Consider the following 113148-nt stretch of genomic DNA (forward strand, 5'->3'; position numbering starts at 1 on the left):
GAGTAGCCCTGGGCATGCGGCAGCGCGCGCACCATGTCCTGCACGATCGTGTCGGGAGCATCGAAGCCGAACTTCGCGGGATTGCCCGTGTTGAGCATGAGGATCCGGTGGCCGTCGGCCTCCATCTTCTCCGCCAATGTGGCCACCGGGCCGCGGATGTCGTAGAGGACGTTGCGCAGCTTGGAGGACTGGTCGAGCTTCTTCAGCGGCGTGCGGCGCGGGTGGTCCATGCCGCGGCGCTGGGCGACGCGGGCGGCGCGGGTCTGCTCGGCGCGGGCGGCGCGCAGCAGTTCCGCCGACTTGCGCAGCGCCTTCTCCTTGACCTCCGCCGGGTCGGGGGAGTCGGAGGCCGTGGTGTTCGTGGTGGTGGTGCTGGTGCTGGTGCCGTCGGTGGGGGTGGGGCCGTCGGTGGTGGTCGAGTCAGAAGCGGCGGCGTTGGCGGCGTTGGCAGAAGCGGCGTCGGCTGCGGGCGCCGGGGTGGCGGCCGCGGCGGCGCTGGTCGCGGGGTTGGCGGTGTCCGGGTGGCCCGGCTGGTCCTGGGGTCGCTTCTGGGTACTCACCCGTTAGAGTCTGCCACTTCACGAGGCCCGGGGAGAAGTGTTCCGCCGCGTCGAGTGTCGCCGGGGTGGGTGCCCCGCGGGTCGAGTGTCGTCGGCGTGGGCCCGCCGCGTGGGGTCCGCCGGGGTGGGTGTCCCGTCGCAGTGTGGGTGTCCCGCCGACCGCTGGTGCGCCGTGGTCAACCCTCCCGATTCCGTACCCGCATATGCCCAGGTGGAGTCGATCCCCGCGATTTCGAGCCACAATCCCCCGAATCGACTCACGTCACCCCGGCAAAACCCCTGGTCCCAACAAAGGGGGATGAGTCGTTTAGGGGTATTCCCGCGCCGCTAGTAACGCATGGGGTTAAACGTGACGGTCGCAGCGGTCGCGCCACGAGGTTCGGGTGTTCGGTGGGCGCGTTCGCCGCGTACGCCGTGGGAACGGAGACCGCTCACCGGGTCTGGGGTGATCGGCGGCGTCGGCCGGGCCGTCGTAAAGCCGACTCCCGCCTTCCACCGAGCTCACCGGCCCTGCCCTGCCTCCGTTGATGCCCGCCCGCCGGCCATTAGTGCCGTTTGATCAACGCTCCCGTTTCGGCGCCCGCATAAGCCCTGGTGGAGTCGATCCCCGCGAATTCGAGCCACGATCCCCCAAAACGACTCACGTCGCCGCAGCAAAACCCCTGGTCACGACAAAGGGGGATGAGTCGTTTAGGGGTATTCCCGCGCCGCTAGTAACGCATGGGGTTAAACGCGATGGTCGCAGCGGTCGCGTCACGAAGTTCGGGTATTAGGTGGGCCCGGTCGCAGCGGTTGCAGCCGGAGGCTGGGGTGCTTTGCGACGGAGGCCGGGGCGTCGTCAAGCCGACTCCTGTGTTTCGCCGACCGCGCCCGGCCGCCCGCCACGAGAACGTCCGCGCCCGCCCACCCCACCCATCCGCCCGCCACGAGAACGTCCGCGCCCGCCCACCCCACCCATCCGCCCGCCACGAGAACGCCCGCGCCCGCCCGGCCGCCCCACCCGCCGCCACGAAACGCGGACGACGCACGCGGCCCGCCCCCGAAACGTGGGCGTTGCACAAACGGCCGAAGCGTAAGCCGGACGTAACAAACGGGAAATTCCCGGAATACCGTGGCTCCATAGCGTCATGGGGGTTGAAGCCGGTCGCGAGCGCACAGCGCGCCACGCGGCCGGCATGACCACAGTCCCAAGGAGAAAACCCATGATCATGTCGTCCAACGGTCGCGTCGCCCCGGGAAGCAGGCGGTGGGCCTTCACCGCACTGGCCGCGGTCCTGGGCCTGACCCTCAGCGCCTGCGGTGCCAGGGCCGGCGAAGAAGCCACGGCCGCCGAATCCTGCGTGGACACCTCCGGCGACTCGATCAAGATCGGCCTGATCAACTCGCTGTCCGGCACGATGGCCATCAGCGAAACGACCGTCAACGAGTCGCTGAAGATGGCCGCCGAGGAGATCAACGCCGACGGCGGCGTCCTGGGCAAGCAGCTCGACATCGTCGAGGAGGACGGCGCGTCCGAGCCGACGATCTTCGCCGAACGCTCCCGCCGCCTGCTGCAGCAGGACTGCGTCGCGGCGGTCTTCGGCGGTTGGACGTCGGCGTCGCGCAAGGCGATGCTGCCGGTCTTCGAGGGCAATGACTCGCTGCTGTTCTACCCCGTCCAGTACGAGGGCCTGGAGTCGTCGGACAACATTTTCTATAGCGGCGCGACGACGAACCAGCAGATCATCCCGGCGCTGGACTACCTCAAGAACGAGGAGGGCGTCGAAAGCCTCTTCCTCGTCGGCAGCGATTACGTCTTCCCGCGCACGGCGAACATGATCATCCGCCAGTACGCGGAGGCCAATGGCATCGAGATCGTCGGCGAGGATTACACGCCGCTGGGGTCGACGGACTTCACCACCATCGCCAACCGGGTGAAGGATTCCGGCGCCGACGCGGTGTTCAATACGCTCAACGGCGACTCCAACGTGGCCTTCTTCCGCCAGTACAACAGCATCGGCCTCGATGCGGAGACGATGCCGGTGATGTCGGTGTCCATCGCCGAGGAGGAGGTCGGCGGCATCGGCGCGAACAACGTCGAGGGCCAGCTCACGGCGTGGAATTACTACCAGACGGTGGACACGCCGACCAACGATTCCTTCGTCGCGCGCTTCAAGGAGAAGTACGGCGCCGACCGCGTCACCTCCGATCCGATGGAGGCCGCCTACCTGAGCATGTTCCTGTGGAAGGCGATGGTGGAGAAGGCAGGTTCCTTTGACGTCAATGAGCTTCGCGACGCCGCCGACGGCACCAGCTACGACGCCCCCGAAGGCACCGTGACCGTCAACGGCGACAACCAGCACATCGCGAAGACGCCGCGCATCGGCCGCATCAACGGCGAGGGCCTCATCGACACCGTGTGGGAGGCGCCCGAGGCCGTCGAGCCCGACCCGTACCTCGAGGGCTACGACTGGGCCGACGTGTCCGGCGCCGGGCAGGGGTCCTAGATGGACGTCCTCCTGTCGCAGCTGGTCGCCGGCCTGAGCGTCGGCTCGGTTCTGCTGCTCGTCGCGGTCGGCTTGTCGCTGACGTTCGGCCAGATGGGCGTGATCAACATGGCCCACGGCGAGTTCATCATGGTCGGCGCGTACACCGCGTTCGTCGTGCAGGGCATCCTCGGCGCGGCCGGGCTGTCGCTGCTGGTGTCCATTCCCGCCGCGTTCCTCATCGGCGGCATCCTCGGCGTGGTGCTCGAGCAGGTGCTCATCCGGCACATGTACCACCGGCCGCTGGACACGCTGTTGGCCACGTTCGGCGTCGGCCTGATCCTGCAGCAGGTCGCCCGCGACATCTTCGGCGCCCCCGCCGTCGACGTCCGCGCCCCCGAGTGGTTGCGCGGCAGCATCGACGTCGCCGGGGTGATCGTCCCGCAGTCGCGCCTGTTCATCTTGGCGCTGGTCATCGCGGTCGTGGTGGCGCTGGGCCTGTTCATGACGGCCACGCCCATGGGCCGCCGCATCCGCGCGGTGGTGCAGAACCGCGACCTCGCGGAGACCAACGGCATCGACACCCGCGCCACGGACCGCCTGACGTTCTTCATCGGCTCGGGCCTGGCGGGCGTGGCGGGCGTGACCATCACGCTCATCGGCGCCACGGGCCCGACCATCGGCGCCAATTACATCGTCGACGCCTTCCTGGTCGTCGCCGCCGGCGGCATCGGCAAGATCAAGGGCGCGGTCATCGCGGCCTTCGCCCTCGGCGTCGCCCAGGCGTTCATCGAGTACTCCACCAGCGCGTCCATCGCGAAGTTCCTGGTGCTCGTCCTCGTCGTCGCCTTCCTGCAATTCCGTCCCCAGGGCCTGTTCACGGTCCGGACGAGGAGCCTCGCATGATCGTCACAACAGCATCGAAACCCCGGAGATCCCCCTCGGCCCCTGACGGCGCCGCGGGCAACGTCGATAAGCAAGCCGCAGAGCAGAACACCAACCAGGACCGCACCCCGCGCCGGGCGACCACCATCATCGGCGCCCCGCGGCCCCGCGCGGTCGGCCTGGGGCTGGCGGCGCTGGGCATCGCGCTGCTGGTCGTGGCGCCGATGGCCCTGAGCCCCTTCGGGCTGGGGCAGCTGGGCCGCTTCATCTGCTACGCCATCGTGGCGGTCGGCATCGGCATCGCGTGGGGCCGCGGCGGCATGCTCACGCTCGGGCAGGGCGCGTTCTTCGGCATGGGCGCCTACATCATGGCCATGCACATGTTGCTTGCCGACGCCGCCTTCGACGGGACCGGCGTGCCCTCCTTCATGGCCATCTCGGGGTCCGGCGCGGTGCCGGCGTGGTGGGAGCCGTTCCGCAGCCCGGCGGTGACGCTCGTCGCGATCATCGTGCTGCCGGCGCTGGTCAGCTTCGCGCTGGGGTATTCCATCTTCCGGCGGCGGATCAAGGGGGCGTACTTCGCCATCCTCAACCAGGCGCTCGTCGCGGCGCTGGTGGTGCTGCTCGTCGGCCAGCAGGACACCCTCGGCGGGTCCAACGGCCTGAGCGGGTTCCGGTACTTCTTCGGCTTCCTGCTCAACGACCCGGCCAACAAGCGGATGGTCTACTTCGTCGCCGCCGGCATCCTCCTGGCCATGATCGCCGTGGCCTACTGGCTCATGCGCAGCCGCTACGGCGAACTGCTCGTGGCCACCCGCGATGCCGAAGAGCGCGTCCGCTTCCTCGGCTACGACCCCGCGGTGATCAAGACCGCCGCCTACGTCTTCGCCGCCGTCATGGCGGGCATCGCCGGGGCGCTGTTCGTGCCCATCGTCGGCATCATCTCGCCGACCGAGATCGGCGTCGTGCCGTCGATCGTCTTCGTCATCGCCGTCGCCGCCGGCGGCCGGACCAGCCTGTTCGGCCCCGCCATCGGCGCGCTCGTCCTCGGCTGGGCCGAATCCTCCCTGGCCCAGGCGTTCCCCTCGGGGTGGTCCTACTTCCAGGGCTTCCTGCTCGTCTTCGTCATCGCGCTGCTGCCCGGCGGCCTGGCCTCCATCGCCGGGCGCCTGGGCCTGCGCCGCTGGCGCGAGGGCCGGGCCCCCACGGGCGACGCGCCTGCGGGGGATGACGTGGGCGTCGCAAAGCAACCCGAGGCACCCGCACCGACCACCGCCCGAGGAGGCACCCCCGATGACCGCGGATAACGGCCTCGCCGTCCACGACCTCACCGTCCGCTTCGGCGAATTCACCGCCGTCGACGGCGCCAGTTTCCACACGGCCCCGGGGGAGGTGCACTTCCTCATCGGCCCCAACGGCGCGGGCAAGACGACCTGCGTTGACGCGATCACCGGCCTGGCGCCCGGCACCGGCTCCGTCACCCTCGACGGCCGCGAGATCCTGGGCACGCCCGTGCAGAAGATCGCGCGCATGGGCGTCGGCCGCACGTTCCAGACCGCCAGCGTCTTCGAGGAACTGTCCGTCCTGCAGAACCTGGACATCGCCTGCGGCATCCACCGGCGGCGGCGCTCGCTGCTGGGCATCCGCCGCACCATCGACCCGCGCATCGACGAGGCGCTCGAGCTCACCGGCCTGCGCCACCTGGAGAACCGGCGTGCCGGCGTGCTGTCCCACGGGCAGAAGCAGTGGCTGGAGATCGCGATGCTGCTGGTCCAGGACGCGCGTGCGCTGATGCTCGACGAGCCCGTAGCCGGCATGAGCCACGACGAGCGCGACGCCACCGGTGAGCTGCTGCACCGCATTGCGCCGGGCCGGATGATCCTCGTCGTCGAGCACGACATGGATTTCATGCGGAAGTTCGCCACCCGCGTCACCGTGCTCAACCGCGGGCGGATCCTGGCGCAGGGCTCCGTCGACGACGTCCAGGCCAACGCCGACGTCCAGCAGGTCTACCTGGGCACGGCGGCGGCGCCGTCGGCCCCCGAACCGGAAGGGGTGCGCTGAGATGCTCACTTTGGACAACATTTCCGCAGGTTACGGGCGCACGCGCGTCATCCACGGCGTCAGCGTCGACGTCCCCGCGGACGGCATCGTCGCCGTCCTCGGCCACAACGGGGCGGGCAAGACGACGTTGCTGCGCACCGCCGTCGGATTGCTGTCGCCGACGGAGGGAAGGGTGCTTTTCGACGGTGACGACGTCACCTCCTGGGCTCCCCACAAACGCGTGCGGCGCGGCATGGCGTACGTGCCGCAGGGGCAGCAGTCGTTCGAGCAGCTCACCGCCATGGAGAATCTGCGCGTCGTCGCGGACCTGCAGGGGCGGGCGGGCAAGGGGCGGATCGATGAGGCGCTGGGGCGGTTCCCCGCGCTCGAGCCGGTGCTGGGGCGGCAGGCGGGGCTGTTGTCCGGTGGGCAGCGGCAGCAGTTGGCCATCGCGCGGGCGCTGATCACCGGGCCGCGGCTGCTGATCCTCGATGAGCCGACCGAGGGCATCCAGCCGTCCGTCGTCGCCGAGATCCAGGCGGCGGTCGGGGATTTGGCGGCGGAGGGGATGGCGGTGCTGCTGGTCGAGCAGCACATGGGGTTCGCGCTGTCGGCGGCGCGGTCGTATGCGCTGATGGCGTCGGGGCGGGTCGTGCGCCGCGGGGAGGGCGCCGCCGGAGCCGCCGGCGGCGCCGATGCCGAGGAGATGGGCCGCGTCCGCGCCGCCCTGGCGATCTAGGGGAGGGGTGGGCGCGGGCGGGTGCGGGACGGCCGGGCGCGGGCCTCGCGTCGCGTTCCGTCTGCCCCTACGTTCCGCCGTCCCGCCGATGTCCCGTCGTCCCGCCGTCCCGCCGCCGTCCGCTCCTGGTCCGGCCGGGTGCGCGCGTCGGCCCGCACCTGCCCGTCGGGTCGCACGGGGCAGTAATCCGGCCGGGTCCACCGGCGTCTCGGTCCGTCTGCCCCTCGTCCGGCCGCGTGCGGTGGCCGGGTGCACTGGCCGGGAATTGCCAGGTGGAGTCGATCCTGACGTTCTCGCGCCGTGATCCCCCAAATCGACTCACCACGCCGCCGCAAAACCCCTGGTCGCGCCATGGCGGGATGAGTCGTTTGGGGCGATTCGCACGCCGTTAGTAACGCATGGGACTGAGGAGGTCAGCCCTCCTCGACTTTGCGGTGAACTCAGCGGTCGCACACCGGGTGTGGGGTGCTCTGCGACATCGGCCGGGGCTCGAGGGCCGCTCACCGGGTCTGGGGCGATCGGCGACATCGGCAGGGGCTCGGCGACCACTCCGAGCTCCACGGTGGACTCGGCGGCTACTCAACTGGCTTCGGGTGCTTCGCGCATGCGAAAGGAGGAGGGCCCGGGTGGACCCTCCTCCTTGTCGAATCGGGCTAGTCGAATTGGGATCGTCGTATCGGGTTTCCTCGCGACGCCCCGATCACCATCACGCTCACCGTGCTGCGACGAGTCCGACTACGCCGGCCGGGACATCAGGTGCCGAGCATCGCGACGTCGGGAAGTACCCGATTGACGGGCACGATGAGCGGGTCGCCCGTCCCGGCGTGATGAACGACGTCGACATCGATTCCGAAGACCTCCCGGATCAGCTCCGGGCCCACGATGTCGCGCGGTGCCCCCTTCGCCAGGATCTCCCCATCCTTCATGACCACCAGCTCATCGGCGTAGCGCACGGCCTGCTGCAAGTCATGAAGTACCGCGACGATGGTCCTGCCGCCGACACTGCACAACGCCGACACCAGGTCCAACAGTGCATACTGGTGCCCGATGTCGAGGTACGTCGTCGGCTCGTCGAGAAGCAAAATGCCGGACTGCTGCGCCAGTGCCAAGGCAAGCCACACCCTCTGCCGCTGGCCACCCGACAACTCCGACACGCGCCGGGCGGACATCGCATCGACACCGGCCACGCGCATTGCGGCGACGGTGGCGGCCTCATCCGCATCCGACCACTGGCGCAGGAAAGACTGGTGCGGGTACCGCCCGCGGGCGACCAATTCGCCCACCGTGACGTCGGGCGGAGCCATCGCACCCTGCGTCATCATGGCGACGCGGCGCGCCAACTCCTTCGGGGACAAGGCATCGGCCGGATCCCCGCCGACGAACACGGTGCCGGCCTGCGGAGGCGCAATCCGGGCGATGGTCTTCAACAAAGTCGACTTGCCGCAGCCATTGGGGCCGATGATCGCCGTCAACGCGCCCGGCCGAATGTCCGCGTCGAGCCCGGAAATGATCCGGCGGGCACCCCAGGCCTGGTCGACGCCGCGAACGGAAATGGAACGGGACCGGTCCGCGTTCATCGCGCACCCCTTCCGGATAGGACGAACAAAAGGTAGGCGCCGCCGATGGTGACCGTGACCAGGCCCGCCGGCAGCTGCACCGGATGGAACAAACGCTGCGCCAGGACATCGGCGACGAGCAGCAACAACGCACCCGTCACGGCCGAAGCCGCCAACGGCGGCGCCGGCGAACGGGTGATTCGGGCCGCGACGTGCGGAGCGGCCAACGCCACGAAGGAAATCGGCCCGACGATTGCAGTGGACACCGCCGTCAGCGCCGCACCCGCCGCGAGAAGCAGCGCCTTCGTGCGGGGAACGGAAAGGCCCAGCGATCCCGCGGCATCGTCACCGAATCGCAGCAGATCCGCGCCCCTGCCCAACGGCGCGGCCACGACGAGCAACACCAGCAGCGCAGCACAGGCCGGAGCAGTCTGTTCCCAGCGAAGGCCATTGAGCGTGCCCGCGCCCCAGCTCGCAGCGGACAATGCGGTGTTCATGTCGCCCCGGAGAATCAGCCAACGATTGAACGCGGCGAGCATCATCGAGGTACCCAGGCCAACCAGGATCAGCCGCGTGCCGCCGAAGTGGCCCTTCCCGTCCACGCCCCGGCCCGCGGACAGGGCCGCGACCACCGCCGCAGTAGCGCAGCCGCCGACGAACGCGCCAACGGCCGTGGCACCGAAACCACTGGCGCCCGCAAGCAGGGCAACCAACACCCCGGTGTAGGCACCGGTGTTGAACCCGATGATGTCCGGCGAGCCCAGGGGATTGCGCGTCAACGTCTGGAACAACAGCCCCGCCACCCCCAGTGCGGCGCCCGCGACGATGGCGGCGGTGGCCCTCGGCGCGCGCCAGTTCATGACGACCGTCGCGGCGAATCCGTCATCGGCGCCAATCAGCGCCCTGAACGCCTCGGCAGCGGTGATGCCGGCGCCCGGCAGGCACAGCGCGGCCACGCCGACGGTGGCAACGAAAAGGAGCGTCACGCACGTGGCCGCCAGCGTCCGCCCATGGGCCCGCGCCGCCGCGGCGGGAGCGGGACCCCGGCCAATAGACACCCACGGGCCGATGGCCCCTCGCTTCAGCATCGTCCCGATCATCGCGACATCACCGGACCCCGCGCGATCGCGATGAGGAACGGCGCCCCGATGAAGGACACCACGACCCCCGCCGGCAGCTCCCCGGGCACCATCTGACGGCCAAGCACATCGGCCATCACCAAGACCACGGGCCCCAGAAGGGCAGATGCCACGAGGATCCGCCCCTCCTTCGCGCCGACCAAGGCCCGTGCGAGGTGCGGCACCATGAGGCCGACGAACACCATGACGCCGGCCGCGGCCGTCGCCGATGCAGCGAAGACGATCACCGCCGCCAGCAAACAAAAGCGCAGTCTCCGGAGGGGGACGCCGAGGGAGGAGGCGGTGTCGTCGTCAAGCCGAAGGTGGTCGAGGGAACGCACCACCGGAAAAGCCAAAACCAGACCCGCCACCAGCCCGGCGAACGCGAGCCGCGCCGGATCCGGCGACGCGACATCGAGGTTGCCGACCATCCAACTGCGGACCCGATCGAAAGTCTGCGGATCAACCAAGGCGAGGCCGTCGCCGATGCCCTCGAGGATCGCCCCGACCGCAACGCCCGCCAGCACCAGCCGCAACGGATCCACGCCGACGGCACCGCCGCGGCCAATGACGTACACCGCAGCACCCGCGACGACGGCACCGCCGATGGCCAAACCCAGGAACCCTGCCGGCGCGCTCACGCCGAACAACGCCATGCCCAGCGCCGCAGCGAACGCGGCCCCCGCATTGATGCCCAGCACGCCCGTGTCCGCGAGGGGATTCCGCGTGACGTTCTGCAGCAGGGCGCCCGCGAGACCCATTGAGGCGCCCGCCGCCAAACCCAGGAGGGTGCGCGGCAGGCGGCGTTCGAGAATCGCGGCCAGTTCGGGGTCGGCAGCGTCCGCGCCCGAGCCCGTGAGCGCCGTGAGGACGCGTGCCGGGGAAATGTCCGCGGCCCCCGTGAAAATGCCGGCGGCGATGACCGCGATGACGGCCAGCGCGAGGCCGACGAACACCGCCGCCGCAGGCGGCCGGGGGAATGGTGCCGGGAGCCTGGGGCCGCACCTCGCTTGAGTTGGCATGAAGGGGAGGCTACCAATTGAACAAAAGCATAGGCTAATCTCTCTTCATGATTTCCACTTCGCACACCGGAACCTTCGCGCTCCGTCACCGGATCATGCCGGTCATCGCACTTTTCCTCGCCGTCGCGGTCACGCTGGCCCTCGTTTCCTGCTCCTCGGGGCAAGACGAAAATTCGGGCGCCGCGGGATCCCAGGGCTCCGATGACGCCGCGGCCGGCGGCTCCCGCTTCCATACCGCCGACGAGGAAACCGCCAAGCTGGGCAGCGATGCCCCCGAGGGCGAGTTTCCCCGCACCGTCGTCCACGCCAGCGGCACCACCGAGATCCCCGCGGCCCCCGAGCGCGTCGTCGTGCTGGACACCGGCGAACTCGACGCCGTGCTTTCGCTGGGCATCAAGCCGGTGGGGATCGTGACCACCAGGGGCGAAAACCCCGTCCCCTCGTACCTGGCGGACAAGGTCGAGGGCATCCCGTCGGTCGGGACCATCGCGGATGTGAACGTCGAGGCGGTCGCCGAGCTGCAGCCCGATCTGATCATCGGCAGCCAGGTCCGCGCCGAGAAGATTTACCCGCAGCTCGCGGAGATCGCCCCGACCGTATTCTCCATCCGTCCCGGTATGCCGTGGAAGGAGAACTTCCTGCTTGCGGGCGAGGCTCTGGGCAAGGAGGCGAAGGCGCGTGAGGTGCTCAACGAGTACGCCGACGCCGTCGCCGAGGTCCGCGACATCGCGCCCGACGACGTGACCGTGTCCATGGTCCGTTTCATGCCCGAGCGCCTGCGCTTGTACGCGAAGTCGACTTTCATCGGCGTCATCCTCGATGACGCCGGTATCGCCCGCCCCGCCAACCAGAACATTGAGGACCACGCGGTGGAGATTTCGCCCGAGCGCATCGGCGAAGCTGATGCGGACGTCATCTTCTGGTCCAGCTACGGCGATCCGGATGCATCGGGGGAGACCGCCGTGATCGAGGGCGATGCGTGGAAGAATCTGCCGGCGGTCAAGGAGGGTCGCGCCCATCGGGTGTCCGACGATTCCTGGTACTTGGGTCTCGGTCCGCTGGGTGCGGAGATCGTGGTGAAGGAACTCCGCGAGCACTTCGAGTCCTAGCTCCTTGCGGGCGCTGGAACCCCGTCGCCGCCTGATCCTGTGACACGTGCAATGTGCCATCGGGTCGCGAATGGTGTGGGGCCGCTGTCGTCCCCTCGTTCCGGCGGGGTGCGGGGGCCGGGAATTGCCAGGTGGAGTCGATCCTGACGTTTTCGAGCCCTGATCCCCCGAAATGACTCACCACATCGCAGCAAAACCCCTGGTCGCGACAAAGAGGGATGAGTCGTTTGGGGGTATTCCCGCGCCGCTAGTTACGCATGGGGTTGAGCACGACGGCGACTCATCCGGCTTGATGTGATTCGCGCACGCGAAAGGAGGAGGGCCCGGGTGGACCCTCCTCCTCGTATCGGGTTGCTTTACGACGTCCCGATCCCCGTCATGTTCACCGCGCTACTTGGCGTTGCGGCGCGAGAATCCCGGGAGCGGGACGCCCTTGTCGTTGCGCGGCATGTCCGTCGCCGGAGCAGCCGGGGCAGCAGCGGCGGGGGCCTCGGTGGCGGTGGCCTCGGCGGACGCGGCCTCCTCGACCGGAGTCTCCTCGACCGGTTCGGCGGGAGCCTCGGCCGGGGCGTCGGTCTGCGGGGCCTCCGCAACCGGCGCGTCCTCGACCTGGGTTTCCGCCGGGGCCTCGGTGGCATCGGCGGGCGCGGTGGCTTCGGCCGGCTCGGCAGCAGCCTCCTCGGTCGTCGCGGCAGCTGCAGCAGCCGGGGCCACGGCCGCAGCAGTCGCCGCAGCAGCCGGAGCCGCCTTGCGAGCGCCGCCCGGAGCCGGGGCACCCCGACGGGCACCACCCGGCAGCGGCACGCCGCGCGAAGTGGTGGCCTGGGCCGGAGCCTCGGTGGTCTCAGCGGCTTCAGCGGTCTCGGCGGCGGTGCCGTCGGTGGTCTCCGCGGTGTCGGCGACCTCGGCGGCAGCGTCGGCGTCCTCGACCTCGTGGGACTGCGACGAATCGGCCTCGAGCTGCTCGACCTGCGCCTCCATGGCGTCGGTCGCCTCCTGAGGAGCCTCGGTGGGCTCGGCGGACACGTCGTCGGCGGGGGTCTCCTCAGCCGAGGCGTGTGCGTCGGGGGCACCGGCATCCGTCGGCGGCGTCGGCGCGGCGGCGGCCTTGCGGGCACCACCCGGCACCGGGGCACCACGGCGAGCGCCACCCGGAACGGGCGCGCCACCGGCGGTCTTCGGGGCCTCGGCCTGCGGAGCCTCCTGCGTCACCTCGGGCTCGGCGGGAGTTTCGGCCGGTGCCTGGGTGTCGGCAACCGGAGCCGCAGCCGCGCCGCGGGCACCGCCTGGAACCGGAGCGCCCTTCTTAGCACCACCGGGCACGGGGGCACCGGCGGACTTGGCACCGCCCGGAGCGGGAGCGCCGGCGGGCTTGGGGGCGCCGCCCGGAGCCGGAGCGCCGGACTTGGCGCCGCCGGGCACGGGGGCGCCAGCGGACTTCGCGCCACCCGGGACGGGAGCTCCACCCGGAGCGGGAGCGCCGGACTTGGCGCCACCGGGCACGGGAGCACCGGCGGACTTGGCACCGCCCGGAGCGGGAGCGCCAGCGGACTTCGCACCACCCGGGACGGGAGCGCCGCCCGGAGCCGGGGCACCGGACTTGGCACCGCCCGGCTTGGGAGCGCCACCCGGGGCAGGGGCGCCAGCCTTCGGCGCACCGCCCGGAGCGGGAGCGCCGCCCGGCTTGGGCGCACCGCCCGGAGCAGGGGCACCGCCCTTGGCGCCGCCCGGCTTCGGCGCGCCACCTGCGGCGGCGGCACCAGCGGCACCAGCGGCACCGGCCACGGCAGCACCACCGGCGGCGGCAGCGGCGCCGGACGACTTCTGCTCGGCCGACTTCTTCTCGGCCTCCGCCTTCTTCTTCGCCTCGGCTTCCTCGGCGGCCTTCTGCTTGGCGGCCTCCTCCTCGGCGCGGGCGCGCTCCTCGGCCTCGATGGCCTCGGTGTCGACCCAACCGCGCTCGGGCTGCTGGATCCACTCGGGCTGGCGGGGCTGCGGGAGGGCACCGTCGACAAGCACGGAGTCGCGGATCATCTGGGCGATGTCCAGGACCTCGGGCTTCGTGTCGTCGTCCTCGGCGAGGTTGTTCACGCCGTCGGACATCATGGTCTTGCAGAAGGGGCAGCCGATCGCGATCGCCGACGCCCCGGTCTCCAGGGCCTCCTGCGTGCGGTTGACGTTGATGCGCTCGCCGATGGTCTCTTCCATCCACATGCGCGCGCCGCCGGCGCCACAGCAGAAGCCGGTGTTCTTGTTGCGCGGCATTTCGACGAGGTTGGCGCCCGAGGCCCCGATCAGCTCGCGGGGAGCCTCGAACACCTTGTTGTGGCGGCCCAGGAAGCACGGGTCGTGGTAGGTGACCTGGCGGCCCTGGCCGGACGACACCGGCTGCAGGCGGTTGTCGCGCACCAGCTGGTTGAGCAGCTGCGTGTGGTGGACGACGTGGTACTGGCCGCCCAGCTCCGGGTACTCGTTCTTGAAGGTGTTGAAGCAGTGCGCGCACGTGACGACGATCTTGCGCTGCTTCGGCGGCACGCCCTCGAACACCTCGCCCAGCTGCTCGATGTTCTGCTCGGCGAGCATCTGGAACAGGAACTCGTTGCCCGCGCGGCGGGCGGAGTCGCCGTTGCAGCCCTCGGCCTGCGACAGCACCGCGAACTTCACGCCGGCGGTGTACAGCATCTCCGCGACGGCCTTGGTGGTCTTCTTGGCGTTGTCGTCGTACGCGCCGGCGCAGCCGACCCAGAAGAGGTACTCGGTGTCGTCGAAGCTGTCGACGTCCTCGCCCCACACGGGCACGACGACGCCGTCCTGGCGGACCTCGTTGATCCAGTCGGCGCGGGTGGAGGCGTTCTGGCCCCACGGGTTGCCCTTGGTCTCGAGGTTCTTGAACAGGCCGGCCAGCTCGGTGGGGAAGTCCGACTCGACGAGCACCTGGTAGCGGCGCATGTCGATGATGTGGTCGATGTGCTCGATGTCCACGGGGCACTGCTCGACGCAGGCGCCGCAGTTGGTGCAGGACCACAGGACGTCGGGGTCGATGACGCCGGCGTCGCCCTCGCCGACCAGCGGCAGGGTGAGCAGGCCGGAGCCCTGGCCGGCGCCTTCGAGGCCGGTGCCGTCGGCGCCCTCGCCGTCGGCACCCACGGGACCGCCCTCGACCTCGCCGCCCTTGCCGGCGAGCAGGTAGGGCGCGGAACGGTAGGCGTGGTCGCGCAGCTGGTTGACCAGCAGCTTCGGCGACAGGGGCTTGGCGGTGTTCCAGGCGGGGCACTGCTCCTGGCAACGGCCGCACTCGGTGCAGGACGTGAAGTCCAGCAGGGCCTTCCAGGAGTGGTCGGTGACCACGCCGGTGCCCATGGAGTCGACCTCGGGGTCGGCTTCTTCCAGGTCGATGATCTCGCCCCGGGAGGTCATGGGCTTGGCGGCGCCGAGGGCGTTGGTGCCGTCGGCGTTGCGGCGCAGCAGGATGTTGGCGAACGCCAGGAAGCGGTGCCACGCGACGCCCCAGGTGAGATTGCGGCCGACGATGAACAGCCAGATCATGCCGGACAGCAGCTTGATCAGCGCCATGATGGACACGAATTCGGGCGACTCGGGCAGGACCTTGGCAATCCACCCGGTGACGAAGTCGGTCCAGTGGACGTGGCCGTCGCCGTAGGTGGCCAGCTTGGCGGCCTTGACCATGAGCATGCCCAGGCCCTCGATGAGCACGACGGCCTCGACGAAGTAGGCGGCCTTGGCGTTGGAGCCGTAGAAGCGGCTGAGCCGTTCCTTGCCCAGGTTGGTCTGGCGGACGATGATCAGCGCGAGGATGCCCAGGGTGGTGCCCAGGCCGAGCAGCTCGTCGATGAAGTGCCAGGCGGCGAGATCCTTGAGGATCGGCCAGCCGCCGGCGGGGTTGAAGGTCTGGATGTAGGCCTCGAACCAGACGAGCGAGCCGAGGAGGAAGCCGACCATGACGAACCAGTGGGCCACGGCGACGCCGGGCTTTTTGGCCATTTTGGTGTGGCCGACGATCTCCTTGATCGTGGTCCAGATGCGGGCGCCCCAGTCGCCGGTGTGTCCGTGGGTCTTCTGGCCGACCATGATGGTGCGGACCATGTGCGCGAAGCCCTTGATGAACACGAACCAGCAGGGCAGGGACAGCAGCAGCCCGATGAATCCGACGGTGATGGTGAACCCGTTAGAGGTCACGGCATCGCCGGCGGTATCGGCCGCGAGGTGAAGCACGCTCATGACGTTCCTATCAGTGTCGGCGTGAACGGTGGCTGTGCGTGCGGCCGCGGGTGACGGCCGAACGCAGATAGTTCTCTTGTGAGGTATATCACGAGCGTCGTGGCAGGTCGAACGGATTTCGCAAACGGGGGTTGCGCTGGTCGGAGCGGTGCAGGTGAGAATTTTGCACACATTTTCATGACCTAATTTCAGTTAACCGCCACTAACTGCGCTTTACGACGATTCGGGTCCCGCGTGGCCGTCGTCAAGCGGGGTCGGCGACGGCGTGGTGCGCGGGAAAAATCCGGGACACGGGGGTGATTGGGATCACATCGGAAAAGTTGAGTCGAGTGGGAACAACTTTGCCGGGAGGCCCGTTGTGGAGTGTGAAAGGTTGAGTGGATGGCACTCAAGAACCGGGACGGTGCGCTTGACGCGGATCGGGACCTTCGGCAAACTTGAGCGCCAGACGCTTAACGTCATCACCGAGCAAGACAACGAGCAACTCACAAACACAGAACGCGGGCCGCGAACCGGCCCCGAAAACAGGAGGACATCAATCATGGGACGTGCAGTCGGTATCGACCTGGGCACCACCAACTCCGTCGTGTCGGTGCTGGAGGGCGGCGAGGCCGTCGTCATCGCGAACTCCGAGGGTTCGCGCACCACCCCGTCGGTCGTCGCCTTCGCCAAGAACGGCGAGGTGCTGGTGGGCCAGTCGGCCAAGAACCAGGCGGTCACCAACGTCGACCGCACCATCCGCTCCGTCAAGCGCCACATGGGCACCGACTGGAGCGTCGACATCGACGACAAGAAGTACACCGCGCAGGAGATCTCCGCGCGCACGCTGATGAAGCTCAAGCGCGACGCCGAGTCCTACCTGGGCGAGGACGTCACCGACGCCGTCATCACCGTGCCGGCGTACTTCTCCGACTCCGAGCGCCAGGCCACCAAGGAAGCCGGCCAGATCGCCGGCCTCAACGTCCTGCGCATCGTCAACGAGCCCACCGCGGCCGCCCTGGCCTACGGCCTGGAGAAGAACGACAAGGACCAGACCATCCTGGTCTTCGACCTGGGCGGCGGCACCTTCGACGTCTCCCTGCTGGAAATCGGCGACGGCGTCGTCGAGGTCCGCGCCACCGCCGGCGACAACAAGCTCGGCGGCGACGACTGGGACCAGCGCATCGTCGACTGGCTGGTGGAGAAGTTCAAGTCCTCGCAGGGCATCGACCTGACCAAGGACAAGATGGCGCTGCAGCGACTGCGCGAGGCCGCCGAGAAAGCGAAGATCGAGCTGTCGTCGTCGCAGCAGGCCACCATCAACCTGCCGTACATCACCGTCGACTCCGAGAAGAACCCGCTGTTCCTCGACGAGACCCTGACGCGCACCGAGTTCCAGAAGATCACCCAGGATCTGCTCGACCGCACCCGCAAGCCGTTCCAGCAGGTGCTCGCCGACTCCGACATCCCCGTGGCCGACATCGACCACGTCGTCCTCGTCGGCGGCTCCACCCGCATGCCGGCCGTGTCCGACCTGGTCAAGGAGATGACCGGCGGCCGCGAGCCGAACAAGGGCGTCAACCCGGACGAGGTCGTCGCCGTCGGCGCCGCCCTGCAGGCCGGCGTGCTGCGCGGCGAGGTCAAGGACGTGCTGCTCCTCGACGTCACCCCGCTGTCCCTGGGCATCGAGACCAAGGGCGGCGTGATGACGAAGCTCATCGAGCGCAACACCACCATCCCCACCAAGCGCTCCGAGACCTTCACCACCGCCGAGGACAACCAGCCCTCCGTGCAGATCCAGGTCTTCCAGGGCGAGCGCGAGATGGCCGCCGCCAACAAGCTGCTCGGCTCCTTCGAGCTGGGCGGCATCGCCCCGGCGCCGCGCGGCGTGCCGCAGATCGAGGTCACCTTCGACATCGACGCCAACGGCATCGTCCACGTCACCGCCAAGGACAAGGGCACCGGCAAGGAGTCCACCATCACCATCCAGGACGGTTCCGGCCTGTCGCAGGACGAGATCGACCAGATGATCAAGGATGCCGAGGCCCACGCCGAGGAGGACCGCAAGCGCCGCGAGGAGCAGGAGGTCCGCAACTCCGCCGAGTCGATGGTCTACCAGACCCGCAAGTTCGTCACGGACAACGAGGACAAGGTCTCCGACGACATCAAGGAGCGCGTCGAAGAGGCCGCCAAGGGCGTCGACGAGGCGCTGAAGGGCTCCGACATCGAGGCCATCAAGACCGCGGTGGAGAAGCTGTCGACCGAGTCCCAGGAGATGGGCAAGGCCATCTACGAGTCCGAGGCCGCGCAGGGCGCGACCCAGGCCGACGCCGGTGAGGCCGGCGAGGCCCCGGCCGACGACAACGTCGTGGATGCCGAGGTCGTCGACGAGGACGATAAGGACGCCAAGTAAATGACGAATCCGACCGACAACCCCTTCACCGACCGGGGCGCCGGTCCGGACGCCAACCCGGCCGAGGCCGCGGCGGCACAGGGCTTCGACGACGCCGCGTTCGATGGCGCCGTTGATGCCGGTGCCGAGGCTGAGGCTGGTGCCGAGGCGCAGGCCGACGCCGCCGAGGCCGGCGCTGAGGCGGACCCCGCCGGCCCCGCCGCCGACGAGACTTCCCGTCTCCAGGCGGAGCTCGACGAGCGCACGGGCGATCTGCAGCGCGTGTCCGCGGAGTACGCCAATTTCCGGCGCCGCGTGGACCGCGACCGCCAGCTGGACCGTGAGCTGGCCAAGGCGTCGGTCGCCGGCGAGCTGCTGAGCCTGGCCGATGATCTCGACCGCGCGGAGCAGCACGGCGACCTGTCCGCCGAGGGCCCGATGAAGGCCTTCGCGGACAAGTTCCGCACGACGCTGGCCTCGCTGAAGATCACGTCCTTCGGCGCGGAGGGCGAGGAGTTCGACCCCTCGATCCACGAGGCCGTGCAGGACACGTCGACGGGCGACGAGAAGGTCGTCGGCGCGGTGCTGCGCAAGGGTTACCGCCTGGATGAGCGGTTGATCCGCACGGCGATGGTCCTCATCGCCGACCCGTCCTGACCGGTTCCGGTCGGGTGCCAACCACGGAAGGAGGAGATGTCCGATGACCCAGCGTGAATGGGCGGACAAGGACTATTACGCGGATCTGGGCGTCTCCAAGTCCGCGGACCAGGACGAGATCAAGAAGGCGTACCGCAAGCTCGCCCGGGACAATCACCCGGACACCCATCCGGGTGATGCGAAGGCGGAGGACCGTTTCAAGAAGGTCTCCGAGGCCTATTCGGTCATCGGCGACGCCGACAAGCGCCGCGAGTACGACGAGCTGCGGTCCGCGTTGGCCGGGGGCGGGTTCCGCTTCCCGGGCGCGGGCGGTGGTTTCGGCGGCGGTGGCTTTTCGACGTCCGGGCCCGGCGCCCCCGGTGGTGCCGGCGGGTTCGACTTCAACGTCTCCGACATCTTCGGCGAAGGTGGCGGCAGCGGCGGTCTCGGCGATTTCCTCAATGGGTTCGTCAATCGCGGCGGCGGTGCCGGTGGCGCCGGTGGCGCGGGCCGTTCCGCGCGGCCGCGCCGCGGGGCGGACGTGGAAACCGAGATCACCCTCGATTTCCGCGAGGCCGCCAAGGGCGTCACCATTCCGCTGCAGCTGACCAATCCGTCGCCGTGCACGACGTGCCATGGTTCGGGCGCGAAGCCGGGCACCCACCCGGTGACGTGCGGGACCTGCCATGGTTCGGGTTTCACCAACGAGCAGCGCGGGGCCTTCGGGTTTTCCGCTCCCTGCCCGGATTGCGGTGGGCAGGGCACGAAGATCGAGGATCCGTGCGCGGATTGTTCGGGCACGGGCGTGACCACGCGCCGCCGCACCATCACGGTGCGGGTGCCCGCGGGCGTCGTCGATGGGCAGAAGGTCCGTTTGGCGGGCCAGGGCGAGGCGGGCCTGCGGGGCCGCCCGGCCGGCGATCTGTTCGTCACGGTGCATGTCCGGCCGGATGAGATCTTCACCCGCTCGGGCGATGATCTCGAGGTGACGGTGCCGGTGAGCTTCGGCGAGCTGGCTCTGGGCGGCACGATCACGGTGCCCACCCTCGATGGCAAGGTCCGGGTCCGCGTTCCGGCGGGCACGGCCGATGGCCGCACGCTGCGCGTTCGCGGCCGCGGCGTGCCCAAGCGTTCCGGTACCCCGGGTGATCTGCTGGTCACGGTGCGGGTGCAGGTTCCGCAGAAGCTTGACGACGCCGCCGCCTCCGCATTGCGTTCCTACGTCGAGGCCGAGCGCGCCGGCGGTTTCAATCCGCGCGACGGCTGGGCCGGCGCGAAGTAGGTGATCGCGGTGGCAGCTGAGGAATCCGGTTCTGGGGCGCGTACTGAGTCGCGCACCGAGGTGTACGTCATCTCGGTGGCGGCCGACCTGGCGGGCATGCACGCGCAGACCTTGCGCAATTATGACCGCCTGGGTTTGGTCACGCCGCAGCGCACGAGTGGCGGCGGTCGCCGCTACTCGCAGCGCGACGTCGCGCTGCTTCGCGAGATCCAGCGCCTGTCCCAGGAGGAGGGCGTCAATCTCGCGGGCATCAAGTCGATCATCGAGCTCAATGGGCGCGTGGAGCAGCTGGAGAACGAAAATGCCGCGTTGCGCGCCCAGCTCAACGAGGCGGAGTCGCGCCGCGGTCGTCCCCGCGGCGAGATCGTCCACGTTCCCCGGTCGACGGCCGTGGTGATGTGGGAGCCGCGCACCCGACGGCGCCGCCGCACCGACGGCGACTGATCGGGGCGCCGCGGCGGCTTGCGCTGCCGCCGGGGCGTCGCAAAGTACTACCACCGCTCCGCAAAACCGCAGGTCGCGATTTTCGGGGCGCCTAAAATGTGCACTTTCTGACGCCCTTGCCGGTCCGATGCGTAACAGCACCGGGCCGGCAATTACATTTTCGGTATGTCTGACACTCAGGTTCGGGACGCGCACCCCGACAACTCCGGCGCTGGTGACTCCGGCGCCAACAACTCCGCCGACGCCACTTCCCCCGCCGACTCGGCCAATAACCCCACCGACGCGCCGCGCGAGACCGCCGGCTCGTTCACCATGAAGGTGCTCAACGGCATTTCCATTGCGGTCGTCGTGGCGCTGGTGCCGCAGGCGCTGCTCGGCGAGTTGTTCAAGGCGCTGCTGCCGGTGTTCCCGGCGGGCGAGACGGTCATCGAGCTGGTGACGCTGGCGTCGTCGATGCTGCCGATCCTCATCGGCATTCTCGTCGCCATGCAGTTCACGCTGACCCCGATCCAGACGGCGGCGACGGGCATCGCGGCGGTGTGCGGGTCCGGCGTGGCGGTGCCGGATCCGGCGGGCGGCTTCCATCTGCAGGGCACGGGCCTGGTGATCAATTCGGGCCTCACCGCGGCGATTGCCGTCGGTCTGCTGCTGCTCATCGGCGAGAAGCTGGGCAATTACACGATTCTGCTGTTGTCGACGATCGTCACGCTGGTCGCCGGCGGCATCGGCTGGGTGGTCACGTTCCCGGTGGTCAAGGTGCTCACGGTGTGGCTGGGCGGGCTGGTCAATGGTGCGACGTCGCTGCAGCCGATCGTCATGGGCATGGTGCTGGCGGTGTTGTTCGCGGTGATGATTGTCTCGCCGGTGTCGACGGTCGGCATCGCCACGGCGATTTTCATGGAGGGCGTGGCGTCGGGCACGGCGAATTTGGGCGTGGTCGCGGCGGGCTTCGGGCTGCTGGTCGGCGGGTGGAGGGCCAATGGCTTTGCGACGTCCCTCCTCCACGTCCTCGGTTCCCCCAAGGTGCAGATGGCCAACGTGTTCTCCCGGCCGATCATCTTCCTGCCGGTGGTGTGCACGGCCGCCATCGTCGGTGGCGTGGGCGGTGCCGTGGGCATTTCGGGCACGCCGATTTCGGCGGGCTTCGGCATTTCCGGTCTGGTGGGCCCGCTGGCGGCGCTCAACTACGAGGGCTGGGGCTGGACCGCCGGCAACCTGGCGATCATCGCGGTGGTGTTCGTCGCGCTGCCGCTGGCGCTGTCGATCTTGTTCAACTTCCTGTTCTCCCGCATCGGCTGGGTGCGCAGCGAGCATTACGAGCTCAACTTCACGTAGGGCCGGAAGCCGGAACCGGGCCCGGGTCCGGCTCGGCGGTCGATCCGGTCCGGACGTCCGAACCGGGACCCGAACCGGGAATCGTCGACGTGGTCGCGTCCAATCGTTCGCGGAAGACTGGGTCGGGGAAATAGTCCTCGGTATGGGCCTTCATCCGTCCGCGAGGGTTCAGGAAGAAGCGGTCCTTCGATTCCACCCGGTCGGTGATGTCCATTCGATTCGCGCCGAACCATCGGGAGTTGACGTCCGCACCGTGCAGCGGGATGGCGCCGACGAACTTGATCGGGTCATCGGGCGACGTCACGGTGATCACCCTCCGGCCGTTCTGCGCGGGATCGTGCGGCGTCCCATCCTGCTTGTTCAGGCGCATGTCTTTGACGGTCTTGACCCCGGGCCCGGCGCCCGGGGAACCGGCGAGAACGACGGCGTCCGCGTGCAGTCCTTTTCCCTTCGTCGATTGCGCCACCAGCGTCGCGCCGTAGCTGTGCCCCATGACCGTCAGTTTCGTGTTCGGATTTTCGGCGACCTGGGACTGGAACGCCTGGAACGACGTGGCCGCCCGGTCGTGGTACTCGGCGCTGGCGGCGCTGACCAGTCCAGGGGGAGCGTCGTAGGTCCACGCGATCACGGCGACGTCGGGGCCATGCATCCACCGGGCTCGCTCGATGTGGCGCTCCAGCTCCTCGGCGGTCGAGCCCGTTCCCGGCACGAGCGTGATCACGTGCTCGGCGGTACGGGGATCTCCCAGCGCGACTGCGGTGGTGCCGGGGTCGGTGTCGATGACCTCCACCTCCGCACCGGCTTCGTATCCCGATGATCCCCGCACGCGCTCCACTTCGGCGGCCTGAAGGGCGGGGAGCCCCGCCACCCCCTCGACCCGGCCCAACGGCATTCCCGGAGTGGTCAAGTGTGCCCCGGCGGGGAACTGGTCGCGCAGCTGGTTCGCGCTTCGTTCATCGGCGACCATGGCCTCGCGCACGCGGTTGGCGATGTTCTGCCGGTGATGGCCGAGCCTCATTGCCGTCCCGCCCAAGTCGGTGACGCTCTTGGCCCTGGCACCGTTGGACAGCACGAGTCCCGTCGCACGATCGACGAGGAAATCGTCGCGCTCGGCATCGGCGACGGCCAGTGCGAGCCGATTCTGCGCCGCCGTGATCCTCTTGCCCGCACCCTCGAGTTCGCCGGCGAATCGGTCGAGGGCTGCGGCGTCCCGCCGCAATCGGGCCGCCCGGTCTTTCGCGGTGGATGCCCCTTCCTCCCGAATTGGGCCGGCGAGTTCCGCGATCGGCACCGAGTCGACGCTGCGCGCCACCTTTTCCGCTGCATCGGCCAAACGCCTGCCCGCGCCCCGCCATGACGCCGCAGCTTGTTCGAGTGTCTCCGGCTTCCAGGCGAGGATCATGTTGATGTCGGACACAGCGCTTCTCCATTGGATCCATCGCAATCTTCGATTCCGGCGGCGATGCGTCGGGCGGTCACACCGAGCGTTTCCACCGCATCTCCTTCGCGGGTGAGTTCCTCGCGCCAGAGCATCGCGCCGTGGATCAACTCGCCCCAAGCCCGTGCCCCGGCCATCTCGGCGTCGTCGGAAAGCGTCGACCCGAGCCCCCGCACCCGGTGGCCCTGGACCGCCAGCATCTCGCCGAGCCCGCGCAGGGCCCGCGGACTCACCGTCATCCCCGTGTTCGTCATGCCCGCAGGGTCCCCGCCCGCGCGGATCGGCGCACGTCGGCGCGGGCCGGAAACCGCCCCGATTGTGGATGAATCCCCGCACCACCCCCGCCTGTGGATGAACCCCGGTAACGTCGGTCGCATGCGCATCGCACTCGCCCAGCTGGAACTGTCCGCCGAGCCGCAGGAGAACCTCGGCCAGGTCAAGGACACCATCGTCCGCGCCGCCGACGCAGGCGCTGACCTGGTGGTTTTCCCCGAAGCCACGATGAAGGCCTTCAACACGGGCCGCTTGGACACCGTCGCGGAGCCGCTCGACGGGCCCTTCGCCACGGAGGTCCGCGCCGCGGCGGCCGACGCCGGCGTCACCGTCGTCCTGGGCATGTTCCGCCCCGCCGACGTCGTCGAGCGCGACGGCAAGGAACTCCGGCGCGTGCACAACACGCTGCTGGCCACGGGGCCCGACGTCGATGCCCACTACGACAAGATCAGGCTTTTCGACGCCTTCGGGTTCCGCGAATCCGACACCGTCGCCCCCGGCGAAGACCTGGTGGTCATCGACGTGCCGGTGGGGGAGGCGGAGGTCCGCCGCACCGTGCGCGTCGGCCTGGCCACGTGCTTCGACGTGCGGTTCCCGGAACAGTTCGTGGAACTCGCGCAGAAGGGCGCCGCGGTCATCGTGCTGCCGGCGTCGTGGAACGACGGCCCGGGCAAGGTCCGCCAGTGGGAGGCGCTCGTCGCCGCCCGCGCCTTGGATTCGACGTGCTTCATCGCCGCCGTCGACGCCGCCCGCCCGGGTGGCGCGGCCAAGGCCGGCAAGCCGGCGGGCCCCGTCGGCGTCGGCCATTCCATCCTGTCCAGCCCCGACGGCGAGGTCGTCGCCCAAGCCGGCTTTGCGCCGCAGCTGCTCATCGCGGACGTGGACCTCGACGAGGTCGAGCGCATCCGCAAGTCCATCCCGGTGCTGGAAATCCGGAAGTAGCCCGGCCCGCCCCGCCTAAACCACACCCAGAAGAGCGACGAACGCCCCGCACCGGAATGAACCGGTGCGGGGCGTCACTCGTCTGACGCGGCGCGCTTTACAGCGAGGCCTCGTAGATGCCCTTCACGGAATCGGCCATGGTGGCGTCGAACTCCTCGGCGGTCTGCTGGGCCGACAGGCCCTCGGACAGCGCGCGGGAGAAGGAAGCGATCATGCCGGGCTGGCGGGAGAGGCGCTCGTTGGCCTCCTCGCGCGGGTAGCCGCCGGAGAGGGCGACGACGCGCATGCACTTGGGGTGCTCGACCAGCGGGGTGTAGAAGCCATCCTCGGAGGGGATGGTCACCTTGATCATGACCTGCTCGCCCTCGGGGAGGGCGTCGAGGTGCTTGATCAGCTCGTCGCGCAGGATGGCCTCGGCCTCGGCCTTGTCGGCGGCGTTGATGTCCACCTCGGGCTCGACGATCGGGACCAGGCCGTGCGAGAGGACCTGCTTGGCGAACTCGAACTGCTGGTCGACGTTCTCCTTGATGCCGGCCTCGTTCGCCTCGGCGACGAAGGAACGCATCTTCGTGCCGAAGATGCCCTTGGCCACGCCGCGCTCGAGGAGCTCGTCAAGGTCGGGGCACGGCTTCATCAGCTGCACGCCGTTGGCCTTGTCGGCCAGGCCCTTGTCGGTCTTCAGGAACGGGACGACGCCCTTCTTCTCCCACAGGTACTGCGCGGTGGGCATGCCGTCGATCTCGCGGTCCATGGTCTGCTCGAACAGGATCGCGCCGAGGATGTGGTCGGAGTTGAACGACGGGGACTTGATGATGCGCGTGCGCATCTCGTGGACCAGGTCGAACATCTCGTCCTCGTTGGTCCACTGATCCTCGGTGACGCCGTACAGGCCGAGCGCCTTCGGGGTGGAACCACCGGACTGGTCGAGGGCGGCGATGAAGCCCTTGCCCTCGGTCATCTGCTTGGCCTGCTCCGGGTTAATGGCGTTCATGCGTGTCCTTTCGTCGGGAAGGGTGTTCGTCACCAGCCTAGTCAAGGACGGCCCGGGCCGCTTCCCGTCGCGCGGTGGTCTTGGCCACGGGGTCGTGGTGAATGGACCGGGGGTCAGCGCCGGCGTCGATCAGCCGCCGCCGGGTCGCCTCGATCATCTCGCCGCGACCCGCGATGAGCACGGTCTTTCCGGCCAGCGCGCCGTCCCGGTGCATGCGCGCCGCAACGTCCGCGGCCACCCCCAACCTGGGCATCGGCGCGGCCGGGTGCGCGCCGAACGGGCCAGGGTTGGTCAGCGGCGCATCTTTTCGCTTTTCGACGGCCGTGGTCACCGTCAGATTCGGCAGGTTGCGCGCGAGCTCGGTCACCGTCCGGAGGTCGTACAGTTCGCCCGGCGTGCGGGCGCCCCAGATGAGGTGGATCGGCGGCGGCGCCGGCAGGTCGGCGGCCTCCATGATCAGCGCGCGCAAGGGGGCGAGCCCGGTGCCGCCGGCCACCATGACGATCTCCCGCGGCGCCGGTTCGGGGAGGTGGTGCCTGCCGGTGGGCGGGCCGTCGTAAAGCGGGGTGCGGTACTCGTCGAGGACCCGGCCCAGGCTGCCGCGCGGGGTGCCGAAGGTCCACTCGTCGCCGGGGCGCGAGGCCGCGACCAGCGGGCGCGACTCGGCGCCGCCATCGACGATGCGGACGTGGAACTCCAGAAGGCCCTCCGGATTCGGCGGCAGGGCCGGCGAATAATCGCGCCAGATGCCCGGCGCCAGCGGCGAGCGGATGGGCAGGTGCTGGCCGACGGTGAAGGGGATCGGCTCGGGGCAGTGGATGCGGATGACGGCGATGTCGCGGGTGCGGCGCTGGACCTCGAGGACGCGGCCGGTGAAGGTGGCGGGGCCGTCGGCGAGCTCGGCGTCGCGGGCGGCCGCGGCGATGACGCCCATGGCCTCGTCGACGATCCCGCGCACGGCCGCGATCTGGGCGGCGGAGTCGGCGCCGGCGGGCAGGCGCTCGCCGAAGACGTCGAGGAGGTGCTCGGCCAGCGTGGAGTAGTCGCGCGGGGCGACGCCGAACTTCCGGTTGTCGCGGGCCAGCTGCCGCAGGCGCGCGGTGGCGGAGGCGGGGAAGCGGCCGACGTCGGCGCGGGCGGTCAGCGCGAAGGACAGCGCCGACATGAACTGGTCGCGCAGCGCGGTCTTCGAGCCGCCGAACATGTGGCGGAAGCGCGGCTCGGCGTCGAGGAGCCTGCGGAAGGCTTCGGCGCCGATGGTGGGGGACAGTCGCCCGAACGCGGCGGCCGCGCGCATGAGACGGCGGGTGTGTTCCATGATGAGCCAGGATGGCACGGCGGCCTTTGAAGGCGGTAAAGAAGGTCCCGGAAAATGCTATTAATCACCCGGTGCGGCCACCCGTTTGTGACGGGGATCACGGAAAATGGCAGGGTTGAGTGGAACAGGCTCAACCCTGGGGGCGTTGCAGAGCATGAATGGCTACGATCGTGGCAACCCGGGAGCGGAGTTGAGCGCGATCGACTCACATGCGAATGAATCAATGACACCCCGAAAGGACGAGGACCATGTCGTTCACCCCGACCACCAAGACGAATGAGGCCCTGCAGGCGGCGCTGAAGTCCGCGTCCGCCGCGGGCAACCCAGACATCCGGCCCGGCCACCTGCTGGTGGCAATGCTGGAGCAGGAAGATGGCATCGCCGCGCCGCTGCTCACCGCCGCGGGCGTCGAGCCGAAGGCGGCGCTGACCCGCGCCCGCGAGCTCGTCGCGGGCTACCCCACGGCGCAGGGCTCGAACATGGCGAACCCGCAGTTCAACCGCGATGCGCTCAATGCGCTGACCGCGGCCGAGGAGCTTGCGGGTGAGCTTGGCGACGAATACGTCTCCGCCGAGATCCTGCTCATCGGCATTGCCACCGGGCAGTCGGAGGCCGCGAAGTCGCTGCAGGATGCCGGTGCGACGCCGGAGGCGCTCAAGGGCGCGCTGACGTCCGTGCGCGGCAACCGGCGCGTGACCTCGGAGGACCCGGAGGAGCAGTACCAGGCGCTGGAGAAGTACGCGACGGATCTGACGGCGCGGGCCCGCGAGGGCAAGATCGACCCGGTCATCGGGCGCGATTCGGAGATCCGGCGCGTGGTGCAGGTGCTGTCGCGCCGCACGAAGAACAACCCGGTGCTCATCGGCGAGCCCGGCGTGGGCAAGACCGCGATCGTGGAGGGCCTGGCCCGCCGCATCGTCGCGGGCGATGTCCCGGAGTCGCTGAAGGGCAAGACCCTGATGAGCCTCGACCTGGGTTCGATGGTCGCCGGCGCGAAGTACCGCGGCGAGTTCGAGGAGCGCCTGAAGGCGGTGCTCGACGAGATCAAGGAGTCGGATGGGCAGATCGTCACGTTCATCGACGAGATCCACACCATCGTCGGCGCCGGCGCGACCGGCGACGGGTCGATGGATGCGGGCAACATGATCAAGCCGATGCTCGCCCGCGGCGAGCTGCGGCTGGTCGGTGCGACGACGCTGGACGAGTACCGCAAGTACATCGAGAAGGACGCCGCGCTGGAGCGCCGTTTCCAGCAGGTCTTCGTGGGCGAGCCGTCGGTGGAGGACACCATCGGCATCCTGCGCGGCCTGAAGGAGCGGTACGAGGTGCACCACGGCGTGCGCATCACCGACTCCGCGCTGGTCGCCGCCGCGTCGCTGTCGGACCGCTACATCACGTCGCGGTTCTTGCCGGACAAGGCGATCGACCTGGTCGACGAGGCCGCGTCGCGCCTGCGCATGGAGATCGACTCCTCCCCGGAGGAGATCGATTCCGCCGAGCGCGTGGTGCGCCGGCTGGAGATCGAGGAGATGGCGCTGGAGAAGGAGACCGACGTCGCCTCCGCCGAGCGCCTGACCAAGTTGCGCGAGGAGCTGGCCAACGAGCGCGAGACGCTGACGCAGCTGAAGACGCGCTGGCAGAACGAGAAGACCTCCATCGATGACGTCCGCGTCGTCCGCGAGGAGCTCGATCAGCTGCGCACGGAGTCGGAGAAGGCCGAGCGCGAGGGCGATTACGGCCGCGTCGCCGAGCTGCGGTACGGCCGCATCCCGGAGCTGGAGAAGCAGCTCGCGGAGGCGGAGGCCGCGGTGGAGGAGTCGCAGGGCGAGTCGATGCTCAACGAGGAGGTCTCTCCGCAGGAGGTCGCCGACGTCGTCAGCGCCTGGACGGGCATTCCGGCGGGCAAGATGATGCAGGGCGAGACCGAGAAGCTGCTGTCCATGGAGTCGGTCCTGGGCGAGCGCGTGGTCGGCCAGGAGGAGGCCGTGGTGGCCGTCTCGGATGCGGTGCGCCGCACCCGTGCGGGCGTCGCGGATCCGGATCGCCCCACCGGTTCCTTCCTGTTCCTGGGCCCGACGGGCGTGGGCAAGACGGAGCTGGCGAAGGCGCTGGCGGAGTTCCTGTTCGACGATGAGCGCGCGATGGTGCGCATCGACATGTCGGAGTACGGCGAGAAGCACTCGGTGGCCCGGCTGATCGGTGCCCCTCCGGGTTACGTCGGCTACGATGCCGGTGGGCAGCTGACCGAGGCCGTGCGGCGTCGCCCGTACACGGTCGTGCTTTTCGACGAAGTGGAGAAGGCCCACCCGGATGTCTTCGACGTGATGCTGCAGGTCCTGGACGAAGGCCGCCTGACCGATGGCCAGGGCCGCACGGTCGATTTCCGCAACACCATCCTGATCCTGACCTCGAACCTGGGTGCCGGCGGTACCCGGGAGCAGGTGATGACGGCGGTGAAGTCGGCGTTCAAGCCGGAGTTCATCAACCGCCTGGATGACGTGGTCATCTTCGACGCCCTGTCGCAGGAGCAGTTGCGCGGCATCGTGGACATCCAGGTCGCGCAGCTGGCGGCCCGGCTGTCGGCCCGCCGCCTGGTGCTCGACGTCGATGAAGTGGCGCTGGATTGGCTGGCCGAGCGCGGCTACGACCCGGCCTATGGTGCCCGTCCGCTGCGCCGTCTGGTGCAGAAGGCCATCGGCGATGAGCTGGCCAAGCGCCTGCTCGCCGGCGATGTCCGCGACGGTGACCGCGTCCTGGTCCGGGTTTCCGAGGATGGCGACAAGCTCGCCATCACCGGCGAGCCCCGCGACGAGGAGTAGGTAACCAACACATGAAAGCGGGCCGGGTGGAAACACCCGGCCCGCTTTTCGCGTTCCTACTTCTCCAGCGTGAACTTGGCTTCGGCGCGCTCGCCGTCGCGCTCGAGCTCGACGACGTAGTCGCCGGCTTCGAGTTCGCCGGCGCCATCGACGAGGGACATGCTCATCGAGCTGTCGCAGCCGGACACCGGCACGGAGTGGATGACCTGCTGGTCGGGATCGCTGACGGTGACCACGAACTCGCAGTTCTCGTCGGCGTCGGAGGCGGCTTCGGCCTTCCATTCGGCGGTGTATTCGGCGGTGCCTGAGTCGTTCAGCGTGACCGGGTCGGGGGATACGCTCAGTTCGATGGAGCCTGAATCGTTGCTTTCCGACGCCTCCGGGATCCCCTCTTCCGCCGTGCACGCCGCGATCACCAGTGCGGCCACGGCCAACGTCGATGCGGTGGTGGTGCGGCGAACCTGCGTGGCGACGTTCATCACTCAAACGTATTCCGCCGCGCACCCGGAAGCAACACCGTTAGGGCGGCGGTCAGCGTGCGTGCCTCGCGCGTTTTGCCCGTTCTACGTGCTACTTCTCGTGGGCAACCGCATCGCGGATACGTGCAACGGAAGGGACATTCACATGCTCGACATCGTCATCTCGATCTTCACCGACCCCGGCTTTGCGAAGGGCTTTTTCGGCGCGGCGATCAATCACGCACAGGACACGTTCGGGACGTTGTCCTAGAACGCTCGACGCGCTTGCGGCCAGACCGCTATTGATCGCGCCGTACATCGGCTCATCCCCGCTGGCGCGGGGAGCACGGTGGAACCCGGCGGGGTTGAATTTCAGGCGGGGGCTCATCCCCGCTGGCGCGGGGAGCACCGACCCTGGAACGGCTGGCACAGGTCCGAACAGGGCTCATCCCCGCTGGCGCGGGGAGCACTGATGCTTCATCGCCGGCGGCTGCGTGGCCCAGGGCTCATCCCCGCTGGCGCGGAGAGCACGCGGTTGGCGCGGCCGGCGCGGTGTGGGTGCGGGGCTCATCCCCGCTGGCGCGGGGAGCACGGCATCGACTTCCCGACGTGGTGCCGCGACCTCGGCTCATCCCCGCTGGCGCGGGGAGCACCCTCACGGATTTTAAGTGCGTGCATACGGCACGGGCTCATCCCCGCTGGCGCGGGGAGCACGAACCCGGCCTATCGAACCTAGGGCGGTCGGACGGCTCATCCCCGCTGGCGCGGGGAGCACGTTCCAGGGGGTGCGCCCATGAACCATCACCCGGGCTCATCCCCGCTGGCGCGGGGAGCACCTAGGAGGTCCACATGGCCGAGCTCGGCGTCGGGGCTCATCCCCGCTGGCGCGGGGAGCACCCGATCCGCGTGGAGCTCAACGCCGGGGGGATGGGCTCATCCCCGCTGGCGCGGAGAGCACGGCGACCTCGACGGTCGAGGTCACGGTGACCTCGGCTCATCCCCGCTGGCGCGGGGAGCACACGGCGCCGTAGGTGCCGAAGCCGTTGCCGACGGGCTCATCCCCGCTGGCGCGGGGAGCACACCTCGATCGCTTCCGCGAGGACGGGATGCCGGGGCTCATCCCCGCTGGCGCGGGGAGCACCCCTCGACGTGCCCTTCATCGGGGATGGTGCCGGGCTCATCCCCGCTGGCGCGGGGAGCACGGCCGTCTTCCTGCAGGCACCAGGAGTCGAACGGGCTCATCCCCGCTGGCGCGGGGAGCACTCGTCGACGAGCTCCAGCTCGATGTTGCTCGGCGGCTCATCCCCGCTGGCGCGGGGAGCACCCGGGGACGTGCTCGGCGCCGAAGTAGTAGACGGGCTCATCCCCGCTGGCGCGGGGAGCACGCGTGGGAGAACATCGGCCGCCCGGTCCTGGACGGCTCATCCCCGCTGGCGCGGGGAGCACTCGTCTTGCTTCGCGCCGGAGCCGGTGGACGTGGGCTCATCCCCGCTGGCGCGGGGAGCACCCGGCGTATGAGCCGAGGAAGCTCTGCACCGCCGGCTCATCCCCGCTGGCGCGGGGAGCACGCCGTGAGCTCCACGGCTTCCAGCTCCGCAGGCGGCTCATCCCCGCTGGCGCGGGGAGCACGACGTTGCGCTGGAGCTCGACGGCTCCGGGCGGGGCTCATCCCCGCTGGCGCGGGGAGCACGACGGCGTGTTGGCGGCGCGGCCTGCAGCCTTGGGCTCATCCCCGCTGGCGCGGGGAGCACTGCTCGGTCATCGGCCCCGACCACGAGGACGGGGGCTCATGCCCGCTGGCGCGGGGAGCACGACACCATCCCCGTGTGGCTGGCGGATGGCGAGGGCTCATCCCCGCTGGCGCGGGGAGCACCATCACCCGCCACTGGCGTTCCGAGGGCGGTAGGGCTCATCCCCGCTGGCGCGGGGAGCACCTCCCGCCGCCAGCCACGGTATACGGGCGTGACGGCTCATCCCCGCTGGCGCGGGGAGCACACGTGGATTGCCCCGTTCGTGGCGAACATGCAGGGCTCATCCCCGCTGGCGCGGGGAGCACACGATGGCGCAGGGGTCGGTCACCGCGGTTCTCCGGGCTCATCCCCGCTGGCGCGGGGAGCACCGCAGCCCGAGGTAATCCCGCGCATGGGCGAACGGCTCATCCCCGCTGGCGCGGGGAGCACTGCCGGAACTTCAAGCTTTCCGGAACGCGGTTGGGCTCATCCCCGCTGGCGCGGGGAGCACCCATTGCTCACCGCCTACTTGTCGGGCACAGCCGGCTCATCCCCGCTGGCGCGGGGAGCACGTGAAGCCCATCCGCCGCCAAATCGCCGGCGAGGGCTCATCCCCGCTGGCGCGGGGAGCACCTAGTGATTTTCGTGAGGTGCCCCTTGCCCGCGGGCTCATCCCCGCTGGCGCGAGGAGCACACCGGGGTGGGTGTTGCCGAGGTCGGCGCGGCCGGCTCATCCCCGCTGGCGCGGGGAGCACCAGCGCCGCGGCGGTCGCCGCTTCGGTGGCCGGGGCTCATCCCCGCTGGCGCGGGGAGCACCACCAGTTCCTCCGCGATATCGGGGTGGACGCGGGCTCATCCCCGCTGGCGCGGGGAGCACAGGTGATGCGACCCCGGCAACGTGCACTCACCCGGCTCATCCCCGCTGGCGCGGGGAGCACAAGGCACTGTCCGTGTTCGATATCCCGGACCAGGGCTCATCCCCGCTGGCGCGGGGAGCACCGTGGCGGCCCGGCGACCGCGTGACGGTAGATGGGCTCATCCCCGCTGGCGCGGGGAGCACTTCCACTCGGCTAGCGTGGCGTTGAAATCCACGGGCTCATCCCCGCTGGCGCGGGGAGCACCTGCCGTGGCATCTGCCGATGGAGTGGAAGCAGGGCTCATCCCCGCTGGCGCGGGGAGCACCATTCCTCCACGATTCGCGGCATGCAGAATGCGGGCTCATCCCCGCTGGCGCGGGGAGCACATGTCTGCGCAGTCTGGCGTCCCGGCTAACCACGGCTCATCCCCGCTGGCGCGGGGAGCACAGGGCGACGGCGCAGATGATCGTGGGCCACGGGGGCTCATCCCCGCTGGCGCGGGGAGCACCCCCCGGCGTAGCCGCGGACAACCGATTCGAGGGGCTCATCCCCGCTGGCGCGGGGAGCACTGCCGCCCGGTGCCCTCCGGGTCGAACGTGATGGGCTCATCCCCGCTGGCGCGGGGAGCACGCGGTCGCGGCGTACGCGATCGGCCAGAATCCGGGCTCATCCCCGCTGGCGCGGGGAGCACACGTTTCGCCAAACTCCATCGTCGTCTAGTCGCGGCTCATCCCCGCTGGCGCGGGGAGCACCAGCAGCTGGCCGGCGCCGATATGTCCGGGTTCGGCTCATCCCCGCTGGCGCGGGGAGCACATGAGGGTGCCGAGGTGCCGCAGCCGCGACAACGGCTCATCCCCGCTGGCGCGGGGAGCACCCGAGGGCCCCGAAGGAGGGCCAATCTGACCTGGGCTCATCCCCGCTGGCGCGGGGAGCACTGGGCCCGTTCGCCCCGATCCTCGGATCGATCGGGCTCATCCCCGCTGGCGCGGGGAGCACAGCAGCTCCGTCGCATGGAAATGCCGCAACGACGGCTCATCCCCGCTGGCGCGGGGAGCACGCGACCTACAGGCCGAACTGTGCGGCTATACGGGGCTCATCCCCGCTGGCGCGGGGAGCACTCCCTCTCGGACGCGGCGAAGTACAGCGCGATGGGCTCATCCCCGCTGGCGCGGGGAGCACGTGCCCTCCACGAGCTGCATGGCGCGGCCCATCGGCTCATCCCCGCTGGCGCGGGGAGCACACCATCCTGACCTGCACCCCGGCTCCGGCCATGGGCTCATCCCCGCTGGCGCGGGGAGCACGTCTCCGGGCAGGTCTCCGACCTCCTGTCGGTGGGCTCATCCCCGCTGGCGCGGGGAGCACCCCGCACAGAAAGGCGACCGGGGCCTGTGGTGGGGCTCATCCCCGCTGGCGCGGGGAGCACTCTACATCCGCCGCTATGGGGACCGGGTAGATCTGGCTCATCCCCGCTGGCGCGGGGAGCACGAGGTCCGCGAGTCCTACGCGAGGGGCGGGGCGGGCTCATCCCCGCTGGCGCGGGGAGCACGGATCACCCGCCGCCACCTGCCACGTCGGAGCCGGCTCATCCCCGCTGGCGCGGGGAGCACTGGAGGAGGCGACGCAGACGGCGGGGCAGCTGAGGCTCATCCCCGCTGGCGCGGGGAGCACGCCCACGTCGTCCCCGTGAAGGGGACGCTGACGGGCTCATCCCCGCTGGCGCGGGGAGCACTCCGACAACCTGTCGTTCAGTGCGGTCGGGTCGGGCTCATCCCCGCTGGCGCGGGGAGCACGTTGCCTCGGGCCGGGCGCTACCCCGGTTCCGGGGCTCATCCCCGCTGGCGCGGGGAGCACCGGGTCGACGGAGGAAGCCGCTCTGGCGGTGGGGGCTCATCCCCGCTGGCGCGGGGAGCACTGTGTCCTCCCATGACGAAACCCCCGCGTGCCGGGCTCATCCCCGCTGGCGCGGGGAGCACGCGGCGGGCGGCCGGTTTGCTCGTGGTGGCCGGGGCTCATCCCCGCTGGCGCGGGGAGCACGTCCGCCCGGTGCCCCCAGACCGACACGTCGCCGGCTCATCCCCGCTGGCGCGGGGAGCACCAGCGACGAACATTCCTGGACCATGGCGGACATGGGCTCATCCCCGCTGGCGCGGGGAGCACGCCGCCGCCCTGTCGTCTAAGTCGGCGCTGTGGGGCTCATCCCCGCTGGCGCGGGGAGCACGTGACCATCGTCGCCGAGTCGTTTTTCACGCAGGGCTCATCCCCGCTGGCGCGGGGAGCACGTCGACAGCAGCAGGGTACCGGGCGCCTCACCGGGCTCATCCCCGCTGGCGCGGGGAGCACGGTAGCGGCGGGGCTGTTCCCCTTCGCTGTTAGGGCTCATCCCCGCTGGCGCGGGGAGCACTACTCGCAAAAGTCGCACACGAAAACGGCCATGGGCTCATCCCCGCTGGCGCGGGGAGCACCCACCGGCACCACGCCGAGACCATGCGAGTAGGGGCTCATCCCCGCTGGCGCGGGGAGCACCGTGAGCAGAAACGGGCGCTTATTGCTGAGTCGGGCTCATCCCCGCTGGCGCGGGGAGCACCTGGCCCGCATGAAGGAATTCCACGACCGCGACGGCTCATCCCCGCTGGCGCGGGGAGCACGATGTTGCTTAGTGAGGTGGCACCAATTTACGGGGCTCATCCCCGCTGGCGCGGGGAGCACCCGTGAATCGTGACGGTGATGTCACCGCCCTCGGGCTCATCCCCGCTGGCGCGGGGAGCACGACCCGCGTGACCCGTATCATGTGTGGGGGTTGGGCTCATCCCCGCTGGCGCGGGGAGCACCACCGTTGGATTCCAGATGCTGTTTATAGATACGGCTCATCCCCGCTGGCGCGGGGAGCACTTCAAACCCCCTCGGGCCGCCGGCCCTTGGGGGGGCTCATCCCCGCTGGCGCGGGGAGCACCTAGTACCAATGGCAGTAATCAGTATTTGACCGGGCTCATCCCCGCTGGCGCGGGGAGCACTCAAGGCCGATGGACTTTCGGGCGTTATTTCCCGGCTCATCCCCGCTGGCGCGGGGAGCACGTGCAGCAATTCCACGAGCATTGCCGGTGCGTGGGCTCATCCCCGCTGGCGCGGGGAGCACTATTCAGGACGTGAAGCCTGGTGACGTGGACGAGGCTCATCCCCGCTGGCGCGGGGAGCACGCCGGATTGGACACCGGGGTGAGGCTGTCGAACGGCTCATCCCCGCTGGCGCGGGGAGCACACGACGCCGTCAGTTTCGATGTCCTGGGCGACGGGCTCATCCCCGCTGGCGCGGGGAGCACGCGACAGCCCCAAGGCCCGTGCCGCGCTCAACGGGCTCATCCCCGCTGGCGCGGGGAGCACGACTACCTCCACGGCGAGCAGTCCGATTTGAACGGCTCATCCCCGCTGGCGCGGGGAGCACGACCGCGGCGGTGGCCAGGCCGACGATGAGCTCGGGCTCATCCCCGCTGGCGCGGGGAGCACTCCGCCAGAGATCCCGAGGTGCACAGCGAGCTGGGCTCATCCCCGCTGGCGCGGGGAGCACCTGGTCGGGATGACGTTGGCCGGGAAGCACCTGGGCTCATCCCCGCTGGCGCGGGGAGCACCCCGCCCGGGTTGCCAGTGACGTGCGAATGCGCGGCTCATCCCCGCTGGCGCGGGGAGCACCCTCGACCGACAACCGCCCGCACCCGTGGGCGGGGCTCATCCCCGCTGGCGCGGGGAGCACCCGCACTTCGGGCAGGCCATGTTGGGGATGACGGGCTCATCCCCGCTGGCGCGGGGAGCACCCGACCGGACCCGCACCGAAGCCGACCGCCCAGGGCTCATCCCCGCTGGCGCGGGGAGCACTTCCTGCCGGCGGGGGTGCAGTTCCCGAAGTCGGGCTCATCCCCGCTGGCGCGGGGAGCACTGCAGGATTTGTCGGAAACCGAATTCACGGCCCGGCTCATCCCCGCTGGCGCGGGGAGCACGCTACGGGCATGCGCGCCGGGGAAGTCGCGGGGGGCTCATCCCCGCTGGCGCGGGGAGCACCCACTGATCCACAGCACCACTGGCCAGTCCTCCGGCTCATCCCCGCTGGCGCGGGGAGCACTCGGCAAAGCACTTACGGGTGGTTTTGCACGTCGGCTCATCCCCGCTGGCGCGGGGAGCACGGCTCCTCACCTCCAACGACGACCGCAAACACCGGCTCATCCCCGCTGGCGCGGGGAGCACACTCGGTGAGCTGCGAATTAGGCCGCCTGATCAGCAGTGCGGATACGACTCTATCTCACCAACCGATGGGGACTTAGAAGCGGTTTCGGCGAACCCCGCGGGCCGTGCTCCACCCTGTGCGCCGGTTTGCGGACTTTGCTGAAGGTCGAATCATCAGCGTCAGGCCATCGAAATCAGTGGGCTTCCAGGAGTGCCGGTGAGTTCGGAATTCGAGTCCCTGCTCGTTGTTGGAGTTGTACACGAGAAGCGCTCTCCCGTCCTTGCAAAGATCAAGGGTCCGATCCCAAAGAAGATCCCGGATTCGTGCCGAAGGCTGTCCCACGAAGACGCCCGGTGAAATTTCGGCCAACCATTTCGTCAGATCTCCGCGAAGACCTGCTGGGCATGCCGTCACGACCAGGACGATCATGACGATTCGACTTCCTCAGGTTCGGCCCAGTTGATGCCGGCTGCAATCACTTCGAGTTCATTCCACAGCATGAGCTCGACGTCCATGGCGTCGGGTGCGGCATCCGTGTGCATGAGGCGATGGAGATCCCGGACCATTCGTTCCATGAGGCGACTGGTCACGACCAATTCCCGCACCCGCCGTCGAACACTGGAGACAGCGTCGGCGTCGGAGTCGACGACAGCGTCGAACGCGGCGGGAATCGAAATCTCGGCTTTGTACAGATCCGCAATGTCGTAGACGAACGCACGGTCCGTTCCGTTATGCACCACGCCCAGGGAAGGAATGAACCCGAGCGCGGTGATTACAGCATGCGTCACGCCGTACAAGGCGGCATTGGCTGCGGTGAGCGAGCGATTGATCGGATCACCGGAATCGAAGTCGTTCGGGTCGTAATTGCGCCGGCTCCAGGGGATCCCCACGCGTTCCGCTTGTTCCGAATAGATCCGCTTCATCCGCGCTCCCTCTCTGCCACGAAGTTGAGCCATCGTTGCGGACGAGACATCCTCACCATGGAATCGCATGCCGTACATGTCGCGGGCACAAGCGAGGCGGCGGCGCTGATGGCTCACGATCGCGGCCTGGGCTTCGGCATTCCTTGAGGTTTTCGCCGGTGGTCGGCCGTGCGCGTAGTAGCGAACTCCCTTTTCGCCGGTCCACACGACCGAAACACCCGCATCACCGAGCAATGCCATGGCGGCATAGGTGATGCGGGTGCCCGGCCCCAATAGAAGCGCCGCCAACGTGGTGGCCGGCACGTGAGCGGTACCCCGCTGATCGGCAATGGTCAGCGCATTGTTGTCGCGATTGATCACCGCCCGCTCCGCGTAGAGGAAGCTGATTCGGTTCTCGACCCGCGACAGTTCCTGGCGGACCAGTGGCACCTCACTTGGGTTCCTCATGGCAGGTCATCGATGTCTGGCGAGAGTGAGAAGGCCGCAGCCGTAAGCGCGAGCCCGGCCGATGCCCAGATTGAGGGTCGATCGAAGCGCATCGACATCGGTGACCTCCAGAGTTCCGGAAAACCGCGCAGTGGAGATGCTCACCCGACGAGGCTTTGACCCCGATCCCTTGTTGAAGGAAAGCCTCTCTCGGCCAACCACTCGGACGTCGTCAAGCAACCGGAAACCTGCCGATTCCGCACGCTGGTTCAGCCACTCGAGTTGATGCTCGGCAGTGACGTGGGCGACGACCTTGCCACGCGTCCCGCGTTCGCCGGCTTTCGACGAGACGGGGTTGGCAAGCAATTCGAAGGCCCACTTCTGTCCCTTCACCAACGACCCCTGCAGCCTGGCGTAGTCAGCTGTCTGAGGCGGACGCGTATCCCATCCGGCTTGCTCGATGATGTGGACGGCATCGGGGGTCTCGGGCCCGACGATGTACAGGACGTGTTCGTCGCCCTGGGAATCGGCCCGCCACAGAACGCGGGAATCGCCGGTGTCGATGTCCGGGGGAAACGCTGCACGCACCGCCGCATGCATGGCCTCCGGATTGGTCAGCAGTTTTCTGCCGCCACGCTTCCGGGGATTGAGGTAGATGCGAGTGAAGGTGCTCATGCCGAAATCACCGTTTCGAAGAAGGGATCGACCGAAGTGCCCATGTCGTTGGTGACCCGGCACCCCTCGGACTCGAGGACCACGGTTCGCCACGAATAATCGCGGTGTTCCTGGGAGAACGACACCGGGATGTCCTGGCGGGCGAATCCACCGGATTCACCTGGGAGTCCATCCCTGTAGATGGGGAGTTCAACGTTTTTGGCACGGCTCTTTCGATGGTGATCCGCCGCATGCCAGGGCTCGGCGCGCAGCGCCTCCGTCGCAGGCTTGTCGACGATCCCGAGAACCAGGTTCACCGGTGCCGGACACGAACGTCGTCCAAGATAGAGAGGGAATCGCGGACTTCTCAGGGCTGCTTCCAGCCCTTCGAGGACCTCCCGACGTGAGGTCTCCAGCGCCACGACGAACGCGGCATCGGACAGGTAGTAGCGCGTCACCAAGTTGGCGTGCTTTGCGCCGTCGGCCAGCGCCGTCTGATAGTCACGGAGGAGGCTGCCCGGCTGATCGACGCGAACGGCCATGGTCAACTCGGTCAGGTCTTCGATCGGATCGGTCCGGCGGCGGCCCTCGGCGGCGGCGAGGAGCCCAATGACACCGGATTTCGTGGGCACCTGTCCGGTGGTGCGCTGTTTGTACCGGCTGGAGTCGCCCCACGATTGCATGGGCCCCTTCAACAGGAGGAGCAGAGAGTGGGCCATGGCTAGGCACCCGCCCCGGAAATGGCCGAACGCACGAGGCCGTCGAGCTCGGGGAGGGTGGTCTTCGTCGCGATGTCGGCGAACGGTTCCGAGAGATCTCCGAGTCCGACGACGAAGCTGGCGGCGGGGACGAAGCCATAGTCGGTTTCGATCGCCTTTTCTTCCTTGGCCAGAGCGCGAGCACCGGCCTGGCGGCGGCCATCGGTGCCGGACGAGATGGGGTTCTCGAAGGCATTGACCAGAGAAATCGAGCGATCTTCGCGGACGGCCACATAGACGAGCTCCGGCAAGGTGTTGTGCGCGAAGGTGTTCTGCTTGCCGGTGGGAAGGCTCGAAATGAAACTGCGCAGGAAGGTTACGGCCGCGGTGACGGCTGCATCACGATCCCCGAGGTTCTCGGCCAAGGATTCAACGTCCAGAGTTGCGAATCGATACAACGACGAGGACGTCAACTGCACGGTGCCCATCATGCCGGCGCCGACCTCATCATTGTCCTCGATCACGTCGTCCACGGCCGTGTAAAAATCGAACTCCGGCTCGCTTTCGTGGATGCCGATGGCGTGGGCGACCTGCACGGAAGCATCGACATTGAAGAACGGGTCATCGGCGACCATGCGGCCGAACATGGCGATGTCGACGCTGTGGTCCTTCTTCAGCAGATCGGCGACATCTCCCTTCTTCAAGTTTTCTCCCTGAGCGTCAATGATGGCGCGCGCCAGGTTCTCGATCTGCTTCGGGCTGAGGAACAACAGGTATCCCGTCTGCTGGAAGACCCGCTTCTTTTCTTCTTCGGAGTCGGTCTCCTTGGTCTTCGGTTCGGTCAGCTTGATCTTGACCACCTTGAACGCCTGCTCGACCCTTTCCGCGGCGCGCTCGTCGGTCCATTCCTCGCCGCCGAGCTCCTTGACCTTGTCGACGACCAATCCAACGACGTACTTGGTGCGGAATCCGACGCTGGCCGGGTCAAAGTTCTTCTCGAAGTCCTGGCGGATTGCGCGCTTCCAGGACTGGGAGGACACGCGCTGGCGGGGAACGCCACCGTAGATGGCGGACTTGGGAGCGCCGGTGTCGTCTCGATTGATCAGGCTGGGCGGAAGAGTCTGAAGGGCGTGGATATCGATGATGAGGGACATGATGGTCCTTTCCGGGGACGGTTAAAGCTACGAGGTGGGGGAAGGGGTCGAGGAGGGGGTTTGCTTCGATTCGGCGGCAGTGAACCGGCCCATCGCGAAGTCGCGGCCCCAGCGAAGAAGGACGCCGGGCCGATGTTCGGCCTTGTCCAGCGCTCGCAGATCGTTGGCGAACTGGGCGTAGTCGAAACCAATGCCTGCACCGCGGAGGAGCGTGATCATCGATCGCGTGTGAGTCAGCCTGGATCGGGTGGACCGGGCGAGCAGGAGTGCATCGAACCGGGGCTTGAGGGATCCGGACTCGCTCTGGGCGTAGAGGCGGCCGCATGCGCCGGCGAACGAGGTATTCCGCACGTGCATCGGGCGGGAGGAGCTCTGCATGTGCAGTGCGAACAGCGTCAGCGCATGAAATGCGGCCGTTTCGGACGGGGAAGGCGCATCCGTGTGGCCGACCGAATTCTCATTGAGCGTCGGTTGGAGCACCAGCAGCGTCTTTTCCAGGGACAGTGGATCTCGGTCAATCCGTTGGCCGGCGTTGCGCCGAAGCTCTGCGAGCGTTCCGCGAGCCGCGGCCTGCGCACGTTCGCCTTGTTCACCGAGAATCTGGGATTGCAATCGGGTAGCCGTGGCGCCGACCGCGACGTAGAGCGTGTCTCGCGCGCCTCCGTCGGGATTCGCTGTCGTCATCGGGTCTTCTCCTTTGAGGTGGTGCGATCTTCCTTTTGGGCGGGATCGTCGATGAGGTAGAGAATCTTCTTCAAGCGGTTCTGGAGCATCCGGTAGGCCGAACCCGCCGACAGGATCCTGGTGCTCGACCCGTCCGGGCCGCTGCTGATTTCTCGTCCCGCGAGAGCCTTCGGTCCTGCGCCGCGCATGATTTCTGCGGCTTTTTCCAGGATCTCCCGGCGTACTTCCGTTTGCCAGGATTGCGCCTGCTTTTCGACGTCATCGACGCGCAGGTGCGCCAACCAATGGATGAACCTGGGTTCGAGTTCGGACAGAATTCCATCCGTTGGATCCGGTTGGAACTCGTACGCCCCACCCGCCGCTTCGAGCAGGTGTCCGCCGAACTGCCCGAGGGCGATGGCAGCGTCTCTGGTGGCTGCGACGGTGGTGATGAGTTCGGCGCGAACGTCAGCCGCTTCCGTCTCCAACAGCGCCACGGGAATCTCGATTCGCCCGACGACCGTCGTGGCGACCGATGAGGCTTGCGGACCGTAAACCACGGAAACCAAGTGAACGTCGAGTACGCGGGGTAGATCGATGTCTCTGGCCAAGTCGGCGAGCTGAGACAAGTTCTTTGGTCTGATCGGGGCGATGTTCTTGCCGTCGAAGCCGGGGTCTTGGTCCAGCGAGATCAGCGGTTCGAGGGACCGCCACATCGTCCGATTCGGGTCGAAGGGCAGCGCGTAGTGCACCACGTCGCCCTTTTTCGACTGATTCGGGCTGTACCTGTAGGGGGTCATGGGGTCATCGCGCACATTGGCTCCGGCATTGGGAATCTGATCGCCGTTGCTCACGAGGACTGCATTGACCCGATCACCATCGACATACATGCGGATGCGGCGCCCCTGCCAAGTGGCGAGATCATTCGGACCCTGGGGCCCCGCAATTGCCCCGGCGCCGGCCGGAGGCGCGATGTGCCGTTCAGCCGACGTGTCGGGATCGCGTTCCCATACTGGTTTGTCGTCGGCGCCGGTCAGCGCTTCTTGCGTGGTGTTGAGCAACAGGGTGTGCCGCAGGTTGTCTCCGACGACGACCGTTCCGCCCGTGCGGCCCGTCCAACCGGTCCCGATCGGATAACCCTTGCCACCCTTTACTCGGGCATCACCTTCGGCACCCGACTTGATGCCGGAGTAGTCGTACGCCTGCGCGTAGATCAGCCATCGCGCGGCTTCGGCAAACGACAAGGAATTACGACCGGTGCCGGCGCGCATGGTGAAGTACTCGTCTTCAGCTTCGGGAACGATGCGCTGAATCTCCGAGAATGCCCCATTCTTTGTGTGCAGGTCCGCAACCTGCATGAACGGTTTCTCGGGGTGGAGCAGGTCGAAGCGGTCGTTCCAATTCTCGAGGTATTCAATGACGGCGTCGTCGGCATCGCCCACGTCCTCGAGCGTCTCACCGAACCAATCGCTGAATACGAAGGTTTCACCCGCTCGGACCTTCGTGTCGGGGTGGTGTGCTCGCCAATAGATGGACAGGAGAACACGTAGAACCGAGTAGTCCTGGGCGGGTGAGTCTCCCCGGACGCTCTTGACGTCGCGACGGCCGTCGAAAATCTCGGTGATGCTGAGGAGTTCGACTCCTCCGTCCATCATTTCGCATTGGATCCACGGCTCGGTGAGCAGTGAGAAGCTCGGTGGTGAGTTCACGTTCTTTTCCTTTCGTTCCCTTAGTTGCAACTCTATTTGTTCTCTTGCCGTACCTGTTCCAACCCGAGCTCGGACGAATATCGGAGCCGTTGGCCGTCGAGTTCCACTTCCCCGTTTTCATCGAGTCGGAGGGCGACGTGCCCCTTCAGAAGAAAATTCTTGGACCACCCGATCGGCGTCTCCAGCTCGAGTTTGTCGATGACCCGTTTGAAGACACTGTCGCGCCGGCTGAATCGGGCCGGTAGGCGCAGGACGGACGAAGCAAGACGGAATGCCGTGGACCGATCGGGTTCGGCATCGTCCATGAACTCGGTTTCCGGGGATTCTTCGCCGGGAATCGGAACGACTCGGTACCCGTAGTCCGTGGAGATGATCGGGATCACTTCGAATGTTGGGTCGCTGTCGCGGACTTGAGCCGCTCCCGCCTCTTCGCCGGCCGCGGACTTCTCCATGCTCCGGTGGTAGCGCTCGAAGAGTTTCACGATCTTCGCGCTGTACTGGGGCTCCGGAATCTGGAAAGTGCTCGCCCTCTTCTCCGAGAGCTGCAGTGACGCAGTCATTTCCGTTTTCCACTCGCCGTACCTAGTGGCCCATGCGTCCGGTGGAGTGAAAGTGGGGGAATAAGTCGCCTGCACCAAATGGGAGATGTCGTCGGGTCGCCGAAAGCTCGAAGGGAGGTTGGCCAGCGTCGACATCAGGATCGCCGGCGCGTAGATCGCCGCCGTCCCTCCTTCGAAAACCGGAATCGGTTCGAGTTCTTCGATCGCGCGTACGTACACTTTCGGTTCGCGCAGATTCGCCGGTCGGTCGGTGTCGGGGCGGGCATGGCGGTGGATGCGTCCGATTCGCTGAATCATGAGGTCCATCGGTGCGATGTCGGTGATGAGAGCATCGGCATCGATGTCGAGGCTCTGTTCGGCGACCTGGGTGCTGACGATGATCTTTCTGTCGGGGCGGCCAGCGCCACGATGGCTCTCGGGGCCGAGCGCGATTCGGAGCTCGTCTTCACGTTGAGATCTCTCCGCCGCCATGAATGCGCTGTGGTGGAGTTCGACGTCATCGGCGTAGGCACCCGCGAGCATCCGATACGTCTCCTGTGCACGTCGGACGGTGTTGCAGATGATGAGCAAGCACCCGCCGTCGGAGACCAGGCTTTCGACCACTCCCGCCAGGTCTTCGAGAGAATCGGGGATCACGTCAATTGAGGCGTTGAGGTCGGTGGGCCGGGATTCAACGTCGTGCTCCCGTACGCCATGGCGGTCCACGGCGGTGAGGAGCGGATATCCGACGGAAAGATCGTCAGGGATCTCATCGGAAAGCTGCCCGCCGTAAGCCCGAACCAGTTCGAGCTTCTCCTTCTTGGGGAGAGTCGCACTGAGGAGTACAACGGATGCGCCGTACCGTGCGAGCCATTGCAATGCCTTTTTCAGGTAGCTGCCCATGTAGAGGTCGTACGAGTGGACCTCATCGATGATGATCACTTTTCCGGCGAGGCCAATGTGCCGGAGCATCGAATAGCGCATCTGAAGAGCCATCATGAGGACCTGGTCGACCGTCGCGACGACGAAGTTCGAAAGGAGCGCCCGCTTCGGCCCGTTGAACCACTGACTTGCGACGACCGAGCCGTGGGCTCCCGGAGCGTCCTCCGCGATTCCCCGGGTCCGGAGCTGTTCGAAGTCCTTCGAGAAATGCTTCCGGGAGTGGACGAGATTCATCGACGTGACGTGGCCGGTCGGAGTATTGAGAGCGGCCCAGTCACGAGCGCGGGGAAACAGGCCGTTCGACGTGCCCATCGTCGGAGTCGCAAGAAGAAGCCCCTGTGCACCCGTGGCTGCCGCGATGAGGTGGCCGATGGCCAATGCGGCCTCGGTCTTTCCCTCGCCCGTCGGGGCCTCCACGATCATCAAACAAGGACCGTCGGATTGCGCGATTGCATCGATGGCGACCCGCTGAATTGGTCGGGCGCCGAACGAATCCGGCCAGTCGAAAGCTTGCCGGTAGTAGGCGTCCGTGCCGTCGTCCAGGCTGGCCTCCGCATTCCAGGGGCCCGTCAGCCCGAGTGCCAGAAACCCTTTGCGTGCCCGATCCTCCAAAGTTCCGTGTGGAGTCATCGGGAAAACATCCGAGTTGGAAGCGATCCAGTCGGACATCACGATCAAGCCGGCCAGCAGCATCGCAGAATCCGCATGGAGCTTCTTGGGCAGCCGCGCCGCAATCGTCGCGAATCCAGTGGCCGATGACATGCCATCGAGTATTTCGTCGTGTACCGCAACCCACGGCGCCGCGTAGTCCTTCAACAGACGTTCGGCGTGTTTCAGGTCGTCCCCGTTCGTGGCGACGCCATGGTGAGCTCCGATGATGGGCGCAATCGAGTTCGCCGTTTGCTTCTTGCACCCTTGCTTCAAGAGCCAGGCATGAAGGATGGCCTCTCCCGCCAGTCCATGAGGGAAGGTGACGCGTTCCGCCTCCAGCGTGGACATTGCGAGCGGGAGTCCGGTGGTCGCGAGGTCGTCAAGGATCTCGCGACCCCGTTCGGTTTTCTCGATCTGGCGCTCGAATTTGAGCGTGGCTTTGCCGACGTCGTGGGCGCCGGCAAGAAATGTGAGGAGCGTACGCAGGTCCGGCTCGTCCATGTCGAGCTTGTCTTCCAGAAACCGCTTGACCGAATCGGATACCCAGTGCTCCCACAGCAGTGACGAGACTGCGGCCGCATCGGCCAGGTGTTGGGGCAGTGAAAGCCAGCCGGAATCGTCGCCGGATTTTGCCCACATCGCAGTGAGTTCGGGTGATGCCTGCGCCGTGAACTGGCTCAGGCGTTCGAAGAGTCCGCTATCGCGATCCGGACCGGAGTCTACGTTCATAAATCGAAGCTTATGTCAGCTGGATGCGCGTCGTCAAGCGCAAGAACCAAATAACTACAAGGTTCATGAACTGGCATAGTTCAATACCTTGGCGTGCGCATGGGTTGGGGGGCTACGTTGGGCTGGCGTCCTGCGCCAGCGGGCATGAGCCGCTTGTTGTTACGTGGTTCTTCGTCGAAAGACGTGTTCCCCGCGTCAGCGGGGTTTCATGGTCGGGGAAGCCGTCACCGCCCAGTGCGGGAGGCGGCTTCCCCGGCCACACCCAACCCCCGCTAAAACCCGATCTTCCTCTTCGTGGTCAGCTTGCCGTTGACGAAGCGGGTGAGGAACGGCGGCGACATGTGCGCGCCGGCGAACAGCAACTTGGCCTGCAGCCCCACGGGGTAGTGGACCTTGGCGGGCTTGGGGGTGTGGCGCTCGCCGTCCTTGTAGCCTGCGTCGATGCAGTCGACCACGGCCTGGGCGACGTCATCGGCGGTGAGGCGGATGCCCAGGCGGCTGACGCCGGTGGTGGCCACGCCGTCGAGCATCCCGGTGTCGGTGAACAGCGGCCAGACGGCGGCGACGCGGATGCCGTGGGGGCGCCACTCGTAATCCAGGGACTCGGTCAGGCCGCGGACGGCGAACTTCGTCGCGGAGTACGTGGCCATGTCCGGGGTGCCGTAGATCGCCGCGGCCGACGCCAGATTGATCAGCTGGCCGCGCGACTCCTTCAGGTACGGCAGCCCCAGCTTCGCGCCGTAGGCGACGCCCTTGACGTTGACGTCGATGATGCGCTCGTCGACGTCGGTGTCCGCGTCCTCGAACGCGCCGCCATAGAGGATGCCGGCGTTGTTCACGATGACGTCGATGCCGGCACCGCCCGCCTCCGCCGCGAAGGACCGCAGCGCCTCGCGCCACTCCTCCGGGTCGCGGACGTCGAGGTGCCCGGTGACGGCCCCGGCGCGGCCCTCGGCCCAGGCGACCTCGTCGGAGATGTCGTACACGCCGACGGTCCAGCCCCGGTCGAGGAGGATTTCGGCGGTGCGGCGGCCGATGCCCTGGGCCGCGCCGGTGATGAATGCGGTGCGCTTCGTCTCGTTCATGGCGCCAGGCTAACGCCCCGGCCGGGGCGGCGCGGCGGATTCGCCGGTTCGCCTCTAGGCTCTACCGGTATGAGCACCTGCATTTCCGCACGGGAACTCCACAGTCACATTCAATCCGGCCGCCGCATCGCGATCATCGACACCCGTTGGTCCCGCGACCGTTCGGCCTACGGCCACTACACCATGGCCCATATCCCGTTGGCCCTGTTCTGCGACCCGACGTTCGACCTGGTCGGCATCCCGGACCGCGCGCATGGCCGCAATCCGCTGCCCGAGCTGGAGCGCGTCCAGGACGCCGTCGACCGGTGGGGCCTGACCGATGCGCATGAGATCGTCATCTACGACCAGGGCGATGGCCTGCTGGCGTCGCGCGGCTGGTGGATTCTCACCTGGGCCGGCATCAAGGACGTCAAGGTCCTGTCGGGCGGCATCGCTGCGTGGGAGGCCGAGGGCTTCGACACCGCCGGCGGCCCGGGCAACCTGCCGCAGCCGGGCAACCGCACGGTCACCGAGGGCAATCTGCCGGTCGTCGACGTCGACGAGGTCGCGGCGTGGCCGGACAACGGGGTCCTCATCGATTCCCGCGAGCTGTCCCGCTTCCAGGGCCGTGCCGAGCGCCTGGACCTGCAGGCCGGCCACATCCCCGGCGCGGTGAATCTGCCGGCCCGCGCGCTGCAGCGCGACGGCGAGTTCCTGCCGGCCGACGAGATCCGCGCCAAGCTCGCCGAGGTCGGCGTGACCTCGGGCGAGCAGGTCGCCGTTTATTCGGGTTCGGGCCTGCATGCGTCGCTGTTCGTGCAGGCGATGCACGAGGCCGGCATGCCGGGTGCGTCGCTGTTCGTCGGTGGTTGGTCGAAGTGGGCGGGTGATCCGGCGCGGCCCATCGTCCGCCTGTGACGGGGGCGCATAGACTGTCCCCACCATGACTTTCCTCTTCGTTCTCCTCGGGATCGCCCTGTTGGGCGTGGGCGTGGCCCTGTTCGTCTGGGATTCGCGCCGCGGTGCGGGGGTTTCGCGTTCGCTTGACGACGCCCCCACCGCACCCGCCGAGACCGCATCCCCGCCCGAAGAGGCGGGAGCGGATGACGAGGATATGGCGGTAGAGGAAAAAACTCAGCCCGAGTCCGAGCCCGAACCAGAACCCGCGCCGGAACCCCAGCCCGAACCTGAGGCTGCACCAGAGGCTGAACCCGAGGCTGAACCCGAGCCCGCCCCCTCCGACCTCGATGAGCCCATCGACGTCGAAGAGGTGGAGCTCGATCCCGATGACGAGCCGCTCGATCTCGGCGAGGCTCCCCGCCGTTCGCGGCCGTCGTTCGCGCCGCGCTTTCCCACGCGCGAGGAACTCCGCCACGCCGGCCCCTTGGCCGGGATGGCAGTGCGCCGGGCGCGCAAGGCGTGGGCGGCCGATCGCAATGCGGACTTCCGCAAGGTCGACGCCGATGCCGCCTCGTGGTGGGACCGCGTTCCGGAGGGCGATGCCCGCGACATCGTCAGCGGCTTCGCCCACGGCCGCGAGATGCACCTGTGCGACATCGGCGGCGTGACGCTGCTGGCGCTGCGCCGCCCGGTGCCGTCCGACGAGATCATGGAATTCTCCCGCGACGGCCGCACCGACCTCCCGGAGGTCGGCGTGGAGGGCGACGTCACCGTCTCCGCCACGGACCCCGACATCATCCACCGCATCTTCGACGACCGCGCCCATGAGGTGCTGCGGTCGCTGCCGGAGTTCATCACCGCCGCGTGGGCGGAGGGCGAGTGGGTCATCGCCGCCTTCGTCGACGGCTCCGGCCCCGACGAGTGGGACGCCGCGCTGGCCCCGATCGCCGGCTTCGGCGACATCGCCCGCCGTCTGCCGCCGTCGCCGGGATCCATCGGCGAACTCGACGCCGCCCACCGCGACCCCACCCGCGCCACTGCGGCCGACGCCGCCCCCGGCGCCGCCGCGCCGGGCCACCTGCGCCCGCTGCCGGAGCCCAGCGCCGCCACCCTCACGGCGGTGCCCGATCCCGTCGAGGAAGCCCCCGCCTGGAAACCCCCGGCCGCCCCGGAGCATCCGCTGGAGACGCCGACGCGGGCCGTCGGAAAGCGGATGGGCGACGGCGAGTTCCGCGACATCGGCCAATCCGGCGCGGACCTGCCGGCGCTGGGCGAGGACCCCGAGCACAGTCGCGCCACCATCACCGGCGGCCGCATCATCCGCCCCGACTCCGGGCCGGCGGGGATCTTCGGCAACGGGGACCAGGCAAGCACAGACAACGACGCACAACCGGAAGAGGACGACCAGCGATGAACAACCCCAAGGTAGACGCCACGAAGCTCGCGGAACTCGCCGAGCTGGTCAAGGAGCTGGCCGTCGTCCACGGCCGCGTGACGCTGTCGTCGGGCAAGGAGGCCGACTACTACGTCGACCTGCGCCGCGCGACGCTGCACCACAAGGCCTCGCGCCTGATCGGCGAGCTGCTGCGCGAGCTCACCGCCGACTGGGACTACGTGGCCGTCGGCGGCCTGACGCTGGGCGCCGACCCGGTGGCCGCCTCCGTCATGCACGCCGCCGGCCGCCCCATCGACGCGTTCGTGGTGCGCAAGGAGGCCAAGAAGCACGGCATGCAGCGCCGCGTCGAGGGCCCCGGCATCGAGGGCGCGAAGGTCCTGGTCGTCGAGGACACCACCACCACCGGCAACTCTCCGCTGACCGCCGTCGCCGCACTGCGCGAGGCGGGTGCGGACGTCGTCGGCGTGGCCACCGTCGTCGACCGCAACACCGGCGCCGCCGACGTCATCCGCGCCGAGGGGCTGGAGTACCGCTTCCTGCTCGGCCTCACCGACCTGGGATTGGAGTAGCCATGAGCCGCACCCCCGAAACCCTGAAGCAGACCGCCGTCCGCCGCACCGCCGAGGGCGCCGGCGCGCTCGTCGCCGCCGTCGGCCGCGCCACCCGCGAGCCCGAGCGCGCCGGCTACGTCGGTGCCGCGCTGGTCAACGTCGTGTCCTCGGCGCTGGGCGCGGAAAAGCCCCGCAAGGCGTCGAAGACCCTGCTCATGCCGCTGCTGGCCGCCTCGGTGGTCCGCCGCCGCCACGAGACCAGGCCCGCGGTCACGGCGGGGCTGCTCGTCGGCCTGGCCGGCGGCTGGCTCGGCGACCTGGTGCTCATGCCGCGCAAGAACGACCTGAACAAGGGCGCTGCGGCGTTCGCGGTCAATCAGGCGGCGTACATCACGATGCTTCACGACGCCGGGGCCCGCCCCAACCGTTTCCGCAGCCTCGCCCGCTATCCGCTGTGGGCGGCGTCCGTCGCGGGGTCGGCGCTGACCCGCCCGGATCTGCTGCCCGCGGCCGCGGGGTACGGCTTCCTGCTGTCCACGACGTCGATGCTCGGCGACGATTCCCGCCTGGTCGACGGCCTGGGCGAGGGCGACCCGCGCTTCGGCATCGGCCACGGCGGCAATCTCTTCCTGGTCTCGGACGCGCTGCTGATGCTGCGTGCGTTGGTGGGGGAGGAGGGCGTCGTCGGCAAGCTTCTCGATGCCGGGGTCATGGACACCTACACCGCAGCCCAGCTGCTGCTCGTCGACGGCATCCTGGAGCTCGGGCGGAAGTGACCGGGGAAAACCAGCCCGGCCCGACCGAGTGGGGCGCGCCGCGCGTCGGCGTCGGTCCGTGGGCCGAGGAGCACCCCGGCGAGCCCGTGCCCGGCGACGCGAAGTACGACCCGGAGCTGCTCGCCGAGGGCGACCGCCGCAACGTCGTCGACGCCTACCGGTACTGGACGCGCGAGGCGATCGTCGCCGACATCGACGCGCGGCGGCACCCGCTGCACGTGGCCATCGAGAACTTCGAGAACGACGCGAACATCGGCACCGTCGTGCGCACCGCCAACGCCTTCGCCGCCGCGGCCGTGCACATCGTGGGCCGGCGGCGCTGGAACCGGCGCGGCGCGATGGTCACCGACCGCTACCAGCACCTGCACCACCACGACACCGTCGGCGAGGTCGTCGCCTGGGCCCGCGAGCACGGCCTGGCCGTCGTCGCCGTGGACAACGTGCCCGGGTCGGTGCCGCTGGAGACCGCCGAGCTGCCGCGAAACTGCCTGCTGCTGTTCGGGCAGGAAGGGCCCGGCGTCACCGAGGCCGCCCGCGACGCCGCCGACATGACGGTGTCCATCGCCCAGTTCGGGTCGACGCGGTCGATCAACGCGGGCGTGGCGGCGGGAATCGCGATGCACGCCTGGGTTCGAACGCATGCGCACCTGGAAGACGCGTGGTGAATCCGCCGCGCCACGTAGGATGAGTCTGGATTAACGGCATTACGTAGAAGGAGAGCCCCGTGGTGGTCAGGATGTCGCGGACAGAGGCCGAAAACTGGGCCTACCGCGCCGATGTCGCGGAGCAGGCGATCCGGGACCGCCACGGCGCCCGGCTGTGGGGGCTGCGGGGCACGAACCTGGCGGTGCCGTCGTGGCCGGCGCCGGTGCAGCACAAGGCGTTCTTCTCCTGGCATTACTGGTGGCAGGCGCACTACCTGGATTGCCTGATCGACGCGGCGGCGCGCGTGCCGTCGCGCGAGAAGTCGAAGGCGGTCCAGGCGACCATCCGGGGCATCCGCCTCCGCAATCTTTCGCCGCTGTCGTCCAACAAGTATTTCGACGACCGCGCGTGGATGGTGCTGGCCCTCGGCCGCGCCGGCAACGTCGGCCGGGGTGCGCGGGGGACCACGCGGCGCCTGCTGCATTCGCTGGTGGAGGGCATCGACCCGTCGACGGGCGTGCTGCCGTGGCGGGTGGGCGACGTGTTCTTCAACGTGCCGTCCAACGGCCCGGCGGCCATCGCCTTCGCGCGCGCGGGGCGGTTGGACGAGGCCTGTGCGCTGGTGGACTGGATCTTCGACAACCTCGTCGATGATTCGGGGCTGATCCTCGATGGCGTGCGGCTGTCCATGAGCGGCGCCGAGGTCGAGCGCGGCCGGTACACGTACAACCAGGGCGTCATGATCGGCGCGTGCCTGGAGATCGCCCTGGCCCTGCGCGAGCGCGGCGACCGCGAGGCGTCGACGCGGTACCTCACGCGCCTGCACACGCTGATCCATTCGGTGGCCAAGGACATGGCGACGCCGGACAACGTGCTCAAGGGCGGTGGCGGCGGCGACGGCGGCCTGTTCAACGGCGTGCTCATGCGCTACCTGGCGGATGCGGCGATGCGCCTGCCGGATGATGGCCGCACCGACCGCGCCGCCGCGCGCATCGCCCGCCGCCTGGTGCTGGCCACGGCGAACAGCGCGTGGCAGCACCGGCTGGAGGTCGACGGCCTGCCGCTGTTCCCGGCGGATTGGACCAGGGATGCGACGTTCCCGCAGGCCGGTGGCCTGGTGTCGGCGTCGGTGGCCGGTGCGGTGCGCGAGGGCGCGATCCGCGAGCGCGACCTGTCGGTGCAGTTGTCGGGCTGGATGCTGATGGAGGCCGCCGCCCGCGTCGCCGAGGACGTCCGCCGCAATTCCGCGGGCCCGGAGGCCGGCCAGTCGAAGGGGGCCACGTGCGAGTGATCGGATCGGCCGAGGCCCGCGCCGCCATGACCGTCGGCCGCGCGGCGTACGTCCTGCGCGCGGCATTGCTCGACGGCGTCGACCCGGCCGCGGACATCCCGCGCGGCAGCGCCGACGTCCCGGGCGGCGGCCAGTTGCTGTGGATGCCGTCGACGGGCCGCGACCATTCCGGGGTCAAGCTGATCACGGTCGGCGGGCGGCCGTGGGTCCAGGGCGCCTACGTGCTTTTCGACGGCCCCACGCTCGCCCCCGCCGCCGTCATCGACGGACCGGCGCTGACCGACATCCGCACGCCGGCGGTGTCGTTCGCGGGAGTGCTCGAGATCGTGCAGGCCCGCCGCCAGCCCGGCCGGCCGCTGCGCGTGGCCATCATCGGCTCGGGCCCGCAGGCCGTCCACCACGCCCTCGGTGCGGTGGAGCTGTTCGGGGAAGTCGAGGTCACCTTCGTCGTGCGCACCCCGCGCGACATCGACTGCGACGTGCCCCATTCCGTGGCCACGGAGCTGCCCGCCGGCGCGGACTTCATCGTGTGCGCCACCTCGGCGGATGAGCCGGTGCTGGCGGATGCCGACGTCGCCGACCACGCCGTCGTCGTCGCCATGGGCGCCCACCACCCCGACAAACGCGAGCTGCCCGGCGAGCTGATGGGCCGCGCCCGCGTCATCGTCGAGGACGGCCACGTCGCAGACACCGAATGCGGCGACGTGATGCTCGCCGTCGACGAAGGCCATCTGCGGCGGGGCGAGTGGGTGGAGTTCAGGGACGTCGTCGTCAAGCAGGGCCTGGCCCTGGAACTGGCGGAATCCGGGCGGCCCGTCGTGTTCAAGACCGCCGGCATGAGCTGGGAGGACCTCGCCGTGGCGGTGGAGATCCTCGCCCGCACGTAGCGGGGGCCGCGCCATGGCATGGTTCGTGCTGGTCGTCTCCGGCGCCTTCGAGGCCGTGTGGGCCGTCGCGCTGGGCAAATCCGACGGGTTCACGCGGCTGGTGCCGTCGGTGGTGTTCTTCGTCGCGCTGGCGATCTCCATGGGTGGCCTGGCGTGGGCCATGCGCGAGTTGCCGCTGGGCACCGCCTACGCCGTGTGGGTGGGCATCGGGGCGACGCTGACCGTGGCGTACGGCATGGCGTTCGACGGCGATCCCGTGACGCTGCCGCGGATGCTGTTCCTGGCGATGATCGTCGGCGGCATCGTCGGGCTCAAGGCGCTGGCATAGTGGTCGGCATGAAGCTCAACGACATGATGGCTCCGCCCCCGGTCCACCTTCCCGCGTTCGCCGACGCCGACGCGGCCCGCGCCGCCGGCAAGCCCGCCGACGACGTCATCCGCATCTGCCCCCGCGACTCCGCCGCCTGGGCCGACCTCGCCGAGGACGCCCTGGAGCGCGGCGAGGCCGTCACCGCCTACGCCTTCGCCCGCACCGGCTACCACCGCGGCCTCGACCTGCTGCGCGGCAACGGCTGGAAGGGCTTCGGCGCCGTGCCGTGGTCGCACGAGCCCAACCGCGGCGTCCTGCGCGCAATCTCCGCGCTGGCCAAGGCCGCCCGCGCCATCGGCGAAGACGACGAGTACGGCCGCTGCCTCGCCCTGCTGCAGGATTGCGACCAGTCCGCGGTGGCCGCCACCAACCTGTAGGCGCCCATGACCGGCCCCACGCACCCGGCCCCGCGCCGCGAACCCCGCGACATCGGCCTCGACGCCACCGAGTACCTCGAGGCCCTGCGCCACCCGGCGTCGCGCGCCGCGATGGCGCTGCGCCGCCGCATGCGCCCGCGCACCCGCGCCCTCCACGGCGTCGAGCGCCTGCGCACGCGGTGGCTGCTGGTGATCCAGGCGGCGCTGGCCGCGGGGCTGGCGTATTGGTTCGCGCTGGAGGTCCTGGGCCACCCCAATCCGTTCTTCGCGCCGATGGCGGCGTTCATCGGCCTCAACGTCATGGTCGAGGGCCCGCGCCTGAAGTTCTCGCTGGAGCTGGTGCTCGGCGCGGCGCTGGGCGTCGGCGTGGGCGACGTCATCTTCTCGGTGCTCGGCCCGGGCGTGTGGCAGCTGACGGTCGGCGTGCTGGTGGCCATGATGATCGGCGTGTTCGTCGGCCGCGGGCCGCTGGTGGTCAATCAGGCGGCGTCGTCGGCGGTGCTCATCGCGACGATCATGCCACCGGGGTCGACGCTGTCCTACGAGCGCATGGTCGACGCCCTGGTCGGCGGCCTCATCGGCGTGCTGGTGATGGCGCTGATCCCGCGCAATCCGGTGTCGGAGGCCCGCCGCACGGTGGCGACTGTCCTGGACCTGGGTGCCGATGTCCTCTACGACGTCGCCCGCGGCCTCCAGGACCGCGACGCCGATCGCATCCGCGCGGGGCTGCAGGTCGCGCGGGCGTCGCAGGCGGATGTGACGCTCATGGACCGCACCATCGCCGATGGCGTCGAGCAGGTGCAGTTGTCGCCGCTGTTGTGGAATCGCCGCAGGCAGTTCCGCTCGCTGGCCCGGCTGGTCCATCCGGTGGACAATGCGGTGCGCAACATCCGCGTGCTGGCGCGCCGGGCGATCACGTCGACGGAGGATGGCGGCGAGTCGTCGGAGGAGCTGGTCGCGCTGGTGATGGGGGTCAGCCAGTCGGCGCATACGGTCAGAAGATTGCTTGACGACGCCCCGTCGCTCGCCGACATCCCCGATTGGGGCGAGCTTCCCCATGACGATTCGAAGACGGGGACGTTCGCGGCGGTGTCCGGTGATGATGGCCACGGCACCGTCACCCATGAGGCGGCCATCCGGGAGCTGCGCATTCTCGCCGCGAAGATGCGGCCGGCGGTGGTGGAGGGAGCGACGCTGTCGGAAGTGGTCATTTTCGCCCAGTGCCGTTCGCTGGTCGTCGACCTTCTGCAGGTGTGCGGCCTGTCGCGGTTGTCCGCGGTGGCGGCGCTCCCGCCGACCGTCGCCCGCCCGGCCATGCCGCCGGAGGTGTGGGACCTCGACGAGGACTGAGCGCCCGGCGCCCCGTCGCTCGCCCGACCCTGCCGCCAATCCCATGCGCCCCATTGGCAACGGCCAGTGGTGGTCCCCGACCGCCCCACCTCGTCGCCAACCCCATGCGCCCCATTGGTCACGGCCAGTGGTGATCGCCGCCTCGCGGGCCGGAGTTATTCGACGAGCGCAGCCTCACAATTTCGCGTCCTGGGCATTTACCGGCGTTCACTCGGCGTGTGGCTGCATACGTCGTCTTCGCCGGTCGGGGAGGAGCTGGAGGGAGCGGCTGGGGTGGCCTACGGGGCCGTGAATGGCACTAACTGCCGACGCTTCCGCGATTTCGTTGCAGTGAATCGCGGAAGCGTCGGCAGTTAGTGACGGTCACCCCGGCAAACGGGTGCGAGCGGAAGCCGTCCAGCTGCCGCCCCTGCCCACCCCACCGGCGTCTACGTCCGCCCAGCGGTGACGACCTTGAATGTCGGGCCGTTTAGTGGCGACGCCTATTTTTGGCGTAGTAAACGGCCAGTGGGAATAATATGATGGGGATCATGACCGCCAGCCATTTGAAGTCGCCGATTGCAATGGCGGTGAGAGCAACAATAATGGCTGCGATTAGGGTGTAGGTGAGTTGAGTTCTCGGTATGGGCTTTTTGCCCGTAGTTTTTGCGTGCTGGTCTTCTAGATGGGGCATGATGCAATTCCTCCTAGTCCTGCAGCTGCGCCTGCTGTTCCGGCTCCGGCGCCCTTTCCTCCGACTATGCCTGCCGCTATGCCGGCTTCACACTTTGTCGATAGCTTGAGTGCGTGGCACCGGGCGGCCCTTCCTGTCGGTCGTGCGAATGGCTGCCACGGTATAGGGGCTAGGGGATCCTGGGTGGAGGTTTGGCAAATAAATCGTACGGGGCGTTCGGTCCTTTTCAGGCCCGGCGATGATCTCGCCGAGTCGCTCCTCGGTCCCATCGTCCTCGGGGGCGGCGGTGGTTGGTTGACCGTCCGGTGGTGTCGCCGGAGGGGTGGGCCTCGACGGGGACTGGGGAGTGACGCCTTACGCTCCCCCAACCGATCCGCCCCGCCTCGCCAGCAACCCCATTTGCCCCATTGGTCACGGTCAGTGGTAGTCCTCGCCCCGCCCGGCGGCGCTATCCGACGGGCGCAGCCACACAATTTCGCGTCCTGGGCATTTACCGGCGTTCACTCGGCGTGTGGCTGCATACGTCGTCTTCGCCGGTCGGGGAGGAGCTGGAGGGAGCGGCTGGGGTGGCCAAGGGGCCGTGAATGGCACTAACTGCCGACGCTTCGGCGTTTTCGTTGCAGCGAATCGCGGAAGCGTCGGCAGTTAGTGACGGTCACCCCGGCAAACGGGGAACTGAACCGCGATGGATGATCGGGCACACGTGGATGGGACCCGGTGATGGTCGACGGCGCCCGGTGATGACCTTGGCCGGCGGCTACACCCGCTCGTCGGTGACGACCTTGTACGTCAGGCCGGCGATGATCGCGCCGACGATGGGCGCGACGATGAACACCCACAGCTGCCCGGGCGCACCATCGCCGTGGAAGAACGCCACGCCGATCGACCGCGCCGGATTCACGGACGTGTTGGAAATCGGGATCGAGACCAGGTGGATCAGCGTCAGCGCCAGGCCGATCACGGCGCCCGCGGCACCCGGGGTGGCGCGCTTGTCGGTGACGCCGAGGATGATCCACAGGAAGAAGGCGGTCAGCACGATCTCGGCGATGAGCACCGCCGTCAGGCCGTAGCCGTCGGGGGAGTGGGCGCCGTAGCCGTTGGCGGCCATGGACCCGGTGGCCTCGAAACCCTCCTTGCCCGCGGCGATGATGTAGATCAGCCCGCCGGCGAGCAGGCCGCCGACCAGCTGCGCGACGACGTACCCCGGCACGTCGCGCCACTCGAACCGCCGCCCGACGGCCAGCCCCAGGGTCACCGCCGGGTTGAAGTGCCCGCCGGAGATCGTGCCGAAGCTGTACGCGCCGGTGAACACGGTCAGGCCGAAGGCCAGCGCCACGCCCAGGTAACCGAGGCCCATGTTGATGCTGCCCTCGGTGATCTGGCTGGCGGCGAACACGGCGGAGCCCGCGCCGCCGAAGACGAGCCACAGGGTGCCCAGCATCTCGCACAGCAGGCGGGCGATCATGCTGGGGTCGTGGGTGGTGGGGATCGGTCCGGTCTTGACGTCCGTGGACATGGCTTCCGCCTTTCGATTTCGGGGTCAAACGCACGGGTGCGTTGCCCGAAGCCTAGGCCGCGCCGGGTCACCTCACCAGTTGCAGATCCAGCAAATGCCGGTAGATCGTCGTCTTCTCCCGCGGCTTCTTGGCCTCCACGCCGTCGCGGACGTACCGGAACCCGGGGCCGCCGGCCTGCACGGCCCGCCCGGTCACGGGTTCGTGCAGGGTCCGCGGTGCGCCGGACATGTCGGCGAGGCCGGAGTCGTCGGAAAGCTTTTTGCGGAACAGCCCGCCCCGCCCGGGCGGCGGCGGCAGTTCGGCGGCGACCAGCCCGGGCGCGTCGGGCAGCGGGCGGACCTGGACGCCGTGCGCGGTGCCGGAGAACAGTTCGGTGCTGTCGACCCACACCTCGCCGCGCAAGCCCCCGCGCGACGCCGTCCCCGCGATCCCCGGCTCCGTGAGCAGGGCGAACCCGACGATCGCCTGCCCGGTGTCGTCGCGGGTCAGCGGCACGGGCCGCACGGGGCGGGACTCTGCGTCGGCCATCGAAAGCCCGAACTCCCCGCCCCCCTCGACCCCCCAATTCGTCGCGGCGGGCGACGGCGCGGTGGGCACGTGCGCGACCTCGAACCACAGCAGGTTGCGGCGCATCAGGTGCGTGACCACGGCCGCCAGCGACGCGTCGGGCCCGACGACGATCACGCGCACGGGCTCGCTCGGCCGCTGCGTCGCGGGCCGCGGCGCGCCCAGGTGGGGCACGTCCTTGCCCTTGGCTATGTCGTCGGGCGTCGGCGCGTCGTCGTGGGGAAGGACCTGCTTTGCGACGTCGTCGAGCACCCCCAGATCACTCCGCCCCGGCAGGAGGGGCATGTCGCCGACACCGCATCGCAACACCAGAATCCGCATGTGACTACACTAGCCGGGGGTTTTATCAACCGACTTGTTGGAGTGAATGCAATGGCCGCAATCATCGTGGTGGGCGCCCAGTGGGGCGACGAGGGCAAGGGCAAGGCGACCGACATCCTCGGCGGCTTGGTCGATTACGTGGTCAAGCCCAACGGCGGCAACAACGCCGGCCACACCGTCGTGGTCAACGGCGAGAAGTACGAGCTGAAGCTCCTTCCCGCGGGCGTGCTGTCGGAGAACGCCACCCCGATGATCGGCAACGGCTGCGTGGTCAACCTGGAGGCGCTGTTCGAGGAGATCGACGGCCTCGAGGCCCGCGGCGCGGACACGTCCAAGCTGCGCATTTCGGGCAACGCCCACATGGTCGCGCCGTACCACCAGACGCTGGACCGGGTGACGGAGCGGTTCCTGGGCAAGCGCGCCATCGGCACCACGGGCCGTGGCATCGGCCCGACGTACGCGGACAAGGTCGGCCGCGTGGGCCTGCGCGTGCAGGACATCTTCGACGAGTCGATCCTGCGCCAGAAGATCGAGGCGGCGCTGGACCAGAAGAATCAGATCCTGGTCAAGCTGTACAACCGCCGCGCCATCGAGGCCGATCGGATCTTCGACTACTTCATGTCCTACGCCGACCGCCTCAAGCCGATGGTGGTCGACTCGGCGTACGTGCTCAACGAGGCCCTCGACGCCGGCGAGCACGTGCTCATGGAGGGCGGCCAGGCGACGATGCTCGACGTCGACCACGGCACGTACCCCTTCGTCACCTCGTCGAACCCGACCGCGGGCGGCGCGTGCGTGGGTTCGGGCATCGGGCCGACGAAGATCACGTCGACGCTGGGCATCATCAAGGCGTACACCACGCGCGTGGGCGCGGGGCCGTTCCCGACGGAGCTGTTCGACAAGTGGGGCGAGTTCCTGCAGACCACCGGTGGCGAGGTGGGCGTCAACACGGGGCGCCTGCGCCGTTGCGGCTGGTACGACTCGGTGCTGGCGCGCTACGCCTCGCGGGTCAACGGTTTCACGGACCTGTTCGTGACCAAGCTCGACGTGCTCACGGGCATCGGCGAGATCCCGATCTGCGTCGCCTACGACGTCGACGGCGTGCGCCACGACGAGATGCCGCTGACGCAGTCCGAGTTCCACCATGCGGTGCCGATCTACGAGACCATGCCCGCCTGGGACGAGGACATCACCGGCTGCACCACCGTCGATGAGCTGCCGGAAAAGGCGCGCGATTATCTCGCGCGCCTGGAGGAGCTGTCCGGTTGCCGCATTTCCTACGTGGGCGTCGGCCCGGGCCGCGACCAGACGATCGTCATCAACGACCTGCTGGAGGCGTAGGCCCCTCTCGCTTGGCGACGTTTACGCGGATGTGCGTGGGCGTCGTCAAGCTTTTTTGTCGCGGATGAAGACGGTGATGGACACCAGCGCGGCAATGGCCATGAGGGCGTTGAAGGCCAGCCCGATCATGCCCGCCTCGCGGACCGCGGTGTTGTCCTGGCGGCCGGAGAACTCGATGGCCTGGCCCATGATGTCCAGGCCATGGGTGGACAGGGCGGTGAAGATCGCCGCGGAACCGGCGACGCCGAACGCCGCACCGAGCGACGAGGCCATCTTGTAGATGCCCGAGCCCGCGCCGGCCTGATCCGCCGGGAGGTTGGACAGCGCCGCATCCGTCGACGGGGTGGCGTAGAACGCCAGGCCCAGGCCGAACAGCGAGTAGGCGACGATGGCCAGGATCTTGTACTGCCACGCCATCGTGTGCGTGGCCATGAGCAGCGCGATCGACGCCAGGACGATGAGGCTGCCCCAGATCATCGGCTTGCGCGGCCCGAACTTCTGCAGCAGCTTCTCGCCGACGCGGATGAAGGCGATGATGAACACCGCGTAGCCGATGGTCAGGTAGCCGGCCTCCGCCGCGGACATGCCCGCCGCGCCCTGCAGCACCCACAGCGACACCGTCAGCGCGCCGGCCGTGCCGTTGATGAGGAAATTCGAGATCGTCGCGCCGGTGAAGACCGTGTTCTTGAACAGCGAGAAGTCGACGAACGGGGCGTCGCGGTGGACCTCGGCGTTGACGAAGATGCCGAAGGACGCGATGAACACCGCCAGCAGCACCCACGTCCACAGGTTGGTCCAGCCGATCTTCGAGCCCTGCGTGACCACGATGAGCAGCGACGCCAGCGACACGGCCAGCGTGATGATGCCCGTCCAGTCCGTCGTCCCCGCCTTGCCCGCGCCCGGGGCGGCGTCGGGGATCTCGCGCATGAGCAGGATCGACGCGACGGACACCAGCGCGCAGATGATGAAGATGGAGCGCCAGCCCAGGACCGTGCTGGCCATGAAGCCGCCGAAGATCGCGGTCAGGCCCGAGCCGCCCCACGAGCCGATCGACCACATGGACACCGCGCGCTGGCGGGCCGGGCCGTCCCAGTAGACCTTGAGCAGCGCCATGGTCGTCGGCATGATCGCGCCGGCGGCGAGGCCCTGGAGGATGCGGCCGCCGAGGATCATCGGCGACGACGCCGCGCCGACGGCCAGCGAGATGAGCACGGAGCCGGCGATGTTGAACAGGTTGCCCCAGATGGCAACCTTCTTCAGGCCGATCTTGTCGCCCATGCCGCCCCACATGACTATGAACATGCCGGAGAACAGCGCCGACAGGGAGATGGCGATGTTCATGACCTCCATGGGCATGCCCACGTCCTCGGCCATCAGCGGGCCGATGTTCATGGTGGTCTGGGCGAACAGCCAGAAGGTGATGACGGCCAGGACGATGCCGAACAGCGCCTTGTCCGTGCCGTGGTAGGTCTTTGTGGTGGTCATGTCAGATGTCCTTGGCGAGCCAGGCGGTGGCGGCCACGACGATGGCCTCGGTCCCGCGGTCGAGGGTGGGGTGGATGTCGGGGGCGAACTTCGGCGAGTGGTTGCCGGGCGCGCCGGGCTCGGCGAATCCGCCGAGGCCCCAGTAGCAGTAGGGGGAGCCGAATGCGTCGGGGATGATGGAGAAGTCCTCGGAGGCGGGCACGGCGGCCATGTCCACGGACTGCTCGCCGAAGTACCCGTCGAACGCGGCGCGGACGGCGTCGGCGGCGGCGTTGTCGTTGAGGGTCAGCGGGTAGCGGTCGTAGTAGCGGAACTCGGGCTCCTTCGGGGAGCGGGCGGCCTCGCATTCGGCGCGGACGATGCGCTCGATGCCGGCGTGGAGGTGGTCGGCGACCTCGGCGCTGTAGGCGCGGGTGTTCAGCTGCAGGGTGACGGAGTCGGGGATGATGTTCGACTTCGTGCCGCCGTGGATGCTGCCGACGGTGACCACGGCGGTCTCGGTCGGCGGCACTTCGCGGGAGACCAGCGTCTGCAGCCGCGTCACGATGGTCGACGCCAGCACGATCGGGTCGACCCCCAGGTGCGGCATCGATCCGTGGGACCCGGCGCCGTGGACGACGATCTCGATCGACGACGCCGTCGACAGCACCGGTCCGCGCCGCGTGCCCACGCAGCCGCCGGGCACGGTGCCCAGGACGTGCTGGGCCAGGACGACGTCGGGCTTCGGCAGCTTGTCGACGATCCCGCCGTCCACCATGTCCCTCGCGCCTTCGGCGGTTTCTTCGCCGGGCTGGAAGATGGCCAGGAACGTCCCGGCCCAGTCGCCCGTGTGCTTCGACAGCTGTTCGACGGCCCCGAGCAGCCCCATGATGTGCATGTCGTGGCCGCAGGTGTGGGCGACGGGCGTTTCGGCGCCGGTCTTCTCGTCGATCTGGGTGGCGCCGGTGGCGGCGTAGTCCTTGCCGGATTCCTCCTTCATCGGCAGCGCGTCGAAGTCGGCGCGCATGCCCACGACGGGGCCGTCGCCGTTGCGGATGACGCCGACCACGCCGGTGCGGCCGACGGGCACGACCTCGGCGCCGAACGCCTCGAGCCGTTCGCGGATCTTCGCGGACGTCCGGTGCTCCTGCATCGACAGTTCGGGATGCTGGTGGAAGTCGATGTACAGCGCCTCCCGTTCGTCCCGCGTCTCGGCGAGATCGGAGAGGATGGCGCGTGCCGCCGTGCTCATGTCTGTGCTCCTTGTCGTGGATTTCGGGGTGTTCCCTTGCTTGCCTGACCCGATGCTATGCCCGGCTTTTCCGGCGACATAGGTGTTGCCATTTGTTGCAGTGGCCGTATTTGCCCAGGCAGCGCGGCTATCGTTCGGGCATGGCCTTCACCGCGAAAAAACGCCTCGTCGCCGACGTGGACACGGGCATCGACGACATGCTCGCGCTCATCTACCTCGCCGGCCTCCACCGCGCCGGCGAGATCGACCTGGCCGCGGTGACCACGACCGCCGGCAACACCACCGTCTGCCAGGCGGCGCGCAATTCCCGGTGGATCCTCGACCTCTGCGGCTGCCCGGACGTCGACGTCTTCGCCGGTGACGGCGCCCCGCTGAAGGTCCCGCTGACCACGACCCCGGAGACCCACGGCGAGTTCGGCCTCGGTTTCGCCCGGCCCCCGTCGGCGGCCGCCTGCGATGCGCCGGGTGCCGCGCCGGGCGCGTGGCGGCGGGTGCTTGACGACGCCCCTGCCGACCTCCTCATCACCGGCCCCCTCACCACGGCCGCCCGGCATCCGGAGCTCGCGTCGGCGTTCGAGCGGATCACCGTCATGGGCGGCGCGGTCGACCATCCCGGCAACACCACGCCGACGGCCGAATGGAACTTCTGGGTCGACCCGGATGCCGTCGCCACCGTCCTCGCCCCGAACGACCAGCCCCTGACCCTGTGCCCCCTCGACGTCACCGAGACCATCATCGTGCGGCCGGAGGACATCGATCGCTGGGCGATCCCGGGCGAGCTGGGCGGCGTCGTCGCCGATGCCCTGCGCTTCTACTTCGGCTTCCACCGTGGCGAGGGCATCGGCTACCTGGCCCAGGTCCACGACCTCTTCGCCGCGATGGTCGCGTGCGGGACGGTGGACGCCACCGTCCGGCCCATGCACCTGTCCGCCGTCGACTCCGACCGTGGCGCAGTCTGCGAGGGCGGGGGACGGGAGGTCGGCGTCGTCACGCACGTGGACCCAGCCCACGTGCACGCCGAGTTCGACCGGGTCCTGGGCCTAGGATGGATCTGACGCGGACCGACCGACCCCAGGAGTTCCCATGCTGACCCCCGCCTCCACCGGCACCCCCTACACCGACGGCGCCACGCGCGTGCTGCTGCTCGGCTCCGGTGAACTGGGCAAGGAAGTGGCCATCGCGTTCCAGCGCCTCGGCGTCGAGGTCCACGCCGCCGACCGGTACGCGCACGCCCCGGCCCACCAGGTCGCGCACTTCTGGCACGAGCTGGACATGACCGACGCCGCCGCCGTGAAGGACCTGGTCGCGCGGGTGCGGCCGCACTTCATCGTCCCCGAGATCGAGGCCCTGGCCACCGACGCGCTGGTGGAGCTGGAGGAGGCCGGCGGGGTCACCGTCATCCCCACCGCCCGCGCCGCGCAGCTGACCATGAACCGCGAGGGCATCCGCCGCCTGGCCGCCGAGGAGGTGGGCCTGCCCACGTCGCGCTACCGCTTCGCCTCCACCCACGAGGAGTTCACTGCCGCCGTCGAGGACATCGGGCTGCCGTGCGTGGTCAAGCCCGTGATGAGTTCGTCCGGCAAGGGCCAGTCCACCGTCCGCGCCGCCGACGACATCGACGCCGCGTGGGACTACGCGATGAGCGGCGGCCGGGTGTCCTCGGGCCGCGTCATCGTCGAGGGTTTCGTGGACTTCGACTACGAGATCACCCTGCTCACCGTCCGTTCCATCGATCCCGCCACCGGCGAGCCGGCGACGTGGTTCTGCGAGCCCATCGGCCACCGCCAGGTCGACGGCGATTACGTCGAGTCGTGGCAGCCGATGCCCATGTCCCAGGTCGCGCTGGACAACGCCCGCTCGGTCGCCGCGCGCATCACGGGTGCGCTGGGCGGCCGCGGCATCTTCGGCGTCGAGCTCTTCGTCCGCGGCGATGACGTGTGGTTTTCCGAGGTCAGCCCCCGTCCCCACGACACCGGCCTGGTCACCATGGCCACGCAGCGCTTCTCGGAGTTCGAGCTCCACGCCCGCGCGATCCTCGGCCTGCCCATCGACGTCACGCTGACGTCGCCGGGCGCCTCGGCCGTCGTCTACGGAGGGTGCGACGGGTTCGCCCCCACCTACTCCGGGCTTTCCGACGCCTTGGCCGTCCCCGAAACCGACGTCCGCCTCTTCGGCAAGCCGGAGGCCCACGACCGCCGCCGCATGGGCGTGGCCGTGTCCACCGCCGAAGACGTCGACGCCGCCCGCGACAACGCCGCGAAGGCCGCCGCCGCGGTGAGCGTGTCGGTGGAGTAGTTCTCCGGTTCCGGTCTACGCCGCCCACACCTCGTCCCAGCGCTCCTTTTCTTCCTCGTCACGGATCCGCTGCGCTTCGCGGGCCTCGGCGGCGATGCGGCGTTCCTCTTCGAGGATCCGCAGCCGCTTCTCGTTGTGTTCGGCCAGCGTGCGGCGCTTTCTCATCTGCCGCGCCGTGAAGTTCGTCCGGTGCTTCCCCGCCAGCGGCCCGGTGGGCACGCTGACCGCCGTCATCCCCGTGGTGCGCGAAGTCCAGTATTCGGTGCCGTCGGGCATGCGCAGGACGTCCCACATCTTCCGCGTCTTCAGATCGTGGTGCTTCTTGCACAGGCAGTGGAGGTTTTCCGTGTCGGTCGCGCCGCCTGCGCCCGGATGGTCGTGGTCGTAGTTCTCCACGTGATCGCCCTCGGTGCGGTGGGCGGGATGATCGCAGCCGGGGAAGCGGCACGTGCCGTCGCGGCCGACGATGAACGCCTTCTGCGCCTCCGACGGCGCATACCCGCCGGTCCCGGAGTCGCCGCACAGCCGCGCGCCGTCGGCCAGGTCCAGCCAGTCGTCGGCGAACCGCCCCTGAACCCACCCGCCGGCGCTGGGCACCCACGTCTCGCCGGTCTCCCAGCTCTTGTACACGTTGAGCGTCACCGCCACCTCGCACGTGCCCCGGACCAGGTGCGTCAGGGCCTCGGCGCGCGAGCAGCCCTCCTTGGCGGCGATGGCGTCGAGGACCGTCATCACCTCGAACGCCCGCGCCGGATCCAGCTGCGCGTTCAGCACGGCCACCCGCGGGTACTCCTCGACCTCGATGAACTCCTTCAGGGGTTCGGCCGGATCATCCACCGGATCGCCGTCGACGTCCCGGGGCCGGGCCAGCGGCTCGAACCGCTCGATGACCTCCTGCACCCGATTGTGCAGCGCCCGCCAGCCCTTCAGCGCCTGCCCGTCGCGCGTGGGCAGGACCAGCGGCAGCAGGGCTTCTTCAAGCTTGTCGACGATCTCGTCCGGCGCCGTCAGCGTGCACCTGGCCAGCACCCGCAGATGCGAAAACGGCAGGTGCCCGCGGTGCAGGAGCACCCGCGCCAGCCGCGGAAACCGCCGCAGCATGACGCCGACGTCGGCATAGGACTCCGCCACTCCCGGCGTCACGCCCAACAGCAGCGCAACGTGGGCGAAGTGGTCCGTGACGTCCGCGGTCCCGTCCGGTGGCGCGCAGGCTTCCGCGATGCGCAATTCGTCGCGATTGCCCCTGATGCGGATGATGGACACCGCACTCGCGAACTCATGGGCCCATCGCGGCGCACCGGCGGAGCATGCGGCGTCGAAGGGTGTCGGTCTGGGCTGGCTGGATGCGTGATCTCGCATCGCGTTTCCCCCGGTCGTGGGCGACGGCCGCCGATCGCGTCCCACACACGATCTCTTCTTCGTCCGTCACCCCGCACACTAGAACACGCGCCGGATTTCTCCCCGTGCCATCCGGCCCAAACCGTTCGAAAATCGCATGAGTGTTCGAACGGCGTCTAGGCTCCCGCGCTCACAAACACGGCCCACAACCACTGCGGGCCAACGGTTTACGCGCCGATCCGTCGTTAAGCGGGCGTGACCGGGGGCTGATCCGACCAGGGGAAGACGATCCACTCGTCGGTCTGGCGCCACGCGTACTCGGGCTTGACCACGGACCGCGGCTTCTCGTAGAGCACGGCCGAGCGGACCTCGGCGCCCTGCTCGGACAGGATGTTCAGCACCAGCTGCAGCGTGCGGCCCGAATCGGCGACGTCGTCGACGACGAGCAGCCTGCGGTTCGAGATCGACTCGACGTCGAGCAGCGGCTCCAGCAGGATCGGATCCGGCAGGGTCTCGTGGACGTCGGTGTAGAACTCCACGTTGATCGCGTCGGACAGCTTCACCCCCAGCGCGTAGCTCAGCGCGCCCGCCGCGACGAGGCCGCCGCGGGCGATCGCGATGATGACCTCCGGCTCGAAGCCGTCATCCGCGATGGTCTGCGCCAGCTCGCGCGAGGCGTCGCCGAAGCCCTGCCAGGTCAGAATTTCCTTGTCGTGAAGGTCCGCCGAATCCGCGTGGTATGCCATAGGCCAACTTTAGCGGGCGAAGGCCATGGCCTGCGAGTGTCTGACCATGTCGGCCCATTCGACGATCTTCTTGCGCTCGCGGCCCTCGGCCGCGCCGGCCGCGCGCTCGGCCGCATCGAGCGCGTGCCAGCCCTCCCACGTGGTGAATTCGATGCCGCGGTCGGCGAGGAAGGACGTCACCGCGCTTTCCGACGGGTCGGCCACCGCAACCAGGCGCCCCTCCGTCCAGTCCGCCAGCAGGTTCGCGACGACCTCGTTGGCGTCGCCCTTCGTGTTGCCGATCAGGCCCACGGGGCCGCGGCGCACCCAGCCGGTGGTGTACAGGCCGGTGCGGCCGTCGACGCGGCCGCCGTCATTGGGGATCACGGCCTTGTCCTGGTCGAACGGCACGCCCGCCACCGCATCGGAGCGGTAGCCGACGGCGCGGTAGACGGCGCCGACCGGCCAGTCGGTGAACTTCCCGGTGCCGCGGACGCCGCCCTCGCCGTCGAGCTCGGTGCGCTCGGTGCGGATGGCGGTGACGCGGCCGTCCTCGCCGAGCAGCTCGACGGGGGCCTCGAAGAAGTGCAGGTGGAGCTTGTGGGGCGCGCGCGGTTCCTTTTCTCCGGGTTCCCGGAGTGCGTAGTTCTCGATGATCGAGCACACCTGATCCACGATCTTCGAGTCGCGGCGGGCGGACTCGGAGGCGGCGTCGTAGTCGATGTCCTCCGGGTCGACGACGACCTCGATGGTGGGGGAGTGGTCCAGCTCCTTGAGCTCCAGCGGCGTGAACTTCGCCTGCGCCGGGCCACGGCGGCCGAAGACGTGGACGGTGCGGGCGGCATTGGCGGACAGGCCGTCGTGGACGTTGTCGGCGATCTCCGTCGACAGCAGCTCATCGGCGGTCTTGGCCAGGATGCGGGCGACGTCCAAGCCGACGTTGCCCACGCCGACGACGGCCACCGACTCGGCGGACAGATCCCACGACCGGGCGAACTCCGGGTGCGAATCGTAGAAGCCCACGAACTCGCCGGCCCCGTGGTGGCCGGCCAGGTCCGCGCCGGGGATGTCCAGGTCGCGGTCGCCGGTGGCGCCGGTGGCGAAGATGATGGCGTCGTAAAGCTCTTCGAGTTCGGCGACCGTGACGTCGCGGCCGACGTCGACGTTGCCCAACAGTCGGACCTCCGGCTTGTCCAGCACGCGGTGCAGGCTCTTGATGATGCCCTTGATCCGCGGATGATCCGGCGCGACGCCGTAGCGGATCAGGCCGAACGGCGCGGGCAGGCGCTCGATGAGGTCGATGGACACCGGGTGGCCCGACTTGATCAGGGCGTCGGAGGCGTAGATGCCGGCGGGGCCGGAGCCGATGACGGCGACGCGCAGCGGGCGGGATGCGGGGATGCTCGGAATGGTCATGGCTCCCGATATTCGGGGTTCGCCGCGAAAATCGCCGGGTTCGATTCATGGTGACACGAACGGCGCGTCGGACAGACCGGCCTGTCTAGTGTTCGGGCCATGGAGAGAATCGTACTGTTCGCGTTGATCGGCCTCGGGGCCCAGCTCGTCGACGGCACGCTGGGCATGGCCTTCGGCGTGACGGCGACGACTCTGTTCATCCTGTCCGGCACCGGCGCGGCGACGGCCTCGGCCGTGGTGCACGTCGTGGAGGTGGGCACCACCTTCGCCTCGGGCGTCTCGCACTGGCGGTTCGGCAACGTCAACTGGGGCCGCGCGCTGCGCCTGGGCATCCCCGGCGCGATCGGCGCGTTCGCCGGCGCGACCTTCCTGTCCAGCCTCGACGGTGACGTGGCCAAGCCCGTGACCTCGACGATCCTGCTCCTGCTGGGCCTGTGGGTGCTCATCCGCTTCGCCTTCCTGCCCTCCCGCCGCAACGCCGCCGCGAAGTCGTGGGGCCTGGCCAAGCTGGGCCCGCTGGGCCTGGTCGGCGGCCTGCTCGACGCGACGGGCGGCGGCGGCTGGGGCCCGGTGACCACGTCGACGATGCTCAGCGCGGAGGCCGATCAGCCCCGCCGCGTCATCGGCACCGTCTCCGCGGCGGAATTCCTGGTCACGTGCGCCGCCGTCCTCGGCTTCCTGCCGCTGCTGCGCCAGGAATTCGCCGAGCACACCCTGCCCATCCTGGGGCTCCTGGTCGGCGGCGTCATCGCCGCGCCGATCGCGGCGATCCTGGTCGGGCGGATCAACCCGCGGACGCTGGGCATCGTCATCGGCGGCGTCCTGGTGCTGCTCAACCTGCGCACGCTCTTCGGCACGGTCGTCCCGCTGCTGCTGGCCTGGGTCGCGGTCGTCGCGGCGATCCTCATCTGGTCGCGCCGCCACGACACCCTGCCGTGGCTGCGCCCCCGGGTCACGCTGCAGGACCCCGCCCCCGAGCGGGAGAAAGACCGAGCGGTCTAAAAATTTCGACGAACTGATTTACACCCCGCCAACGAACCACCCCATTCAGCCATGCGAGGAAACGAACCAGCCATGACCACCGCAACGAAACCAGCCCGCCGGCCCAAGGCGAAGAAGCCCCAGGGGCAGTGGCTCATCGACGGCCGCGAGCCGCTCAACGACGACGAGCGCATCAAGCAGGAGGACGCCGGCTTGGCCGTCCAGCAGCGCGTGCGCGACATTTACGCCCTCGAGGGCTTCGATTCCATCCCCGCGGAGGATCTGGCGCCGCGCTTCAAGTGGATCGGCCTGTACACCCAGCGCAAGCAGGACATGGGCGGCGAGCACACGGGCGTCAAGACCAACGCCGAGCTGCAGGACAAGTACTTCATGCTGCGCATCCGCCTCGACGGCGGGCAGACGACGACGGACGGCCTCCGCGCGATCGGCGAGATTTCCCGCGACTTCGCCCGCGACACCGCGGATTTCTCCGACCGCCAGAACGTGCAGCTGCACTGGATCCGCATCGAGGACATGCCGGAGATCTGGGATCGCCTCGAGGCCGTGGGCCTGGACACGCATTTCGGCTGCGGTGACGTGCCGCGCGTGATCCTGGGCTCGCCGGTGGCGGGCGTCGCCGAGGACGAGATCATCGACGGCACCCCGGCCATCCGCCGCATCAAGGACGAGTACCTGTCCACCGACGAGTTCAGCAATCTGCCCCGCAAGTTCAAGTCCGCGGTCTCGGGCAGCCCGCGCCTGGACGTCACGCACGAGGTCCAGGACGTCGCCTTCGTGGGCGTGAACCACCCGGAGCTCGGCCCCGGTTTCGACGTCTGGGTCGGCGGCGGCCTGTCCACCAACCCGATGCTGGGCAAGCGCCTGGGCGCGTGGGTGCCGCTGGAGCGCGTCCCCGAGGTCTGGGCCGGCGTCGCGCGCATCTTCCGCGATTACGGTTACCGCCGCCTGCGCACCCGCGCGCGCCTGAAGTTCCTGGTCGCCGAGTGGGGCGAGGAGAAGTTCCGGCAGGTCCTGGAGGACGACTACCTCGGCTTTTCGCTTGACGACGGCCCCGCGCCCGAACCCTGGGAGCGCGACCGCGACCACGTCGGCGTGCACCGCCAGCGCGACGGCAAGTTTTACGTGGGCGTCAAGCCGATCGTCGGCCGCGTGCCGGGGTCGGATCTGGTGGCGCTGGCCGACGTCGCCGAGAAGTACGGCGTCGGCCGCGTGCGCACGACGGTGATGAAGGAGCTGGTGTTCCTCGACGTCGAGGAGGACCGCGTCGACGATTTCGTCGCCGAGCTCGACGAGCTGGGGCTGTCGGCCAATCCGTCGGCGTTCCGGCGCGGCATCATCTCGTGCACGGGCCTGGAGTTCTGCAAGCTGGCGCTGACCACCACCCGCACCCGGGCGATCGACCTGGTCGGGGAGCTGGAGCAGCGCCTCGGCGACCTGGACGTGCCCATCGGCATCTCGCTCAACGGCTGCCCCAACGCCTGCGCCCGCACGCAGATCGCGGACATCGGACTGAAGGGGCAGATCGTCACCGACGACGAGGGCAACCGCGTGGAGGGCTTCCAGGTCCACCTCGGCGGCGCCCTGGGCCTCGACGCGAACTTCGGCCGCAAGCTGCGCGGCCACAAGGTCACCTCCGCCGAGCTCGGCGACTACGTCGAGCGCGTCGTCGTCAAGTTCAAGGAGCAGCGCACCGAGGGCGAGCAGTTCCGCCACTGGGTCGTGCGCGCCGCCGAGGAGGACCTGCAGTGAGCGACCTCGGCATTTCGGGCCGTTCGGCCCACCCCAACCCGAACCGCGGGGCGGTCATGCACTGCCCGTACTGCGGCGGCGAAGAGCTCTGGCCCGACGCCGAAACCGATTACGCCTGGGAGTGCCGCGAATGCTGCCGGGTGTTCACCGTCAAGTTGCACGGGCAGGTCGAAAGGAAGCTGTCATGACCGACGTCATCACCGATCCGGCCACGGCCCGCCGCCTCCTCGAGCTGGCGCTGGACCACGGCCCCTCGCTGGAGGGCGCCACCGCCGGCGAGATCCTCGAGTGGGGCGCCGAGCACCTGCGCACGCCGCTGGCCGTCACCATGTCCATGCAGGACACCGTGCTCGCGGAGCTCGCCGCGCGCCACGCCCCCGACGCGGACCTCATCTTCCTGGACACCGGGTACCACTTTCCCGAGACCCTGGAGGTGGCGCGGGCCGTCGACAAGCGGTACCCCAACCGCCTGGTCACCGTGACCCCCGACGCCGGCGCGGTGCCCGAGCTGTACCGCACCGACCCGACCGCGTGCTGCGCGCAGCGCAAGGTCGAGCCGCTGGCCCGCATGAAGGGCCCGTACGAGGGCTGGGTCACCGGCCTCAAGCGCGTCGACGCGCCGACGCGGGCGCACACGCCGGTGCTGGAGATCGACAAGACCGGCCGCATCAAGCTCAACCCGCTGGCCGCCTGGACCGACGACGACGTCGACCGGTTCATCGCCGACCACGACCTGATCATCCACCCGCTGACCAGGGCCGGATTCCCCTCCATCGGCTGCGCCCCCTGCACCGGCCGCGTCGCGCCGGGCGCCGACCCCCGCTCCGGCCGCTGGGCCGGCGCCGAAAAGACCGAATGCGGGCTGCACACGTGACCCGGACGACGACGAAAGAGAGCACCATGACCACCGCGACCACCACCTCCCTCGACCCGCGCCTGGCGGAGCTCGAGGCGGAGTCCATCGACATCATCCGGCAGACCGCCGGCCAGTTCGACCGCCCCGCCCTGCTGTTCTCCGGCGGCAAGGATTCCGTCCTGGTCCTCGAGCTGGCCAAGCGCGCCTTCGCCCCGGCGGGCGTTCCGCTGGAGCTGCTGCACGTGGACACCGGCCACAACTTCCCCGAGGTCATCGCCTTCCGCGACAAGGTCGCCGCCCAGCCGGGCATCACGCTGCGCGTGGCGAAGGTCCAGGACTGGATCGACCGCGGGGCGCTCACCGAGCGCGCCGACGGCACCCGCAACCCCCTGCAGACCGTGCCGCTGGTGGAGACCATCGCCGAGCGCCGCTACGACGCCGTCATGGGCGGCGCCCGCCGCGACGAGGAGAAGGCCCGCGCCAAGGAGCGCGTCTTCTCCGTGCGAGATTCCTTCGGCGGCTGGGACCCGCGCCGGCAGCGCCCGGAGCTGTGGGGCCTGTACAACGGCCGCCACGCCGCGGGCGAGAACGTGCGCGTGTTCCCCATCTCCAACTGGACCGAGGCCGACGTGTGGGCCTACATCGAGGCCCGCGGCATCGAGCTGCCGCCGATCTACTTCGCCCACGAGCGCGAGGTGTTCAACCGCGGCGGCATGTGGCTGGCCCCGGGCGAATGGGGCGGGCCGCGCGACGGCGAGACCGTGGAGGTCCGCACCGTCCGCTACCGCACGGTCGGCGACATGAGCTGCACCGGCGCCGTCGAGTCGGAGGCCGTCGAGCTGTCCGACATCCGCGCCGAGATCGCCGCGTCGACGCTGACCGAGCGCGGCGCCACCCGCGCCGACGACAAACTCTCCGAATCCTCGATGGAGGACCGCAAGAAGGAAGGCTACTTCTGATGACCACCGCTCTCCGCCTGTGCACCGCCGGTTCCGTCGACGACGGGAAGTCGACGTTCGTCGGCCGGCTGCTGCACGACACCAAGAACATCCTCGCCGACCAGTACGAGGCTCTCTCGCGAGGCACCGGTGCCCCCGACCTGTCGCTGCTGGTGGACGGCCTGCGCGCCGAGCGCGAGCAGGGCATCACCATCGACGTCGCGTACCGGTACTTCGCCACCGACGCGCGCTCCTTCATCCTCGCCGACTGCCCGGGCCACGAGCAGTACACGCGCAACACCGTCACGGGCATGTCCACGGCGGAGGCGGTGGTGGTGCTGGTCGACGCCCGCAATGGCGTGGTCACGCAGACCAAGCGCCATGCCACGGTCGCGGCCCTGCTGGGCGTGCGCCACGTCATCGTGGCGGTGAACAAGATCGACCTGGTCGGGTATTCGGAGGACGCCTTCCGGGCCATCGAGGCCGACGTCCGCGCGCTGGCGGACCGGTTGTCGCTTGACGACGTCCGCGTCGTCCCCGTCTCCGCCCTCGTCGGCGACAACATCGTCGACCGGTCGGCGCACACCCCCTGGTACGGCGGGCCGAGCGTGCTGGAGATCCTCGAGGGCCTGGACACCGGCGCCTCGGAGACCGGCGATTTCCGCCTGCCGGTCGACTACGTCATCCGCGACGCGGCGACGGAGTACCGCGGCTACGCCGGGCGCATCGCCGTCGGGTCGGTGGCCGTGGGCGACGAGGTCGGCCTGCCCGGTGCTCGCACCGCGACCGTCAGCCGGCTCACCGTCGCGGGCGAGGACGTCGAGTCGGCGTCGGCCGGCCAGTCGGTGGCGCTGAGCCTGGGCGCCGAGTTCGATCTGGCGCGCGGCGACCTCATCTCGGGCGGGCAGCGCCCGGAGGACGTCCGCCGGTTCACCGCCGTCGCCGTGCAGCTGGCCGACGCCCCGCTGGCCGTGGGCCGCGTCGTCGAGGTCCGCTACGGTGCCGCGCTGGTCCGCGGCCGGATCGCGTCGGTCGACGCGCTCATCGACGTCGAGACCGGCGAGCCCACGGGCGTGGCGGATTCCCTGTCGGCCAACGACGTCGCCGAGGTCACCGTCGAGGTCGCCCAGCCGCTGCCCGTCGAGCGCTACCGCGTCGGCGGCCGCGTCGGCGCGTTCCTGCTGGTCGAGCCCGGCACCGGCGACACCCTCACGGCCGGTCTGGTGCGATGACGGCGCTGATCCTCGTCGCGCACGGCTCGCGCAACCCGGGTGCGAAGGAATGCCTGGACGGTCTGGCGCGCGCCGTCGCCCGCCGCCTGCCCGGCGCCGACGACGTCCGCGTGGCGTGGCTCGAGCTCGTGGACCCGTCGCTGGAGGACCTGTGCGCCGAGTTCGCCGGCCGCGGCATCCGCGATGCCGTGGTCGTGCCGCTGCTGTTCACCGAGGCCTTCCACCGCACCGTGGACCTGCCCGAGCAGGTCGCGGCGGCGGAGGCGGCCACCGGCGTGCGCCTCGACGTCCGCGACGGCATCGGCCTGGGCGACGGCGTGCGCAAGGCCGTGGTGCGCTCCTTCCTCGCCGCCGCCGGCGACCCGCGCGACGACGTCCTCCTCGTCGCCGTCGGATCCTCGTCGGCCGCCGCCAACGACGCCGTCCACGCCTTCGCCGGCGAGCTCGGCGCGCTGCTGCCCGGCCGGGTCAGCGCGGCGTTCGCCATCCACGGCGTGCCCGATCTGCCGCGCCGTCCCGGCCGCGGCGTCGTCGTGGTGCCGTTGTTCACGGCCCCGGGGCTGCTGTGGGATCGGGTGGAGGGGGGCGTCGTCAAGCAGGGCGCGCGCGTCGCGCAACCGCTCGGGGACCTGCTCGCCGACGTCGTCCTGGCGCGCGCGGAGCACGGTTACCTGCGCGCTTGCGCATAAAACGATTGAACAGGGCAATGAGCCGCATGCTAGTTTCCTGTTAATCAATCGGAGCAGGAGGCGCGCATGTCGGTGAAGAAGGTCGCGGTCGGTGTCGTGGCGGTGAGCGCCCTGGCGCTGGCCGCCTGTGGCCAGGGGGAGTCCGGCGACGGGCCGCTGAAGCTGGCGGACAAGGACACCGCAGACAATTTCCACCCGGCCTCGGGGTACGGGCAGACCGGCATCAGCCCCATCTACGACGGCCTGCTGCGGCCCGACCCGGGCGCCGGCCCCGACGTCATCCCCGAGCTCGTCCCGGCGCTGGCCGCGGGGGAGCCGGAGCCCAACGCCGACGCCAGCGAATGGACCGTGAAGCTGCGCGAGGGCGTGTCCTTCCACGACGGCACCGCCTTCGACGCCGCCGACGTCAAGGCCACCTACGACGTCGCCCGCGACGCCGCCACCGGCTCCAAGGTGTCCACGCGCTACGACCTCATCGACGAGGTCCGCGTGGTCGACGACTCCACCGTCACCTTCGTCCTTGCCCACCCCTACGCCGGCTTCGACTCCCGCCTGACGCTGGCCATCGCCCCGTCCGAGCTGGTGGCCGAGGGCGACGTGGTCAACGGCCCGCTCGGCGAGAAGCCCGTGGGCACCGGCGCCTACGAGGTCACCGAGCGCACCGGCGACCTGGTCCGCTACACCGCCAACCCGGACTACTGGAATGGCGCGCCCGAGGTCGGCGAGTTCCTGGTGACGCTCGCCGCCGACGACGCCGCCCGCGCCCAGCGCGTGGCCTCCGGCGAACTCGACGGCGCCCACGTGCCGCCGTCGGTGGCCGGCACCTTCGAGGGCCGCGACGGCATCGAGGTGGTCACCGCGAAGACCGCCGACTGGCGCGGCATCTCCCTGCCCAAGCACCCCTTCCTCGAGGACCCGGCCGTGCGCCGCGCCCTCAACATCGCCGTCGACCGCGACGCGATGGTCGACGGCCCGCTGCTGGGCAAGGGCAGCGCGATCTCGACGGCGCTGCCGGCGATCTACGGCGACGCCCACAACCCCGATGCCGTCTTCGACCACGATGTCGCCGCCGCCGAGCGCATGCTCGACGACGCCGGCTGGGTCAAGGGCGCCGATGGCGTCCGCGAGAAGGACGGCGTCCGCGCCGAGGTGCCGCTGTACTACGCCGGCGCCGACACCCAGCGCCGCGACCTGGGCATCGAGTTCTCCGCGCAGATGGAGCGCATCGGCGTCAGCTTCCCCACCACCGCCTCGACGTGGGACGACATCACCCCGCGCCTCGGCGAGGCCGCGGCCGTCCTCGGCGGCGGATCGGCGCCGTGGGACCCGGACATGATGGCCTACGACCTCTTCCACACCCGCGAGGCCGGCACCTCCGAATACTCCAACCCCGGCGACTACGGCAGCGACGAACTCGACGCAAAGCTCCACGAAGCTCGCCGGACCACCGACGACGCCGACCGCGCCCGCCTCTACCGCGAGGCCCAGGAACTGTTCGTGGACAACCCGTCGAACATCTTCCTGGTCACCGTCGACCACGTGTACCTGGCCAAGGGCAATGACTGGAACCGGGGCGGCACCATCCTCGAACCGCACATCCACGGCGCCACCTGGGGCCCGTGGTGGAACCTGCGGGACTGGACGAAGTGAGCGCGCTCGACCACCGGGACAACCTCGACGGCCTCGGCCGGATGATCGCCGGCCGCACCGCGATCATCGCGGCCACGACGGTGTTCGTCTCCTTCGTCATGTTCGGCCTGGCGGCGCTGTCCCCGTTCGATCCGCTGGCCTCCTACCTGGGCACGACCTACGCCGAACTGTCCGCCGCCGAGCGCGCCGACGTCGCCGCCGCCATCGGCGCCGACGTCAGCTGGTGGCGCCAGTGGCTGGACTGGTTCGCCGACGTCCTCACCGGTGACCTCGGCTTTTCGCGGTCCTACGGCCGGCCGGTCGCCGACGTCCTGTCCGAGCGCCTGCCGTGGACGATCCTGCTGTCGGCCACCGGCATGACCATCGCCGTGGCCCTCGCCGTGGCGCTGGGTTCCTGGGCGGGCCGCCGCCCCGGCGGTGCCGTGGACCGGGCCATCGTGGCGCTGGGCGTTTTCATCGGCGCGACGCCGTCGTTCATCTACGCCCTCGGCGTGGTCATGATCTTCGCCGTCACCCTCGGCGCCATCCCCGCCGGCGGCGCGTCGCCGATCGGCGAGGACCCGTCGCTGGCCACCGTCGGCCCGTACCTCATCGCCCCGGCGCTGGTGCTGGCCGTCACGCAGCTGCCGTGGCCGCTGCTGGCCGTGCGCCAGGCGACGGTGGAGGCCATCGGCTCCGATGCCGTGGAAAACGCCCGCGCCCGCGGCGTCGCCCCCGGCGTGGTGCTGCGCCGCCACATCGCCCCGATGTCGCTGATGCCGCTGGTCACCCTCGTCGGTGGCCGCCTGTCGGAGCTCGTCGTCGGCGCCGTCATCGTCGAGGCCGTGTTCTCGTGGCCGGGCCTGGCGCAGGCGACCGTCGAATCCGCCAAGACCGTCGACTTCCCGTTGCTGGCGGCGACGACGGTGCTGACCACCATCCTGGTCATGGGTGGCAGCCTCGTCGCCGACGTGGCCTACAAGCTCCTCGACCCGAGAGTGAGGGACGTGTGATGAAGATCCTCCGCTTCCTCCCCCTGGCCCTCCTTCTCCTCTACGCCTTCCTCGTGCCGCTGATCTGGGCCGAGCCGGCCGCCGACTTCTCCCGCGCCCTGCTGCCCCCGGGCGGCGAGTGGCTGGCGGGCACCGACCACTACGGCTTCGACCTGTGGGCGCGCACCGCCGCGGGCCTGCGCGTGTCGCTGTTCATCGGCCTGGTGTCGGCGTGCGCGGCCACGGCCATCGGGCTGGCAGTCGGCCTGGCCGCCGCCGTGCGCGGCGGGTGGGTCGACCGCGTGCTCATGCGCGGCACCGACGCCGTCAACTCCATCCCGCACCTGATCCTCAGCGTGGTCATCGTCGCCCTGTTCCGCGGTTCCGTCCCGGCGCTGGTCCTGGCCATCGCACTGACGCACTGGCCGCAGGTCGCCCGCGTCGTCCGGTCGACGGTGCTGGCGGTGCGCGAGTCCGAGTTCGTCGCCGCGGCCCGCGGCGCCGGCGCGCGCGGCTCGAGCGTCCTGCTCGGCCATCTGCTGCCGGTGGCGGTGGGGCAGGCGGTCATCGCGATCGTCATGCTCACCCCGCACGCCGTGTGGCACGAGTCCGCCCTGTCCTTCCTGGGTCTGGGTCTCCAGCCGGATCAGCCGTCGCTGGGCACGCTTCTCGACCAGGCCCGCGCGGACATCATGACCGGCGCCTGGTGGACCCTGGCCGTCCCCGGCCTGGTCCTGCTCGCCGCGTCCCTGTCCCTGCTGGCCCTGGTGCCCCGCACGATCCTGGTCGGGAGGAACTCATGACCATCGCAGGAGTCGAACACCTCACCATCACCGCCGGCGCCACCGACATCGTCCGAGACGCGACCGTCCACCTCGAGCCCGGCCGCGTCCACGGCCTCATCGGCGGCTCGGGCGCGGGCAAGTCGACCGTCGGCCGCGCCATCGCCGGCCTGACTCCCCGCGGCTGCCGCGTCACCGGCCGCATCATCGGCGAAGGCACCGCCGGCCTGGTCCCGCAGTCCCCGGCGACGTCGTTCACGCCGGTGCGCCGCCTCGGCCCGCAGATCGCGGAAATTTGCGGGGAGGGTGGCGTCGTCAAGCAACTCGACCGTGCCCACCTGCCGCCCGGCACCGCCCGCATGTTCCCGCACCAGCTGTCCGGCGGGATGGCGCAGCGTGCCGCGATCGCCGCGGCGCTGGCGACCGGCCGGCCCGTGCTCGTCGCCGATGAGCCGACCAGCGCGCTCGACCCCGACCTGACCGCCGACGTCCTGGCGCTGCTTCGCGAGGTCGCCGACGACGGCCTCGCGGTCCTGCTGATCAGCCACGACATCGAGGACCTCCGCGTCGCCCAGCTTTGCGACGACATCACCGTCATGCGGCGCGGCGAAATCGTCGAAAACGGGCCCGCCGACCGCGTTTTCGGCTCGCCCGCCCACGCCTACACCCGCGCCCTGCTCGCCGCGCTGCCCTCCGGCGGCATGCGCCTGACCGCGCCGTACGAAAGGGGCTGACATGGCCGAATCGCAGATGCTCTCCGCGCGCGGGATCACCGTCGCGTTCCGGGGACGGACCGTGCTTGACGACGTCTCCCTCCACATCCCTCCCGCCCGCATCCTCGGGCTCACCGGCCCCAGCGGAGCGGGCAAATCGACGCTGGCGAAGGTGTTGTCGGGGCGCATCGAGCCGGATGCCGGGACCGTGACCGGCGGCGGCCCCGTGCGCGTGGCCATGATCGGGCAGGCCCCGCGCGACGCCTGCGACCCGCGGTGGACGCTGCGGCGGACCATCGGCGAACCGGCGCGCATCGCCGCGGGCGGGCGCATCGGGCGGGAGGCGGAGGGGGAGCGCGAGGCCGTCGATGCGGCCGCCGCGTCCGTGCTCCTCGACGCCGAGCTGCTCGACCGCCGCCCCGCGCAGGTGTCCGACGGCCAGCTCCAGCGCGCCGTCATCGCCCGCGCGCTGGTGCAGGATGCGAAGTTCCTCATCTGCGACGAGCCGACCTCCATGCTCGACCCCATCACCGCCGCCGGCGTCGTCGCCGTGCTGCGCGAGCGCGCGTCGGCCGGGGCCGGCGTCCTGTTCATCTCCCACGACCACCGCCTTCTCGACGCCGTCGCCGACGAGGTCATCGGGCTGAGGTAGGGGAGGGGGCGGCGGGTGCTGGGGTCGGGGGCGGGAGGAGCGCGGTGACCGCGCGCGGGCAGGTGTGCACGTGGGTGTCGGGGCCAGGTGCCGGGGTGAGCGCCCGGGCAGTGAGCACGCGCGGGCCGATGCGCAATTGGTTGCCGGGACCAGTTGCCGGGGTGAGCGCTCGGTCGGCTACGTGAATGGGTGCCACGTTCGTTCACTCTTTCGATCTCACTGGGTGGAACATTGTACGGCACCAGGTGGGATAATTAGCCGTTTACGCTGCTAAAAGTTGCCAAACCGTCACCTTCCGTTCACCTTCTCACTCTCGAACGCGTGTATGATGAATGGTGAAGCAAGGCAGTACCGCGGGGCCGGGGGTTTGGTTCCGCGTCAGGGCAGATCAGCACCAGCGATCACGCGTAGATCCACTCTCGATCCGTACTCGCATTCCCGGGGGAATTCGCATGGCTTTCGACCATGACGCAGCCGATGAGCACGACGATCCGGACCACCACCACAACGAACACGAACAACGACCATCCGAGCCGCCTCCTCCCAGGAAGCGGTGGGTCACCGAACGCGATGAACCCGTCGCCGCCATGGGGAGGGCCCGCAACATCGCCAACATCGACGCCGCCATCGCCTCCACACCCGACGGCGGTGCTGACGTCGACTCCCACATCGCCTCCATCGCCACCCGCCTCGGTGTCACACCGTATTGGGCGGAGATCTACTGCGACGTCGGCACCATGCTCTCCCGCATGCCCCGCATCCTCGACTTCGCCTACTCCGGGGCGCTTCCCCTCGAGCGCCTGGCGAAGATCGCCGACGCCACCATCGCCGTGTCCGACGACCACCTCGCCGACGTTGAAGAACAGATCCTGGCGTACCTGGTCCCCAACAAGGAGTTTCAGGCATTGCCGGGGCAGAAGGTCTTCATGCGCAAGCTGCGCGCCATCATCGAGTTGATCGAGCCGATCTCCACGCCTCCCGACGAGGAGGAGAAGAAGGCGCTGGAGTCGGAGAAGGTGACCATCGTCAATGACTACCCGTGCGACTTCGGGGCGATGGAGGTGTGTCTGCGCAAGGACCGCATGGCCGAGTTCGAGGCCACCGTGCGCGCCATCCGTGATGCGAAGATCAAGGCTGGCGTCGATTGCACTCTCGCCGATGCCCTGATGGCCATGTCGCGTGGTGATTTCGCCGGTGCGAAGGTGACCATGAACGTCTACGCCGACGCAGGCGCCGATGATGGCGAGCTGCGATTGTGGCTCGACGGCGCCGGATGGTTGCCGAAGTGCCTGACCAAGCAGTGGCTCGAGCGCTGCGACGACGTACGACTGTCCGCCGATTCCCAGGTCGACGGGTATGTGTCCTCGGATGCGCAGAAGGCACGTGTGCGTGCTCGCGATGGCGGGTGCCGGTTCCCGGGGTGTGATGTGCCGGCGCACAGGTGCCAGATCGATCACGTCGTCAATTACGACCCCGACGCCATGAAGGGTGCTCCGGGCATGACGATCAACGGTGGTACCTCAGATGGCACTGCAGGTGGTGCGGCATTCATCGCCGGCGACGCCTCCAACCTGCTCGGAGTTACGGCGACGTGGAATCTGCAGTGCCTGTGCCAGCACCATCACAACCTCAAGACGAGCCGCCACTGGAACGCCGTGATGAACGATGACGGTTCCGTCGACTGGTTTGACCACACCGGCTCCGCCTTCGCGACGTCGGTGCCGCACGGGCCGATCGCGCACATCAAGCGGCAAACCTTCGATCAGAAGGCCACTCGCTTGGCGAAGACCATCCGCGGTGCGAATGCCCAGCGGATGCGTGCCGAAGCTGAGGCTGCGGAGGCGATGCACCGAGCAGAGATTGCCGAGGCGCTGGCCGCGCATGCGAAGGCCACCGCGGACTATGAGCGGGCGATGGCCGAGTTCACCGCGGGCCCACTCAATGACCCGGACAGGGAGGTCGCCGAAGAGGCACGGTGCCTGGCCGATGCCGCCGATGACGGGTGGCCTGCAGCCGAGGATCCCACGTGGGATCCGGAGTGGGAGGCCCGATCATCGGGACGGACCAACGAATCCCGCAACTCCGGCCACTCCGGCGTGCCCGGTGAGAGGGCACGCGGCGAATCCGGGCCGCGGTTCGGGTGGTTGGCCAATGAGAATCCGGAGGCCGATGCCTTCTGGGGAGTCTCACCGGAGCGTGCCGGCCGACGAAAGGGTTGGTCGGAGGATTGCCGCACGTGGATCCGCCGGGCATCGATCGACGCGGACCCGGCTAAGCGACCCGAACCGCCGGACCCGCTGGGACCTGACCCCACGATTCCGTTCTGATCCCTTTTTGATCCCCTGTCGACTTCCGCAGGATGCCGCAGATTCCCGCCCACTCCCGCTGGACCCTTGTGACTATTCGAACTGGCTGCAAGCGGATCCGACGGCGTCAGCCTGCCTTGTCGCGGGACGTCGGCGGGTGCCGAAAGGCATCGAGTTGGTGAGTTGGTGAGTTGGCGAGATGGTGACTTGGCGAGATGGTGGGCAGGCGAGATGGCGGATCAGAGGGATGGCCGGGGCGCTCAGGTGCGGAGCCGCAATGTGCAGTGAGCGTACGGTCGTGACCATCGCCGGACAGCGAAAGACGTCGCAGAGGGCGCGAACAATCGGGATGCCGAGGGGAGTGCCAATGGGAGCAACAAACGGGGTGATCAAAGTCAGCGCGGTGATCGGGCTGATCGCGGCGACGCTGGTCGGCGTCCAGATCGTCGGCATATTCGTCGCGCCCGGCCCGTGGATTCCCTACGCCATGGGCGGATTCACGATCCTCGCCGGCATCTACTGCATCATGCGGGCCACGCAGAAGGCCTGGTTCGGGGCATTCGGCGGGCTGATGCTCGCCGCCGGAGGCGCATCGTTCTTCATCCTCACGGAACCGACGACCATCAACCTCGCGGGAGGCGCCGCAGCGGTACTCGGCGCGATCACCACCGCGGCCACTGCGCTCATCGGGAAATAACTACTCCGCGCGGGCAGCCTCGACCATGTCGTCCCACTCGACGATCTTCTTGCGCTCGCGGCCCTCGGCCTCGCCCAGCTTCCGCTCGGCGGCATCGAGGGAGTACCAGCCATCCCACGTCACGAAAGGAACGCCCTTCGACTCCAGGAACGCCAGGGCCTCATCCTCGCCGGGCTTCGACGGGACGAAGGCGTTGCCGGCGTCGTAATCCTCCAGCAGATTCGCCACCGTCTCGTTGGCATCGCCCTTCGTGTTGCCGATCAGGCCAACCGGGCCGCGCTTGACCCAGCCCGTCGTGTACAGGCCCGTGATGTGCCCGGCGTCATCACCGGAGCCATCGAGCACGCGGCCGCCGGCATTTGGGATCACGGCCTTGCGATCATCGAACGGGATCCCCGGCAGCGCATCCGACCGGTAACCGACGGCGCGGTACACCGCACCCACCGGCCAATCGGTGAACTTCCCGGTGCCCCGCACGCCACCCTCGCCATCGAGCTCCATGCGCTCGGTGCGGATGCCCGCCACCTTGCCGTCCTCGCCGAGGATCTCCACCGGCGACTCGAAGAAGTGGATGAACAACTTATGCGGCGCGCCCTTCGGCTCGCGGATCGCGTAATTCTCGATGATCGAGCACACCTGATCCACGATCTTCGACTCGCGGCGGCTCGACTCCGACACGGCGTCGTAATCGATGTCCTCCGGATTCACCACGACCTCGATGGTCGGGGAGTGGTCCAGCTCCTTCAGCTCCAGCGGGGTGAACTTCGCCTGTGCCGGGCCGCGGCGGCCGAACACGTGGACCTCGCGCGCCTTGTTCGTGCGCAGGGTCTCGTACACGTTGTCCGGGATCTCGGTGACGCGCAGCTCATCGCCCGTCTTCGCCAGGATGCGGGCGACGTCCAGGCCGACGTTGCCCACGCCGACGACGGCCACGGACTCCGCGGACAGGTCCCAATCGCGCTGGAACAGCGGGTTGCCGTCGTAGAAACCGACGAACTCGCCGGCCCCGTGATGGCCCTCGAGGTCCGCGCCCGGCACGTCGAGGTCGCGGTCGCCGACGGCGCCGGTGGCGAACACGACGGCGTCGTAAAGCTCCTTGAGCTCGTCGAGGGTCACGTCCTTGCCGAACTCGACATTGGCGATCAACCGGACCTCCGGCTTGTCCAGCACGCGGTGCAGGCTCTTGATGATCCCCTTGATGCGCGGGTGATCCGGCGCCACGCCGTAGCGGATCAGGCCGAAGGGGGCGGGCATCTTCTCGTACAGGTCGATGCTGACCTCGCGCCCGGACTTCATCAGGGCATCCGAGGCATAGACGCCGGCGGGGCCGGAACCGATGATGGCGACGCGGAGGGGACGGGACATGCTGAGTTGAACCTGCTCTTCTCGGGGAGGGGGCACGGAGTGAATTCGGCCCCATAGTAGTGGGGACACCTGAGAACATCCATGTCGGGTGAGGCGAACCTAACCCGGCCCCGCAGCGGGTGTGACCCTGGTCACGTGATGCGGGTGACACGTGGGGCTATTCGCCGGTACTTTGGCTTACAGGGGTACCCGTCGAAGGTCCGCCATTGCGCCCGGTATGTAAGGTGACTCACAATTCGTTCCGAGAATGAACCATGACTCACTGATCCCCGGGACTTGCGGCGCGAGTCGGAGCCGGGTCCAAAGGCGTGCGTCCGGGCGGGCGCACCGGAAAGGACGTAAACCGTGAGCGAGAACCCGAACGCAACCACCGCGGTGCTGGTGACCTCCGTCGACCAGGCGAGCGACCACCGCGAGGTGATCGAAGCGGTGTCCTCCGCGCTGGGCGGCGCCCGCCTGGTGCACACGGTCGGCGGCCCCGGCGGCGCCACCGCCGACGAGGTCGTGGGCAACCCGGATCATGCGCTGGGGCACATCGTCACGGCGGTCGAGGCCGAGCGCGCCGGCGCGGAGGAGGCGATGGTCCTCACCGCCACCGGCAACCTCGATTTCGATGCCCGCGTCGCCGCCGTCACGGGCGCCGGCGTCATCCTCGTCGCCGATGGGGAGGGCTGCTCCGACGACGCCGCGCTGACCCGCATCCGCATGGCCGTCGCCGAGCTGCGCGCCCGCTACGCCGCGCCGCTGGCCGTCGTGCTCACCGGGCAGGTGGACACGGCGCCGAAGCTCGACGTCCCGGTGGTTTCGCTTGACGACGCCGACGCGCTGAAGTCCGCCGTCTTCGCCCCGGTGCCGGTGATCATGACGCCGCAGCGCTTCCAGTGGTGGCTGCTGCAGCAGGCGAAGGAGAATCGCCGCCACATCGTGCTGCCGGAGGGCGAGGACGACCGCATCCTCATCGCCGCCGGCGAGCTGCTGTCCTCAGACATCTGCGATCTGACCATCCTGGGCGACCCGGAGTTCATCAAGGACCGCGCCCGCGTGCTCAGCCTCGACCTGTCGAAGGCGACGCTGATGGACCCGGCGACGTCCGAGCACCTCGAGGCCTTCGCCGAGGAGTTCGCGGAGCTGCGCAAGTCCAAGGGCATCACGCTCGACGAGGCGCGGGAGACGATGAACGACATCTCCTACTTCGCCACGATGATGATCCACAAGGGCCTGGCCGACGGCATGGTCTCCGGTGCGGCGCACACGACGGCGCACACGATCAAGCCGTCGTTCCAGATCATCAAGACCAAGCCGGGGGCGTCGACGGTGTCGTCGCTGTTCCTCATGGTCATGGACGATCGGCTGTGGGGCTTCGCGGACTGCGCGGTGCTGCCGAAGCCGACGCCGGAGCAGCTCGGCGAGATCGCCGTGGTGTCGGCGGAGACCGCGGCGAACTTCGGCATCGAGCCGCGGGTGGCCATGATGTCCTACTCCACCGGCGAGTCCGGCACGGGCGAGGACGTCGACCGCGTCAAGGCCGGGCTGGCCAAGGCCCGCGAGCTCGACCCGGAGCTGGCCGTCGACGGCCCGCTGCAGTTCGATGCGGCCATCTCGCCGTCGACGGCGAAGAAGAAGATGCCGGACTCCGACGTGGCCGGCAAGGCCACCGTCTTCGTGTTCCCCGATCTCGACGCCGGCAACATCGGCTACAAGATCGCCCAGCGCTGCGGCGGCGCACTCGCCATCGGACCCATCCTCCAGGGCCTGAACAAGCCGGTCAACGATCTGTCGCGCGGCGCGACGGTCGCCGACATCGTGAACACCGTCGCCATCACCGCCATCCAGGCAGGAGGAAACTAAGCCATGTCGCGTCACGCCCTCGTAGTCAATTCCGGATCCTCGTCCGTCAAGTTCCAGCTGGTCGATCCGTCCAAGCCCGCCACCGAGCCGCCCTACGTCTCCGGCCTCGTCGAGCGCATCGGCGAGGACAACGGCACCATCGTGCTCAAGGTCGGGGGCGAGAAGATCGAGGTCACCGAGCCGATCTCCGATCACGCCGACGGCCTGGGCAAGGCCTTCCAGCTCATGGACGACAACGGCTGCGGCCCGCACTCGGTGGAGATCGCCGCGGTGGGCCACCGCGTCGTCCACGGCGGCAAGCTGTTCTCCAAGCCGCAGCTGATCGACGAGCAGATCATCGGCATGATCCGCGACCTCATCCCGCTGGCGCCGCTGCACAACCCGGCGAACATCGTCGGCATCGAGGAGGCCCGCAAGCTGCTGCCGGACGTCCCGCACGTCGCGGTGTTCGACACCGGCTTCTTCCACGACATGCCGCCGGCCGCGGCGCTGTACCCGATCAACGCGGAGGTCGCCGCCGAGCATGCGGTGCGCCGCTACGGCTTCCACGGCACCAGCCACGAGTACGTGTCGGGCCAGGTCCCGGAGCTGCTGGGCAAGGATCCGCGCGAGGTCAACCAGATCACGCTGCACCTGGGCAACGGCGCGTCCTGCGCCGCGGTGCGCGGGGGCCAGGCGGTGGACACGTCGATGGGCATGACGCCGCTGGCGGGCCTGATGATGGGCACCCGCACCGGCGACATCGACCCGGGCATCATCTTCCACCTGTACCGCCAGGGCATGTCCATCGACGAGATCGACAACCTGTGCAACCGCCAGTCGGGCCTCAAGGGCGTCTCGGGCGTCAACGACTTCCGCGTCCTGCAGGAGCGCATGGACGACAACGACCCCGACGCGTGGGCGGCCTACCAGATGTACGTGCACCAGCTGCGCCGCTACATTGGCTCGTACATGCTCATCCTGGGCCGCCTGGACGTCATCGCGTTCACGGCGGGCGTCGGCGAGAACCACGTGGGCATCCGCCGCGATTCGATGGCGGAGCTGGAGAACTTCGGCATCAAGATCGACCCGGAGCGCAACGCCGGCCCCAACGACGGCCCGCGCGTGATCTCCACGGACGACTCCACCGTCACGGTGATGGTCGTGCCCACCAACGAGGAGCTCGCCATCGCCCAGTACGCGATGGCCTACGCCGAGTAGCACCTTGCATGCGAGAACCCGCCGGAAGTCCTTTCCGGCGGGTTCGTTGCTTTACGACGATCCGATCGGCGCCTAGTAGATGTAGACGACGTCGCCGACGTTGAGGTTGTCGAAGAAGAACTTGGCGGCGTCGGGGTTGAGGCGGACGCAGCCGGCGGACTGGGTGTCCGTGGTGCCCTGGTGGAAGGCGTGGCCGTTGTTGGTGAAGTACACGGCGTACGGCATCGGGGCGTTGTTGAACTCGTAGGAGACCTCGTCCTTGACCTTGCGGGTCACGGTGAAGGTGCCCTTCGGGGTCTCCTGGCCGGGCTTGCCGTGCGACATGGTGGTCGGGCCGTACAGCAGCTTGCCGTCCTGCTGCAGCCAGGTGCGGTTGCCGGACAGGTCGACGCAGGCGCGGGCGGTGGCCGGGCACGGGGACTCCGGCGGCACGTCGGCGGGGCGCTCCTGCGGGGCCGGCGCGGGAGCCGGGGCCGGGGCGGGCGCGGGAGCCGGAGCAGGCGCCGGGGCGGGCTCGGGCTCGGCCTTCGGCAGGAACGGCTCCACGGCGTCGCGGACCTCGGACGGGACCTGGGCGCGGTCCATGAACCCGTCGATGTCGGCGCGGGACGGGGCCTGCGAGCCGGCGGGGAGGGAACCGAGGTCGGGCAGCGGCTGGGCGCCCGCGGTGGCGGGGGCGGCGCCGAGGCCGGCGATGACGGCCAGCGGCGCGGCGGTGCGCGCCACGCGGCGGATGCGGGAGGGCTTGCGGTGCTTTCCGGTCATGAACGGCACCTTAGTGCGCCGACACGGCTAACGCCATGTACGGGGGCGAATGAGGTTGGCCATGTCGACCAGGTGATAGCGGTGGCGGGGGAACGGCGATGACCTCGCCAACTGCCTCAGGCCGGCCTCGAGGCCGGTGCGGAGACCGGCGACGGTGAAGGGGACGTCGAAAAGCTCGTTCCTGCTCGCCGCCTGGTCCAGACCGCTGGCCCGCAGCCAGTTCAGTGCGGCGACCATGACGGCGATGCGCAGCTGCTCCAGGCGCGGCTCGTTGGTCGGCAGCTCCACCAGGCGGCGGGCGGCGCGGCGGATGCGCGACTCCGACAGCGACTCCGGGGCGCCCGAGGTCAGCAGCAGGATCGTGGTCAGCTTGGCCAGCCGGTGATGGCGCGACGCGGCGGGCACCCGGTCGAGCATGGAAATGGCCATCTCCTGCTGGCCCTCCACCGTCAACTGCCGGGCCAGGCCGAACGCCGAGGACACCGTCGTCGGGTTCGTCGCCCACACCATCGCGTACAGGCGGGTGGCGTGGAAGCGCATCGACTCCGAGTCGGTGGCGTTGGCCGTCCACGTGTCGGTGAGGTGGCGCAGCATCGACTCGGGGATGTCCTCCAGCTGCTGGTCCAGGTTCGCCGTCGCCCGCGCGGTCATGGGGTCGAGCACCTGCTGGCGCGAGATCCCCGCCCGCTGCTGCAGCAGCTCCAGGGTCGCCGCCAGCGCGAGCTTCGGCGCCGGCTCCCCCGGCAGCATGGCCAGCACGCGGTTGAAGGACACGAGGGCGGAGTCGTAGTCGTCGAGAAGCAGCTCCGTGACCCCCGCGTACCAGCCCCAGCGCCAGTCCCTGCGCAGGCGAGGGGGAGCCGCGCGCAGGCCGTCGCGGGCCTCCTCCGTCGAGCCGATGTCCAGCTGCGCGCGGACGATGGCCAGCGGGATCTCCACCGACGCGGAATTCTCCGGGTTCTGCAGGGCCGCGGTGAGGGTGTCGATGAGCTCGCCCGGCTCCGTGAACGACGACGCCGACAGCAGCCGCGCGCCCGGATCCGTCGGGTCGACCAGCGGCACCGGCAGCGCCGCGGTGATCTCCTGCGGCGTGATGGTCACGTCGCGGGCGATGCCGTCGACGAGCTGATCGGTGCGGAACACCCGGTGCTTCGTGCCGTACGTCGAACGCTGCGGGGAAAACAGCGTGCCGATGTGCGGGTACTGCACCCCGTCGCGCACCGCCAGGATCTCGCGGAGCACGCCCGTGAGCTGGATGGCCATCTCTTCGGCGCTGGTGAAGCGGGCCTCCGGGTCCTCGTCGCAGGCGCGCAGCAGCAGCCGGTACAGCGAGAGATGGCGGCGGAACAGGGGCTCCTCCATCGGCGTGGGCAGCCCCGGGGCGTATACGCCGTTGGTCGACGGCAGGTCCGTGATTAGCGACGCCAGCGTCCGGCCGACCGTGTACACGTCGGAGGCCACCGTCGGGCCGGTGCGCCCGACCTCCGGGGCCTGGAAGCCCGGCGTGCCGTAGATGTGGCCGTAGGCGCCGATGCCGGTGACCGCGCCGACGTCGATGAGCTTGACCTGGTCCTCGGCCAGCAGCACGTTGTCGGGCTTGAGGTCGTTGTAGACGACGCCGCGCGAATGCAGGTAGTCCAGGGCGGGCAGGACCTCGAGGACGTAGCCGACCGCGACGTCGACGGGCATGACGCCGTCGGGCTGCACCCGCTTGCGCTGCCGCAGCGACGGGCCGCCGACGTACTCCATGACGATGAAGCCCGTGTCGGTGTCGGTGGGCTCGATGAAGTTGATGATCTTCACGATCCCCGGATGCGTGATCTCCGCCAGGAACTCGCGCTCGGCCTGGACCACGGCCAGGTCGCGCTCGTTCGACGACGCCATCATGCCCTTGAGCACCACCCAGCGGTCGGACACGTTGTGGTCCTGCGCCAGGTAGATCCAGCCCAGGCCGCCGTGGGCGATCGGGCCGGCGATCTCGTACTGCCCGGCCACCAGGTCGCCGGGGCTCAGCGTCGGTGCGGGCTTGCCGGTGGCGCGGACCTTGTCCGGCTCCATCACCGCGTCGCGCGGGTTCGTCGGCGGGATGAACGGCAGCTGCACCATGCCGTCGGCCACCGTGCGGCCCTGGCGGGCGCGGCTGCGGCGCTCGCGGAACGTGTCCAGCGCGCGCCGGTGGGACTCCGCCGACGGGTCGGCGACCGTCGGTGCGGGTTCGTCGTCGGCGAACGGGTCGAACGGCGTTGCGACGGTGCCGGGCTCCGAGTCATCGGCGAAAGGGTCGAAGGCGACGGCCTCGGTGGCCGGCGCGGACTCGTCGGGGTGCGTCACTGGTCGACCTCCTCGTAGTCGCCGGCCGGCTGGTAGCCGCCGGGCAGGAACGCCCCCAGCCACGTGTCGTAGAGCTGCTGCCACGTGCCGTCGGAGCGGATGCGCTCGATGGTCAGGTTCACCTGCGACGCCAGGCCGGCGTCGTCCTGGGCGACGCCCACCGCGTAGTTTTCCGTGCTCAGGCCGCGGCGGACGATGGTCGTCGCCGGGTCCTGGTCGTTGATGCCGGCGAGGATGGTGTCGTCGGAGACCACGGCGTCGGCCTGGTGCTGCTGCAGCGCGACCAGGCAGTCGGACCAGCTGCGCACCAGCAGCAGCTCCGCGCCGGGCGCCTCGGAGCGGACGATCTCCTCCGGCGTCGAGTCCGCGGCGACGCAGACGCGGCGGCCGTTGAGGTCGGCGGCGGAGGAGATGGCGCCCTCCTGCCGGTCGGAGTCCGACGCCGGCACGAGGATGCCCGCCCGCGCCGTGAGGTACGGCGCGGAGAAGTCCACCGCGGATTCGCGGCCGGGCGTGACGGACATCGTGCGGACGACGGCGTCGACGCGGCCCGTGCGCAGCGCGTCGATGCGCTCGGTGGAATCGACGTAGCGGAACTCCACGGCGTCGGGGTCGCCGAAGATGTCGCGGGCGATCTCCTGGGCCAGGGCGACCTCGAACCCGGCGAGCTCGCCGGTCGTCGATTCGCGGAAGCCCAGCAGGTTCAGCGACTGGTCGACGCCGACGATGATGCGCCCGCGCTCGACGATCTCCGGCACCCGGTCCACCGCCGGGCCCGTGCCCGGGGCGGGCGACGGCTGCGGCGTCACGCCATTGGGCAGATTGGGGGGACGCGAATCCGCCGGCTCGTAGCGCGCCTCCGGGGGCAGCGGCATCGTGCCCTCGGCGTTTTCGATGATCTCGTTGAAGGGGTCGTCGACAAGCGGGGCCTGGGGCGCGCAGGCCGCCAGGGACACGGCGGCGGCGACGGCAGCCAGGGCGAGGGGGGTGCGGCGGCGCATCACAGGTACTCCAGCAGCCGGTGGCGGAAACCGACGACGACGCAGATCGTCGCGCCGATGGACAACAGCACGACCAGCGCCGACAGTGCGGCCGAGGCCTGGCGGGCGTCCTCGATCTCCGCGCGCAGATCCAGGCGCGCCTCGGCGATGGCCAACTGCAGCGAGCCGTCGAGCGTGCCGAAGGCGTCCGCCGACGAATGCGGCCGCGCGCCCTCCACCGTCGCAGACTCCACAGCGCCGGGATAGTCGCCGCGGTCCAGGCGCGAGCGCATCTCGGCGTGGCCCCGGCGCCACTCCTGCAGCGCCGCCCGCGCCTCGCGGGACGCCTCGCCATCGCGGCCGGACTCGTCGATGAGCCGGCGGACCTCATCGGCGTCCTTCTCGAAGTCGATGGCCTCGCCCGGCTGCCGGCGCACCAGCGCCAGCGTCTCGGCGGCGCGGGCCTGCTGCGCGGTGATCCTCGCCTCCGTCAGCGTCTGCACCGGCGAATACGACCCGCCGAAGGACGCCGACCCGCGCCACGACAGCGTCGTGGCCAGCGACACCGCCACCAGGGCGATGACCATGAGCGCCGTCGCCGCCGTCAGGCCCATGTTGAACAGCCGGCCCGTGCGGCGGGTGATGCGCCACTGCACGAACAGCAGCATGAGCACCGCGGCGAGCAGCCCCGACAGCGGCACCCACGGCAGGCCCGTCAGCTTCGCGCGGTCCTCGGCGACCGATCGGCTCGTGTCCTCGTACAGGGCCGCGGCGGCGGGCAGGATCTCCGATCGCATCAGCCCCGACGCCTCGGCCAGATACGCCACGCCCACCGGGTGGCCCTGGCGGGCGTTGGCGCGGGCAGACTCCACCAGCCCCGTGTACACCGGGATCAACCGCTGCACCGTGGCGATGTGCTCCATCGACTCGCCCTCGACCTCCGTGATGCCGGCCGCGGCGCGGGTGCCGGCGAGGGTGGCCTGGGCGATGGCGTCGTCGTAACGCTGCCGCAGCTGCGGCGCACTGTCGAGCCCGCCGCGGCTGAAGGACGTGTTGGCCGACGCATCGGCGATGGTCAGCGCCGAATAGAGGTTCTGCGCGGCGTTGGCCTGGGGCTCCGACGCCGACGAGACCGTCGCCAGATCCTGCTGCCGGTTGCTCGTCGACTGCGACATGGCCAGGCCCGCCGCGAGGATCGCGATGATCAGCACCACCGCCGCCAGCGTCAGCCGGCCCGGCGAGGTGAGCAGGAAGGACATGGTGCGCTTTGGGAATTCCAGCGCCGGCGCCAGCCGCTCGCCCAGGATCGACCCGAACGTCGTCGTGCCGCCGCCGAGTTCCAGATCGTCGACGCGCTCGTCGGGGTCGCGGTCGTCCTGCGGCTTCTTCGGCGCCGGCGGCGGGTACATCGCCGGCAGCACCCACACGGGGTCGCCCGAGGTTCGCTCCTGCGATGGCTGCGGCGTCGAATCGAGCTCGGATCCGCCCGGAGCGCGGCGGCCGGTGAAGCGGGTTCTGCGTGGTCGGCGCCGGACGTCGGCGGCATCAGCGGCCATTGCGCGTCGCCTCCCGTCGGTGCAGATCCGGCCCCCGCGGGCGCGGGGTAACTCTGTTACAGATGTTAGTCCCGTTGCCATGTGAGGCAAACCACAGGCGGGTGCGGAATCGGCGACCGCGTAGTCTGGGGCCATGCTTCACGACGGCAATGGCTGGGCCGCCGGGCCCGACGGTTCCCGGCTGTGGGGGAAATTGGGCGCCGCGGGGCTGCTCGTGCTCACCCCCGACCGGCGCGTTCTCATGCAACACCGCGCCGAGTGGACGTCGTGCCCCCTGACGTGGGGAGTGCCCGGCGGGGCCCGCGATTCCCACGAGACCGCCGCCGAGGCCGCCCTGCGCGAGTCGGAGGAGGAGACCGGGATCACGGCCGATCAGGTCCGCGTGCTCGACGCCGACGTCACCTCGGGGCCGTTCCCGGCCGATCCCGCGCGGCCGGAGTTGGCCGGCGACTGGACCTACACCACCGTCTATGCGCTTGCCGACGGCCCGCTGGACACCTTCCCCAACGCCGAATCCCTCGAACTGCGGTGGGTGCCCTTCGACGAGGTCACCGAGCTGGACCTGCTGCCGGCGTTCGCGGAGTCGTGGCCCGCGGTGCGCCGCCGGGCGGAGGAGCTGTTGGGCGGGGAGTGATCAGCGGCCGCGGCGGGGATCCCGTGCGGCCACGGTCCGCACCCGGCTGTCCCGGAATGCCCATCCCGGGTAGTCGGGGTCAATCGCGGACAGGACGGTGCCGATGTCCTGCATGCGCTTCGTGGTGTTGATCGCCAGCAGGAGCGGCCAGAAACCGAATGTCAGCTGCGCGACGATGTCGTCATGATTCGGCACGCTTCCCTTTCTCGGAGGGCCCCTGCGCCTTTGGTACTGTTTAGGGCAGTGAGCAGCGGTGTAGACCGTCTGCATCTCATTTTCGGCGGCCCCGGGAGCTTCTGCTCCCGGGGCCACTTGTATTTCCAGGGAACCTACTGATCCGCCAGTGCCGCCAGGCCCGAGGCCACGGCGGTGACGGACAGGACGGCGGGCCAGGGGCCGATCTTCTTGGCGGCGGGGTGCGAGACTCCGAAGGCGCCGACGTACGCGCCGACCAGGCCGGCGGTGGCCAGCGGGCCCTTGCGGGCGTACCAGGTGCGGGCGGAGTAGATGCCGGCGGCGGCGAGGATCGCGCCGCCCAGCGGCCGGATGCCGGTTTCGCGGGCGGTGAGCCACCCGCCGATGAGGCCCGCCGCGATGAGCGGGGCGGTCTGCACGTCTTCGGCCTTCTTCCACTTCATGTCCATGCCCTCCAGCGTATCCGCGCTACCCTGGGCGCATGTTGAACAATGTTCCGGAAGGCCGTGCGGCGCGCCGGGCACAACTCGCCGACGCCGCCTTGTACCTGGTCACCGACGCCCGGCGTCATATCGATCCGGGGTTCGGCGAGCTGGCGCGGTTCGCGGACGCGGCGCTGGCGTCGGGGGTGGACGTCATCCAGCTGCGGGACAAGGGTTCGGCGGGCGAGCGGGAGCTCGGCGCGATGGAGGCGGCGGAGGAACTCGCCGCCCTGGCCGTCCTGCGCGAGGCCGCCGACCGCCACGGGAAGCTGCTGGCCGTCAATGACCGTGCGGACATCGCCATCGCCGCCCGCGCGGACGTCCTGCACACGGGCCAGAAGGATCTGCCCGTCGCCGTCGCCCGCGAGCTCATCGGCCCGGACATGCTGCTGGGCAAGTCCTGCAACACCCCGGACCAGGTCGATGCGGCCGCCAGCGACCCGAACCTCGACTATTTCTGCACGGGCCCGGTGTGGGCCACCCCGACGAAGCCGGGCCGGCCGGCCGCGGGGTTGGACCTGGTCCGGCATGCGGCGGGCAGGCTGCGTGACGACGCCACCGCCCACCCCTTCTTCGCCATCGGCGGCATCGACGCCTCCAACGCCGGAGAGGTCGCGGCGGCGGGCGCGTCGAAACTCGTCGTGGTCCGCGCGCTGACGGGCGCCGCCGACGATGACGCGCTTCGCACCAACGCGGAGGCGCTGCGGGCGGCGGTGGGAGCATGAGCGCGCACATCTCAGTCATCGGCGCCGGGGTCATCGGGCTGACCACGGCATTCCGCCTCGCCCACGCCGGGCACCGCGTGAGCATCCACGCGCCGAGTGCCGCGGTCGGACCGAGCTGGGTGGCCGGCGGCATGTTCGGCGCGTACACCGAGGCGTGGCCGGGGGAAGAGGTCATGCTCCACCTCGGCGCCGCGTCGCTGCACCGCTGGCTGCCGCTGCTCGAGGACCTCGAGGGAGTGCCCGCCGAGCAATCGGGCATCCTCACCGGCCGCGGCACGGTCCTCGCCGGCGTCGATGCGGCCGATGCCGCCGACGTCGAGTCGATCGTCGCCACCACCGAGGCCCACTACCCGGGCGTGCTGCGCCACGTCACCCGCCGGGAGCTGCGCGAATTGGAGCCGTCCCTGGCCCCGGTGCTGCGCGGCGCGGTGGTGTGCGACGACGAGTGGAGCCTGGACAACCGCCAGCTGCTGTCCAAGCTCGGCGCCGCCTGCCGCGACCTCGGGGTAGAGCGGTCCCTGGCCCCCGTCACCGACGTGGACGAGCTGCGCGCCACCACCGGCGCCGATGTCGTGGTCGTCGCCGCGGGCGCCGGGTCCGCCGACCTCATCGACGTCCCCATCAGGGAGGTCAAGGGTGAAGTGCTGAGGGTGCGGCGGAGGGGGTCGTCGGAAAGCAGGCCCGAACGCACCATCCGCGCGCGCGTCCACGGCCGGCCCTGCTACCTGGTGCCCAGGAGCTGGGGGCTGGCCATCGGCGCGACGGAGTACGAGCACGGGCACGACCTCGAGGCGACCGCGGGCGGGGCCAGGACGCTTCTCGACGACGCCGCGCTCGTGTTCCCCGGCATCGACGACTACGCGTTCGCCGAGGTCAGCGCGGGCCTGCGGCCGTATTCCCCCGACAACGCGCCCATGATCGGCGAGGTCCGCCCGGGGGTCGTCGCGGCCTGCGGGCACGGGCGCAACGGTATCCTTTTGGCCGCGGTCACCGCCGACGCCGTCAAGGGCATCGTCGAGGGCGAACCACTGGCCGAGGCCGCGAGCGCCGACCCGCGCCGATTCAGGAGGAACTCATGAGCAGCACCATTTCCGTCAACGGCACCGACCGCGAGCTCGCGGCCGACGCCACCATCGCCGACGTGGTGAAGGAGATCGCCGGGGATTCCCGCGGCGTCGCCGTCGCCGTCGACGGCGTCGTCCTGCCGCGCGAGCGCTGGGAGTCGACCGTCGGGGAGCTCGGGGCGTCGGCCATCGACGTGCTCACCGCGGTCCAGGGGGGTTAGGAATGCCAGATCCCCTGGTCATCGCCGGCCGCGAGTTCGCCTCGAGGCTGATCATGGGCACCGGCGGCGCCGCGAATCAGGCGGTGCTGGGCGAGGCGTTGAAGGCGTCGGGGACGGTGCTGACCACCGTCGCCATGCGCCGCGTCGACTCCGGCGGCGGGACGGGCGTGCTGGGGCTGCTCGACGAACTGGGCATCGAGGCGCTGCCGAACACCGCCGGCTGCCGCACCGCCCGCGAGGCCGTGCTCACCGCGCGGCTGGCGCGCGAGGCGCTGGGGACGTCGTGGGTGAAGCTGGAGGTCATCGCGGACGACAGGACGCTGCTTCCCGACGCCCTCGAGCTCGTCGACGCCGCCGAGCAGCTGGTGGACGACGGTTTCACCGTGCTGCCGTACACGAATGACGATCCGGCGCTGGCCAAGCGCCTGGAGGACATCGGCTGCGCGGCGGTCATGCCGCTGGCGGCGCCGATCGGGACGGGGCAGGGGCTGCTCAACGAGCACAACCTGGCCATGATCGTCGAGCGCGCCGGCGTGCCCGTCATCTGCGACGCGGGCATCGGCACGGCGTCGGATGCGGCGCGGGCGATGGAGCTCGGCTGCTCCGCCGTTCTGCTGGCCACCGCCGTGACCCGCGCGAAGGACCCGGTGCTCATGGCCGCCGCCATGCGCGACGGCGTGGCCGCGGGGCGCGCCGCGTACCGCGCCGGGCGGATCCCCAAGCGCTCGTGGGCGCTGGCGTCGTCGCCGGACTACGAAGACCTGGGCTAGCGGATCTGGGCTAGCTAAAACGTCTCGTGCCTGCGCTGGTGTTCCTCGACGAAGGTCTCGGAGTGCTCGGCGAGCTTGATCAGCGGCTGGACGGCCTTGGCCAGGCGGCGGACGTCGTCGGGGCTCATGGTCAGGACGATGCGCTCGATGATCTCGCCCCAGTGGCCGATCATCTGCTCGAGCAGCTCGGTGCCGGTGTCGGAGACGTAGAGGTCCTGGGCGCGGCGGTCGACGGCGTTGTGCTCGCGCTTGATCAGGTTGTTGTCCAGCAGGCGCCGCACGGTCGCGGACACGTTGGACGGCCGCAGGAAGCGCAGGCGGGCGATGTCGGATACGCCGCAGCCGGGGTGGGTGGAGATGAAGTGCAGCACCTCCATCTCCGACTGCGAAATGTCCAGGCGCTGGTTGGGGCGTTCCCCGAGTCGGCGCGTCGCCGCCAGGAAGTCGTACAGCCCGATTGCGATACGCCGGACGTTCTCCTTCGTCGCGTCGTCGAAGTCCGGGTTGAAGCCGGGGTTCTCGGCGGAGGAAGCGGAAACCATGGTGTACCTTCCTTTCTCGGGTCCGGGGCCGCCGCGGGAATGCTGCGGGGTCCGGAATAGTCCCTCAACTATATATTCAGTGTAGAAAGTCGTGTGTTACATGCGTGCGGAAATTTCCGGGAAAAATGCCGGCGTCCCCCTGCCGATCCTGGCCGCGCTGGCGTTGGCGACGATGGCGGGCCCGCTGTCCATCGACACCTACCTACCCGCGTTTCCGCTGATGGCGGATGCCCTGGGCACCAATCAGCCGGGCATTCAGCTGACCCTGACGCTGTTCATGGCGGGCATGGCGCTGGGGCAGTTCTTCATCGGGCCGATGTCGGATTCCCTGGGGCGCCGCCGCCTGCTCCTGGCCAGCCAGCTGCTCGCGGCCATCGCGGCGTTCGTCTGCGCCGCCTCGCCGGACGTGTGGGTGATGTGGGGTGGCCGCCTCGTGCAGGGCATCGCCGGCGGCGCGGGCGTCGTGCTGGCCCGCGCGGTCGTCGCGGACCTCGCGGAGGGCAGGACCGCGGCCCGCGCGTTTTCCTTGATGATGCTCATCAACGGCGTCGCCCCGATCATGGCCCCGCTCGTCGGCGCCGTGCTGCTCGTGCCGTTCGGGTGGCGGTCGATTTTCGTGTTCATGGGCGTGTTCAATCTGGCGTCCCTGGCGGTGCTGGCGATCGTCGTCAAGGAATCCCTGCCCCGGGAAAACCGCAGCATGGGCGGGTTGCGGGGACTGTTCGGCGGCATCGCGGAGGTCGTGAAGATCCCGGGCTTCCTCGGCTACGTCATCGCATTCTGGTTCAGCTTCGGCGCGATGTTCGCGTACATTTCCGGCTCGCCGTTCGTCATGCAGGGCCAGCTGGGGCTGGGCGTGGGCACGTATTCGGTGCTGTTCGCCGTCGCGTCGGCGATGATCGTGCTCGGCTCGGCGGTCAGCGCGCGGATGGTCAACACGGTCGATCCGCGGCGCCTGCTGGGCCTCGGCATCGCGGCGATGCTGGTGGCCTCGGTCCTTTTGCTTGTCGACGCCTACGTCCACCCCACCGTGTGGATCATCGTCCCGCTGCTGATGATGGCGCTGGGTGCGATGGGCTTCATCATGGGCAACGCCACGGCCCTGGCGACGGGCCTGGCCAGGCGGCGCGCGGGGGCTGCGTCGGCGATGCTCGGCGCCGGCCAGTTCGTCGTCGCCGGCGCGCTGTCGCCGCTCGTCGGGCTCGGCGAGGATGCCGCCATGACCATGGGCACCGTCATGACCATGTCCGTCAGCGTCGCCCTGCTCGGCTTCGCCTGGGCGATCAAGCGGGAGGGCGCGGGCGCGTGACGGTGCCCGCCTTCGTGGCCAGGTAGACGCCGAGTGCGGCGGGCACGCACATGGCGATCGCGAGGGCGGAGGGGATTTCGTCGAGAAGCAGTGCGCCCAGGCCCAGGCTCACCAGCGGCGGAAGGAAATGCGCGACCGCGGCGCGTGCGGGACCGAATTCGCGGATGATCATCAGCCACAGCGTCATGCCGATGACCGACGCGCCGATGATCAGGTACGCCTCGGCGAGCAGGAATCGGGGCGTGAGATCCGGGATGCCGTCCCAGATCAGGGCCGCGGCCGCGCACGGGAGGCCGCCGGCGATGCTCTGGATTCCCGTCGACATCCACGGGTTGCCCGGCGGGACGAGCCGCGGCGTGAGCACCGTGCCCGCGATGAGGCACGCGACGGCCGCCGAGCCGATGGCGATGCCCGTGACCGAGGTATCGCCGGAACCCAGCCTGGTCAGGGCGGAGCCGGTGACGCCGACGAAGCCGATGGCGCACCCCGCCCATTGCAATGCCCGGAGGTGAGCGCCCTGCAACGATGAAATGACCAGGACCGCGATGGGAATGGTCGAGGTGAGGATCGCCGCCATGCCCACCGACAGATGCGGCAGGGCGGTGGCGATGAGGCCGAGGTATCCCGCGTTGTTGAGGAATCCGACGATGACGATCCCGCCGAGATTCCGTTTGGGCAGCCCGCCCGCCGCCCGCCATGTGACCGCGACCATCAGGGCGCCGGCCACCGTCGTGCGGATGGCGACGGTCGTCATGGGCCCAGCGTCGTCGAGGGCCATTTTGGTGGCGACGAACGCGCCCGACCACAGAGTCGCCCAGGCCGCGGCGAACAAGACGAAGCGGATCGTGGAGCCGGAATTCGCGGGCATGCAAGCCTCCTCGCGGTAATGCTTCATGATTACGTGAAGCGTGAAGCAAGGTTGCATGACGAATCGTCCAGCGTCTACCGTTTGGGGTGAAAAGAGAGTGGTCGACCCCCGATGTGGGGGAGGTTCGGCATCGAGGAGGCACCGGGCATGAAGGCGGACGGCGACGCTTTGGCTTTCGCTGCGTCGATTGCGGCGGAGTGCTCCTCACCAGTGCGGTTGATGATTCTCCGGCTGCTCCTGGAGGAGGGAGAATCCCGAGTCCGCATCATGGCGGAGCAGCTTGGCGTCGGGGAGTCGGCGCTGTCTAACCACCTGAAGCGGCTCCGCGACGCCGGCATCGTCCGCGTCGCCCGCAGTGGCCGTACCGCCACGTACTCGATCGCGAACCCCCGGGTGGGAGACGTCGTTGCCTCGCTGCTTTCGGCGGCCGGACTTGCGCCGGAGTATCCGGTCATCGATGCGGGCACGGGGCTCGCGCACGCGCGTTCCTGCTACGACCATCTCGCCGGTGAAGTCGGGGTCCGGCTGACCCGCGGCCTCATCGCCGCGGAGGCGATCACGGTCAGCGCAGACGCCGAAGGTGGGGGAGATGTCGTCGACGTCGGGCCGAATGCCGAAAAGTGCTTCGCGAAACTCGGCGCCGGCCTGACCGGATTGCCCGCCAATCGCAAGCAGTCGTTCCTGTGCGACGACTGGAGTCACGGCGACAGGCACCTCGCCGGTGCTCTCGGGGCGGTGCTGCTGCAGGGGCTGATCTCGAAAGGCTTCGTCGCCAGCGTCTCCGGCTCACGCGAGCTGACCGTGACGGAGACCGGGGAAAAGGTCCTCGCCGAGTTCTACACGTCGTAGTCGGTGCGCCATTGTCCTTGCGCTCCTTGCGGCCGGTCAAGACGAATCTGGCTATATGTGTGACATGTAATACCTTGCCGGCTGGAGCTGGGCCTTTTATGCTGCGGCGTATGAGGGCAAGAGATTCACAAAAGAGGCTTCATTGTTGCCCTGTCGGCGATCGTGGCGGTGTGCGCAAGACTGGTGTGTCCCTGCAGTCGCGATGCGCGCCAACAGAACGATGAATACTCGTCCGTGGTCAATCGGGGCGTTCGCGCTCGGGCTCTACTCCGTGTGGTTGCTCGTGGGGCAATCTGCGAATGTGGTCCAGGCTTTTGCGGCGCCAGGGTTCTTTGGTCCGTGCTCGACGCTCGCCGTGAGCGTCTACTTCGTCCTGTTGCTGGTGCCGAACAAGCATGTGGTGATGGCGGTTCTGGGCGCGATCGCTACAGCGATCGCGTTGGGATTCGCCGGCGCAGCGGCGGCGGATCTTTGGCGCATCGCGTCAATCGAAGGTGTCGGCAGACTCGGCGTCGACGAGTGGTTGCCCGCCGTGGCGGCGATGGTGCTCAGCGCCGGGGCCTTGTTCCATGCCGTGTTGTCGGGACGCAGTCGCCCCGATGACAGTCACACGTCGTAGTCGACGATGACGGGGGCGTGGTCGGAGGCGCCCTTGCCCTTGCGCTCCTCGCGGTCGATGAACGCGCCGGTGACGGTGTCCGCCAGCGCCGGGGTGGCCAGCTGGAAATCGATGCGCATGCCCTGGCGCTTCTGGAACCGCAGCTGCTGGTAATCCCAGTACGTCCACTGGCCCTCGGTGTGCTCGCGCGTCACGTCGCGGAAGCCCGCCTCCTGCAGCGCCTCGAACGCGGCGCGCTCCGGCGGGGTGACGTGCGTCTTGCCCTCGAAAAAGGCCATGTCCCAGACGTCCTCGTCGCGCGGGGCGATGTTGAAATCGCCGCCGATCATGGCCTTGTGCGCGGGGTCGTCGTCAAGCGAGGCCGTGCCCGCATCGCGCAGGGCCTGCAGGAACCGGAGCTTGTAGTCGTAATGCGGGTCGCCGATCTCGCGGCCGTTCGGGACGTAGACGCTGTGGACGCGGACGCCACCGCACGTCGCGGCGATGTGGCGGGCCTCGGCGAGCTGCTCGAGCTCCTGATCCTTGGTGAAGCCCGGCTGCCCCGGGAAACCCGTGACCACGTCGTCGAGGCCGACGCGGGAAATGATGGCCACGCCATTCCACTGGTTGAGGCCATGGTGGGCGACCTCGTAGCCGAGCTCCTCGAACCGCGCCGCCGGGAACTGGTCGTCGCGGCACTTCGTCTCCTGGACGGCCAACACGTCGATCGCGTGGCGCTCCAGCGCGCCGACCATCCGGTCGAGGCGGGTGCGGGCCGAATTGACGTTCCAGACGCAAATACGCATGCGGCAACCGTACCCGGCGGGACCGGGGGCGGGAACAAACCCGGGGCCGCGGCCGTTGGACGTGGTGAGACCGGTGCGTGACAGAAAGGCGGAATCCGGCATGCAGCACAAGCACGTTCAGGTGGACCCCTTCACGGCCGCCAACCCCTACGAAGTCGACCCCTTCAGGCCCGTCGTCGCGCGCACCCCCGTGCCCGCCGACCACCCGCTGCTCGGGCGGCCGCGCAACCCGTGGATCACCCCGGCCACCGCCGCCGCGGCCGAGCAACTGGGCTACGACCCCGAGGCCGTCAACGCCCCGCTGATCAAGCGCCTGGGCGCGCTGTTCGTGGACACCGCGATCTACGGCGGGTTGCTCGCCGTACTCCTGGTGCTGCTCGGCGCCTTCGGCCCGCCCGACGCGTGGGCCGCCGGCGCCGTCGCCGCGATCTTCGCCGGGCCCGCCGGCTTCTACGCCTACCGCGCGATGGGCGACGCCATCTTCGAGGGCTCGCCCGGCAAGCACGCCCTCGGCCTGCGCATGGGCGGCCCCAACGCCCTGCCCGTCTCCGGCACCGACGGCCTGCGCCGTAACCTGTGGATCCTGCCGTCGATGATCCCCGGCCTCGGGTGGATCGTCAGCCTGGCCATGATGGCGTGGATCGGCCTGAGCGCGGGAAATGACCCGCTCGGCCGCGGCGGGCACGAGCGGGCCATCGGGACCCGGGTGACGGAGAAGGACTAGCCTCCCCGCCGCCGGCGCTACATGGCAGACGGGTCGACGTTGATCGAATCGATGACGCCGTCGCCGTCGAAATCATGGTGGCGGGTGTCGAACTCCCCGTTGCCGGTGGTGTCGTACAGGATCGAATCCGCGGTGCCGTCGCCGTCGAAATCGTAGGCGCGGGCATCGATCTCGCCGTCGCCGTCGAGGTCGAAGTCGATCTTGTTCACCACCCCGTCGTTGTCGAAGTCGGAGATGGTCACGTCGGCGATGCCGTCGCCGTCGAGGTCGACGGAGATCTCGTCGATGGTGCCGTCGTCGTTCAGGTCGGACTTCGTGACCACCTGCTCCGCGTCCACCGCATCGACGATCTCGGAGATGTCGCCGAACGGCAGGTCGCCGATCTCGGGGGTCGGGTCGGGGCGGTCGGCGGCGCTGCTCTGCGGCTGCTCGTCGCGGACATCGTCGATGAACTGGGTGAAGATCGTGGTGTCGGACATTGTTCCGGTTCCTCCCGGTGCTGGGTTCGCCTGCTGGCCTGTTCATCGATGAGATGCGCGCCGGCCCCGGAATGTTCCCGCACTTCCCGCTTTCCGGTTGCTTGACGACGTACTCGCGCACACCCCTCCCACCCTGCACGCAAAAAGACGCCCAGTGGACGGAAAGAGGTGGTCAACCACTTCTTTCCGTCCACTGGGCGTCTATCTGCGGTGGACGAGACGTCGTCAAGCAACTAGGCGTCGAGGGTGCCCGCAGACGCGTCGGTGGCATCCGTGCCGGCGTCGGTGCCGCCGTAATTCGGGTCCTCCTCGACGACGTCCACGACGCCGTCGCCATCGTTGTCGATGTAGCGGATGTCGGTGTAGCCGTCGTTGTCGCGGTCGATCTCGAGGGTGTCCATCTCGCCGTCGCCATCCGAATCCGACCAGATGTGGTCGACGCGGCCGTCGCCGGAGGTGTCCACGTGCAGCTCGGAGAAGCCCTCGCCGACCGGCTCGCGCATCTCGGCGTCGACGATGCCGTCGTTGTCCAGATCCAGCGACAGCGTGTCGACGACCCCGTCACCATCCGTGTCCGTCGCCGCCACGACCTCCGCGGCGTCGAGGTCGATGGTGACGTCCGGGCCGGAGACCTGGCCGTAGACGTCGTACTCGCCGGCGTCGACGTTGGACGCCTGGCCCGTGCCGGTGCTCTGCTCGGCGGCCGGCGACGGGGCGGGAGCGGCCGGGGGAGCGGCGTCGGCCTGCGGGGCGGGGGCGGGGGTCTGGCCGTCGATGAAGGCGTCGACCTCTTCCTTGCTGGACAGCGTCGTGTCCAGGATGGCGTCGTCGGTGGTGTCGAACTGGACGGAATCGGCCTCGCCGTCGCCGTCGATGTCCGTGACGATGGTGTCGATGTAGCCGTCCTTGTCCAGATCCAGGACGATCTGGTCGATCTCGCCGTCGCCGTCGAGGTCCGAGGCGGACATGACGTCGGCGGCGGATTCCTCCAGCACCTCGTCGAGGCTGATGCCCAGTCCCGACTCGGGGGCGGGGGCCGGGGCGGTCTTCTCGGGGGCGGTGGTGTCGGGCGCGGTGTTCTCGGGGGCGTTCTGGTCGGTGGTGCGGTCGTCGTTTCCGGACATTGTTCCGATCCTCTCGGGTCGCGTGTGCGGTGGTTTCCCGCGTTGGTCGACGATGAGATGCGCCGGGTGGCGCGGAATGTTCCCGTCCCGGAGAAATTATCCACGACTATTTTCCCTGGGGCACCTTTATGATGGCCAGTGCCCGCCCCGGCCCACCACATCCGGCCCACCACGAGGACTTGCATGACGACGACCAACGCCGACGCCCGCGCCGCACTGCGCCGGGACGTCGAGGGTGCCGCGAAGGCGGTGTCGTCGGCGCTGAAGATCCTCGACCGCTACGGCCACGGCGACGCGGCTGCCGCGATCCGGCGGACGTGGGCGGACACGTCGCTGCGCGGGACGGTCGTGGTCGTCGGGGAGGTCAAGCGGGGCAAGAGCTCGGTGATCAACGCCATCGCCGGTGCCCGTGATCTGCTGCCCGTCGACGTCGACGTGTGCACGTCGGCCCCGGTGCAGGTGCTGCGGTCGGAGGACAACACCGAGGTCATCGACCTCAACTTCGGCGACCACGTCGAGCGCGCGCCGCTGTCGGAGCTGCGGGAGTGGACGACGATGACCGGCGCCCGCGTCGCCGACCCCGACACCCCGGAGCTGCCCACCGGCGTGACGGTCCGGGTGTCGGGCGAGCATGTGCCGAAGGCGCTGTTCATCGACACCCCAGGCGCCGGCGGCCTGGACCGCGAGGCCATCGACGTCGCCCTGGAGCGCGCCCGCGGGGCCGGGGTGCTGCTCATGGTGTGCGACGCGACGACGCCGATCACCGCGCCGGAGATGGAGATCCTCGGCCGCGCGGCGCAGGCGGCGGGCTCCGTCATCGTCGCGGTGACCAAGACCGACAAGAACCTGCGCCGCTGGCGGGCCATCGTCGACGACGACCGCCGCCTGATCCGCCGTCACCTGGGCCGCGACGTGCCGGTGATCGGCGTGTCCAGCCTGCGCGCCGTCGACGCCGCCGAGATGGCCGACCCGCAGCGCCGCGCCCGCGTCGAACGCAGCTCCGGCATCGCCGAGCTGCGCGGCCGCATCACCGCCGAGATGGCCCGCGGCGCGCTGCTTTCAAAGGTCGCGGCGCTGTCCATGGCCGAATCGGCGCTGGAGTCCGTCGCCGCGACCATCGACGCCGACCTCGCCGCCGTCGACCGCGCCGAAGAGGTGGTGCCCGAACTCGAGGCCCGCCGCGATGAGCTGCGCCGCCTGCGCGACCATGGCCAGGAATGGGAGCAGATCCTGGCGCGCAACATCACCGTCGCAAGGCAATCCATCATGGCCGGGTTCGACGCCGAGATGGACCGCGTCCGCGAGCACTGGATCCGCACGATCAACGGCTCCGGCATGAAGGTGCTGCGGTCGAAGCCGCAGGTGTTCACGTCGCGGATCGAGGAGGAGCTGTCGGCGGCGGCGGAGGCGACCGTCAACAAGCAGCTGGAGGTGCTGCGCCGCGAGGCGATCGCCCTGTTCGGCGACGACCACGAGTGGGAGGCGATGGCCGGTGCGGCGCTGATGAGCATCGCGCCGGGCGGCGCGGGCACCGGCACCGGCGACGGGCGGCACTCGGTGGCGTCGAAGACGGAGAACCTGCTGGACCCGGGCATGGTGACGCTGGGCATCATTTCCGGGCCCGCGATCGCCTCGGCCGGCGGCGGCGCGCTGGCGGCGATGGGCCTGGCCACCATCGCGCTGCCCGCGGCGGTCATCGGCGGCGGCTGGCTCGGCGTGAACATGGCCTACCGCGCCATGCGCAACGGCAAGCAGCACCTGATCACGTGGACGCGCGAGACGGTGGCGGCGCTGCGGATGAGCGTGAACAGGAACATCGACACGCTGGTGACCACGGTGCGCACCGAAATCGTGCTGCGCTACCGCGCCCGGCTGCGCCGCGAGGGCGACGAGATCAAGCGCCGCATCGAAGACGCCCGCGCCGTCGCGCGCGCCTCGGAGGAGGAGCGCCGCCAGACGCTGGCCCGGCTGCGGCGCAACAAGGAGATCGTGGCGAAGATCCGCGGGGAGCTGGCCACCTCCGCCGGCACGCTGAGGGGAGTGGGGCGCTGATGGCTCCCGCACAGATGGATCCGGTGACGCAGGAGATCGACCGGGCGCTGCATGCGCTGGCCGCCGGCGGCGGCGACCTGCCGGGCCACGCCAACCGGCTGGGCGGGATCCTGTTCTCGCCGCCGCGGGTGCTCGTCGTCGGTCGCCTCAAGGCGGGCAAGTCGACGCTGGTCAATGCGCTGATCGGGGACAACGTCGCGGCGACGGGCACGCTGGAGACCACCAACGCCGTCACCGTCTTCCGCCACGGCGCCCCGTCGCGCGCCGAGGTCGTGGGCAACGACGGCACGCGCGGCCGGGGCGTCCTCGACGACGGCGTGCTCGTCGACGTCGGCCGCCCGGTTCCGGAGGTCGCCTACGTGGACCGCTTCCTGCCGTCGGCGGCGGTGGAGCGGATGACCATCATCGATACGCCGGGCATCGCCACGCTCACGGTGGAAAACCGCGATGCCACGGAGCGGGCGCTCATCGACGGCTACGCCCAGACGCGCGACGCCTCCGTGGACGCCGATGCGGCCGTCTTCCTCTTCGATTCGTCGCCGCGGACGGACGAGCGGGAGTTCGTGGGCAAGCTCGGTTTCACTCCCTTGAACACCGTCGGGGTGCTGGCGCGCGCGGACTCCTTCGGTGAGGGCGCGTTCGGCCGGCGCGATCCGATCGAGCACGCGCAGCGGTATTGCGGGGTGCTGCGCGGGCGGCTGGGGTCGCTGATGGCGGAGGTCGTGCCGGTGTCGGGCCTGATGGCGGAGTCGGCGGCGACGGGGCGGGTGACCGAGCCGGTGGCCCGCGCCGTCGCGGAGCTGGGGCGGCTGGCGCCGGAGGATCTGGTCGAGGAGCTGGAGTCCGACGCGCCCGCGCGCATCGACGCCGGGCTGCGCGATCGGGCGCTGGATCTGCTCGGCGAGTACGGCGTCGTCCGCGGTGCGCCCGTCGCCGAGCGCGGGGCGGTGGCGCTCAACGAGTGGCTGGAGGAGCGCTCCGGCATCGCCCGCCTGCGCCGCGTCCTCGAGGGCGGCCTGCTGCGCTTCGCCTCGCTGGGCCGGGCCGCGCGCCTGCTGCACCAGTTGGAGCTGCTCGGCTACTCGCACGAGCGCTCGGCGCACGTCCGCCACGTCCACGGCGTGCTGGCGGCACAGCCCGCGATGGCGCCGGTGATGCTCTTCACCGCGTATCGCGGGTTGGCGGCGACCTCGCCCGATTCGACGCTGATGCCCTTGCTTTACGACGCCTTGACCGGCGCCAACCCGGCCGAACGCGTCGGGCTCCCGGCGGCGGCGGATCCGGCGCAGGTGCGGCAGAGGGCGCGGGAGATGTACGGCGAGCTGCAGCGGATGGGGCTGGTGGGACGCTCGGCGGCGGAGGAGGACTCTCGCGTTCGCCTGATCGCGATGGTCTCGTCGCTGTTAAGCTGACCAAATTATTGACGCTCCCGAAAGGATCTTGATCATGTCCGGTTGGCGTTTGGCCATCGACTTCGGCACGTCGAACACCGCCGCCGCGCACCGCGCGGCCGCAGCGGGCCAGGGTGGTGCGCCCGCGGAGGCGCTGGCCCTGTCCCACCACGGGAACCTGCTGCCCTCGGCGGTGTTCGCCGATGGGCAGGGGCTCATGGTCGGCCACGTGGCGCTGAATCAGGCGGAGTCGCAGCCGGACGCGTTCCTGCCGGAGCCCAAGCGCGCCGTGGGGTCGGAGACCGTGCTGCTGGCCGGTACGCGGATGCCGGTGGCCGAGGTCATCGGCGCGGTGATCGGGTCGGTGCTGGACCGGGCGCGCAGGTTCGCGGGCGGGTCGATGCCCGATGACGTGGTGCTCACCCACCCGGAGGGCTGGGGCAACGCGGAGCTGATGCGCCTCATCGACGGCGCCGAGCGCGCCGGCATCGAGCGCCGCCGCCTGTCGCTGGTGTCGGAGCCGCGGGCGGCGACGTACTGGTACTCGTTCCAGCGGCCACTGTCGCCCGGCCAGAAGGTCGCCGTGTTCGACCTCGGCGGCGGCACCCTCGACGTGGCGGTGCTGACGCCCACCGCCGATGGCTCGCTGCAGGTCATCGCCGCGCGCGGTGACAATTCTCTGGGCGGCCGCACCCTCGACGCCCGCATCCGCTCGTGGGTGGAGGCGGAGCTGGAGGAAAACGACACCGAACTGCTGCGCGCCCTGCGCTCCGGTGCGTCGGGATCGTCGCTGGCGCTGGACCGGGCGATCAAGACGGCCAAGGAGGTGCTGTCGGAGGCGCCGCGGGCGACCATCACCGTCGCCGCCCAGGGCCGCGAGTCCACGCTGATGCTCACCCGCGGGGAGTTCGAGGAGCTGATCAAACCCGACGTCGACCGCGCCCTCGACGTCACCCGCGCCACGCTGCTCGACGCCGGTCTTCGCCCCGATCCGTCGACGGCGCTGTACCTGACCGGCGGTTCCGCGAGGATCCCGTACATCCAGGACCGCCTCGGCGAGCTGTGCCAGGTGGCCACCCTCGACGACCCGAAGACCGTGGTCAGCCGCGGTGCGCTGATGGGCCCGACGCGCCGGGCCGAGGACGTCGCCGCGGGCGTGACCACGTGGATCGCCCCGGGATCCGTCGCCGGTGGCGCCGGCTCGATGGCGGTGGCTCCGGTGCCGCCGACGCCGCAGTCTGCACCGTCTTCTCAGTCACCTCAGCCGCAGATGCCCCAGCAGCCGTACTACGCGGCGCCCAATCAGGGTGGCCCGGCGAATCCCTATGGGGCGCAGCAGCACGCCCAGACCCAGCCGCAGCAGGCCCAGCAGCAACCCCAGCAGTTTGCGGCGGTGCCCAGCTCGTCGGGGTCGAAGTCGGGGAACTCGAAGATGCCATTGTTCGCCATCGGCGGCGTCGTGGCGCTGTTGCTCATCGGCCGCGCCTGGGCGCTGATGTCCGACGGCGACGACAATGGCGGCGGAAATGGCGGCAACGGCGGAGGGGAAACGACGGCGACCGAGACGTCGGAAAGCCAGCCGGCCGCGGCCCCGTGGCCGGATCCGATGATTGAGGACAGTGATCGGATCAAGACCGAGCTGACAAGTCGCCTACCATCCGTACTAGTCGAACAGATGGATAATTGCAGCCCCTCAGAAACAGTGCTTTCCGTGGGGCTTGGTTCGGACCGCTTTCCTTCCTATCTATGTGGTTACGAATACCCGGAATCGCAAGAGACCGGTCTTTCAACAGCGCAGATCATCACGAGCGCAGAGGCGATCGAAGCGGTTGGTAAGTATGCGGACAAAGAGGGCACTGAACTTATTGAGCTTTCCAGCTCGGAGGGACGGCGCGTCCTTTTGGAGGAGAACGATACTTTCGCCTATTTCTATGTGCATAGTCCTCAGGGATCGTACCTCTATAGATCTGGACATTTTGATTCCGGGGAAAAAGCCCGAACCTATCTAAAGCAGCGGGATTTGATTTAGGAAAGTTTTTTGGGAAGTAACTGCCCAGGCGGAGGATCTTGAGTACTACATTCGAGTTACGGTCGCCCTGAACAAGTGGCGACCATGGCCGAAGAAGGCAATGAACAATCGCGAGATAGTGTCCGCGTTGGGCGATCGCTAGCGTCTGACTTGAGGAATGGGTTATCAACGTATCGTTGTAGGCTGGACAGGTAAGTTGTCAGCAGGTCGACGCGTCTGAAACGGTCGGCTGACAAGCGCAACGAGATCATGGGTGTTGTAATCGCCGATTAAATCCACTGGAGCTTGAAATATCTCGAACCATAACCTAAGGCAGGGCGTGGCGAGTTTTGCGGGAATGAAGCTTGGCATGACGGCTATCCGTCCGTCCATGCGGCCCTGAGGTGGCATATTTGATCAATATAGACAATATATCGTCTTAGTTCAATCACGTTGCTGGGGGTGTCCCTATGAAAATTGTCAATATCTCGCCGGGTCGTTTCGTACATGGGACGGGGGTGCCGGGAGCCATGGCTGGGCGCCGATCCTGGCATGTCGGATCGATGCTGGTCGGGCCCAAAGGGGCCCTTCCGGATCCGGAGTGCGTAGCTCGGATTTCCCGGTGAGGCGGCAAGGCACAAGATGTAGGGGTCCTGGGATGCGTGACGATACAGGTTCTCTACGTCCGTATCGCACACCCCAGGACCCGCTTTGAACGCTACCGCCAATCTGCTCGCCGACACCATCTGCCGCACCGTCGAGCTGGGAGTGACCATCACCAACGCCGCCGTCGAAGGCGAGCTCACGCACCTGTGGTGCTCGCCAGTGGCGTTGGACCCGCACTGCCCGTCGTGTGGTGTGGCCGGCAGGCTGCGCGATCACGTCGAACGTCAGGTCACCGACGTGCCCATCGTCGGCCATCCGACCAGGCTGCACGTCCGCACACCCCGCGTCACCTGCGACAACACCGCGTGCCAGGCGCGGATCTTCCAGCAGCGGATGCCGGAGTTGGCCGAGCCGCGGGCCACGACCACCCGCCGCTGCACCCGCTGGATCCTGCAGCGCCTGGCCATCGACCGGACCAGCGTCGCGGCGGTGGCCAAGGCCCTCGGCCTGGGACAAGGTCAACGACCTCGCGGTATCGAAGGTCCGCACGATGGTCTACGACGAGCCCGGACACCTGGACGGGGTCCGCGTCCTCGGCGTCGACGAGCACAAGTGGAAACACGCCCGCGGCGACGGCACCTCATCGTTCGTGACAGTGCTCGTCGACCTGACCCGGTGGTCGACGGCACCGGCCCGGCGAGGTTGCTCGACATGATCGAGGGCCGCTCGGCGACGGTGCTCACCGACTGGCTCGACGCCCGTGACCAAGCCTTCCGCGACCGGATCAAGGCCATGCCCATGGACGGGTTCGCCGGCTACCACACTGCCGCCGCCAAGGCCGTGCCCGCGGCGCGGACGGTGATGGATCCCTTCCACGTTGTGCACCTGGCCGCCGAGGGGCTCACCCTGTGTCGCCAGCGCGTGCAGCAGGCCACCACCGGGCACCGCGGCCGCACCGGCGACCCGCTGTACGGAATCCGCCGCACCTTGAACACCCGGGCCGAGCTACTCACCGACAAGCAGAAGGCCCGCCTATGGAAAGCCTTCACCGCCGACGACGCACACATCGCAGTGGAGGTCACCTACGGCGTCTACCAGCGACTCATCACCGCCTACGAAAACGCAGGGCGCCGGGTGGGCAAGGTCGCCATGTACAAGCTCCTCAAAGCGATCAAGGGCGGCGTACCCAAGGAGTTGCCCGAACTGGCCCAGCTCGGCCGCTCGTTGTGGCGACGCCGCGCGGAGATCCTGGCCTACTTCGACACCAGGGCCTCCAACGGCCCCGTCGAGGCCATCAACGGACGCCCCGAGCACCTGCGCGGAATCGCCCTCGGCTTGCGCAACCTGCAGCACTACATCTTGCGATCACTCATCCACTCCGGAGGACTCCAGAACCGAATCAACGCACTCTAAATCCGGAAGGGCCCGTTTACGCAGGTAGTAGTCGCGTGATGCGGGATGGCAGTTCGACGCGATCCACGCCGATCGAAACATCGCGTTCTTCAAGCGTTTATTGCCGGCCCTGGCGGGAAACTCTCCGCGGATTGATGTGCCCGACCGCCGAGTGATCGGTGCGATGCCCGCGTAGACGGCCAGGTGTGCGGCGTCGGCGAAGTCCTGGCAGTCACCGATGGACAGCAAGATGTTGGAGGCGGTCTTGATGCCCACGCCGGGCATCGACATCAAGACCTTGGGCCAAGGGGGAAGTCATTGAGCATCTCCTCGACTTGTCCGGCAATGGTGTCGCGCTGAGCTTGCAGCGCTTTGATATTCGCCGCCAGCTGCGGGATGACCAGTTCCGTCGCCGCAGTGCCGGGTACCGTGACAGTTTGTGCGGCGAGGGCGGCGAAAATTGCGTCTACCAGGTCGGTCGGGCCCTTCTTGGCGCGGTTGCGCATCCATGTGAGGACTCGGCCTCGGCCTGCGGCGGCCAGCTTTGTCGGCCCTCCGTAGTGGATGAGTAGGTCCAGCACCAGGCTGCGCGAGAGAATCTCGCCGGTGAAGATGCGCTCGAGTGCGGGGTGAATCTGTGTGAGCACGCTGCGAAGGCGGTTCTTCGTTCGCGTGGCGTCTTTGGCGATGTCGTCGTCGAATCCGGCGAGCATTTTCAGCGCCGACAGTGTCTCGTCGTCGCGGTCGACTGCTCGCAGGGTGTGCGGCATGGTGCGGGCGGTGTCGGCGATGATGAATGCATCCCGGCGGTCGGTTTTTGATCGTCCGGGGTAGAGATCGGCAGCTTTTCGCATGGCCAGGCCGGGTAGATATCCGACCGTGCAACCGCAGTCGCGGGCCACGGCGATGGGCAAGGCGCCGATGGTGTTGGGTTGGTCGACGACCATGAGAACACTGCCGTGGGTCTGCATGGACGCGAAGATTTCGCGTAGTGCGGCTTCGTCTTGCGGCAGTGGTTTGTCGAAGATCTTGTTGCCGGTTGTGGTCAGTGCGCAGGCATGGTGGCCGGTTTTGCCGACGTCGAGTCCGATGATGATGTCGGGTGTTGCGGACGGTTCCATGATGGTGTCCTTTTGGTCGTGGCTGGTCACCGGCGTCTTGGACATCCGTTGCAGGCACCCACGTTACGAAGAGACCTCTGGTTGGGCCGTGTCCCTATTAGCTGTCAGCGGTTGTCCCCGGTGCCCGGTGGCAACACCCCCCGGATCATGGAAACTCTCACGCAGATAAGCCATGCCGGGCCCGGTGACCATCCCCCGTGAGGGGGACACCATCACGATGAAGGGAGGGAAAGCGAATTGGAGGGAATGACGTTCCGACCCCCTGCTACTGACTGAGACCTCCGATTGGTGCAAATTTGCTGGCCAGCCTCAAAGTCGCAAGCTAGTGTTCAATCAACACGAGTGGGCAAACGGGCTCTTGGTGAGGTTGCGTCCTCTAGCGTGGTGTACCGACCACCTCGGTGACCGCCCCACCCACAACAAGGGCGACCACCGTAGGTACCTTTCGAATCAACTCCTA

General features: G+C 69.2%; 92 protein-coding genes, 2 pseudogenes and 1 CRISPR repeat array (1 of these 95 cut by a window edge). Of the genes and pseudogenes, 55 read left to right on the top strand and 39 right to left on the bottom strand.

The window, feature by feature from the left end:
• On the bottom strand, positions 1 to 230 hold the start of the coding sequence (locus tag ACFWGD_RS07900; protein WP_377778183.1) for a pyridoxal phosphate-dependent aminotransferase. Its footprint begins 1012 nt before the window's first position; 230 of the gene's 1242 nt are visible here — the first part of the coding sequence; its start codon is at positions 228 to 230; the stop codon falls past the left edge of the window.
• A gap of 1538 nt (positions 231 to 1768) precedes the next feature.
• Here ACFWGD_RS07900 and urtA point away from each other — a divergent pair.
• The 5 genes from urtA (at position 1769) to ACFWGD_RS07925 (ending at position 6692) form a co-directional block, all read left to right on the top strand.
• Positions 1769 to 3046: an urea ABC transporter substrate-binding protein gene (gene urtA, locus ACFWGD_RS07905; RefSeq protein WP_377778184.1), complete on the top strand. Its 1278-nt coding sequence runs from the start codon at positions 1769 to 1771 to the stop codon at positions 3044 to 3046.
• The gene (gene urtB, locus ACFWGD_RS07910) at positions 3047 to 3931 is read left to right on the top strand and encodes an urea ABC transporter permease subunit UrtB (protein WP_377778085.1); all 885 of its coding nucleotides are present in this window, start codon (positions 3047 to 3049) and stop codon (positions 3929 to 3931) included.
• A 203-nt stretch (positions 3932 to 4134) separates the two neighbouring features.
• Entirely contained in the window at positions 4135 to 5217 is a 1083-nt protein-coding gene (gene urtC, locus ACFWGD_RS07915; protein WP_377778185.1) for an urea ABC transporter permease subunit UrtC, read from the top strand.
• Complete coding sequence (locus ACFWGD_RS07920; RefSeq protein ID WP_377778087.1) at positions 5204 to 5974, top strand: ABC transporter ATP-binding protein; 771 nt, start codon at positions 5204 to 5206, stop codon at positions 5972 to 5974. The genes urtC and ACFWGD_RS07920 overlap by 14 nt, the downstream gene beginning before the upstream one ends.
• Before the next feature lies 1 nt (position 5975).
• Positions 5976 to 6692 carry an ATP-binding cassette domain-containing protein gene (locus ACFWGD_RS07925; protein WP_377778088.1) on the top strand — a complete coding sequence of 239 codons (717 nt, stop codon included), beginning with the start codon at positions 5976 to 5978 and terminating at the stop codon, positions 6690 to 6692.
• A 752-nt stretch (positions 6693 to 7444) separates the two neighbouring features.
• Here the strand turns inward: ACFWGD_RS07925 and ACFWGD_RS07930 are convergent.
• The 3 genes from ACFWGD_RS07930 to ACFWGD_RS07940 all read right to left on the bottom strand — a co-directional run bounded on the left by ACFWGD_RS07930 (position 7445) and on the right by ACFWGD_RS07940 (position 10322).
• The gene (locus ACFWGD_RS07930; RefSeq protein WP_377778089.1) at positions 7445 to 8269 is read right to left on the bottom strand and encodes an ABC transporter ATP-binding protein; all 825 of its coding nucleotides are present in this window, start codon (positions 8267 to 8269) and stop codon (positions 7445 to 7447) included.
• Positions 8266 to 9249: a FecCD family ABC transporter permease gene (locus tag ACFWGD_RS07935; protein WP_377778186.1), complete on the bottom strand. Its 984-nt coding sequence runs from the start codon at positions 9247 to 9249 to the stop codon at positions 8266 to 8268. The genes ACFWGD_RS07930 and ACFWGD_RS07935 overlap by 4 nt, the downstream gene beginning before the upstream one ends.
• A 95-nt stretch (positions 9250 to 9344) precedes the next feature.
• Positions 9345 to 10322, bottom strand: coding sequence for a FecCD family ABC transporter permease (locus ACFWGD_RS07940; RefSeq protein WP_377778090.1), 978 nt, complete (start codon positions 10320 to 10322; stop codon positions 9345 to 9347).
• Between the two features lie 113 nt (positions 10323 to 10435).
• Between ACFWGD_RS07940 and ACFWGD_RS07945 the strand changes: the two genes are divergently transcribed.
• Positions 10436 to 11497, top strand: a complete 1062-nt coding sequence (locus tag ACFWGD_RS07945; protein ID WP_377778091.1) for an ABC transporter substrate-binding protein — start codon at positions 10436 to 10438, stop codon at positions 11495 to 11497.
• Between the two features lie 390 nt (positions 11498 to 11887).
• Here ACFWGD_RS07945 and ACFWGD_RS07950 read toward each other — a convergent pair whose 3' ends face one another.
• Positions 11888 to 15736: a heterodisulfide reductase-related iron-sulfur binding cluster gene (locus tag ACFWGD_RS07950; protein ID WP_377778092.1), complete on the bottom strand. Its 3849-nt coding sequence runs from the start codon at positions 15734 to 15736 to the stop codon at positions 11888 to 11890.
• 541 nt (positions 15737 to 16277) lie between these two features.
• Between ACFWGD_RS07950 and dnaK the strand changes: the two genes are divergently transcribed.
• From dnaK to ACFWGD_RS07975, 5 genes are all read left to right on the top strand, one after another.
• Complete coding sequence (dnaK, locus tag ACFWGD_RS07955; RefSeq protein ID WP_377778094.1) at positions 16278 to 18128, top strand: molecular chaperone DnaK; 1851 nt, start codon at positions 16278 to 16280, stop codon at positions 18126 to 18128.
• The gene (grpE, locus tag ACFWGD_RS07960) at positions 18129 to 18764 is read left to right on the top strand and encodes a nucleotide exchange factor GrpE (RefSeq protein ID WP_377778095.1); all 636 of its coding nucleotides are present in this window, start codon (positions 18129 to 18131) and stop codon (positions 18762 to 18764) included.
• 43 nt (positions 18765 to 18807) lie between these two features.
• Positions 18808 to 20025, top strand: a complete 1218-nt coding sequence (gene dnaJ, locus ACFWGD_RS07965; RefSeq protein WP_377778097.1) for a molecular chaperone DnaJ — start codon at positions 18808 to 18810, stop codon at positions 20023 to 20025.
• Between the two features lie 96 nt (positions 20026 to 20121).
• On the top strand, positions 20122 to 20469 hold the full coding sequence (locus tag ACFWGD_RS07970) for a heat shock protein transcriptional repressor HspR (RefSeq protein WP_377778187.1): 348 nt from the start codon (positions 20122 to 20124) through the stop codon (positions 20467 to 20469).
• Positions 20470 to 20781: 312 nt separating this feature from the next.
• Positions 20782 to 21804 carry a PTS sugar transporter subunit IIC gene (locus tag ACFWGD_RS07975; protein WP_377778188.1) on the top strand — a complete coding sequence of 341 codons (1023 nt, stop codon included), beginning with the start codon at positions 20782 to 20784 and terminating at the stop codon, positions 21802 to 21804.
• Here ACFWGD_RS07975 and ACFWGD_RS07980 read toward each other — a convergent pair.
• Together ACFWGD_RS07980 and ACFWGD_RS07985 are read right to left on the bottom strand one after the other, a co-directional pair.
• Entirely contained in the window at positions 21797 to 23221 is a 1425-nt protein-coding gene (locus ACFWGD_RS07980; RefSeq protein ID WP_377778098.1) for an alpha/beta hydrolase, read from the bottom strand. The two genes, ACFWGD_RS07975 and ACFWGD_RS07980, sit on opposite strands and share 8 nt — an antisense overlap.
• Positions 23203 to 23496, bottom strand: coding sequence for a hypothetical protein (locus tag ACFWGD_RS07985; RefSeq protein WP_377778100.1), 294 nt, complete (start codon positions 23494 to 23496; stop codon positions 23203 to 23205). Before ACFWGD_RS07985 ends, ACFWGD_RS07980 begins: the two co-directional genes overlap by 19 nt.
• 121 nt (positions 23497 to 23617) lie before the next feature.
• On the opposite strand from ACFWGD_RS07985, the gene ACFWGD_RS07990 reads away from it, so the two are divergent.
• On the top strand, positions 23618 to 24457 hold the full coding sequence (locus tag ACFWGD_RS07990) for a carbon-nitrogen hydrolase family protein (protein ID WP_377778101.1): 840 nt from the start codon (positions 23618 to 23620) through the stop codon (positions 24455 to 24457).
• 97 nt (positions 24458 to 24554) lie between these two features.
• On the opposite strand, the gene ACFWGD_RS07995 is transcribed toward ACFWGD_RS07990, so the two are convergent.
• Both ACFWGD_RS07995 and ACFWGD_RS08000 read right to left on the bottom strand, forming a co-directional pair.
• Positions 24555 to 25448, bottom strand: coding sequence for a fructose bisphosphate aldolase (locus tag ACFWGD_RS07995; protein ID WP_377778102.1), 894 nt, complete (start codon positions 25446 to 25448; stop codon positions 24555 to 24557).
• Positions 25449 to 25485: 37 nt separating this feature from the next.
• Positions 25486 to 26766 carry an FAD-binding oxidoreductase gene (locus ACFWGD_RS08000; protein ID WP_377778103.1) on the bottom strand — a complete coding sequence of 427 codons (1281 nt, stop codon included), beginning with the start codon at positions 26764 to 26766 and terminating at the stop codon, positions 25486 to 25488.
• Between the two features lie 248 nt (positions 26767 to 27014).
• On the opposite strand from ACFWGD_RS08000, the gene clpB reads away from it, so the two are divergent.
• Positions 27015 to 29585, top strand: a complete 2571-nt coding sequence (clpB, locus tag ACFWGD_RS08005; protein ID WP_377778104.1) for an ATP-dependent chaperone ClpB — start codon at positions 27015 to 27017, stop codon at positions 29583 to 29585.
• Positions 29586 to 29641: 56 nt separating this feature from the next.
• Here the strand turns inward: clpB and ACFWGD_RS08010 are convergent, their stop codons facing one another.
• From ACFWGD_RS08010 to ACFWGD_RS08055, 10 genes are all read right to left on the bottom strand, one after another.
• The gene (locus ACFWGD_RS08010) at positions 29642 to 30064 is read right to left on the bottom strand and encodes a hypothetical protein (protein WP_377778105.1); all 423 of its coding nucleotides are present in this window, start codon (positions 30062 to 30064) and stop codon (positions 29642 to 29644) included.
• 299 nt (positions 30065 to 30363) lie between these two features.
• Positions 30364 to 36862: direct repeats of the CRISPR family, unit length 28 nt; unit sequence GGCTCATCCCCGCTGGCGCGGGGAGCAC.
• A 73-nt stretch (positions 36863 to 36935) separates the two neighbouring features.
• Positions 36936 to 37271 (bottom strand): type I-E CRISPR-associated endoribonuclease Cas2e, encoded by a 336-nt coding sequence (cas2e, locus tag ACFWGD_RS08015; RefSeq protein WP_377778106.1) that lies wholly within the window; start codon positions 37269 to 37271, stop codon positions 36936 to 36938.
• On the bottom strand, positions 37268 to 38212 hold the full coding sequence (gene cas1e / locus ACFWGD_RS08020; RefSeq protein WP_377778107.1) for a type I-E CRISPR-associated endonuclease Cas1e: 945 nt from the start codon (positions 38210 to 38212) through the stop codon (positions 37268 to 37270). Before cas1e ends, cas2e begins: the two co-directional genes overlap by 4 nt.
• A 6-nt stretch (positions 38213 to 38218) precedes the next feature.
• Positions 38219 to 38866, bottom strand: a complete 648-nt coding sequence (gene cas6e / locus ACFWGD_RS08025; RefSeq protein ID WP_377778108.1) for a type I-E CRISPR-associated protein Cas6/Cse3/CasE — start codon at positions 38864 to 38866, stop codon at positions 38219 to 38221.
• Positions 38863 to 39564 (bottom strand): type I-E CRISPR-associated protein Cas5/CasD, encoded by a 702-nt coding sequence (cas5e, locus tag ACFWGD_RS08030; RefSeq protein ID WP_377778109.1) that lies wholly within the window; start codon positions 39562 to 39564, stop codon positions 38863 to 38865. The genes cas6e and cas5e overlap by 4 nt, the downstream gene beginning before the upstream one ends.
• Positions 39565 to 39566: 2 nt before the next feature.
• Positions 39567 to 40697, bottom strand: a complete 1131-nt coding sequence (cas7e, locus tag ACFWGD_RS08035) for a type I-E CRISPR-associated protein Cas7/Cse4/CasC (protein ID WP_377778110.1) — start codon at positions 40695 to 40697, stop codon at positions 39567 to 39569.
• A gap of 27 nt (positions 40698 to 40724) precedes the next feature.
• Positions 40725 to 41381 (bottom strand): type I-E CRISPR-associated protein Cse2/CasB, encoded by a 657-nt coding sequence (casB, locus tag ACFWGD_RS08040; RefSeq protein WP_377778111.1) that lies wholly within the window; start codon positions 41379 to 41381, stop codon positions 40725 to 40727.
• Complete coding sequence (casA, locus tag ACFWGD_RS08045) at positions 41378 to 43069, bottom strand: type I-E CRISPR-associated protein Cse1/CasA (RefSeq protein WP_377778112.1); 1692 nt, start codon at positions 43067 to 43069, stop codon at positions 41378 to 41380. Before casA ends, casB begins: the two co-directional genes overlap by 4 nt.
• A gap of 32 nt (positions 43070 to 43101) precedes the next feature.
• Positions 43102 to 45930 (bottom strand): CRISPR-associated helicase Cas3', encoded by a 2829-nt coding sequence (gene cas3 / locus ACFWGD_RS08050; protein WP_377778113.1) that lies wholly within the window; start codon positions 45928 to 45930, stop codon positions 43102 to 43104.
• A 272-nt stretch (positions 45931 to 46202) separates the two neighbouring features.
• Positions 46203 to 47015, bottom strand: a complete 813-nt coding sequence (locus ACFWGD_RS08055; RefSeq protein WP_377778114.1) for an SDR family oxidoreductase — start codon at positions 47013 to 47015, stop codon at positions 46203 to 46205.
• A gap of 69 nt (positions 47016 to 47084) precedes the next feature.
• Here ACFWGD_RS08055 and ACFWGD_RS08060 point away from each other — a divergent pair, with 69 nt between their 5' ends.
• From ACFWGD_RS08060 to ACFWGD_RS08105, 10 genes are read left to right on the top strand one after another with little or no spacing between them, the layout of a single operon-like run.
• Positions 47085 to 47912: a sulfurtransferase gene (locus ACFWGD_RS08060; protein WP_377778115.1), complete on the top strand. Its 828-nt coding sequence runs from the start codon at positions 47085 to 47087 to the stop codon at positions 47910 to 47912.
• 25 nt (positions 47913 to 47937) lie between these two features.
• The gene (locus ACFWGD_RS08065; protein ID WP_377778116.1) at positions 47938 to 49308 is read left to right on the top strand and encodes a hypothetical protein; all 1371 of its coding nucleotides are present in this window, start codon (positions 47938 to 47940) and stop codon (positions 49306 to 49308) included.
• Positions 49305 to 49859 carry an orotate phosphoribosyltransferase gene (pyrE, locus tag ACFWGD_RS08070; RefSeq protein WP_377778117.1) on the top strand — a complete coding sequence of 185 codons (555 nt, stop codon included), beginning with the start codon at positions 49305 to 49307 and terminating at the stop codon, positions 49857 to 49859. The genes ACFWGD_RS08065 and pyrE overlap by 4 nt, the downstream gene beginning before the upstream one ends.
• Positions 49860 to 49861: 2 nt before the next feature.
• Complete coding sequence (locus ACFWGD_RS08075) at positions 49862 to 50617, top strand: lysoplasmalogenase (protein ID WP_377778118.1); 756 nt, start codon at positions 49862 to 49864, stop codon at positions 50615 to 50617.
• Positions 50614 to 51282: a TrmH family RNA methyltransferase gene (locus ACFWGD_RS08080; RefSeq protein WP_377778119.1), complete on the top strand. Its 669-nt coding sequence runs from the start codon at positions 50614 to 50616 to the stop codon at positions 51280 to 51282. The genes ACFWGD_RS08075 and ACFWGD_RS08080 overlap by 4 nt, the downstream gene beginning before the upstream one ends.
• Before the next feature lie 59 nt (positions 51283 to 51341).
• A complete protein-coding gene (locus tag ACFWGD_RS08085; protein WP_377778120.1) occupies positions 51342 to 52553 on the top strand; it encodes a glycoside hydrolase family 76 protein in 1212 nt (403 codons plus the stop codon).
• On the top strand, positions 52544 to 53440 hold the full coding sequence (locus tag ACFWGD_RS08090) for an ornithine cyclodeaminase family protein (RefSeq protein WP_377778121.1): 897 nt from the start codon (positions 52544 to 52546) through the stop codon (positions 53438 to 53440). Before ACFWGD_RS08085 ends, ACFWGD_RS08090 begins: the two co-directional genes overlap by 10 nt.
• Positions 53441 to 53453: 13 nt before the next feature.
• Positions 53454 to 53768, top strand: a complete 315-nt coding sequence (locus tag ACFWGD_RS08095; RefSeq protein ID WP_377778123.1) for a DMT family transporter — start codon at positions 53454 to 53456, stop codon at positions 53766 to 53768.
• An 8-nt stretch (positions 53769 to 53776) separates the two neighbouring features.
• Positions 53777 to 54187: a DUF3151 domain-containing protein gene (locus ACFWGD_RS08100; protein WP_377778124.1), complete on the top strand. Its 411-nt coding sequence runs from the start codon at positions 53777 to 53779 to the stop codon at positions 54185 to 54187.
• Between the two features lie 6 nt (positions 54188 to 54193).
• Entirely contained in the window at positions 54194 to 55537 is a 1344-nt protein-coding gene (locus ACFWGD_RS08105) for an aromatic acid exporter family protein (RefSeq protein ID WP_377778125.1), read from the top strand.
• A 1430-nt stretch (positions 55538 to 56967) separates the two neighbouring features.
• On the opposite strand, the gene aqpZ is transcribed toward ACFWGD_RS08105, so the two are convergent.
• Both aqpZ and ACFWGD_RS08115 read right to left on the bottom strand, forming a co-directional pair.
• Positions 56968 to 57726 (bottom strand): aquaporin Z, encoded by a 759-nt coding sequence (gene aqpZ / locus ACFWGD_RS08110; RefSeq protein ID WP_377778127.1) that lies wholly within the window; start codon positions 57724 to 57726, stop codon positions 56968 to 56970.
• A 67-nt stretch (positions 57727 to 57793) separates the two neighbouring features.
• The gene (locus tag ACFWGD_RS08115; RefSeq protein WP_377778128.1) at positions 57794 to 58615 is read right to left on the bottom strand and encodes a hypothetical protein; all 822 of its coding nucleotides are present in this window, start codon (positions 58613 to 58615) and stop codon (positions 57794 to 57796) included.
• A 51-nt stretch (positions 58616 to 58666) separates the two neighbouring features.
• Here ACFWGD_RS08115 and ACFWGD_RS08120 point away from each other — a divergent pair, with 51 nt between their 5' ends.
• On the top strand, positions 58667 to 59956 hold the full coding sequence (locus ACFWGD_RS08120; RefSeq protein ID WP_377778129.1) for an adenylosuccinate synthase: 1290 nt from the start codon (positions 58667 to 58669) through the stop codon (positions 59954 to 59956).
• A 45-nt stretch (positions 59957 to 60001) separates the two neighbouring features.
• Here the strand turns inward: ACFWGD_RS08120 and ACFWGD_RS08125 are convergent, their stop codons facing one another.
• Both ACFWGD_RS08125 and ACFWGD_RS08130 read right to left on the bottom strand, forming a co-directional pair.
• On the bottom strand, positions 60002 to 61441 hold the full coding sequence (locus tag ACFWGD_RS08125; protein WP_377778130.1) for an MFS transporter: 1440 nt from the start codon (positions 61439 to 61441) through the stop codon (positions 60002 to 60004).
• Between the two features lies 1 nt (position 61442).
• Positions 61443 to 62672: an amidohydrolase gene (locus ACFWGD_RS08130; RefSeq protein ID WP_377778131.1), complete on the bottom strand. Its 1230-nt coding sequence runs from the start codon at positions 62670 to 62672 to the stop codon at positions 61443 to 61445.
• A gap of 140 nt (positions 62673 to 62812) precedes the next feature.
• Between ACFWGD_RS08130 and ACFWGD_RS08135 the strand changes: the two genes are divergently transcribed.
• A complete protein-coding gene (locus ACFWGD_RS08135) occupies positions 62813 to 63727 on the top strand; it encodes a nucleoside hydrolase (protein ID WP_377778132.1) in 915 nt (304 codons plus the stop codon).
• 28 nt (positions 63728 to 63755) lie between these two features.
• The gene (gene purT, locus ACFWGD_RS08140; protein ID WP_377778133.1) at positions 63756 to 64967 is read left to right on the top strand and encodes a formate-dependent phosphoribosylglycinamide formyltransferase; all 1212 of its coding nucleotides are present in this window, start codon (positions 63756 to 63758) and stop codon (positions 64965 to 64967) included.
• Between the two features lie 15 nt (positions 64968 to 64982).
• Here the strand turns inward: purT and ACFWGD_RS08145 are convergent, their stop codons facing one another.
• From ACFWGD_RS08145 to ACFWGD_RS08155, 3 genes are all read right to left on the bottom strand, one after another.
• A complete protein-coding gene (locus ACFWGD_RS08145) occupies positions 64983 to 66230 on the bottom strand; it encodes an HNH endonuclease (RefSeq protein ID WP_377778134.1) in 1248 nt (415 codons plus the stop codon).
• Positions 66231 to 66550: 320 nt separating this feature from the next.
• Positions 66551 to 67051: a phosphoribosyltransferase gene (locus ACFWGD_RS08150; protein ID WP_377778135.1), complete on the bottom strand. Its 501-nt coding sequence runs from the start codon at positions 67049 to 67051 to the stop codon at positions 66551 to 66553.
• A gap of 9 nt (positions 67052 to 67060) precedes the next feature.
• Complete coding sequence (locus tag ACFWGD_RS08155) at positions 67061 to 68446, bottom strand: FAD-dependent oxidoreductase (RefSeq protein WP_377778136.1); 1386 nt, start codon at positions 68444 to 68446, stop codon at positions 67061 to 67063.
• Positions 68447 to 68545: 99 nt separating this feature from the next.
• Here ACFWGD_RS08155 and ACFWGD_RS08160 point away from each other — a divergent pair, with 99 nt between their 5' ends.
• The 14 genes from ACFWGD_RS08160 to ACFWGD_RS08225 all read left to right on the top strand — a co-directional run bounded on the left by ACFWGD_RS08160 (position 68546) and on the right by ACFWGD_RS08225 (position 82683).
• Positions 68546 to 69448 carry a sulfite exporter TauE/SafE family protein gene (locus ACFWGD_RS08160; RefSeq protein WP_377778137.1) on the top strand — a complete coding sequence of 301 codons (903 nt, stop codon included), beginning with the start codon at positions 68546 to 68548 and terminating at the stop codon, positions 69446 to 69448.
• Positions 69449 to 69520: 72 nt separating this feature from the next.
• Positions 69521 to 71197, top strand: coding sequence for a nitrite/sulfite reductase (locus ACFWGD_RS08165; protein WP_377778138.1), 1677 nt, complete (start codon positions 69521 to 69523; stop codon positions 71195 to 71197).
• Positions 71194 to 71385, top strand: coding sequence for a hypothetical protein (locus ACFWGD_RS08170; RefSeq protein ID WP_377778139.1), 192 nt, complete (start codon positions 71194 to 71196; stop codon positions 71383 to 71385). Before ACFWGD_RS08165 ends, ACFWGD_RS08170 begins: the two co-directional genes overlap by 4 nt.
• On the top strand, positions 71382 to 72071 hold the full coding sequence (locus tag ACFWGD_RS08175) for a phosphoadenylyl-sulfate reductase (RefSeq protein WP_377778140.1): 690 nt from the start codon (positions 71382 to 71384) through the stop codon (positions 72069 to 72071). The genes ACFWGD_RS08170 and ACFWGD_RS08175 overlap by 4 nt, the downstream gene beginning before the upstream one ends.
• 26 nt (positions 72072 to 72097) lie before the next feature.
• A complete protein-coding gene (cysD, locus tag ACFWGD_RS08180) occupies positions 72098 to 73012 on the top strand; it encodes a sulfate adenylyltransferase subunit CysD (RefSeq protein WP_377778141.1) in 915 nt (304 codons plus the stop codon).
• The gene (locus ACFWGD_RS08185) at positions 73012 to 74223 is read left to right on the top strand and encodes a sulfate adenylyltransferase subunit 1 (protein WP_377778142.1); all 1212 of its coding nucleotides are present in this window, start codon (positions 73012 to 73014) and stop codon (positions 74221 to 74223) included. Before cysD ends, ACFWGD_RS08185 begins: the two co-directional genes overlap by 1 nt.
• Positions 74220 to 74912 carry a sirohydrochlorin chelatase gene (locus tag ACFWGD_RS08190; protein WP_377778143.1) on the top strand — a complete coding sequence of 231 codons (693 nt, stop codon included), beginning with the start codon at positions 74220 to 74222 and terminating at the stop codon, positions 74910 to 74912. Before ACFWGD_RS08185 ends, ACFWGD_RS08190 begins: the two co-directional genes overlap by 4 nt.
• A gap of 66 nt (positions 74913 to 74978) precedes the next feature.
• Positions 74979 to 76562: an ABC transporter substrate-binding protein gene (locus tag ACFWGD_RS08195; protein WP_377778144.1), complete on the top strand. Its 1584-nt coding sequence runs from the start codon at positions 74979 to 74981 to the stop codon at positions 76560 to 76562.
• 41 nt (positions 76563 to 76603) lie between these two features.
• A complete protein-coding gene (locus tag ACFWGD_RS08200) occupies positions 76604 to 77554 on the top strand; it encodes an ABC transporter permease (protein WP_377778189.1) in 951 nt (316 codons plus the stop codon).
• On the top strand, positions 77554 to 78336 hold the full coding sequence (locus ACFWGD_RS08205; protein WP_377778145.1) for an ABC transporter permease: 783 nt from the start codon (positions 77554 to 77556) through the stop codon (positions 78334 to 78336). The genes ACFWGD_RS08200 and ACFWGD_RS08205 overlap by 1 nt, the downstream gene beginning before the upstream one ends.
• Positions 78333 to 79049 carry an ATP-binding cassette domain-containing protein gene (locus ACFWGD_RS08210; RefSeq protein WP_377778146.1) on the top strand — a complete coding sequence of 239 codons (717 nt, stop codon included), beginning with the start codon at positions 78333 to 78335 and terminating at the stop codon, positions 79047 to 79049. Before ACFWGD_RS08205 ends, ACFWGD_RS08210 begins: the two co-directional genes overlap by 4 nt.
• Position 79050: 1 nt before the next feature.
• A complete protein-coding gene (locus tag ACFWGD_RS08215) occupies positions 79051 to 79680 on the top strand; it encodes an ABC transporter ATP-binding protein (protein WP_377778147.1) in 630 nt (209 codons plus the stop codon).
• 452 nt (positions 79681 to 80132) lie between these two features.
• Positions 80133 to 82007, top strand: coding sequence for an HNH endonuclease signature motif containing protein (locus ACFWGD_RS08220; RefSeq protein WP_377778148.1), 1875 nt, complete (start codon positions 80133 to 80135; stop codon positions 82005 to 82007).
• 277 nt (positions 82008 to 82284) lie between these two features.
• Complete coding sequence (locus ACFWGD_RS08225; RefSeq protein ID WP_377778149.1) at positions 82285 to 82683, top strand: hypothetical protein; 399 nt, start codon at positions 82285 to 82287, stop codon at positions 82681 to 82683.
• On the opposite strand, the gene ACFWGD_RS08230 is transcribed toward ACFWGD_RS08225, so the two are convergent.
• A complete protein-coding gene (locus ACFWGD_RS08230) occupies positions 82684 to 84048 on the bottom strand; it encodes an FAD-dependent oxidoreductase (protein ID WP_377778150.1) in 1365 nt (454 codons plus the stop codon).
• 534 nt (positions 84049 to 84582) lie between these two features.
• Between ACFWGD_RS08230 and pta the strand changes: the two genes are divergently transcribed.
• On the top strand, positions 84583 to 85896 hold the full coding sequence (gene pta / locus ACFWGD_RS08235) for a phosphate acetyltransferase (protein WP_377778190.1): 1314 nt from the start codon (positions 84583 to 84585) through the stop codon (positions 85894 to 85896).
• A gap of 3 nt (positions 85897 to 85899) precedes the next feature.
• Entirely contained in the window at positions 85900 to 87096 is a 1197-nt protein-coding gene (locus ACFWGD_RS08240; RefSeq protein WP_377778151.1) for an acetate kinase, read from the top strand.
• A 72-nt stretch (positions 87097 to 87168) separates the two neighbouring features.
• On the opposite strand, the gene ACFWGD_RS08245 is transcribed toward ACFWGD_RS08240, so the two are convergent.
• The 4 genes from ACFWGD_RS08245 to ACFWGD_RS08260 are packed head-to-tail and all read right to left on the bottom strand — an operon-like array spanning position 87169 to position 92728.
• Positions 87169 to 87861, bottom strand: a complete 693-nt coding sequence (locus tag ACFWGD_RS08245; protein ID WP_377778152.1) for a L,D-transpeptidase — start codon at positions 87859 to 87861, stop codon at positions 87169 to 87171.
• Between the two features lie 27 nt (positions 87862 to 87888).
• Positions 87889 to 90192 carry a tetratricopeptide repeat protein gene (locus ACFWGD_RS08250; protein WP_377778153.1) on the bottom strand — a complete coding sequence of 768 codons (2304 nt, stop codon included), beginning with the start codon at positions 90190 to 90192 and terminating at the stop codon, positions 87889 to 87891.
• Complete coding sequence (locus ACFWGD_RS08255; protein ID WP_377778154.1) at positions 90189 to 91193, bottom strand: glutamate ABC transporter substrate-binding protein; 1005 nt, start codon at positions 91191 to 91193, stop codon at positions 90189 to 90191. Before ACFWGD_RS08255 ends, ACFWGD_RS08250 begins: the two co-directional genes overlap by 4 nt.
• A complete protein-coding gene (locus tag ACFWGD_RS08260; protein ID WP_377778156.1) occupies positions 91193 to 92728 on the bottom strand; it encodes a hypothetical protein in 1536 nt (511 codons plus the stop codon). The genes ACFWGD_RS08255 and ACFWGD_RS08260 overlap by 1 nt, the downstream gene beginning before the upstream one ends.
• Positions 92729 to 92861: 133 nt before the next feature.
• On the opposite strand from ACFWGD_RS08260, the gene ACFWGD_RS08265 reads away from it, so the two are divergent.
• Positions 92862 to 93362 (top strand): NUDIX domain-containing protein, encoded by a 501-nt coding sequence (locus ACFWGD_RS08265; protein ID WP_377778158.1) that lies wholly within the window; start codon positions 92862 to 92864, stop codon positions 93360 to 93362.
• Here the strand turns inward: ACFWGD_RS08265 and ACFWGD_RS08270 are convergent, their stop codons facing one another.
• Positions 93363 to 93557, bottom strand: coding sequence for a hypothetical protein (locus tag ACFWGD_RS08270; protein ID WP_377778159.1), 195 nt, complete (start codon positions 93555 to 93557; stop codon positions 93363 to 93365).
• Between the two features lie 134 nt (positions 93558 to 93691).
• On the bottom strand, positions 93692 to 94006 hold the full coding sequence (locus ACFWGD_RS08275) for a hypothetical protein (protein ID WP_377778160.1): 315 nt from the start codon (positions 94004 to 94006) through the stop codon (positions 93692 to 93694).
• Between the two features lie 32 nt (positions 94007 to 94038).
• On the opposite strand from ACFWGD_RS08275, the gene thiE reads away from it, so the two are divergent.
• From thiE to ACFWGD_RS08295, 4 genes are read left to right on the top strand one after another with little or no spacing between them, the layout of a single operon-like run.
• Entirely contained in the window at positions 94039 to 94764 is a 726-nt protein-coding gene (gene thiE / locus ACFWGD_RS08280; protein WP_377778161.1) for a thiamine phosphate synthase, read from the top strand.
• Complete coding sequence (gene thiO, locus ACFWGD_RS08285; protein ID WP_377778162.1) at positions 94761 to 95843, top strand: glycine oxidase ThiO; 1083 nt, start codon at positions 94761 to 94763, stop codon at positions 95841 to 95843. Before thiE ends, thiO begins: the two co-directional genes overlap by 4 nt.
• Complete coding sequence (gene thiS / locus ACFWGD_RS08290) at positions 95840 to 96049, top strand: sulfur carrier protein ThiS (protein ID WP_377778163.1); 210 nt, start codon at positions 95840 to 95842, stop codon at positions 96047 to 96049. Before thiO ends, thiS begins: the two co-directional genes overlap by 4 nt.
• Positions 96050 to 96051: 2 nt before the next feature.
• Positions 96052 to 96819: a thiazole synthase gene (locus ACFWGD_RS08295; protein WP_377778165.1), complete on the top strand. Its 768-nt coding sequence runs from the start codon at positions 96052 to 96054 to the stop codon at positions 96817 to 96819.
• A 14-nt stretch (positions 96820 to 96833) separates the two neighbouring features.
• Here the strand turns inward: ACFWGD_RS08295 and ACFWGD_RS08300 are convergent, their stop codons facing one another.
• Positions 96834 to 97361, bottom strand: coding sequence for a MarR family winged helix-turn-helix transcriptional regulator (locus ACFWGD_RS08300; RefSeq protein WP_377778166.1), 528 nt, complete (start codon positions 97359 to 97361; stop codon positions 96834 to 96836).
• Positions 97362 to 97461: 100 nt separating this feature from the next.
• On the opposite strand from ACFWGD_RS08300, the gene ACFWGD_RS08305 reads away from it, so the two are divergent.
• Positions 97462 to 98670, top strand: a complete 1209-nt coding sequence (locus tag ACFWGD_RS08305; protein ID WP_377778167.1) for a multidrug effflux MFS transporter — start codon at positions 97462 to 97464, stop codon at positions 98668 to 98670.
• Here the strand turns inward: ACFWGD_RS08305 and ACFWGD_RS08310 are convergent.
• Positions 98645 to 99538, bottom strand: a complete 894-nt coding sequence (locus ACFWGD_RS08310) for a DMT family transporter (RefSeq protein ID WP_377778168.1) — start codon at positions 99536 to 99538, stop codon at positions 98645 to 98647. The two genes, ACFWGD_RS08305 and ACFWGD_RS08310, sit on opposite strands and share 26 nt — an antisense overlap.
• Before the next feature lie 147 nt (positions 99539 to 99685).
• On the opposite strand from ACFWGD_RS08310, the gene ACFWGD_RS08315 reads away from it, so the two are divergent.
• Positions 99686 to 100387: an ArsR/SmtB family transcription factor gene (locus ACFWGD_RS08315; RefSeq protein ID WP_377778169.1), complete on the top strand. Its 702-nt coding sequence runs from the start codon at positions 99686 to 99688 to the stop codon at positions 100385 to 100387.
• A gap of 202 nt (positions 100388 to 100589) precedes the next feature.
• Positions 100590 to 101006: a hypothetical protein gene (locus ACFWGD_RS08320; RefSeq protein WP_377778170.1), complete on the top strand. Its 417-nt coding sequence runs from the start codon at positions 100590 to 100592 to the stop codon at positions 101004 to 101006.
• On the opposite strand, the gene ACFWGD_RS08325 is transcribed toward ACFWGD_RS08320, so the two are convergent.
• A complete protein-coding gene (locus ACFWGD_RS08325; RefSeq protein ID WP_377778171.1) occupies positions 100994 to 101791 on the bottom strand; it encodes an exodeoxyribonuclease III in 798 nt (265 codons plus the stop codon). The two genes, ACFWGD_RS08320 and ACFWGD_RS08325, sit on opposite strands and share 13 nt — an antisense overlap.
• Positions 101792 to 101891: 100 nt before the next feature.
• Here ACFWGD_RS08325 and ACFWGD_RS08330 point away from each other — a divergent pair, with 100 nt between their 5' ends.
• Positions 101892 to 102515, top strand: a complete 624-nt coding sequence (locus tag ACFWGD_RS08330; RefSeq protein WP_377778172.1) for an RDD family protein — start codon at positions 101892 to 101894, stop codon at positions 102513 to 102515.
• A 17-nt stretch (positions 102516 to 102532) separates the two neighbouring features.
• On the opposite strand, the gene ACFWGD_RS08335 is transcribed toward ACFWGD_RS08330, so the two are convergent.
• Both ACFWGD_RS08335 and ACFWGD_RS08340 read right to left on the bottom strand, forming a co-directional pair.
• Positions 102533 to 102994 (bottom strand): hypothetical protein, encoded by a 462-nt coding sequence (locus tag ACFWGD_RS08335; protein ID WP_377778173.1) that lies wholly within the window; start codon positions 102992 to 102994, stop codon positions 102533 to 102535.
• Between the two features lie 233 nt (positions 102995 to 103227).
• The gene (locus ACFWGD_RS08340; RefSeq protein ID WP_377778174.1) at positions 103228 to 104118 is read right to left on the bottom strand and encodes a hypothetical protein; all 891 of its coding nucleotides are present in this window, start codon (positions 104116 to 104118) and stop codon (positions 103228 to 103230) included.
• Positions 104119 to 104301: 183 nt separating this feature from the next.
• Here ACFWGD_RS08340 and ACFWGD_RS08345 point away from each other — a divergent pair, with 183 nt between their 5' ends.
• From ACFWGD_RS08345 to ACFWGD_RS08360, 4 genes and pseudogenes are all read left to right on the top strand, one after another.
• The gene (locus ACFWGD_RS08345; protein ID WP_377778175.1) at positions 104302 to 106170 is read left to right on the top strand and encodes a dynamin family protein; all 1869 of its coding nucleotides are present in this window, start codon (positions 104302 to 104304) and stop codon (positions 106168 to 106170) included.
• Complete coding sequence (locus ACFWGD_RS08350; protein WP_377778176.1) at positions 106170 to 107582, top strand: dynamin family protein; 1413 nt, start codon at positions 106170 to 106172, stop codon at positions 107580 to 107582. The genes ACFWGD_RS08345 and ACFWGD_RS08350 overlap by 1 nt, the downstream gene beginning before the upstream one ends.
• 34 nt (positions 107583 to 107616) lie before the next feature.
• Entirely contained in the window at positions 107617 to 109590 is a 1974-nt protein-coding gene (locus ACFWGD_RS08355; RefSeq protein WP_377778177.1) for an Hsp70 family protein, read from the top strand.
• A gap of 690 nt (positions 109591 to 110280) precedes the next feature.
• A pseudogene (locus ACFWGD_RS08360) lies at positions 110281 to 111588 on the top strand (ISL3 family transposase).
• A gap of 9 nt (positions 111589 to 111597) precedes the next feature.
• Here the strand turns inward: ACFWGD_RS08360 and ACFWGD_RS08365 are convergent.
• Positions 111598 to 112688 (bottom strand): annotated as a pseudogene (locus tag ACFWGD_RS08365) (IS110 family transposase); the annotation flags it as partial.
• Between the last annotated feature and the right edge of the window lie 460 nt (positions 112689 to 113148).

Origin of the sequence: Corynebacterium sp. NPDC060344, assembly GCF_042725215.1 — a bacterium.
Classification (GTDB): domain Bacteria; phylum Actinomycetota; class Actinomycetes; order Mycobacteriales; family Mycobacteriaceae; genus Corynebacterium.

Coding starts and splice junctions, on each gene's coding strand:
- purT (WP_377778133.1), top strand. CDS start 63,756: ATGCTGACCCCCGCCTCCACCGGCACCCCCTACACCGACGGCGCCACG.
- ACFWGD_RS08200 (WP_377778189.1), top strand. CDS start 76,604: ATGATCGCCGGCCGCACCGCGATCATCGCGGCCACGACGGTGTTCGTC.
- thiE (WP_377778161.1), top strand. CDS start 94,039: ATGTTGAACAATGTTCCGGAAGGCCGTGCGGCGCGCCGGGCACAACTC.
- ACFWGD_RS08065 (WP_377778116.1), top strand. CDS start 47,938: ATGACTTTCCTCTTCGTTCTCCTCGGGATCGCCCTGTTGGGCGTGGGC.
- ACFWGD_RS08075 (WP_377778118.1), top strand. CDS start 49,862: ATGAGCCGCACCCCCGAAACCCTGAAGCAGACCGCCGTCCGCCGCACC.
- aqpZ (WP_377778127.1), bottom strand. CDS start 57,726: ATGTCCACGGACGTCAAGACCGGACCGATCCCCACCACCCACGACCCC.
- ACFWGD_RS08215 (WP_377778147.1), top strand. CDS start 79,051: ATGGCCGAATCGCAGATGCTCTCCGCGCGCGGGATCACCGTCGCGTTC.
- ACFWGD_RS08240 (WP_377778151.1), top strand. CDS start 85,900: ATGTCGCGTCACGCCCTCGTAGTCAATTCCGGATCCTCGTCCGTCAAG.
- ACFWGD_RS08095 (WP_377778123.1), top strand. CDS start 53,454: ATGGCATGGTTCGTGCTGGTCGTCTCCGGCGCCTTCGAGGCCGTGTGG.
- ACFWGD_RS08160 (WP_377778137.1), top strand. CDS start 68,546: ATGGAGAGAATCGTACTGTTCGCGTTGATCGGCCTCGGGGCCCAGCTC.
- ACFWGD_RS08260 (WP_377778156.1), bottom strand. CDS start 92,728: ATGGCCGCTGATGCCGCCGACGTCCGGCGCCGACCACGCAGAACCCGC.
- ACFWGD_RS07925 (WP_377778088.1), top strand. CDS start 5,976: ATGCTCACTTTGGACAACATTTCCGCAGGTTACGGGCGCACGCGCGTC.
- clpB (WP_377778104.1), top strand. CDS start 27,015: ATGTCGTTCACCCCGACCACCAAGACGAATGAGGCCCTGCAGGCGGCG.
- ACFWGD_RS08105 (WP_377778125.1), top strand. CDS start 54,194: ATGACCGGCCCCACGCACCCGGCCCCGCGCCGCGAACCCCGCGACATC.
- ACFWGD_RS08165 (WP_377778138.1), top strand. CDS start 69,521: ATGACCACCGCAACGAAACCAGCCCGCCGGCCCAAGGCGAAGAAGCCC.
- ACFWGD_RS08060 (WP_377778115.1), top strand. CDS start 47,085: ATGAGCACCTGCATTTCCGCACGGGAACTCCACAGTCACATTCAATCC.
- ACFWGD_RS08315 (WP_377778169.1), top strand. CDS start 99,686: ATGAAGGCGGACGGCGACGCTTTGGCTTTCGCTGCGTCGATTGCGGCG.
- ACFWGD_RS08195 (WP_377778144.1), top strand. CDS start 74,979: ATGTCGGTGAAGAAGGTCGCGGTCGGTGTCGTGGCGGTGAGCGCCCTG.
- cas2e (WP_377778106.1), bottom strand. CDS start 37,271: ATGATCGTCCTGGTCGTGACGGCATGCCCAGCAGGTCTTCGCGGAGAT.
- ACFWGD_RS08115 (WP_377778128.1), bottom strand. CDS start 58,615: ATGCGGATTCTGGTGTTGCGATGCGGTGTCGGCGACATGCCCCTCCTG.
- ACFWGD_RS08190 (WP_377778143.1), top strand. CDS start 74,220: ATGACGGCGCTGATCCTCGTCGCGCACGGCTCGCGCAACCCGGGTGCG.
- casB (WP_377778111.1), bottom strand. CDS start 41,381: ATGACGACAGCGAATCCCGACGGAGGCGCGCGAGACACGCTCTACGTC.
- ACFWGD_RS08125 (WP_377778130.1), bottom strand. CDS start 61,441: ATGACCACCACAAAGACCTACCACGGCACGGACAAGGCGCTGTTCGGC.
- ACFWGD_RS08340 (WP_377778174.1), bottom strand. CDS start 104,118: ATGTCCGGAAACGACGACCGCACCACCGACCAGAACGCCCCCGAGAAC.
- ACFWGD_RS08255 (WP_377778154.1), bottom strand. CDS start 91,193: ATGCGCCGCCGCACCCCCCTCGCCCTGGCTGCCGTCGCCGCCGCCGTG.
- cysD (WP_377778141.1), top strand. CDS start 72,098: ATGACCACCGCGACCACCACCTCCCTCGACCCGCGCCTGGCGGAGCTC.
- ACFWGD_RS07975 (WP_377778188.1), top strand. CDS start 20,782: ATGAAGGTGCTCAACGGCATTTCCATTGCGGTCGTCGTGGCGCTGGTG.
- pyrE (WP_377778117.1), top strand. CDS start 49,305: ATGAACAACCCCAAGGTAGACGCCACGAAGCTCGCGGAACTCGCCGAG.
- ACFWGD_RS08295 (WP_377778165.1), top strand. CDS start 96,052: ATGCCAGATCCCCTGGTCATCGCCGGCCGCGAGTTCGCCTCGAGGCTG.
- ACFWGD_RS08210 (WP_377778146.1), top strand. CDS start 78,333: ATGACCATCGCAGGAGTCGAACACCTCACCATCACCGCCGGCGCCACC.
- ACFWGD_RS08130 (WP_377778131.1), bottom strand. CDS start 62,672: ATGAGCACGGCGGCACGCGCCATCCTCTCCGATCTCGCCGAGACGCGG.
- thiO (WP_377778162.1), top strand. CDS start 94,761: ATGAGCGCGCACATCTCAGTCATCGGCGCCGGGGTCATCGGGCTGACC.
- ACFWGD_RS08175 (WP_377778140.1), top strand. CDS start 71,382: ATGACCGACGTCATCACCGATCCGGCCACGGCCCGCCGCCTCCTCGAG.
- ACFWGD_RS08230 (WP_377778150.1), bottom strand. CDS start 84,048: ATGTCCCGTCCCCTCCGCGTCGCCATCATCGGTTCCGGCCCCGCCGGC.
- cas6e (WP_377778108.1), bottom strand. CDS start 38,866: ATGAGCACCTTCACTCGCATCTACCTCAATCCCCGGAAGCGTGGCGGC.
- ACFWGD_RS08150 (WP_377778135.1), bottom strand. CDS start 67,051: ATGGCATACCACGCGGATTCGGCGGACCTTCACGACAAGGAAATTCTG.
- ACFWGD_RS07995 (WP_377778102.1), bottom strand. CDS start 25,448: ATGAACGCCATTAACCCGGAGCAGGCCAAGCAGATGACCGAGGGCAAG.
- ACFWGD_RS08000 (WP_377778103.1), bottom strand. CDS start 26,766: ATGGAACACACCCGCCGTCTCATGCGCGCGGCCGCCGCGTTCGGGCGA.
- ACFWGD_RS08155 (WP_377778136.1), bottom strand. CDS start 68,446: ATGACCATTCCGAGCATCCCCGCATCCCGCCCGCTGCGCGTCGCCGTC.
- ACFWGD_RS08345 (WP_377778175.1), top strand. CDS start 104,302: ATGACGACGACCAACGCCGACGCCCGCGCCGCACTGCGCCGGGACGTC.
- ACFWGD_RS08055 (WP_377778114.1), bottom strand. CDS start 47,015: ATGAACGAGACGAAGCGCACCGCATTCATCACCGGCGCGGCCCAGGGC.
- ACFWGD_RS08220 (WP_377778148.1), top strand. CDS start 80,133: ATGGCTTTCGACCATGACGCAGCCGATGAGCACGACGATCCGGACCAC.
- dnaJ (WP_377778097.1), top strand. CDS start 18,808: ATGACCCAGCGTGAATGGGCGGACAAGGACTATTACGCGGATCTGGGC.
- ACFWGD_RS08355 (WP_377778177.1), top strand. CDS start 107,617: ATGTCCGGTTGGCGTTTGGCCATCGACTTCGGCACGTCGAACACCGCC.
- ACFWGD_RS08325 (WP_377778171.1), bottom strand. CDS start 101,791: ATGCGTATTTGCGTCTGGAACGTCAATTCGGCCCGCACCCGCCTCGAC.
- ACFWGD_RS07970 (WP_377778187.1), top strand. CDS start 20,122: ATGCACGCGCAGACCTTGCGCAATTATGACCGCCTGGGTTTGGTCACG.
- ACFWGD_RS07985 (WP_377778100.1), bottom strand. CDS start 23,496: ATGACGAACACGGGGATGACGGTGAGTCCGCGGGCCCTGCGCGGGCTC.
- cas5e (WP_377778109.1), bottom strand. CDS start 39,564: ATGGCCCACTCTCTGCTCCTCCTGTTGAAGGGGCCCATGCAATCGTGG.
- dnaK (WP_377778094.1), top strand. CDS start 16,278: ATGGGACGTGCAGTCGGTATCGACCTGGGCACCACCAACTCCGTCGTG.
- ACFWGD_RS08245 (WP_377778152.1), bottom strand. CDS start 87,861: ATGACCGGAAAGCACCGCAAGCCCTCCCGCATCCGCCGCGTGGCGCGC.
- ACFWGD_RS08120 (WP_377778129.1), top strand. CDS start 58,667: ATGGCCGCAATCATCGTGGTGGGCGCCCAGTGGGGCGACGAGGGCAAG.
- urtA (WP_377778184.1), top strand. CDS start 1,769: ATGTCGTCCAACGGTCGCGTCGCCCCGGGAAGCAGGCGGTGGGCCTTC.
- ACFWGD_RS08185 (WP_377778142.1), top strand. CDS start 73,012: ATGACCACCGCTCTCCGCCTGTGCACCGCCGGTTCCGTCGACGACGGG.
- ACFWGD_RS07950 (WP_377778092.1), bottom strand. CDS start 15,736: ATGAGCGTGCTTCACCTCGCGGCCGATACCGCCGGCGATGCCGTGACC.
- ACFWGD_RS07920 (WP_377778087.1), top strand. CDS start 5,204: ATGACCGCGGATAACGGCCTCGCCGTCCACGACCTCACCGTCCGCTTC.
- grpE (WP_377778095.1), top strand. CDS start 18,129: ATGACGAATCCGACCGACAACCCCTTCACCGACCGGGGCGCCGGTCCG.
- ACFWGD_RS08135 (WP_377778132.1), top strand. CDS start 62,813: ATGGCCTTCACCGCGAAAAAACGCCTCGTCGCCGACGTGGACACGGGC.
- urtB (WP_377778085.1), top strand. CDS start 3,047: ATGGACGTCCTCCTGTCGCAGCTGGTCGCCGGCCTGAGCGTCGGCTCG.
- ACFWGD_RS07945 (WP_377778091.1), top strand. CDS start 10,436: ATGATTTCCACTTCGCACACCGGAACCTTCGCGCTCCGTCACCGGATC.
- ACFWGD_RS08350 (WP_377778176.1), top strand. CDS start 106,170: ATGGCTCCCGCACAGATGGATCCGGTGACGCAGGAGATCGACCGGGCG.
- ACFWGD_RS08320 (WP_377778170.1), top strand. CDS start 100,590: ATGCGCGCCAACAGAACGATGAATACTCGTCCGTGGTCAATCGGGGCG.
- ACFWGD_RS08275 (WP_377778160.1), bottom strand. CDS start 94,006: ATGGACATGAAGTGGAAGAAGGCCGAAGACGTGCAGACCGCCCCGCTC.
- ACFWGD_RS08010 (WP_377778105.1), bottom strand. CDS start 30,064: ATGAACGTCGCCACGCAGGTTCGCCGCACCACCACCGCATCGACGTTG.
- ACFWGD_RS08330 (WP_377778172.1), top strand. CDS start 101,892: ATGCAGCACAAGCACGTTCAGGTGGACCCCTTCACGGCCGCCAACCCC.
- cas7e (WP_377778110.1), bottom strand. CDS start 40,697: ATGTCCCTCATCATCGATATCCACGCCCTTCAGACTCTTCCGCCCAGC.
- ACFWGD_RS08335 (WP_377778173.1), bottom strand. CDS start 102,994: ATGTCCGACACCACGATCTTCACCCAGTTCATCGACGATGTCCGCGAC.
- ACFWGD_RS08205 (WP_377778145.1), top strand. CDS start 77,554: ATGAAGATCCTCCGCTTCCTCCCCCTGGCCCTCCTTCTCCTCTACGCC.
- ACFWGD_RS08305 (WP_377778167.1), top strand. CDS start 97,462: ATGCGTGCGGAAATTTCCGGGAAAAATGCCGGCGTCCCCCTGCCGATC.
- ACFWGD_RS08265 (WP_377778158.1), top strand. CDS start 92,862: ATGCTTCACGACGGCAATGGCTGGGCCGCCGGGCCCGACGGTTCCCGG.
- thiS (WP_377778163.1), top strand. CDS start 95,840: ATGAGCAGCACCATTTCCGTCAACGGCACCGACCGCGAGCTCGCGGCC.
- urtC (WP_377778185.1), top strand. CDS start 4,135: ATGGCCCTGAGCCCCTTCGGGCTGGGGCAGCTGGGCCGCTTCATCTGC.
- cas3 (WP_377778113.1), bottom strand. CDS start 45,930: ATGAACGTAGACTCCGGTCCGGATCGCGATAGCGGACTCTTCGAACGC.
- cas1e (WP_377778107.1), bottom strand. CDS start 38,212: ATGAGGAACCCAAGTGAGGTGCCACTGGTCCGCCAGGAACTGTCGCGG.
- ACFWGD_RS07990 (WP_377778101.1), top strand. CDS start 23,618: ATGCGCATCGCACTCGCCCAGCTGGAACTGTCCGCCGAGCCGCAGGAG.
- ACFWGD_RS08100 (WP_377778124.1), top strand. CDS start 53,777: ATGAAGCTCAACGACATGATGGCTCCGCCCCCGGTCCACCTTCCCGCG.
- ACFWGD_RS07930 (WP_377778089.1), bottom strand. CDS start 8,269: ATGAACGCGGACCGGTCCCGTTCCATTTCCGTTCGCGGCGTCGACCAG.
- ACFWGD_RS08310 (WP_377778168.1), bottom strand. CDS start 99,538: ATGCCCGCGAATTCCGGCTCCACGATCCGCTTCGTCTTGTTCGCCGCG.
- ACFWGD_RS08300 (WP_377778166.1), bottom strand. CDS start 97,361: ATGGTTTCCGCTTCCTCCGCCGAGAACCCCGGCTTCAACCCGGACTTC.